Raw genomic sequence first — 115343 nt, 5'->3', positions numbered from 1 at the left:
GCCAAAGCAACCTTCGCCTTGAATGCCGGAGAATGCGTCCGGCGGCTCTTCTTCGTCATCTTCGCTCCTGATTCGCAGCAAGAATCCTCGCCGCTGTCAGGCAGAAAATCCACTCAAGCTACTGTCCGAATTTGCGGGGCCAGCTCTCCCTTCCTCGAGACCTTCTCCCTTATCCTGCAGGATGAACTGGACCGTCGTCAGTCCCGTCTTATCGAGCGGCGATACCAGCAATCCGGGCTCGACGAAAAGCTGACGCTCGCCGAGTTCGACTGGTCCTTCAATCCCAAACTGCCACGTCAGACCTGCTTCCAGCTCCACACCCTGGCGTTCATTGCCGCTGGCGAGAACGCTCTGCTTGTTGGCAAACCTGGCACCGGGAAGTCGCACATCGCCAAGGCGATTGCCTATCAGGCGATCCTGCAAAGCCACAAGGTCCAGTATCTTGAGACCGACGACTTCTTCCACCGCTACGCCCTGAACTCTCCGGCACAACGCGAGGTCCGGCTGCGAACCATCATCGACTGCGATCTCCTCGTGCTGGACGATCTATTCCTCGCACGCGCCATCCCCGACGACGCCGGCACTTTGCTGCAGACCCTGATCCATCAGCGTTACAAACTGCGCCGCAGCGTCATCGTCACCTCCAATCGCGTCGTGCAGGATTGGGGGGCATACCTTGGGGACAACACTATGAGCACGACGATCCTCGATCGCCTTATGCATCATTGCCATCTGCTTGAGTTCGACGGACGCAGCTATCGGCTCAAAGAAGCCGCTGAAGCTCTTGCCCGGGAAACAAACTCAAACTAACAGTCCCTTGTCCTGCCTCGCGGGTGGAGGAATTTGACTGACCACACCCGGAGGAATTTGAAGTGACCCGCGGGGCTCCAGTCGGGCACCGGCCGCTGCGGGCTCTGAGACGCTGGTCGTGGGGCCGGGAAAAGCAAAAGCTCCAGGTCTTCATCGGTCATTCCCTCCGGAAGCGGCCAGCTCAACCCAGCAGAGCGGGCGCGGCTCAGGTAGCTGTGCACAACGCCGTTGCTGACGCCCACGCTCCGCGCGATGGCCCGCTCTGGCAGGCCTTGAAAATGTTTTAACCGAAGGACTTCCTTGATCCGGCGCATCGACAATCTCTGGGTAGGCATTGGACTTCCTCGTTAACCACGAGGTCATCCCTAAGCCGGTTGAGTTGTCGGCCGAAGCGCTGCAAGGCTCCGAAAGCCTTGCTCACGATCCCGCGAAATCGTTGCTCACGATCCCCTGAAATCCGCGCTCACGATCCCGCGAAACGCGCATGAAACTGACGAGAACCGCTTTGCTGGGCGATTTCCCGCCTGTTGCGTTGCGTAGCTTCGGCATTCACAACGAATTCGCCATTGGAAAGCATTGCGGGAATGCTGTCCGAGACGCTTGTCCCAGCGCCGGAGACGAAGCCGCCGGTGCTAAAGCTAGGTATCGACATAGAGCTGATCGCGGCGACCTTGGCCATACCGGCAGCGAGCACGCCCGCAGCCAACGCATCATTGAATGGCGGCACGGCCGATGCCAACGCCTTCGTGAAGGCGGTGTAAGTGTTGATCCTTGCCTCGACAATGCCGAACGCTTTAGCCGCCCTCGCCATAGCCATGCTGTGCTTGCCGAATTCCTGCGAGAGTTGTGCAAATTCGCCCGCCATGGAGGCGCCGGCGGTGTTCCACGTCGATTGGGCGTTCTCCGCTAGTCTTTGTTGCGCATCCAGGAATTGCTGCGCACTGATCGTATTGGCGTTGAATTGCGCTTGGATCTTAGGCTCCTGTAGGTAACTCTCAGAGGGAGTCAAGTTCGCTTGGATCGTCTGGAGCCCGGCCAGCGTCATGGCGTATTCCGAAGTCTTCTGCTTCAGCAGGTCGAGCTGCACCTGCTGCGCGGCGGTGATCGCGGTGTTGTTCGCCCGCGCGATCGACTCCGTTTGCAATTGCAGCTTCATCGCCTCCATTGCGCCGGGAAGCAGTCCATAGGTTGCCACCTCGGCCTTCATTCCCTCCGGCGACTTGCTTTGCGATGCAATGAACTGATCGACCACGTTTTTTCCGCCCATCACCGGAAAGTTGAAATCCTTCTGAGTCTTCGATGCCTTGTCCGTCGATGCAGCCGCGGCTTCCTGGGGACCGCGCTCACCGCAGTATCGACCGCGATGAAGGCGCTCGTCACCAGTGGGGTGATTGTTTCACGGCCGCCTTCGAGAAGGTGAAGGGCGGCATCGCTGGGATTGAGGAGACGGCAAGGCGCCGTGTTCAAAGTCGCTCGCCAAATACATCTCAACCGTCTCCGGTTGCGAGCCCTTCCACAAATTGTCGACGATTCTTGCGTCATTGATGCCGCTCGAGCCCGCACCGAGCCCGGCAGTGGATGTGCCCGAAGCGCTGAAAGCCAGCTCGCTCGAGCTGTGGTATCAGCAGAAACTTCATCTCCGGACATTGGTTCCGAGCGGCGCCGAGGCGCTGATCCGGATGCGCCATCCCGCATGGGGCGTCGTGCCGCCTGCCTACTTCATCCCCGACGAAAGCGATCCGCATTTTCATGCGCTGTCCGAGTTCGTGATCGCGCGCGCGATCGAGGACTGGCGCTATCTGCTCGGGCAGATCGGACCGGTCGATCTCTCGATCAACCTGCCGATCTCGTTTCTGGCCGACGATGCTGCGGTGCGCGAGCTTTGCTACCGGATTCCGGATCATGCGGCGTTCGCCGGCCTGCTGATCGAGATCGACAGCGCCGAGGTGATCGACAATCTCGACCTGGCGATCGATGTCGCCCGGCGCGTTCGCCTGCACAATATCGGCATCTCGATCGACAATGTCGGCGCGAAGTGGCCATCCTTGCTGGGATTGCCGAACTTTCCGTTCGTCCAGCTGAAGGTCGACCATCAATACGTCACCGGTTGCGCGGATCAGCGCCTCAAGCAGACGGTGTGCCGGCGTATCGTCGAGCTCGCACACGACTCCGGCGCGCAGGTTATTGCGCAGGGGGGCGAGACGCGCGCGGACTTTCTTGCCGCACATGAGATGGATTTCGATCAGGTCCAGGGTTACCTGTTCGGCAAGCCGATGGGCGTCAAGAAGTTCGCCCGCTCGCGCACGCACTTCTCGGAGAAAGAGCCGATCGTCCTGAGGCATGGCGCCTAGTCAGGCGCGAGTGTCGCCATCGATCGCGCGCAGCGCTTCGCCGCGGGCGATCAGGCGCTTTGTGTGAATCGGCGGATGGAATGACCCTGCCCAGATTAATGATGTCAACGGCTTAACGTGCCGATCGGCGCCGGGCCCCGCGTCAACTCACATGCTGACGGCGGTCGTCTTCCCCTCGGCTTTGCTATGCACTTCAAACTCGAGAGATCGATTCGTTCAGGATAATGTCCTGAATAACGAGATAAGCCGTACGGCAGTTGCCGCACGGCTCTTCCGGAGTTCGTCATTCACTGCGCGGATCCGGTAGCGACGCGCTGAGCCGCCGTCTTGGCAGACTTATTGGACGCGCTCGTCGGCGACCTTCTTCTCAGAAGAGAGCTCGGTCGTAATTCTGCGCATTGCCACGGCCTGGGCCTGAACTTTTTGGCTAACACGCTCGAACTCAGCCATCTGGTTCTGGAAACCGGCATCCTGGGTCTGCTGGGTAGCAGGAGCGGCGCCGTTACCGCCAACACTATTAACCGCCATGTCTATTCACCTTTCTTTATGATAGTCGTTAGTTGTGGCCTGCTACGTCGGGCGGGCCGACGATACGAGGGGCAGGAATAGAAAGAAAGACGGTGCTCGCCCCCCAGACTTCTCAGGCTCAGTTCGGCGCTCTTGCCGAGACCAACGGTCTTGGGCTGTACGTTGTCCGTTTTGCCGGCGTTCTTGTTTTCGGCGGCCATCGCTTTCTCCTATGCTCGTCTTGTTACGTCTCAATAGACGTGCTCGCCTAGAGTTCAGCAGCCTCACGCTAGGCGCGCTACCTTTCGAGAAGCTGACGAGTCTCGGTCGGGGTGATTAGGTCGATCCTTTGCAGCAGCCCATCACCTGCCGGCAGCTGCAACCTCACCTAGGGTCTGTACCTAAATAGCGCCACGTGATTCTCTTGCCTACGTGTTGATTCGGGGGCGAGAGAATGCGCGCTGGTTTGTTTTGGCTGAACGACAGGCAATGGGCGCGTATCGAACCGCATCTGCCGAGGGGACTGACGGGGCCGGATCGGGACGACGACCGACGCATCGTCAGCGGCATCATTCACATGCTGCAATCGGGTGCACGATGGCGTGATTGTCCACGTGAATACGGCCCTTACACGACGATCTACAATCGCTTCAATCGCTGGGCCAAGCGAGGACGATGGTGCGCAATCTTCGAAGCGCTGGCCAAGCCTGGCGAAGACGGCGTCGTACTGTCGCTCGACTCGACCTCGATTAAAGCTCACCGGTGTGCCTCCGGCGGAAAAGGGGGGAGCACAATCAAGCAATCGGCCGCTCGCGCGGAGGCCGCACGACAAAAATCCATGCGCTGAGCGATCCGCTCTGCCGGCCGGTCGTCCTGCATCTGACTCCAGGCCAGGATGCCGATATCGCTGCGGCTCCCGATGTCCTGGCGCTCGCGCCACCCATGAGCGTGCTCCTCGCCGACAAAGGGTATGATGGCGACAAGCTTCGCGGCGAAATCATTCGTCGTGGCGCCAAGCCCGTAATCCCCAATAAATCTAACCGTGTCGTCATCCATCGCTTCAACAAACGCGCCTACAAAGAGAGCTGGCCCCGGTTGTTTGGACAGCGCCCCGCTGGATTTAAGTGGATTCCTGCCGGGTTATGCTGAACGCGGGGCTTTACGGTTTTGTCGTTGCGTCGGGAGGGCGTAGCCCGACCAGAGCGACGACAAAACCGTCGGCGACGGTCATGCGGCCATCACCATAGCTTGCGTGCCGAAGTAAGCCTCGTCGGGCGTGCGCCCGTCAAGGCTCGAGTGAGGGCGTCCCTGATTGTAGAAGGCCAGATACTTGGCAATTGACGCTCGCGCCTCGGACACGCTGTCGTAGGCGCGGAGATATACTTCTTCGTATTTGACCGTGCGCCAGAGCCGCTCGACAAACACGTTGTCGCGCCAGGCGCCCTTGCCGTCCATGCTGATGGCGATCTTCGCGTCCAGCAGCACATCGGTGAACTCGAGGCTGGTGAACTGGCTGCCCTGATCCGTGTTGAAAATCTCGGGCCTGCCGTGCTTCGCCAACGCCTCCTGGACCGCTTCGACGCAGAAGGCCGCCTCCATTGTGATCGAGACGCGATGGGCCAGGACCCGTCGGCTGAACACATCGACGACCGCCGCGAGATAGACGAAGCCACGCCGCATCGGAATGTAGGTGATGTCCATTGCCCACGCATGGTCGGGCCGCTCGATCTTCAATCCGCGCAACAGGTACGGGTAGATCTTGTGACCCGGAGCCGGCTTGCTCGTGTTCGGGCGACGATAGACCGCCTCGATCCCCATGCGCTTCATCAGCGTCGCGATGTGGCGGCGACCGGCGTATACGCCCTCCCGCCGCAGCAACGATCGCAGCATACGCGCTCCCGCGAAGGGATAATCGAGATGCAGCTCATCGAGCCGACGCATCAAGGCAAGGTCCTCGGCCGAAACTGGCCGAGGTTCATAGTAGACCGTGCTGCGAGCCAGCTTCAGGACCTTCGCCTGGCGCACGATAGAAAGATCATGACCGCGGTCGATCATCGCTTTGCGCTCAGCAGGCCCGCCTTGGTGAGCGCGCCGGACAAAAAATCGTTTTCCAACGCCAGCTCGCCGATCTTGGCATGTAACGCCTTCAAATCGACCGGCGTCTCGGCCGATGTCTTGTCATGCCCAAACACGCCGGCGGCGCCTTCCAGGAGCTGGTTTTTCCAGATCGTGATCTGGTTCGGATGAACATCAAACAGTTGCGCCAGCTCCGCCAGTGTCTTGTCGCCTTTGACCGCAGCCAAAGCAACCTTCGCCTTGAATGCCGGAGAATGCGTCCGGCGGCTCTTCTTCGTCATCTTCGCTCCTGATTCGCAGCAAGAATCCTCGCCGCTGTCAGGCAGAAAATCCACTCAAGCTACTGTCCGAATTTGCGGGGCCAGCTCTTCGGTACTGGCTCTTTGAATCGCGAGGACGTTGGTACCGGCGGTCCACCAGTCGTTGCCAACAGCGACAAGCACGTCGGGCGACTGGAGCATCGACTGCAGCACGGGCCAGACGAGCAGTTGCTCGTAACAGATCAAGGGCGCCACGCGGTGGCGAGCGGACTCCGCGACGGGGTTGGCAAAGAAGGTGGCCCTGGCGCCTCCGCCCTGTCCCGTCCATGCGAGCCAGGGTTGCCACATCGAGACCGGGACCGGCATGCGCTCGCCATAGAGCCGGCGCGCGCGACCGGCGCTGACCTCCATCATGGCGTTGTCATAGCCTTCGCGATCGACGATCGCCGCGCCAGCGATCACCGTGATGTCGGAGCCGCGAAGGCCGTCCATCCAGAAGCGGCTCATAGTCGGTGTCCACAGCCCGGCCGCACTCTCGGGAAGCACGACAACGCGCGCGCCAGTCGCACCCGCTCCGTGCACGCGCTGGAGAAGCGCCTGGGATTGAGCGAGGTCCGGAGCCGGGCCGAGCGCACTCCCTAGCCTGGTATCGAGACCAACCCATCCGTCTGGTTGCGACGGCGCGGTCCAGTGCGCGGCCGACCAGGCCGAGATGCTGGCCACGACCATCGCCGCGATGGGCCACTTGCCGGTCGTCATGGCGACCAGGATCGCCGCGGTCGCGCCCAGTCCCCACCATCCCCATCCCGGAAACAAAATGCCGGCCGCGGTGATCGGCTGTGCCCATCCGACGATCCCGAAGGGCGGCACGCTCATCAGGATCGCCGCAAGGGCGAACCAAACCGCCCTCCGCCATCCCGGCCGGCTTTGCCACAGCACGGCGTGGACCAGGACGAAGATGGCCGCGGCGCCGATCCACAAGGCGATGCCGACGCTGAGATCCGTGCCGTAGAAATTGACGACGCCCTGTGGCAGGCCGCGCGATGCGGCCAGGAAATAGGCCGCGCTCACCACCGCCGAGATTAGCCGCGACGGCGCGAACGCCCACAGCGTCGGGAAGGCGCAGGCGAGCGGCAGGGCGAGCGCGTGACCGGACCAGGCGGCAGCCCCGAGCGCAGCTGCGGCGACGATCTTCGCCACGCCATGCCAAGCGCTAAGGACCGAAGGTGAAGACGGGCCGGGCGAGGCCGAGAACACCCGATGACGGGATCGGGCCGAAGTAGCGGGAATCATAGGAGCCTGCGAAGTCGGAGTGGAGATAGAGCTCGCCGGCGGGAATGATGCCGCCGGCAAAGGATGCGAGAAGACGGCCGGCGGCATCGGCACGCCGGACATCGGAACCGGGCAGCGGACGACCGTCGATTGAGACCTGATCAGTGACATCGACCTGTTGGCCACTGACGGCGGCGACGGTTTTGATGAGCGGGCTTAAGCCCCCGGCGCAAAGTCCGCGCCGGATGTAACCGCGCGCGAATGCGCGTTTGAACTCGGCAGTGTCGGGCGGGCAGATGAAGACGAGATCGCCGGCGGCGGCGGCCCGATCCAGCGTCTTGATCCGCCAGAGCCCCCGCGGGTAGCTCGGCGTCAGGTTGATGCGCAGTCCGGCGCCCCAGCCGGCACCCGCCACGGCGGCGACGAGGCCGGTACCAGCCAGCAGGATTACCAAGGGCAAGCGCCGAATGCTCATTTCAGGGTCTGCGCCTGGCTCTGGGTCAAACGCTGCGCCTCGGCCTGCTTGAGGGCCTGCGCGGTGCGCTCCCCTGCTGCGAGCTGGAGCTATGGCGGAATCTGGGTGATGACGGTGTGAGGAAGGCGGCGTATCGAGGCGGGTGACGAGCCTGCCAGAACCTCTCGAGGAGAGCGATACGCCATGACCGAGACTACCAATGTTCTTGCTTTCCGTCAGCCGTCCGCGGTTGATGATCCACTGACCGATATCGTTCGTGCCGGCGCGCGGGACCTGCTTGCCAGGGCGATCGAGATCGAGGTTGGCGCGTTTCTGGCCAGCACGGCCAATCTGACGCTGCCCGACGGTCGAGCGCGCCTGGTCCGACATGGGCACGGTCCGGTGCGCGAGATTGCGACCGGCATCGGTCCGGTGGAGGTCGCTCGTCCCAAGGTCCGCGACCGCGGAGCGAGCGGGCCAGGCGACCGCCTCCGCTTCAGTTCGGCAATCCTGCCGCTATGGGCGCGGCGGACGAAGAGCCTGGATGCCTTGATCCCGGTCCTCTATTTGCGCGGCATCTCGACCGGCGACTTCCAGGAGGCGCTCTCGGCGCTGCTCGGCAAGGATGCGCCGAACCTGTCGCCTTCGGTGATCGCCGGCCTGAAGGCCGATTGGCAGGTCGAGTACGAACGCTGGCAGAGACGCGATCTGTCGGCGCGTCGCTATGTCTACATCTGGGCCGATGGCGTGTACCTGCAGGCCCGCATGGAAGATCACAGCGAATGCATGCTGGTGCTGATTGGCACCACGCCGGAAGGCAAGAAGGAGCTGATCGGCTTCCAGGTCGGCGTGCGCGAGAGCGCGCAGAGCTGGCGCGAACTCCTGATCGACCTGCGGCAACGCGGGTTACGGATTGCCCCGCAACTCGCCATCGGCGACGGCGCCCTCGGCTTCTGGAAGGCACTGGACGAGGCCTTTCCCGGCACGCGGCACCAACGATGCTGGTGCCATAAAGTGAGCAACGTACTCGACAAGGTCGCCAAATCCGTGCAGGGCCCCATGAAGAACGACCTGCGGAACATCTATCTGGCCCCACACCGGGCCGAAGCTGAAACCGCGATCGACGTCTTCGTCGAGAAATACCACGTCAAATACGGACGTGCGGTGGAGTGCCTGATCAAGGATCGCCATGCGCTGCTCGCCTTCTTCGACTTCCCTGCTGAGCACTGGATCCACCTACGCAGCTCGAACCCGATCGAGAGCGTCTTCGCCACGGTGCGCCACCGAACGGTGCGGACCAAGGGATCGCTGTCGCAACAAACTGCGAAGCTGATGGTGTTCAAGCTCATCGACGCCGCATCGAAGACCTGGCGGCGATTGAAGAGCACGAACCAGTTGCCGAAAGTCATCGCCGGTGTAAAGTTCATCGACAGAATCGAAGTCATTCCGAACACTGAAAGCCACGCCGCCTGATCAGGCCGCGTCACCCAAAATCAGCCATAGCTCCGGGGTGTTTGGCGTCATCTTCTCGATTTGCAATTGTACTTCCTAGACTGGACTGTACGTTACCATAGCTCTGATTCTTCCACCCTTAACTACCAATCGAGAATGGCGCTTAAGAAATCCGAACTCTACTCATCGCTCTGGGCAAGCTGCGACGAGCTTCGCGGCGGCATGGATGCCAGCCAGTACAAGGACTACGTCCTGTTCATGCTGTTCATCAAATATGTCTCCGACAAGTACGGCGACTCCGATGACTTCGCCCCACCCGTTACGATTCCAAAGGGCGCCAGCTTCAAGGACATGATCGCCCTCAAGGGCAAGAGCGACATCGGCGACAAGATAAACACTCAGGTCATCCAGCCGCTCATCGACGCCAACTCACGCCTCGCCCGCACCGACTTTCCGGATTTCAACGATCCGAATAAGCTCGGCGAGGGGCAGGCGATGGTGGACCGCCTCACCAATCTCATCAGCATCTTCCAGAAGCCAGAGCTCGATTTCTCGAAGAACCGCGCGGATCACGATGATATCCTGGGCGACGCCTATGAATATCTCATGCGGCACTTCGCCACCGAGAGCGGCAAGAGCAAGGGACAGTTCTACACGCCCTCCGAGGTCTCCCGGGTCATTGCCAAGGTCATCGGTATCTCTCCCCGAAACACTGTGGCTTCTACGACCGCATATGACCCCACTTGCGGATCCGGCTCGCTGCTATTGAAGGTCGCCGCGGAGGCTGGAAAGCACATCACCCTGGAGGGGCAGGAGAAGGACGTGACCACCGCCGGTCTCGCCCGCATGAACATGATCCTGCACGATTTTCCGGCGGCGAACATCCTTTCAGGCAATACCCTCGCCGCGCCAAAGTTCAAGGACGGCGAGCAGCTTCGCACCTATGACTATGTCGTTGCCAATCCGCCGTTCTCAGACAAGACTTGGAGCACTGGGCTTACAGTCTCGGCCGATTCTTATCAACGCTTCCAATGGGGCGAGCCACCCGCCAAACAGGGCGACTACGCCTATCTGCTGCACATCATCCGCTCGCTTAAGAGCACCGGTAAAGGCGCCTGCATTCTGCCCCACGGTGTTCTCTTTCGCGGCAATGCCGAGGCCAGCATCCGTACGCAGCTCGTCCGTTCCGGCTATCTCAAGGGCATCATCGGTCTACCGCCCAACCTCTTCTACGGCACCGGCATCCCTGCGTGCATTCTTGTGCTTGATAAGGAAAACGCCACTGCCCGCAAGGGCATTTTCATGATCGATGCCAGCAAAGGCTTCATCAAAGACGGCAACAAGAACCGCCTACGTGAACGCGATATTCACCGGATCGTAGATGTCTTCACCAACGCGGAAGCGCATCCGGGCTACTCCCGCCTCGTGCCGCATGACGAGATCGAGAAGCACGAGTTCAATCTCAACCTTCCGCGCTACATCGATTCCCAGGAGGCGGAGGACGTCCAGGATATCGGCGGCCATCTCCACGGTGGGATCCCCACGCGGGATATCGACGCCCTGGGCGACTACTGGACAGTCAGCCCTGACCTGCGCGCCACCTTGTTCAATGCCAACCGTCCAGGCTATGTCGACCTTGTTGTCGGGATCGCCCAGCTGAAGACCACCATCCACGGCCACCCGCAGCTCTCAGCCTTCATTGCCGGATTGACGGCGCATTTTGCAAAGTGGCGCACCGCCGCCGCCGCAAGCCTGCGCCAGCTCAAGCGCGACTGCCTGCCGAAGGAAGTCATACACGAGCACGCCGAGCGCCTCTTGGCTCATGCCGAGGGCCAGCCGCTGATCGATCCCTACGCCGTCTATCAACACCTCATGGACTATTGGGATGAGACCATGCAGGACGATTGTTATCTCATCGCTGCCGATGGCTGGGTGGCCGAGACTCATCGTGTCATTGAAGAAGTGAAGAGCGGAAAGAGGAAGGGCGAAAGGCGAGACACTGGTTGGGCCTGCGACCTTGTTCCCAAGCCGCTCATCGTCGCCCGCTACTTCGCCAAGGAGCAGGCGGCCATCGATGAGCTTAATGTCCAACTAGAAGCCATCACGTCTGAGATGGCGGAGCTTTTGGAAGAGTATGGCGGCGAGGAGGGCGTGCTGAAGGATTTGTCGTCCAAGGCAGACGCTGAATTCGCCTACACACAAGCGATCGTGGCTATCTGGAATGATGAGGACAGGCCAGCTTGCGCTGCTTACAGAACGGTCATTGACTCTGCGGATGGCTACGCAACGCACCTCCGAACGCTCAGCGACCAGCATCATTTTTCGGCGCTCAAGAACCCCAAGGGAAAACTAACCCTCAAGGCCGTGAAGGACCGGCTCGCGCGACTTTCGACTGGTGAAGAATATGATGCTCTAGCTGATTACGTAAGCACGGACAAAAAGCAGAAGGATGCCACGAAGAGGGCGGATGAACTATTCGCGGCGATCGAGTCGATATTTGTTAATCGGCTCAGTATGAATCCATTGCCGGAGAGTTTGCTTGATTTGCAAGCCACTGTCCGGTTCCTCAAACTTCTCGACCAACAGACCGTTCTCAAAACCAAGATCAAAGATGCCGAGGCGGTGCTCGACCAACTCGCATATGACCAATATCCAAAGCTCACCGAGCCCGAAATTCAAACCCTTGTCGTGGATGACAAATGGCTGACGACGCTGGCCACCGCCATCCAGGGTGAGTTGGACGGCGTCTCCCAGACCCTCACCGGTCGCATTCGGTTGCTTGCGGAACGCTACGCCGAACCGCTGCCGCGGATCGTCGATGAAGTAGCCGCCCTGGCCGCGCGCGTAGATGGACATCTCAACACGATGAAAGCCAAGCCGAGTTTAGACGGATGTGAAGCTCTGCCCCTGCAGCGTCCCAAACTCGGAAAGGCTGCTGGGCGATGAAACTTGGCTACAAACAGACCGAGGTGGGAGCGATCCCAAAGGACTGGGAAGTGCTTTCGTTGTCTGAGCTTACCGAACCTCAGAGGCCCATCTCCTACGGCATTGTGCAGACCGGGCCGAATATCATCAACGGCGTCCGTTGCCTCCGCGTCCTCGACATCAATGAAGGTAAAATCAATAAGGCGGAGCTAATTACTACTTCGAAAGAGATAAGTGACGCCTATCGCCGCACAATCTTGAAGGCTGGTGACCTCGTGATGCCGCTTCGTGGAAAGGTTGGTGATGTTGGCCTAGTGGATGAGGATTTGGCGGGCGCAAACTTGACCAGAGGAGTCGCGCTCATCGCGATACGCCCAGGCTGGTCGCCGGAATATTGCCAGCAGGTCATTTCCTCTTCTGCCACGCGAAAGCGTTTAGAGCAGGCCATGAATGGATCAGCGTTGCAGGAAATCCCCATTGCCTCTCTGCGCACATTCAAGATTCCAACACCAAAGTGCCTTGACGAACAACGCGCAATCGCGAAGGCGTTGAACGATGTGGATGCGCTGCTAGGAGCGATAGATCAGCTCATCGCCAAGAAGCGCGACCTCAAGCAGGCCGCGATGCAGCAGCTCCTCACCGGCCAAACACGTCTTCCCGGTTTTCACGGTAAGTGGGCCCCATTAAACATGGCCGATAACTCCACTTTAAAGGCTCGCATTGGTTGGCAGGGATTGACGACGGCCGAGTATCTTGAATCGGGCCCCTATTATTTGGTCACTGGGACGGACTTCCTCGATGGACATATCGCTTGGTCGAGCTGCCATTTCGTCGCCGCAGAGCGCTACAATCAGGATCGAAACATTCAGCTGCGCCCCAAGGACATCCTGCTGACGAAGGATGGGACTATCGGGAAGGTGGCCTTCGTCGATGATCTTCCCGGTCCAGGAACGCTAAACAGCGGAGTGTTTGTCATTCGTCCAAAAAACGAGGCCTATGATCCGAAGTTCTTCTTCTACGTACTGACGTCACGCATCTTTGATGAGTTTCTCACCAAGCTCCAGGCCGGGTCCACGATCTCCCACCTTTACCAAAAAGACTTTGTGAGCTTCTCGTTTCTTGCACCAGTGTCCGTCGACGAACAAGCGGCAATCGCCGAAGTCTTGGGGGACATGGATGCGGAGTTGGCGAGCCTGAAAGAGCGGCGAGAGAAGACCCGGGCTCTCAAGCAGGGCATGATGCAGGAACTCCTCACCGGATGGACGCGGCTCATCTCGCCGAATGAATCCCATGCCTGAACAACCACGCTCCGAGCGCCGCACGCAGAACCGCGTTGTCGCCTTGTTCACCGACAAGACGCGGCTTGATTGCCTCGGCTACCGCTATCTCGGGGACTGGAATAAGCGGGAGAACAATCGGCCCATCGAGACCGCACTCTTGCGCGATAATCTAAAGCAGCGCGGCTATGCCGGCGTACAGATCTCCGCTGCCCTTCAAAAGCTGGAGACCGCAGCCGACGCCACCGGGGTCACCCTGTATCAGGCAAACCTGCGTACCTATCAATTACTCCGCTATGGCGTGCCGGTGCAGACTGCCGCTGGTCAAGCTCACGAGACAGTGCATCTTGTGGATTGGGAGCACCTGGAGAAGAATGACTTCGCCCTCGCCGAGGAAGTGACCCTCCGCGGCGGCTATCAACGGCGGCCCGACATCGTCCTCTACCTGAATGGAATCGCCATCGGGGTGATCGAGCTGAAACGCGGCTCGGTGGAGCTGGCCGACGGCATCCGACAGCTCGAAACCAATCAGGAGGAGATTTTTAACAAGGGCTTCTTCAGCACGGTACAGCTCGTCTTCGCCGGCAACGATTCCCAGGGGCTACGTTATGGCACCGTCACCACTGAGGCGAAGTTTTTCGTGGAATGGAAAGCGCAGGGCGGCGGCAATGTGACTCCGCCGACTAGCGGCTCTCTGTTGGACCGGCCGCTTGCGGAGATGTGCGAAAAGGGCCGGCTGTTCGACCTCATCCGCAACTTCATCATCTTTGACGCGGGTCGGAAAAAAGTGCCGCGCGTACACCAATTCCACGGCGTGAAGGCGGCACAGGAACGCGTCGGCAAACGTGAGGGTGGCGTCATCTGGCACACCCAGGGAAGCGGCAAGAGCATCCTCATGGTGCTGATCGCCAAGTGGCTGCTGGAACACGATCCCGACGCCCGCATTCTCATCATCACCGACCGCGACGAGCTTGATAAGCAGATCGAGGGCGTGATGCGCAATGCCGGAGTTATCGGCGCAGAATCGCCGTCGCCCCGCGTCACCTCGCGGCAGGAATTCGTGGAGAAGCTGAGCAGCACCACGCCTAGACTCCTCTGCGCATTGATTCACAAGTTCACCCCCGGATTCAACGTCCCGGCGCCGCCGACGCATGGGCGTTTTTACGTCTTTGTGGACGAATGCCACCGCACCCAGGGTGGTGACATGAACAAGCAGATGAAGCGTTGGCTCGAAAACGCGATCTTCATCGGCTTCACGGGCACGCCCCTCCTGCTGAAGGACAAGCAGACCACTCGCGATGTCTTCGGTACCTATATTCACACCTACAAATTCCAGGAGGCCGTGGCCGACAAGGTAGTGCTCGATCTCAAATATGAAGCCCGCGATGTGCCACAGCGCCTTACCTCATCGAAGGCAATCGATGCGTGGTTTGAGCAAAAGACCAAGGGCTTGAACAATTTCCAACGGGCTGTCCTGCGCAGACGCTGGGCGACGATGGAGGAACTAATGAGCGCTGGCGAGCGCAAGCAGCGTATCATTGCCAGCATTATCGAAGACTTCGGCCTGAAACCACGGCTGAACAATGACCGAGGCACTGCGATTTTAGTGGCGGCCTCCATCTACGACGCCTGCCATTATTACCGTCTATTCCAGAATACGTCCTTCGGACGATACTGCGGCATCATCACATCCTTTGAGCCGAACCACAACGCCATCTCGCGCGAGCCGGCCAACAGCGACGAGCGCTACAAGTTCGATACCTATACACAGCACGTTCTAAAGAACGGACAGACCACCAAAGCCTATGAGGATGATACCAAGCGCCGCTTTATCGAGGAGCCAGCCAACTGCAAGCTTCTCATTGTGGTGAGCAAGCTACTGACTGGCTTCGACGCGCCGAGTTGTACTTACATTTATCTCGACAACGAGCTTCACGACCATAACCTCTTCCAAGCGATCCGTCGCACCAATCGGCTTGACGGTGACGATAAGGACTTCGGTTACATCGTAGACTTCAAGGAACTGTTCCAACACGTACAGAAGTCGATCGGTTCGGACGAACTGGACATCGACGCCGATGGAAAAGATGGTAACGTTATTGTCAAGGATTGGCTGGTGGAGGGGAAGGCGCAGCTTGACTCCGCCCGCGAAGCGCTCCGCTACCTATGCGAGCCCGTTGCGCAACCGCGCGAGATGGAACAGTACCTCCACTACTTTTGTGGTGAAGCAAGCAACGCGAAGAGCTATGGCGGAATCTGGGTGATGACGGTGTGAGGAAGGCGGCGTATCGAGGCGGGTGACGAGCCTGCCAGAACCTCTCGAGGAGAGCGATACGCCATGACCGAGACTACCAATGTTCTTGCTTTCCGTCAGCCGTCCGCGGTTGATGATCCACTGACCGATATCGTTCGTGCCGGCGCGCGGGACCTGCTTGCCAGGGCGATCGAGATCGAGGTTGGCGCGTTTCTGGCCAGCACGGCCAATCTGACGCTGCCCGACGGTCGAGCGCGCCTGGTCCGACATGGGCACGGTCCGGTGCGCGAGATTGCGACCGGCATCGGTCCGGTGGAGGTCGCTCGTCCCAAGGTCCGCGACCGCGGAGCGAGCGGGCCAGGCGACCGCCTCCGCTTCAGTTCGGCAATCCTGCCGCTATGGGCGCGGCGGACGAAGAGCCTGGATGCCTTGATCCCGGTCCTCTATTTGCGCGGCATCTCGACCGGCGACTTCCAGGAGGCGCTCTCGGCGCTGCTCGGCAAGGATGCGCCGAACCTGTCGCCTTCGGTGATCGCCGGCCTGAAGGCCGATTGGCAGGTCGAGTACGAACGCTGGCAGAGACGCGATCTGTCGGCGCGTCGCTATGTCTACATCTGGGCCGATGGCGTGTACCTGCAGGCCCGCATGGAAGATCACAGCGAATGCATGCTGGTGCTGATTGGCACCACGCCGGAAGGCAAGAAGGAGCTGATCGGCTTCCAGGTCGGCGTGCGCGAGAGCGCGCAGAGCTGGCGCGAACTCCTGATCGACCTGCGGCAACGCGGGTACGGATTGCCCCGCAACTCGCCATCGGCGACGGCGCCCTCGGCTTCTGGAAGGCACTGGACGAGGCCTTTCCCGGCACGCGGCACCAACGATGCTGGTGCCATAAAGTGAGCAACGTACTCGACAAGGTCGCCAAATCCGTGCAGGGCCCCATGAAGAACGACCTGCGGAACATCTATCTGGCCCCACACCGGGCCGAAGCTGAAACCGCGATCGACGTCTTCGTCGAGAAATACCACGTCAAATACGGACGTGCGGTGGAGTGCCTGATCAAGGATCGCCATGCGCTGCTCGCCTTCTTCGACTTCCCTGCTGAGCACTGGATCCACCTACGCAGCTCGAACCCGATCGAGAGCGTCTTCGCCACGGTGCGCCACCGAACGGTGCGGACCAAGGGATCGCTGTCGCAACAAACTGCGAAGCTGATGGTGTTCAAGCTCATCGACGCCGCATCGAAGACCTGGCGGCGATTGAAGAGCACGAACCAGTTGCCGAAAGTCATCGCCGGTGTAAAGTTCATCGACGGAATCGAAGTCATTCCGAACACTGAAAGCCACGCCGCCTGATCAGGCCGCGTCACCCAAAATCAGCCATAGCTCAAAGTCTTCCGAGCTTCCTCGCTGAGAATCCAGTATCCCGACAGACGTTGTTTTTGGTGTGATCACGCTGATCGGCACTCTCGATGCCCCCAGATTCGAAAGCTGAACATCTAGGTACTGTTCTTTCCCGGCCATGCCGAGCCGACAAGAGTTAAACGTTTCGTTCCATTGAACAGAAATTTGCGAGGTTCTCTCGGTTCCGTTCATCGATTCCATCAGGAAGAGCAGACCGCCCCCATTAACCGGGTCTGAGCCGAGCAGATGCGGGAGCGCAATGTTCCAGTATTTCCCTGATTTTCCTGTCTCCTTCGGAGTCACGGAAAAACCGTTCACAGCATCTTCAACGATAAATTGGGTCGCGGCCATGTTCGGGCTCCTCATTGAACCTCGGGCCTGGACCGGTTGCAGCTCCGCTTCGCGCGGATCGAGCCGCTCGCGGACAAGGCTGTTGCACCAGATTGAGGCCACCAGTGTACTCTACTCCTCGGTGGAAGACACGCTTTTTGTGTATGAGGCTCGCCACCCTCGCCCGATGCTTATGGCCTCTCCTGCAGCTCTCTCAACATCGACCCCGCGCCACGCCTGCAGCGAACTGACGTGGACCCTCAAAACGGCTCACATCACCGACCTCGGTCGCGAATGTCACTGCGACGACCAGATCGACGCCGCGCAATGTTTGAAGCGCCCGCACGAGCGGCTCCAGAGACCAGGTCGAGACGAACTCTTCGATCGTGCGCTCGAGCCGGTCGACCCTGTCCCTGGCGACGCGAACTGCTTCGACCATTTCTTGTAGCGCGATCTGATGTGCGGGGTGGTCGAACTGTTGTTCCTGGAGCCAACGCAAATAGCGCATTGTCCAGCCCTTTTTGCGGGGATAGGTGCGGCCATGCTTGAGCATGAAGGCGCTCACCTGCTGCCGGTGGATCCGCAGCGTCTCAACCGCTGCCGATCGAGCGCGAACGAGGTCGCGCATCGCTTCGTGACCTTCATCGGGAACCCACACAGCCGTCAGCTCGCCGGCGCGTAAGCAGCCGCGCGAGAGAAACGGCGTGTGGATTCCAACGAAGCCGGCCATGCATTCCAATTCGAAGCCGGCCGGGTATTCCGATCTGAAGCCGGCCACCCGTGGCGTCGTTCGCATGGGTCAATTTCATGATGTCGTCGAGGGCTGGGAAGGTCAAGAGACCGGTTGATCTTGAGCGGGTTGCTTCTGCTTCCTGAGGCTCTCTCCTTTGAGTTCGATGCGGTAGGCATTGTGGACGAGGCGATCGAGGATCGCGTCGGCGATGGTGGGGTTTCCGATGATTTCGTACCAGCGATCGACGGGCAGCTGGCTGGTGACGATGATCGAACGGGCTTCGTATCGATCCTCGACGATTTCGAGCAAATCACGGCGCTGGTCGGCGTCGAGAGGTTCTGGTCCCCAGTCGTCCAGGATCAGCAGATCAAGTCGTGCGATCGCCCGCAGCATCCTGGTATAGCGTCCGTCGGCGCGTCCCAGTGCGAGAGCGGCGAACAGACGCGGGACGCGATGGTAGGCAACGGCGAAGTCGTCCCGGCAGGCCTTGTGGCCGAGGGCGCAAGCAAGCCAACTCTTGCCGACGCCGCATGGCCCAGTGACGAGGAGATTATGCCTCGCTCGGATCCAGTCGCCGGCGGCGAGTTTTAGAAAGAGCGTGCGGTCGAGCCCGCGGATGGCACGGTAGTCGACATCCTCGACGCAAGCGGCATGACGTAGCTTGGCGGCGCGAGCTCTGCTCTCAAACCGCTTTTGCTGTCGCTGCGTTTTCTCCTGTTCCAGGAGCAGGGCCAGCCATTCGGCATGTTCGAGGCTGCGTGCTTCGGGCTGGGCATCAAGCTCCTTGAAGCCTTTGGCCATGCCGTGGAGACCGAGATTTTGCAGCAGGTCGAGCGTGGGATGGGTCAGCATGCTGGATTTTCCTTTCAATGGAAGTAGCCGGGGCCGCGCAGATTGGGATGGTCGACGACGACGTCATCGGTGGGGCGAGCGCTGCGGTCGAGCTTGTTGGCGATGATCGAGGCGATGCTCTTGTAGGTCAGCGCGCGGACCGCAACCGCGCGGGCCGCGATCAACTCGGCGCGTTCCGGATCGAGATCCTTGAACAGCCGAAGCACACCCAGACAGGTCCGGAATCCTTGTTCGGGATGAGGCCGATTGGCCAGAATGGCGAGGACGAGACCCTCAGTGTTTAGCCCGATCGATCGTCCCCAGCGACGGAACCGCTCGGGAGTCCACTCGGCGTAACGCCGATGCGCGCTGGGCATGTGGTCGGGATCGGTGCCGTGCCGGCGGCCGCCGTAGCGGCGCTGGTGAGCCGCAACACGCGAACCCCGATGGAACAGCTCGATGGTCCGGGTGGTGGCGCGGACGTCGACCTGCTCCCGGATCAGGCCGTGTGGAACTGAGTAGAAGAAGCCGTCGATCTCGACATGATAATCGAGCGAGACGCGGGCCACGCGCCATTCCGCAAACTGATAATCGGCGTCCGGCAACGACGCCAGGACCGACATCTCGACCGTCTCGAACAATTGACGGCGACTGACACCGAGCCGGCGCATGATGTGCGCGTTGATCCGCTCCAGCGCAGCGGCAATGGCTGCGTTCGCCTCGGCCAACGAGAAGAAGGTCTGGCGACGAAGCCGCCCGAGGATATAGGTCTGGGCAAACCGAACCCCGGCCTCCACTTTTGCCTTATCCCGCGGCTTTCTTGGCCGTGCCGGAAGGACGCCAACGCCGTAATGGGACGCCATCATCCCGTAGCTGCGATTGATTTCAGGGTCGTAGAACGAAGCCCGGTGCACGCCGGACTTCAGATTGTCAGGGACGACGAGGCGCGGCACCCCGCCAAAGAACCGGAACATCCGGACATGGGCCTCGATCCAGTCCGGAAGTGTCTGCGTCCAGGTCGCCTCGGCGTAGGTGTAATTCGAGGCGCCAAGCACGGCGACGAAGATCTCCGCATCGCGTACAACCCCGGTTTCGCGATCAACGATCATGATCTTCTTGCCGGAGTAATCGACAAAGACCTTGTCGCCGGCCGGATGGTCCTGCCGCATCGTCGGAGACAGCCGCCGGTCGAATTCTCGGAATAAATCGCAGAACCGGCTGTAGCCATAACCTTCCGGGTGGACCGCCCGGTACTCCTCCCACAGCACCATCAGATTTGCGGATTTCACGGATCGTGAGCATCGATTTCGCGCGATCGTGAGCACTGAATTCAGACGATCGTGAGCAGCCCGCTACGGCCGATGGGAGATAGAGTCAGTGTTCTGGTTGGCCGTCAAGGGTGATGGTTTTGGCGCTGCGTTTTCGCATGCTTTCTCCGGTGAGCTGGAGGCGGTGGGCGTTGTGGACGAGGCGATCGAGAATGGCGTCGGCGACCGTGGGGTCCCCAATGGCTCCATGAGCTATGCGGGATTTTGGGTGACGAGGCGATCAGGCGGCGTGGTTTTCCGGCACTTGGATGACCTCGATGCCGTTTTCGAATCTGACACCTGCGACGACCTTCGGCAACTGATTTGTGCCTTTCAGCCGCCGCCAGGTCTTTGATGCGGCGCAGAGCAGCTTGAACACCATCAACTTGGCAGTCGTTGACGATAACGAACCTTTCGTGCGCACCGTTCTGTGCCGGACCGTCGCGAACACGCTTTCGATGGGATTCGTCGTCCGCAAGTGGTCCCAATGCTCGGCGGGGAATTCGTAGAACGCAAGCATTGCGTCGCGATCTTTCGTCAGGCACTCGACCGCCTTGTCGTACTTCGCCGTATTTCTCGGCAAAGACATCGATCGCCACTTCGGCCGAAGCTCGGTTGGACGCCAAATAGACCTCGCGCAGATCCTTCTTCATGCTGGCCTGTACCGACACTGCGACTTTGTTCAAGATATTCGCGGTTTTGTGCACCCAGCACCGCTGATGTCGCGTGGCGGGAAAGACCTCGTCGAGCGCCTTCCAGAAGCCGAGCGCGCCGTCACCGACGGCGATTTCCGGGGCGATCTTCAGCCCTCGGGTTTTCGCCTCGACGAGCAGTTCGTGCCAGCTCTGCGTGCTCTCGCGCACGCCGACCTGGAAGCCGATGAGTTCCTTCTTGCCTTCCGGCGTCGCGCCGATCAGCACCAGCATGCATTCGCTGTGGTCTTCCATGCGAGCCTGCAGGAAGACGCCGTCCGCCCACACGTATACGTACCGGCGCGCCGACAGATCGCGCTTCTGCCAACGCTCGTACTCGAGCTGCCACTCCGTCGTCAGTCTGGAAACCACCGCCGGAGAAAGATTCGGCGCATCCTTGCCCAAGAGCGCCGCCAGCGCCTCCTGGAAGTCGCCCGTCGAGATGCCTCGCAGGTACAGAACCGGCAAAAGTGCATCCAAGCTCTTCGTGCGCCGTGCCCACAACGGCAGGATCGCCGAGGTGAAGCGGATCCGCTCGCCATCGCTGGTCACCGCGCGATCGCGAATCTTTACCCGGGCGACTTCGACGGCGCCGATCCCCGTCTGGATCGTCCGCACTGGACCATGGCCGTGTCGCACGAGGCGGTCGCGGCCATCGGGAAGCTTCAAGCCCTTCATCGCGGCGAGAAACGCCTCGGCTTCCATCTCGACAGCCTGCGCAAGCAGCTGCCGAGCTCCAGATCGCAAAATATTCGTCAGTGGATCGTCGATCTCATCGGGCTGACGCAGTGGGACAATGTTGCTATGCTCGTTCATGGCGTATCGCTCTCCTTGAGGTTCTGGCAGGCTCGACACCCGCCTCGATACGCCGCCTATCTCATTCCGTCATCACCCAGTTTCCCGCATAGCTCTGGCTCCATGCCAGGTGTCCACGGGGAGCTGACTTGTGACGATGGTGGATGCGCGGCCATGGCGGTCCTCGAGGATTTCGAGCAGATCGCGGCGTTCCGCGGCGGTGAGCACCGATAGTCCCCAATCATCCAAAATCAGAAGCTGAGCGCGGCCGAGGCTTTTGAGGAGCCGGGCGTAACGTCCGTCTCCGCGCGCGAGCGCGAGCGCCTCGAACAGCCTTGGAACGCGATGATAGAGGACTGATCGGTTGTCGCGGCAGGCCTTGTGGCCGAGCGCGCAGGCTAAGAGCTGGCCCCGCAAATTCGGACAGTAGCTTGAGTGGATTTTCTGCCTGACAGCGGCGAGGATTCTTGCTGCGAATCAGGAGCGAAGATGACGAAGAAGAGCCGCCGGACGCATTCTCCGGCATTCAAGGCGAAGGTTGCTTTGGCTGCGGTCAAAGGCGACAAGACACTGGCGGAGCTGGCGCAACTGTTTGATGTTCATCCGAACCAGATCACGATCTGGAAAAACCAGCTCCTGGAAGGCGCCGCCGGCGTGTTTGGGCATGACAAGACATCGGCCGAGACGCCGGTCGATTTGAAGGCGTTACATGCCAAGATCGGCGAGCTGGCGTTGGAAAACGATTTTTTGTCCGGCGCGCTCACCAAGGCGGGCCTGCTGAGCGCAAAGCGATGATCGACCGCGATCATGATCTTTCTATCGTGCGCCAGGCGAAGGTCCTGAAGCTGGCTCGCAGCACGGTCTACTATGAACCTCGGCCAGTTTCGGCCGAGGACCTTGCCTTGATGCGTCGGCTCGATGAGCTGCATCTCGATTATCCCTTCGCGGGAGCGCGTATGCTGCGATCGTTGCTGCGGCGGGAGGGCGTATACGCCGGTCGCCGCCACATCGCGACGCTGATGAAGCGCATGGGGATCGAGGCGGTCTATCGTCGCCCGAACACGAGCAAGCCGGCTCCGGGTCACAAGATCTACCCGTACCTGTTGCGCGGATTGAAGATCGAGCGGCCCGACCATGCGTGGGCAATGGACATCACCTACATTCCGATGCGGCGTGGCTTCGTCTATCTCGCGGCGGTCGTCGATGTGTTCAGCCGACGGGTCCTGGCCCATCGCGTCTCGATCACAATGGAGGCGGCCTTCTGCGTCGAAGCGGTCCAGGAGGCGTTGGCGAAGCACGGCAGGCCCGAGATTTTCAACACGGATCAGGGCAGCCAGTTCACCAGCCTCGAGTTCACCGATGTGCTGCTGGACGCGAAGATCGCCATCAGCATGGACGGCAAGGGCGCCTGGCGCGACAACGTGTTTGTCGAGCGGCTCTGGCGCACGGTCAAATACGAAGAAGTATATCTCCGCGCCTACGACAGCGTGTCCGAGGCGCGAGCGTCAATTGCCAAGTATCTGGCCTTCTACAATCAGGGACGCCCTCACTCGAGCCTTGACGGGCGCACGCCCGACGAGGCTTACTTCGGCACGCAAGCTATGGTGATGGCCGCATGACCGTCGCCGACGGTTTTGTCGTCGCTCTGGTCGGGCTACGCCCTCCCGACGCAACGACAAAACCGTAAAGCCCCGCGTTCAGCATAACCCGGCAGGAATCCACTTAAATCCAGCGGGGCGCTGTCCAAACAACCGGGGCCAGCTCTGCAAGACCTTCAATCAGCATCGCCAGTTGCGCCCCCGTCACCGGCATCGTACCCTCGCGAACAGGTGGCCAGGCAAAGCCCCCATTCTCCAGCCACTTCGTCGCTAGAACCATTCCCGAGCCGTCAAAAACCAGTAGCTTCAAACGATCCGATCGCTTCGATCGGAAGACATAAACGTCACCGCTGTAGGGCTTGCCGCCTAATCCCTCCGCTACCAGCGCGACAAGGCCATGAACGCCTTTACGAAAGTCAATCGGCTGCGTCGCGACGAACACACGGACCATTGGACCGAAAGAGATCATCGCGTCGATCTCACCGCCGCCAGCACGCGCTCCAGCGTCGCGGCGTCGACGCCGACGGGCACGCGCACCGTCGCGCCCGCGATCATCACCTCGATCCGCTCGGCCGGATCCGTCAGAACATGCGCCTTATCGATCGCGTTCGGCTGCGCCTCGACGGCGGCCTGGAGCCTGACTTGCACGAACTGCGGCGCTTCGCTCGACGCGAGCCGCGCCTGGCGCCGCCACACACTGAGCAGTCCCCGGTTCACCCCGTTGCGTCGAGCCACCTCGGAAATGCTCGTCTCCGGATCGGCACTCTCGGCCACGATCCGCGCCTTCTCCGCATCGCTCCAACTGCGCCGTCGCCTCTCCCCTGTGATCACCTCGATCCGCTGATAGGAGGCGGCATCATGCCCGTCTTGATGTCTGTCTTGATGCATGGAACGAGCGTCCCTCGCGTTGTCAAATCCACGCGCGAGTCTCGCTCATCCCGTCCACCTAAACGAGGTGGGGTCGTCGTACTGCTATCGATCAACGCGGGACTTGATGCCTGAGGGACTGATCCAAACGAAAACGCCGACTTCCAAAAACCCGGCCGACTTCAAATCGGAATGCCGGCCGGTTTCATTTCGGAATCGTGGCCGGCTTCAAATCGGAACGATGGCCGGCTTCAAGTCGGAATACCCGGCCGGAATAAATCGGAATCCGCACCAAACAACCGGGGCCAGCTCTAATCAAAACTGGCCCAGGCGATCCGCTACGCCGTCTCGCGCCGCGCCATCTTCGAACACTTCCTGACCGATGGTCGCATCAAGATAGACTCTAACATTCGTCGAACGCGTCGTTAGGCCGCAAACAATTACGAGAGAGAATCGCCTCTTCGCTCGCAGCGAAACGGCGGGGGACGAACCTGGGCGACGATCGCAGCACGGCTGCAGACAGCGAAGATGAACAACGTAGATCCGCTCGCCTTCCTCAACCTAACAGTTCAGTCATTGCCTACGGCTGGCTAAGCAGCGAATCGAGCGGGCTATCAGCGCCCACTCGGTGTCGGTCAGATCGCTTGCGTTACGCAGTCCACTGCACTGATACTCGATACGAGCGGCTTTGGTCCACGGCATGGTGTCCTGCCTCGAAGCTTTGCAAATCCGAAGGAATTACAGGCCAGGGCCAAAACCGCTCACCTCTTTCGGTCAGCTCTCAGGAAACTGAACAGGACACTATCTGTCTAAGGACGGTGGCGGCGTCTCCTTTGTGCGAGTTGGCAGTATCGGATATTCGATTTTGGGTAGACGGCCGCTCAATGAATAAAGAAACGCAACGATATCGTTATTCTCCCTCTCGCTGAGCTTGGCGCCGAGCTGGACCTCACTCATAATTCCTACGGCTTCCTGGAGCGTCCAAACCTGACCCGAATGGAAGTAGGGAGCCCGCAAGGCAACGTTGCGCAAAGGGGCCACGCGGAACACGTATTGGTCGCTAGAGGCCTTTGTGACAGCGAAACGCCCCTGGTCGGCTGCCGGACGCAGTTTGATGTTTGGTCTTTCCATCACGCCGAACGGGACAAAATCCTGCCCGCCAATGTTGATGCCGTTGTGACAGGAGGCGCAGCCTTTGTCCATAAACAGCTGCAATCCCGCCTTTTGCTGATCATCCAGCGCGTTGCCATCGCCGTTCAGGTATTGGTCGAACGGAGCTGCTGGTGTCGTGAGCGTCGCTTCGAACGCCTCGAGCGCCTTCGCGAAATTGTCGAAGGTGACCGGCGGTGTATCACGCGGGAACGCCCGCTTAAACTTGCCAACATAATCTTCCATCGAATTCAGCGTGCTTGTCACGTGATCCGCGGTCGCATTCATTTCGGCGCTCGCCTGAACGGGCCCCTTGGCTTGTGCCTTAAGATCCGGCGCGCGTCCGTCCCAGAACTGCGCGACATTGAACACCGAATTGTAGACGGTTGGCGCCCGACGCGCTCCCCGTTGCCAGCCGTGACCAACTGAGGTTGGACCCGCGTCTACGCCGCCGGTGCCAAGATTGTGGCACGTATTGCAGCTAATGATCCCACTCGCCGACAGACGAGGATCGAAGAACAGCATCTTGCCAAGCTCCACTTTCTCGGTTGTCATGGGGTTGTCGTTTAGCGTGGGGATAGCGTAAGGGATCGGTTTGAAAATCTGTTTGGCTGTCTTCATCAAATCGTCGTGTGCGATAGCATTGGATGAGACGAGCACCAGAACGGTAGCAATCGATGCCTTGCGCATGACGTGAGACTTCCAGATCTTTCCGCGCCGCTACCGAACAACAGTTCTTCAGAGAGGGCGCCCACTGCATGGATGGCTGCTGCTGTGCGGGAACTGAGCCAGCGCTCACGAGTGAATTGGTCTTGGGTTTCTGTGTTCGATGTTGGCTTCGCGACAGTTGTCGCTAGCCCGACACGAACACTTTGACCTTCGTACGAAACATAGCTTTTTGCCGCTCTTCGAGGAGGCAAAAAGCGTCTCTCCTGATGTGACCGCTTTGTCTCGGCTGTTGGATCTGCTGGACTGCCAACTCCGCCCGACCAACTCCACTTGCGCTTGGTGGTTGCCGAGATCGAGAACTTCGGCAGGAGCGCGGACACTTTGAGTAGCGATGCGACTTCATCATATTCCGCGCTCGACCTATCAATAAATCCAGTGCGCCCCTTGATACCACTCCATAAAACAATCGCCTTCCACGCCGTAGACCATCAAACCGGAATGGAAGTTGTAACCGGCTTGTACGCCGCCGGTTCATCTGCACCTGCGGCAATGGCGCATTCAAATCGGCAGTGCCGCCGATGAGCTGGTTTACAGTCTGGTTGACGGGGGCGCCAATGAATGTATTGCCCACAGCGAGGTCGGTCTGGCTGGTACCCCAACCCGCGCCTACACTGCCTCCGATGTAACCTCCAGCCCAGCTGAAGCGAGGATAAACGGGAGTCGGTGCTTTGACGACAGGTGCCGCAGGCAAATCAGCAGATGAACTTTCGCTGCCAAAAGCGATCGTCCCGAACGCATTGATGCCCGCGAGCGACAATTGCTTGTTGCACTTCATCCCAGAGTCCTCCTGCAGGGCACGAAAAATATTGCGTAGCTTGTCCCCAAGTTGAGGTTAGCTCGATAGTTCGAGCTGGCAGGCAGATCACCTCTCTAATCTGGTAGGCCGCAGCATCTTGCTGCAACTGCGACAGCCGCTTCTTGCCGTGTCCATTCCAGAGAGGCTAGCAGGCTCTGCTTTCAAGCTTGTACGACAGTGCTCAGCAATCCTTTCGCGAAGATCCGTGACACGGCCGAATAATGGGCTATTTTACAAAGCCACGTCGTGGTGATTCTCGCGGCCCCCTAACTGGACCGGCTGATGTTGGCCGACGTATTTCGCCGCTGGGCCTCGATTTGGCTGCGATTTCCACGTTCGCCCTTGATGCGACCCACCATCGGGAAGGGTAGGCTAAATGTCGATGACTCGTGCGTTTCATGTCGTTGTCGTCCGGGACGCGTAGGAGATGTATGTCCTTGCTCTGGTCACCCAAAAAGGCGGAAGCGGCAAGAGCACGCTGGCGGTCGAAATTGCAGTCGCAGCGTTGGGGAACGGGGAGCGCGTCGCAATTGTCGAGGCGGATCCACAAGGCACGATTTCAAAATGGAAAGAGCGGCGCGGCCATCCCGATCCCCGGGTCGTTCGGGTCGCTGATTCGGCCGAAATAGAAGGGGCGCTCGTCAGCCTTGAAGCCGAGGGGGTCTGGCTTACGGTTATCGATACCGCCGCCACGAACAATGCACTGGCCATGCACGCCATCGCGAGGGCCGATCTTTGCCTGATCCCGGTGCGTCCGAGTCCGGCCGACATCGAAGCTGCGATACCGACGCTAGTTGCTATTCGTAGGCTCAACCGCCGATTTGCTTTCGTCCTCGCTCAGACGCCACCGCGGGGCTGCCGCGTGAGTGAAGCCGCAGCGTCGCTCAATTCGCTCGGGGTGCTCGCGCTACCCTATGTCGGGCAGCGCAATGACCATCAGGACGCGCTTGGGGCAGGATTAGGCGTGACTGAGTTTGCACGAGAGGGAAGAGCCTCGGAGGAAGTTCGTGAGCTGTGGCGCTGGATCTTGAAGAAGCTTGTCGAGGGGTCGTCAGATCATGAGCCACACGCAAGAAACGAAAAAGCCGCGTACTAGGCAGACGCGCTGCGCGCGACGCTCGCTCGTGGAGCTTACCGCGGCGGCGAGCCGAGCCGTTGACGATGGCCTATTTGTGTTGTCCCGCGGGATTGCTGCTTACAATCCGCGATCGGAGCACACACGCTCGAATACGTCTGATCAAACAATCCTTGCAAGGCAAGCGACGGCTCCAAGTCCCGTTGCGGGGCTTGAATCTCGGAATGCGGCGGCGCCGCGCAAGGACGAACTCCTAGATTCCGACATTACCACCGAGATGATGGTGAAAGTTGCCGAGGACTCTCAAGACAGAGCTTCTGAAAACATCAAAGCCGGCCTGAATGCTGCGTTGGACCATGCAAAGGGCCTCGTTGAGACACGGGTGGGAGGCGAAGCGGCGTCGAAAACCGTCGTCGGTTCCAGACTTGAAGGCAATTTTCGGACCGTTCTCAACGAAGCCGCAACGGGTTTTCGCGCGGATGCGGCCGAATTGACTATGCAGAAGGAACCAGCCGACAGCGAGGGGCGGTCGCAACCGCGACATATGCGGCGGCTCACTGGCGAGGCGGTCAGTTTGCTCGACGATCTTCGGAGCGGCAAGCTGCAGAATCAGGCGAACTTCATCCTGAGCGAGTGCTTCAGGGAAGCCGCCAGCGCATTCTCTGTCATCAATCAGCAGCTTAAGCGCGACGGCTATCCCGCGAGCATTGATCCATCAATTTTCATTTGGCTTGCCAATATCACCGAACCGGAGACGCGTGACACCGGAACCATGCGACTTGAGATCGTACCCAACCACCGAGGTCGTCCGAGCACGTACACGCGCCAGGTCGCTCAATTCATCTGGCACCTTGTCGAGGGACAGGGCTGCCGACGACAGGCCGCATACCGGGCGGCGCTCACGAAGTTCACCGTAACCGAGAGTTTCGTCGAGAACGCCTATGCGTTTTGGGAGCCGATCTTCAAACGGGCGGGACCGCACGTGAGGATGCTGACCCGCATTTCAGATCCAGAAGTGTAAAGCTAGGCAGCGCAGGCGTTTGGAGCCCGATTGACTGAGGCCGAGGTCCGGCGAGGACCGCCCGGCAACTTCGTCCGAGCTTTGGACGAAGAGGAGGCTTGACGTCGGCGCCGCTCTTGCATGGCCCATGATTGCGCTGATAACCATTGAGATGCCGCTGCCGCGCATTCCCCGGCACGGCTGTCTACTTGCTCCCGAGCGTAGATGGCTTGCTTGTCATCCGGCATGCAAAATTGGCTCTGACGCAAGTTTGGGGCAGCGCTGACTATGACCTTGCCCCACGGGCTTAATCCAGTTTGAAGTTCGCTCTGGCCCACGACAAGGACCAAAGCATGAAGCGCAGCCGCTTTTCGGACGAGCAGATCATCGGGATTTTGAAGGAGCATGAGGCCGGCGTGTCGGTCGCCGATTGAAGTGGACCCCGGATTTTGGACCGGCGGCTTAGGTGGTGCGGATGCCGTTCCGTTTTGATAAACGGAGCGGACCATGAAGAAGACGAGACGAAAAATCGATGCAGCGCTGAAGGCAAAGATCGCCCTGGAGGCGCTGCGAGAACAATCAACGGTGACGGATCTGGCGCAGCGCTACCAGGTGCATGTGAACGGCGGTCTTCAAATCGGCATGCTGGCCGAGAAAGTCTGCGACTTCGGCCTCGACCGCCTTGGCGAGAAGGGCTCGTGCCCCGTTGCGCAAGACTTCTGTGAGTTGATCGTCGAAGATTCCTGGCTGAATCAGCTGGATGACGTTATCGTTTGACACGGCATATCGCTCCTTCGGTGGAGAAGTGGAGGCGTCAAGCACCCCCACGATATGCCGCCTTTCCGATTCCCGCCGTCACCAACTTTCAGCGATAGCTCTCAGCCTTGCCATAACAACGCTAACCACCCTTCCCGTGGGCGGGGGTTAAGCCCGCGGGGCGCCGCCAAGTTGTATCGGCGAGAAGCCTCCCTGGGCCGCCACTGAACGCTAACCCGTCCTATTCGTGAGAGTGCGGCTTTTGGGCCCGATTGATGCGGCCGCACATCTTGTCTGACGAGGCGCACAGGATTGCCTTCGGCTTTTCGCCGCCTGACGACCGGTACTTTGCAACGCGCTTGAGGGATGGGTTGGGCGAACGGGGGCGGACGCCCCGCCGGTCAAGGACCGAGCGGCAGCAGCGCGCCGGGCAAGCCGCAGATCAGGTCGGCTTCGGGACATGCCGCGGCAAACGCAAGGCGAATGCGGCTCGTGGTCTCGACGACACGGGCGGCGATTTTCAAGAGCCGAAGACGCAGCGTCGCGAACTCGGCAGCGGCCAATTCCCGGGCTTTGGGAATGGCGTCGCGCACGGTCAGCATCAGCCAATAAGCGGCCGTATGGAGCACGAGACGGACCTGGTTGGCGAGCGCCGAACGGCAGCTGGTGCGATCGGAGGCGAGCTGCGTCTTATGCAGCTTGATCAGATTCTCGGCTTGGCCGCGCGCGCAATACAGGCTGTCGTAGATCCACTCGGCCGAGCCGACATCGAGGCTGGTGACGACGAAGCGGATGTCGAGGCCGAGCATCGTCGCCTCAATACGGGCGACAGTGCGCCGTTCGCGATCCCAGGACTTTGCCTTGTGGCGCGTCTCGGTATAGCCACGCAGAACCGGCAGGTTCTCGATGGCGCGTCGCGTGCGGATGTCGTCGGCGACCTCGTCGACTTTTCTGGCGAGAGGCTTGGTGCCGGACAGACCGAAGATGTAGTCGATGCCGTTGGTCTCGCACCACGCCATTGCCTCCGGCCGGGCATAGTGCCCGTCGCCACGGAACGTAATTTGCGTGTTGTGCCATCGCGTCCGGATATGCCGTACCAGGCGGCGCAGATGGGCACGCACCTCGACGCCGCCCGGCGTCTTGCCGGGCCGCAGCACGACGGCCACGGGCCGGCTCTTCTCCGTGTCGTAGACGTGGATCGGCAGGAAGCAGCGTTCGTCATAATGAGCGTTGAACAGCGAGAGCTGCTGATGGCCGTGGACGACGTCGCAGGTATCATCGATGTCGAGCGTGACGGATGCCGGCTCGCGCGGGTAGCTATCCATCCATGCGTCGACCAAAGTGTAGGTCAGCCGGATCACGTCGCGCAGGCGCGGAGCATTCTCCAGCCGCGACAGCGTCGGCTGGGAACACAAATCCCGGCCCGTGTCCGGTAGGCGACCGCAGGCCAGCTTGAATGCCGGATCGGACCTCAGATGATCGAGGTCGTCGGCGTCCTCGTAGCCGCAGCAGATCGCGAACATGCGAGCGCGGAACATATCGACCAGGCTGTGCACGACCCGCGTCGGATCGCGCCGATCCGGGAACACCCGGGCCAGATTGTTGGCCAAACCGAGACGCCGCTCGGCCATCGCCAGAAGCATCACGCCCCCGTTCGAGGTTAGGCGCCCACCATCGAAGGCAGCTGTGACTTTCTTGGCGTGAACGGCTGGAAACGAGAAGGGCGGAATCGTATCGTCGGTCATGGCGGGCGTGGCGTTCGCGGTTGGAGGTGATGGGGTTGGCTTCGCAACCGAATCCTACGCCGCATCAGCGCTTTACCCCTCAGGCGCACTCTTACGAATAAGACGGGTTAAGTTGAAGAAAGATTGAGTGACTCCCGATCATTTCTGTGCCGAAACGTGGAGTCGCGGTCGTGCCGCGTCCAAAGAAACCGGCGCGAGCGGCCTATTAGACGCGGTAGGTGCTCAGCCTCCGAAACGAGACTATCAAGCATGAAGAGATCGAGCGCGAGGCAGAGGTTTTATTTGTGTTGAATTCTTGCTTCTCGATAGTGGTCTGAAATCGTATCATCGGTCATGGCGGGCGTGGCGTTCGCGGTTGAAGGTGATGGGGTGGCTTCGCAACCGAATCCTACGCCGCATCAGCGCTTTACACCACGCTCGCCAGCCTCTCAGGCGCCCTCTCGCGAATAAGACGGGCTAAACTGGTCACCCAGCCTGATATCCCGAGCGACACGGGCGCCGTACTGGCCCGCGAGATCGGCCGAGCCAAACACCTCGCCATCGCTGTCTGGCTGAAAGCGACCGTTGTGGATGATCGGGAAATAACAGCGCTCATAGCTTTGGCCGAGCTATGCGGGAAACTGGGTGATGACGGAATGAGATAGGCGGCGTATCGAGGCGGGTGTCGAGCCTGCCAGAACCTCAAGGAGAGCGATACGCCATGAACGAGCATAGCAACATTGTCCCACTGCGTCAGCCCGATGAGATCGACGATCCACTGACGAATATTTTGCGATCTGGAGCTCGGCAGCTGCTTGCGCAGGCTGTCGAGATGGAAGCCGAGGCGTTTCTCGCCGCGATGAAGGGCTTGAAGCTTCCCGATGGCCGCGACCGCCTCGTGCGACACGGCCATGGTCCAGTGCGGACGATCCAGACGGGGATCGGCGCCGTCGAAGTCGCCCGGGTAAAGATTCGCGATCGCGCGGTGACCAGCGATGGCGAGCGGATCCGCTTCACCTCGGCGATCCTGCCGTTGTGGGCACGGCGCACGAAGAGCTTGGATGCACTTTTGCCGGTTCTGTACCTGCGAGGCATCTCGACGGGCGACTTCCAGGAGGCGCTGGCGGCGCTCTTGGGCAAGGATGCGCCGAATCTTTCTCCGGCGGTGGTTTCCAGACTGACGACGGAGTGGCAGCTCGAGTACGAGCGTTGGCAGAAGCGCGATCTGTCGGCGCGCCGGTACGTATACGTGTGGGCGGACGGCGTCTTCCTGCAGGCTCGCATGGAAGACCACAGCGAATGCATGCTGGTGCTGATCGGCGCGACGCCGGAAGGCAAGAAGGAACTCATCGGCTTCCAGGTCGGCGTGCGCGAGAGCACGCAGAGCTGGCACGAACTGCTCGTCGAGGCGAAAACCCGAGGGCTGAAGATCGCCCCGGAAATCGCCGTCGGTGACGGCGCGCTCGGCTTCTGGAAGGCGCTCGACGAGGTCTTTCCCGCCACGCGACATCAGCGGTGCTGGGTGCACAAAACCGCGAATATCTTGAACAAAGTCGCAGTGTCGGTACAGGCCAGCATGAAGAAGGATCTGCGCGAGGTCTATTTGGCGTCCAACCGAGCTTCGGCCGAAGTGGCGATCGATGTCTTTGCCGAGAAATACGGAGCGAAGTACGACAAGGCGGTCGAGTGCCTGACGAAAGATCGCGACGCAATGCTTGCGTTCTACGAATTCCCCGCCGAGCATTGGGACCACTTGCGGACGACGAATCCCATCGAAAGCGTGTTCGCGACGGTCCGGCACAGAACGGTGCGCACGAAAGGTTCGTTATCGTCAACGACTGCCAAGTTGATGGTGTTCAAGCTGCTCTGCGCCGCATCAAAGACCTGGCGGCGGCTGAAAGGCACAAATCAGTTGCCGAAGGTCAGCGCAGGTGTCAGATTCGAAAACGGCATCGAGGTCATCCAAGTGCCGGAAAACCACGCCGCCTGATCGCCTCGTCACCCAAAATCCCGCATAGCTCCTGATTGGCTGCAAACACCGCAAGCGCTTGGGACCGCAGGGACGTGATTTGCTGCTCGAATATGTGCATCCATTGGCCTGTAGCTACCCTGTGTGGTGACGTCGCAAGCGATGGTGGCCAGCCTTCGCCCCTTGGATTGGCAGGGCTGGCCACCCTTGCTCCCGAGGGGCCCAAAATTCCCCCCTAGCGCCACCAAGGAGTATCGCTGAGAAGGACTGGAAGCACCTACCAGCACCAGTGGGTTGCCGCGCCCCCGCGTGCATGCCATATCAAAGTGCTCGGCCCGCAAATGTTCGAGCCGGCTCCGCTCATAGGAGTAACCGCCGTGCCTAGGACCGAAGTGGTAGCGGCAATCCAAGCATTGACGGACTACGTCCGTAGGCCAAGCCATGCATCGGCAGAAGACACGTACGCGCCACAGCGAACTGAAGAACAGCTGGCCGATTGGCGATCCCGGGTTGAAGTTATCTGCTCAAAAATGGACGCGGTGGCGGATTGCCCTCTTTCGACCTTATCCGAATTCGAGGCGCTCAGACGCGAGATGGGGACAGATTTTCCCGCAACGCCACCCGCTTTACTAAACCGTGTAGCGGACGCATTTTTACGCTGCGGGTCGGCGGATGCCGGCCCCTTAATCAGGACGGAGCCGGATGATGCCTAGCACATTCTCGCTGCACAAGATCGACGAAGCTATACGCGACCTCGAAGAAAAAGTTGCTCACGGTGCAGAAATCAGCCGCGAGGAGCTCGCGAGCGGCATTCTGCGGATTACGAAGCGTCTTCGAGATGAACTCGAAGCCGCGCTCAAGGTAATCGATAGCCTCAAGGATCACACCGGGCTCACGGTGGCAGCCGCGCGACCTAAACAGCGGGAACGTTAGCGGCCACGTGACTCGGCGCTTTGGGGTGGACCGATAAAGCGCTGTCCCTATCACGCGCCGCTAACTTCGCCCGGTCAGCCTCAAGGGAGGGAGAAGCTGACCGGGCAACGTTATCCTCCGGACGAATGCCCTAGAGCAACTACCAGGATAGGGCGGTGACTTGGCAATCAGTCTCGGATCGCAGGCAGCGCCGTCGCGTGTCGCCATCGGCAACTTACTACCAAGGAAGGTACAGCGCGACGAACAGTACCAAGAGGATTAGAGCGCACGCCCACGCGAACAATAGCGCCTTATCCATCGGCCGATTCCGATCGATCTCCTCGGCCGCCCGCAGCGGCGTACCACTGCGGCCTTTTTTCGTTGAAGGCACGTTGCGGTCCTTCACCCGATTCGTAGATTTTCCGCCGAGTCTTTTCCGCGATTGTTCACGACGTCGAAGCTAACCTTAGCTCCCTCTGCGAGTGAGGTGAAACCAGCCTTCTCAACTGCCGAGATGTGAACAAAGACGTCCTTCCCACCAGAATCCGGTTGAATAAACCCGTACCCCTTCGTCGGGTTGAACCACTTCACCGTCCCCATTGCCACTTAACTTCTCCATTTTTAAAAAACCAAAGCTATTCCCGACTTTCGACAAAAGAAAGGCGAGCTATGCGGGATTTTGGGTGACGAGGCGATCAGGCGGCGTGGTTTTCCGGCACTTGGATGACCTCGATGCCGTTTTCGAATCTGACACCTGCGCTGACCTTCGGCAACTGATTTGTGCCTTTCAGCCGCCGCCAGGTCTTTGATGCGGCGCAGAGCAGCTTGAAGAGCTGGCCCCGCAAATTCGGACAGTAGCTTGAGTGGATTTTCTGCCTGACAGCGGCGAGGATTCTTGCTGCGAATCAGGAGCGAAGATGACGAAGAAGAGCCGCCGGACGCATTCTCCGGCATTCAAGGCGAAGGTTGCTTTGGCTGCGGTCAAAGGCGACAAGACACTGGCGGAGCTGGCGCAACTGTTTGATGTTCATCCGAACCAGATCACGATCTGGAAAAACCAGCTCCTGGAAGGCGCCGCCGGCGTGTTTGGGCATGACAAGACATCGGCCGAGACGCCGGTCGATTTGAAGGCGTTACATGCCAAGATCGGCGAGCTGGCGTTGGAAAACGATTTTTTGTTCGGCGCGCTCACCAAGGCGGGCCTGCTGAGCGCAAAGCGATGATCGACCGCGATCATGATCTTTCTATCGTGCGCCAGGCGAAGGTCCTGAAGCTGGCTCGCAGCACGGTCTACTATGAACCTCGGCCAGTTTCGGCCGAGGACCTTGCCTTGATGCGTCGGCTCGATGAGCTGCATCTCGATTATCCCTTCGCGGGAGCGCGTATGCTGCGATCGTTGCTGCGGCGGGAGGGCGTATACGCCGGTCGCCGCCACATCGCGACGCTGATGAAGCGCATGGGGATCGAGGCGGTCTATCGTCGCCCGAACACGAGCAAGCCGGCTCCGGGTCACAAGATCTACCCGTACCTGTTGCGCGGATTGAAGATCGAGCGGCCCGACCATGCGTGGGCAATGGACATCACCTACATTCCGATGCGGCGTGGCTTCGTCTATCTCGCGGCGGTCGTCGATGTGTTCAGCCGACGGGTCCTGGCCCATCGCGTCTCGATCACAATGGAGGCGGCCTTCTGCGTCGAAGCGGTCCAGGAGGCGTTGGCGAAGCACGGCAGGCCCGAGATTTTCAACACGGATCAGGGCAGCCAGTTCACCAGCCTCGAGTTCACCGATGTGCTGCTGGACGCGAAGATCGCCATCAGCATGGACGGCAAGGGCGCCTGGCGCGACAACGTGTTTGTCGAGCGGCTCTGGCGCACGGTCAAATACGAAGAAGTATATCTCCGCGCCTACGACAGCGTGTCCGAGGCGCGAGCGTCAATTGCCAAGTATCTGGCCTTCTACAATCAGGGACGCCCTCACTCGAGCCTTGACGGGCGCACGCCCGACGAGGCTTACTTCGGCACGCAAGCTATGGTGATGGCCGCATGACCGTCGCCGACGGTTTTGTCGTCGCTCTGGTCGGGCTACGCCCTCCCGACGCAACGACAAAACCGTAAAGCCCCGCGTTCAGCATAACCCGGCAGGAATCCACTTAAATCCAGCGGGGCGCTGTCCAAACAACCGGGGCCAGCTCTCTTGTCGAGTACGTTGCTCACTTTATGGCACCAGCATCGTTGGTGCCGCGTGCCGGGAAAGGCCTCGTCCAGTGCCTTCCAGAAGCCGAGGGCGCCGTCGCCGATGGCGAGTTGCGGGGCAATCCGTAACCCGCGTTGCCGCAGGTCGATCAGGAGTTCGCGCCAGCTCTGCGCGCTCTCGCGCACGCCGACCTGGAAGCCGATCAGCTCCTTCTTGCCTTCCGGCGTGGTGCCAATCAGCACCAGCATGCATTCGCTGTGATCTTCCATGCGGGCCTGCAGGTACACGCCATCGGCCCAGATGTAGACATAGCGACGCGCCGACAGATCGCGTCTCTGCCAGCGTTCGTACTCGACCTGCCAATCGGCCTTCAGGCCGGCGATCACCGAAGGCGACAGGTTCGGCGCATCCTTGCCGAGCAGCGCCGAGAGCGCCTCCTGGAAGTCGCCGGTCGAGATGCCGCGCAAATAGAGGACCGGGATCAAGGCATCCAGGCTCTTCGTCCGCCGCGCCCATAGCGGCAGGATTGCCGAACTGAAGCGGAGGCGGTCGCCTGGCCCGCTCGCTCCGCGGTCGCGGACCTTGGGACGAGCGACCTCCACCGGACCGATGCCGGTCGCAATCTCGCGCACCGGACCGTGCCCATGTCGGACCAGGCGCGCTCGACCGTCGGGCAGCGTCAGATTGGCCGTGCTGGCCAGAAACGCGCCAACCTCGATCTCGATCGCCCTGGCAAGCAGGTCCCGCGCGCCGGCACGAACGATATCGGTCAGTGGATCATCAACCGCGGACGGCTGACGGAAAGCAAGAACATTGGTAGTCTCGGTCATGGCGTATCGCTCTCCTCGAGAGGTTCTGGCAGGCTCGTCACCCGCCTCGATACGCCGCCTTCCTCACACCGTCATCACCCAGATTCCGCCATAGCTCCCAGAAATCGAGCCACGACTCGATCATTATGACCGTGTAAATGTAGAGCAGCATCACGCACCGCTCAAAATCGCAGCGCATGACAGTAATCGGCGGTAGGATCTTCGTTCGCGCTTTGAGGTGCAATCTGAGCACACGCGAGAAAACGGCAGTTGCCAATCGCGCATAAGAAAATCTCACGTCCTGAAAAACGACCAAGTCACTATCGCAACCAAAGGTTGTCCACCGGAAAGAGACAGCTTCGCTCTCCGTAAATGCCCGGTGGTTGGCTAGGGGGATGTCCCGGGTTCTGTTGAATTTCTGAAGAGGTCGGCGTTGCCCACCTTGAGCCGGTAGGCTGGGGGTGCTGATTCCACAAAGGAGAGCAACGCCATGACGAGAGATATCACACCGGCTGGTTGGCCGGCGACCGGGGCTGTGGACGAAGCGTTTGCAGAGGTGCGAGCGAGCTTCGATCGGTTCTGCCTCGCGGCAGGGATCGAGGCGCTCGGCACGATGATGGAGGCGGATGTTGTGGCGGCCTGCCCGCCGCGCCACGATCGCGACGCGGCGCGGCGGGCGCACCGTTGGGGCCGAACGCGGGGACGGATCGGTTTCCACGGCGGCAAGATCGAGGTCGAGCGCCCGCGGGTCCGGGGCGTGGATGGCCGCAAGGTCACGATCCAGAGCTGGGAAACGGCGGCGCAGGAGGATTGGCTCGGTCGCTGGGCGATGAACCTGATGCTGGTCAATGTGTCGACGCGCCGGCACCGCCCGGATCGGGGGTTTCGAAGTCGGCGGCCTCGCGGAGGTTCGTCGCGCTGTCGGCGGCGCGGCTGGCCGACTTCATGGCTGCCGATCTGTCCGCGCGCTCGACCTTCTGGTGGTCCAAATCGACGGGCTGCATCTCGGCGACGATCTCGTGCTGGTCGCCGCGATCGCGGTTGACGGCGAAGGCAACAAGCATCCGCTGGCGCTGGTGGAAGATGCTATGGGGCGGTGGCGAGGATATTGCATCTATCTTTGCTAATGTGAACCGATGGAGCGCCCCATGCAAAAGTTGAACGATCTGAGCCGATCCCCGAGCCCACTCGATCCGGACGGCACGCTAATCGCCGTTATCGAACTGAGCCTGTCGAGCTGGCTCGTCGCCGGCATTGTGCCTGGTGTCGAGCGCCAGCCATTGAAGAAGCTCGCGGTCGATGAGAGCGCATTGCTGAAATTGCTGCATCGATGGCGAGATGAAGCGGCGAAGGCTGGGCATCACATCAAACGCATCGCTGTCGCTTTCGAGGCCGGCCGTGACGGCTTCTGGCTGGCGCGCTGGCTCAGGGCACATGATATTGAGGCCCACGTCATTCACGCATCGAGCGTCGCGGTATCGCGCGAGCACCGGCGCGCCAAGACCGATCGGCTCGACACCAGCTTGCTCAAGCGCTCTTTTCTCGGCTGGCTGCGCGGCGAGCGTGATCACTGCAAGATGGTGGCGATCCCGACAATCAAGGACGAAGACGCCAAGCGGCCTAACCGCGAGCACGAGAGCCTCGTGGGAGAGCCGAGTCGGATCGTCAACCGAATGAAAGCAGCGTTAATTCGGCTGGGCATCCGCGGCTTCAATCCCAAGCTAAAGAAGGCAGCCGGACGCCTTGAAGATTTGCGCACTCCTGAGGGAGAGCCAATACTGCCCAACATGTTGGCTGAGCTGCGTCGCGACATGGAGCGCCGCCAGCTGATCAATGATCAGATCCGCCAAATCGAGGATGCTCGCCTGGAACGCATCGAGCAAGCGCCCGGTGATGGACCAAACGCCATGGTGCTCCTACTGGCGCGGGTGATCGGGGTTGGCATCGAGACGGCCGACATGCTGGTGCAGGAGGTGCTGGCGCGAAACATGCGCGATCGACGGGCCGTCGCACGTTATGCGGGCCTCACGGGTTCGCCCGACGAGAGTGGCATAAAACGGCGAGAGAAAGAGCTGGCCCGTTCCGGCAACGCTCGGGGTCGACGCGGCATGATCCAATTGGCGTGGCGATTTCTCATGCTCCAGAAGGACAGCACCTTGGCGCAGTGGTTTCGAGGCCGCACTGAGAGCACCCGCGGCACTCGCAAGATCATGATCGTGGCCTTGGCGCGCAAGCTTCTGATCGCCCTGTGGCGGCTGGTGCGCGAGGGCGTGGTACCGGACGGCGTCGTTCTGCGCCCGGCGCAATGAACGGAGGTCACTGAAGGCACCCGACAGTTTCGGCCCAGTCCGTCCGCTTGTGACGGGCCGCCGATGACGGTTCGAGGTGGCGGGGTCCCGAGTTGCCCCATGGCTATCATGCCGAGAGGAAGAATGGGTCCGCCGCCTCGGAGCTTCGCTGCCGATGCGCATGACTGCATCATGGTTCGGGTCCCTGGACCCACCGGATACAAGGCTGTGGCGCGACTGATCCGCGCCCGAAAGCGGGCTCCCCTCTGATCGTCATCTCGACCGCACCCACCGTGCCGGCGTGCTCGAAGCTGTCAAGGTATGGCCTCGCAAGAGCGAAGCATCTCGAAAGGTTGGTCCGCCGGCCAACCTTGACAGCCCCTGCGCGCGACGGCCTGGCGCTGCCGCGGGTCGGGACGAAGAAACGGGCTTTCAGATCGAACAAAGAAACTGACGAAGGACAAGACATGCGTTGCACTGCCGAACTTCTTGACAAAAGAAGCCCCATACAAGGGGCGACCGAGAATGCCGCAACGGTTCAGGCCCTGCTGGACAACCTGGTCTCGCGCGGGCTCGACCCGACGGTGCCAAGACTGTTCATCGCCGACGGCGCGAAAGCGTTGTCGAAGGCGATCCGCCGCACCTTCGGTCCGGCCGCCGCGATCCAGCGCTGCCAGATCCACAAGGCGCGCAACATCATGGAACGCCTGCCGACAGAGCATCATGCGGCCACCCGTCGGGTGCTGCGCCAGGCCTGGGAGCTCGATGACGCCGACAAGGCTGAAAATTTGATCCGCAATCTCGCGCGTCGACTCGACCAGCAATGGCCCGGCGTAGCGGCCAGCATCCTCGAAGGCCTCGACGAAATCCTGACTGTCGTCCGGTTGACGCTGCCGAAGGAGCTTCGTCGATCGCTCGCCTGCACCAACATCGCCGAGAACATGATGGGCACCATTCGCCGCGTCACGCGCAACGTCAAACGCTGGCGGGATGCCGGTATGGCGTTGCGATGAGTCGCGGCCGGCATGATCGAGGCCAACAAGGGCTTCCGACGATTGAAGGCGCATAAGCAATTGTCGGTTCTGCGTGCGGCCCTTCACGCTCACCACGATCGCATGACGATCAAGCCCGTTGCCCACGTCTCGAGGGCCGCGTAACATGCATTCCGGCAACGTCGGCCCGACGTAGTTCAACACCGATCGGGACATCCCCTTGGCTAGGTGCGAGAGGTTTTACATCAAGCGACGTAAGGAGATTTGGGAGCAGGTGCAGGCAGAAATGGCCGTTGGAGAAAGTGCGAGAATTTCTCGCACTTTACCGAAGCCGAAACGGGCCGAGGGAATAGACAATTCGCATCTGCAGCAGGCCATCTCCACTGGCGCCGGTGCGGCGAGTCTCCGCGCCGTAGCCGATTGGAACGAGCGCAAATCGTTTGACGAACGCCGCCGCGCTGGCGGCCCTGAAGCTCCGTGTCGGGATGCGCAGGGCGGCCGGAAGGAAAAAGCGTTAGCTCGCGGAAGGTGGGGGTCTTAGCCGTGGAGGCCGTCGCTAGTGGTTCATCACAGTAATTTTGACTCTTTGGGGGTGGCTGGATAGGCGCGGCCGAGTTTGGCGCGGGCTTTATCTGTTGTGAACATCCATTTGATGCGGACTCGGGTTTTATTTCGCCTCTTTTGCCATGCTGCGATCTCGTTTCGGAGCCTTTTGGGATCTGCGATGCGGCGGCCGAGACACTGGCGCTGTAGCACGCTGATCTCGCATTCGACCATGTTGAGCCAACTGGCGTGTTTCGGGGTGAAGTGGAATTCGAGGCGGCGCAGGATGCGCCGGGCCTCGGCGGGCGCGAAGGCCTCATACAGCGCCCCAGGCTTATGGATCGACAAATTGTCCTGCACGACACGGATGCAGGCGGCGTCGGGATAATGGACGTCGACGAGATCACGCATGCAGTGGGCGTAGTCCACGGCGGCGCGGCGATCGGTGACCTTGACGTTGCGCCAGCCCCGATGTGGATCGAAGGTGACGAAGAGATTGGCGGTGCCGTTGCGGCGATACTCGTAATCGTAGCGCTCGCGCTGTCCCGGTTGGGCCGGGACCGGCTGGCGCACCTCGCCGATCAGCTGGACGGGAGTCTCGTCGAAGCAGACCAGCGGCCGGGCGGGATCCGGCGTCTCGGCGTAGAGATCGAGCACGTCCTCCATGCGGGCGACGGGGAGTGTCAGAAGTTTTGTGTAAGAGCGTCTCTGTGAGGGGTTTGCGGGGTCAGCGGACTGACCCCATGGGGTCAGTCCGCTGAGCCTGCAAAGCGCTCGCCGAACTGGATGGCAAACTGGCCCATTGCGGCCGTCCATGCAACCGGTCGTCGCCAATGGATGCCGGCATTTCTGATGGCGAGGTAAAGCAGCTTCATCGCCGCCTCGTCGTTGGGGAAGCTGCCGCGTGTTTTGATGATCTTGCGCAGCGAACGGTTCAGCGCCTCGACCGCGTTGGTGGTATAGATCATTTTGCGTATCTCCGGCGCGAAGGCGAAGAACGGAATGACGTGCTCCCACGCCCGGCGCCAGGCCGCCCCGATCGCGGGATAGCGCTTGCCCCACTCGGCTTCGAAGTCCTCGAGCCTGAGCAGAGCGGCGTCGGCATTCTCGCATGATAGATCGCCTTGATCGAGGGAAGGATCGCCTTGCGATCCTTCCAGGACACGAAGGATAGGCTGTTGCGGATCAAATGCACGATGCAGGTCTGGACCATCGCCTTGGGAAAGACGCTGTTGATCGCCTCGGGAAAGCCCTTCAGACCGTCGACGACGGCGATCAGGATGTCGGCGACGCCGCGGTTCCTCAGATCGTTCATGACCTTGAGCCAGAATTTGGCGCCTTCGGTTTGCTCGATCCAAAGCCCGAGCACGTCTTTCTCGCCCGATGCAGTGATGCCCAGCACGACGTAGACTGCCTTGTTCTTGACCATCCCCTCATCGCGAATCTTGACCCTGAGCGCGTCGAAGAAGACCACCGGATAGATCGCTTCCAGCGGCCGGCTCTGCCATTCGCGGACCTCGTCGAGAATCGCGTCGGTGACCTTGCTGATCAGATCGGGGGACACCTCGGTGCCGTAGAGCTCGGCCAGATGGCCCTGGATCTCCCGTACCGTCATGCCCCGCCCGTAGAGACTGATGATCTTCTCGTCGAAGCCGTCGAAGCGGGTCTGGCCCTTCGCGACGATCACCGGTTCGAACGTGCCGGCGCGGTCGCGCGGCACCTCGATCTCGATCTCGCCGTCGTCCGTCAACAGCGCTTTGCTGCTTGTGCCGTTGCGGCTGTTGCCCGACCCGCGGCCCGCCGGGTCGCCCTTCTCATAGCCAAGGTGGTGGGTCAGCTCCGCACCCAGTGCGCGCTCCAGAAGCGCCTTCTTCAGTCGTCTGAAAAGCCCGTCTTCGCCGGCTAAGTCTTCTGGCTTGAGGCTGCCCCCGGCAAGAAGCTGGTCCAAAATCTCAGGTGAAAAATCCGTAGCCATGTGAGTCTCCTGTCAAAGGTAAACTCACAGAAACCATCTTACACCGAGTTACTGACACCCTCAGGCGACGTATTCGCCGTCGACATGGGGAATGCACCACATGTCCCTGCGCCACGGCTTGAGGTCGTTCTCGGCCAGCCGGCGACGCACGGTCTCGCCCGACAGGCTGTTGTGATCGGTGAGCTTGACCATCGTGTCGGCCAACAGCGTCAGCGTCCAGCGTTTGCAGCCGGCGGGCGGCTTGGCGCATGCGGTCGCCACCAGCAGGGCTTCCTCCTTGCCCGTCAGCTTGCGCTCAGCGCCCGGACGCGGCTCCTCGCTCAAGGCCCGCTCCAGATTGCCTTCCACGAAGCGGCGCTTGGTCCGGCCGACGGTGGAGAGGCTGACACTCACGGTCCGGGCAATCTCCTCGTCGCGGCAGCCTCCATCGGCCGCCAGCAAAACCTGCGCCCGCTTGAGCTTGCGGGCGGCGTGCTTGCCGCCACCGAGCATCGCCGTCAGTTCGTTGCGCTCGGCTTGGCTCAATTCGACCCGATAACGTACATTGATGCTTTGCCTCCTTGTCGGAGGCCGGGACGAATCCAACGATGAGTCAAAAATCAGGCACGCGCTTCACCGAGAAGCAGGGTTATTACCTGGCCTTCATCCATACCTACGCCCACATGTTCGGACGTCCACCCTCCGAAGCCGACATCCAGCGCCACTTCCGCGTCAGCCCGCCTTCGGTCCACCAGATGATCGTCACCCTCGAACGAAACGGCTTCATCCAACGTCAACCTGGCGTCCCCAGAAGCATCGAAATCCTCGTGCCGCCGGAAAGCTTGCCGATCCTCGAATGGCTCGGTATCAAAACGTCGAAATCACTGTGATGAACCACTAGTGGGGATCACGGACACTCAGCCAGTGAAAGAAGATTGTCTGGCTGAATGCCGTCCGCCGTTGTCTTGATGTATTTGTGCCCGTTGTGTTCGGCCACGACCACGCCAGCCATGAGTCCGTCTTCTTCGACATAGAACTCCCATTCGCCGCTTTCAATGTCTCTGATCGTCTGAACGACAGACTGCTTCCATTGACTTCCGTTTGAATATTCACCTCCGACACTTTCAATCCTCTCATGGGGATTCATCCTGTCGGTCTTATTGATGCAGCGAACGCGTGCGAGTTTAACCACAGGGCTCTCTCCTTCGTGTGCAAAGGCTGGGTGACCAGTTTAGCGTTCAGTGGCGGCCCAAGGCAGCCCAACCAATCCTGGTAGGTGCCCGGGAGGCTTTTCGCCGATACAATGCGAGGGCACCCTGTGGGCCAGCCTGGCACCCCCGGGAGGGGTGGTCAGCGTGTTATGGCAAGGCTGGCCGCCGAAGTTGGTGGCGCATGATAGGGACAGCGCTTCATCGGTCCGTCGCGAAGCGCGGAGTCATGTCGCCGCTAGCTTCACTGGGCAGCGCGGGCGCGGTAGGGACAGCGTCGGTTGCGCATTTCGACGCCGAGCCGCGCCCGCGCTGCTTCTTCCCTTGAGGCTCAGAAGACGGAGCAGCAACGCGCGGCATTCGGCGGCGTTAATGCTTCGGTTGCGTCGCCGGATGTATTTCAATTCTCTCGGCCGTCATAACGACGCGCTTCGCAGCGTAGTTGGGGAGGGAGCTTTCGGTCAAGTCAGCTGGGATAATTCGAACATTCTTTCGGCAAGCGGGCAGGTGAGCCATCGCCTGGATCTCCGCGCAGTCGTTCCTCAAGGCTTCCCGTTCTGCCGCAGGTGCGACAGACTTTGCAGAAACAATCGTAACCATTCCGGGCTGAGGTGCAATGCAGTGGTAGCCGTCCATAGCGTAGAGGCACCTCACGTTTCTAAGCTCGATAGGCTGCCCGATGAACAGAGCTGGCCCCGCAAATTCGGACAGTAGCTTGAGTGGATTTTCTGCCTGACAGCGGCGAGGATTCTTGCTGCGAATCAGGAGCGAAGATGACGAAGAAGAGCCGCCGGACGCATTCTCCGGCATTCAAGGCGAAGGTTGCTTTGGCTGCGGTCAAAGGCGACAAGACACTGGCGGAGCTGGCGCAACTGTTTGATGTTCATCCGAACCAGATCACGATCTGGAAAAACCAGCTCCTGGAAGGCGCCGCCGGCGTGTTTGGGCATGACAAGACATCGGCCGAGACGCCGGTCGATTTGAAGGCGTTACATGCCAAGATCGGCGAGCTGGCGTTGGAAAACGATTTTTTGTCCGGCGCGCTCACCAAGGCGGGCCTGCTGAGCGCAAAGCGATGATCGACCGCGATCATGATCTTTCTATCGTGCGCCAGGCGAAGGTCCTGAAGCTGGCTCGCAGCACGGTCTACTATGAACCTCGGCCAGTTTCGGCCGAGGACCTTGCCTTGATGCGTCGGCTCGATGAGCTGCATCTCGATTATCCCTTCGCGGGAGCGCGTATGCTGCGATCGTTGCTGCGGCGGGAGGGCGTATACGCCGGTCGCCGCCACATCGCGACGCTGATGAAGCGCATGGGGATCGAGGCGGTCTATCGTCGCCCGAACACGAGCAAGCCGGCTCCGGGTCACAAGATCTACCCGTACCTGTTGCGCGGATTGAAGATCGAGCGGCCCGACCATGCGTGGGCAATGGACATCACCTACATTCCGATGCGGCGTGGCTTCGTCTATCTCGCGGCGGTCGTCGATGTGTTCAGCCGACGGGTCCTGGCCCATCGCGTCTCGATCACAATGGAGGCGGCCTTCTGCGTCGAAGCGGTCCAGGAGGCGTTGGCGAAGCACGGCAGGCCCGAGATTTTCAACACGGATCAGGGCAGCCAGTTCACCAGCCTCGAGTTCACCGATGTGCTGCTGGACGCGAAGATCGCCATCAGCATGGACGGCAAGGGCGCCTGGCGCGACAACGTGTTTGTCGAGCGGCTCTGGCGCACGGTCAAATACGAAGAAGTATATCTCCGCGCCTACGACAGCGTGTCCGAGGCGCGAGCGTCAATTGCCAAGTATCTGGCCTTCTACAATCAGGGACGCCCTCACTCGAGCCTTGACGGGCGCACGCCCGACGAGGCTTACTTCGGCACGCAAGCTATGGTGATGGCCGCATGACCGTCGCCGACGGTTTTGTCGTCGCTCTGGTCGGGCTACGCCCTCCCGACGCAACGACAAAACCGTAAAGCCCCGCGTTCAGCATAACCCGGCAGGAATCCACTTAAATCCAGCGGGGCGCTGTCCAAACAACCGGGGCCAGCTCTGTAGATTGGATTGGGGACGGCCTCGGCGGCGCGATCTACCCTCGGCTCAAAAGCATAAGCCACTGTTTCGCGTTGAGCCCTGCCTGTCTTTAGCCTACGAAGCCGGGCGTGAACCCTTGCGCTCCCAGAACATCCATCATCCTCTCACGAAGCCGGAGGCGCCATGGCTTTGAGCATCACCATTTCCGTCAAAGTCTGCTGTTGGGGACGCCAAAGGGACGTCGCAGCAGCCCGCTGCCAAAAAGATCCAGGTGCATTCGGATTCGCGGAGCAGTTCGCAGCGGACCTGAAAGATCATAGAATGCGCATCTAACTGCTGGCGTGTGCCAAGTCTCACTTGGCACGTCTTCGATTCAATCACCAGGCGGCCGTATCGCTATCTGGCGCCGACCATCGGCTCATCCATCATCAAGCTCGCTCATGGCCTCATCCATATCCGACTGCGAATCGCTTATGACTTGCGTCGCGACGGAAACGAGAGCCTTTTCGAATGCTCGGCGCAGTAGCGCTGCACGCGTGTCATCGCCGCCGTTCTCGGCGGTGTCGGAGGGGGCGCCAACCTGCGACGCTGTTGCATTGATATCGGCTGCGTCTGCGTTCATGTCGTAACACCCGGATAGCGGCGTCGCCTAGATGACCTATCCTCTTCATGCTAGCAGGAGCAGCTTGCGAAAAGCTGACTAAGATCGAGCTTCCTTGGCGGCTTCATCCATGATCGAGAAGGATCATGAGCACGCGCCAGCGGAAGTGATGACATTCAAAGCGGCGCGCGATGCTGCTGTCGAGCTGGCTGCACGCAAGCGGGCCAATCTCGTCAAGGTGCTGCCTTAAAGAATTGCGGACTCAGGGCTTTACCTGCGACGGTTCGATCACGAAGTAGCATGTACCGGGGCGAAGGCCGCATACGTTATCGCAGGTGCACGAGCCGCCATCACATTCGTCTCCTTTTCCGCCAGTTAGCAATTCGTGGAACAGAAACGCGCCCTCTGCAAATTCCTTTGCGTTGCCTTGGCGAACTCCTCGGATACCGTTTTTCGATTGAGCGATTGCTTTCGTATACAGATGAAGTTTCGGGCAGTTCGCAGCAATGCCGAACGCCGCGCCCTGCAGAAATGCAACGCTTCGGCCATCGGCGTGCGCTGATGATGAGCACGGCCGTTGTTGGCGATTTGAACAACATCAGACCTCTTGTCCCCATAACACCATACCGATTGCGGCGCTAAAGCATCGCTACCCTGCTGTTGGCTGATCTTCCTTATCCGCGCCGCGCATCACGATCTTCAGCGCATCATCCGGCAACGGCCGCTGCAATGCCTTTGCTTCATCCCGCGGCGCGCGCATCCATACGTCGCGCTCCTCATCGGTCGTCAGGAAGCCATAAACGAGGTGAGGGCCGGGGGCCGGCTTGGACTTGGTGCCCCGGTCGCCCTTGAACCCGGTCCAGATGCCCGCGATCAGATGGGCATGGCGGCTACCGGCCGGTTGTACACGCCGCTCGCGGGAGAGATCGACAGGCGCGCAGCCAGCCAAGGAGCAAGGTTGTGTTCCAGCCAGCCATGGCAATCGCTGATGAGCGATCCTCATCAGTGGTCGCGTTGTCGACCGTGGTGAGGCATCCGGGCGAAACTTTGCGCCGCAATGCTGCTCGAAGAACAGGGAGTCGTCCAGAAACCTGACGGCGTTTGCCCCTGAGGTTGGTGAGCGTGATTTTGGTTTGATGAGCGCTCATCCATGCGAATAAGTTGCTGAGAAACACGATGCCAGCAGGTCGGACAAAGCCGAGATTGCCGAAATCGTTGATGACCTCCGGCGGCCAGCCGTTGACGGCGTGCGCCGCAAGATCGGCCGCAACCTTCGACAGGGACAGTCCATTGAACGGTACCGTCAAATTAACGAATTGGAGCGGCGGAGGGGTAGACGACCGGCAGACCGCCCGGGACCCTCTTTATCGCCGCCATCGCACCGGAAGTGATCAGTTATCCCGTTTGGTTATATTTCCGGCTTCCCTTAAGCTTGCGGATGGTCGAGGAAATGCTGGCGGCGCGTGGCATTGGCGTGACCTATGAAACCGTGCGCCAGTGGGGACGGAAATTCGGCAAGCCGTTCTCCGATCGGATCCGCCAGCGCACTCCCCCTCGCGGTGACAAATGGCATCTGGACGAAGTCGTTATCTCGATCGCGGGCGAACAACATTGGCTCTGGCGCGCTGTCGACCAGAATGGCTTCGTTCCTGACGTCTTGATCCAGCGCCGAAGAAACTCGCGCGTTGCGCAGCGGCTCATGAAGAAGCTCTTGAAATCCGCCGGCACGCCGCCGCGCGTTATGATCACGGATAAGCTGCGTTCGTACGGCGCTGCGAGGGCGAAGATGGGCTTACACGTCGAACATCGCCAGCACAAAGCTCTCAACAATCGGGCCGAGAATTCTCATCAGCCGACGCGGCGACGCGAGCGGATCATGACGCGCTTCAAATCGTCCCGTCAGGCTCAACGGTTTCTGTCCGTTCACGATCAGGTCGCGAACCTTTTCCACATCCCCTATCCCGGCGCCGCCACCGCCGACTTCCGTCGTGCTTCGCGCGAGCGAGCCTTTGCGACTTGGCGCGAGATCTCCATGACAAGCGCTATCGCCGACTCTCGACCTCTGAGAATCGCCTCCTTCGGCTCGGCGGTCGATTAAGTTGACGATGCCCCCTGATGAGCCAGAGCCTCCCTTCTCGAAAAGCCTGATCAGTCTCAAATTGTCTGACGACGGACAATCGTTGCCACTGTCTCAGCCAGGCTGCTGTCATCCGAAAGACGGCAAATCCGGGCGCGGGTCCACCCTTCTTCCCGAGCTCGTCAGCTTCTCGAAAGCCAACCTTCCTAGCATTCAAGCCCGGTCTCTAGATGCCGATGCCGCCCATGCTGAACTAGGGGGCCCGCTAGTGGATCTGCAGGAGATTTTGTTATCAGAAAGGAGAGCTTTATGGATTCCAATCGGATAAGCGGTGCCGGCGCGCAAGGGTCTCCAACGGGTTACGTCCGGACACAGGAGGATCATGATCTATTTAGGCAGGCCGCGAATGAAGCCCGGTCATTATCATCTGCCGGGCCTGTGTCGGCACAGACGCCGATTTGGCGTTCGAGCGCTCCATACGGAAGCTTTTCACGCGATGGCTACTCTTGGAACAACGACGTATGGGGCCCGCACCCTGGGCCTCAGACGATTTCGGTGAGTGCAGCCAACCGGTGGAGCGTGTGGTCGAACCAGCCCAATACTCCTGGCATCAAGAGCTATCCGCACGTGGCTTTCAATATCGGGAAACCGCTCAGCTCAATCAACACTCTGAGCTCGAGCTTCAATCAGGAAGTTCCCACTGGCGGCGCCTGGGATGTCGCCTACGATATCTGGGACAGCTCAGACCGACATGAGATAATGCTCTGGACAAACTACACCGGAAACTCGGACGGGAGCGGCAACGTTAAGCCCATTTCATATCATTATGCCCCTTCCGGTGCGGCGATTCCGGTCTACAGCAATGTCAATGTAGGCGGGGCGACTTGGAACGTGTTTGAAGGCGAAGGCTCCGATGGTCACAAGGTCATCTCATTGCTGCGCACTTCGAAGACCAACAGCGGGACAGTGGACATCAAGAGTATCCTGCAGTGGATCAAGTCGAAGGGGTACTTTGGCGACATAAACGTCGGTAGCGTCCAATACGGCGTCGAGATTACCTCGTCCCCGGGGGGAAAGAACTTCAATTTCAACAACTGGTCCGTGACTTCGAAGTGAAGTCCGCGCGGGCGGTAAGGTGAGCTGCGCTATGCCAATGAGCCACGCTGACTGACGGCCTTGGCTTGCCGCTCACATCCCGACCGCCACGATCCCGGCCTCAACCGAACCTATGCCGAGATGGCAAGCCATTACGGCACGGCCATCTCGCAGCCCGGCCGCGGCGCCCAAAAGATAAGGCAAAGGTCGAAGTTGCGGTGCAAGTCGCGCAGCGATGGATTTTGGCGCGGCTGCGCAACCAACGCTTCTTTTCGTTGGCGTGACCTGCCACTGAGCATTTCCTCCAGAAGGATTCAGAGTCCGCCCCGAAGAAGGACGGACAGATGAAGCGAGCAAGGTTCACGGAAGAGCAGATTATCGCAGTGTCGAAGGCGCATGAGGCCGGGGCGAAGACGGCCGACCTAGCTCGCAAGCACGGGGTCTCCGAAGCGACGATCTACAATTGGAAGGCCAGCTCGCAATGGTTGGCACGCAAGATCGCGAGCTATGGCGGAATCTGGGTGATGACGGTGTGAGGAAGGCGGCGTATCGAGGCGGGTGACGAGCCTGCCAGAACCTCTCGAGGAGAGCGATACGCCATGACCGAGACTACCAATGTTCTTGCTTTCCGTCAGCCGTCCGCGGTTGATGATCCACTGACCGATATCGTTCGAGCCGGCGCGCGGGACCTGCTTGCCAGGGCGATCGAGATCGAGGTTGGCGCGTTTCTGGCCAGCACGGCCAATCTGACGCTGCCCGACGGTCGAGCGCGCCTGGTCCGACATGGGCACGGTCCGGTGCGCGAGATTGCGACCGGCATCGGTCCGGTGGAGGTCGCTCGTCCCAAGGTCCGCGACCGCGGAGCGAGCGGGCCAGGCGACCGCCTCCGCTTCAGTTCGGCAATCCTGCCGCTATGGGCGCGGCGGACGAAGAGCCTGGATGCCTTGATCCCGGTCCTCTATTTGCGCGGCATCTCGACCGGCGACTTCCAGGAGGCGCTCTCGGCGCTGCTCGGCAAGGATGCGCCGAACCTGTCGCCTTCGGTGATCGCCGGCCTGAAGGCCGATTGGCAGGTCGAGTACGAACGCTGGCAGAGACGCGATCTGTCGGCGCGTCGCTATGTCTACATCTGGGCCGATGGCGTGTACCTGCAGGCCCGCATGGAAGATCACAGCGAATGCATGCTGGTGCTGATTGGCACCACGCCGGAAGGCAAGAAGGAGCTGATCGGCTTCCAGGTCGGCGTGCGCGAGAGCGCGCAGAGCTGGCGCGAACTCCTGATCGACCTGCGGCAACGCGGGTTACGGATTGCCCCGCAACTCGCCATCGGCGACGGCGCCCTCGGCTTCTGGAAGGCACTGGACGAGGCCTTTCCCGGCACGCGGCACCAACGATGCTGGTGCCATAAAGTGAGCAACGTACTCGACAAGGTCGCCAAATCCGTGCAGGGCCTCATGAAGAACGACCTGCGGAACATCTATCTGGCCCCACACCGGGCCGAAGCTGAAACCGCGATCGACGTCTTCGTCGAGAAATACCACGTCAAATACGGACGTGCGGTGGAGTGCCTGATCAAGGATCGCCATGCGCTGCTCGCCTTCTTCGACTTCCCTGCTGAGCACTGGATCCACCTACGCAGCTCGAACCCGATCGAGAGCGTCTTCGCCACGGTGCGCCACCGAACGGTGCGGACCAAGGGATCGCTGTCGCAACAAACCGCGAAGCTGATGGTGTTCAAGCTCATCGACGCCGCATCGAAGACCTGGCGGCGATTGAAGAGCACGAACCAGTTGCCGAAAGTCATCGCCGGTGTAAAGTTCATCGACGGAATCGAAGTCATTCCGAACACTGAAAGCCACGCCGCCTGATCAGGCCGCGTCACCCAAAATCAGCCATAGCTCCAAGATCGCCGCGATGGGGCATACCGTCCGCATTATTCCGGCTCAATTCGTCAAGCTGTAAAGTCCAACAAAAGTGACATCATCGATGCCGCAGCGATCGCGGAAGCAGTGACGCGACCAACAATGCGCTTCGTCGAAATACGGTCGCCCGAACACATTGACCTGCAAGCGCTGCATCGTGTTCGCGATAGGATGATTTCGCAACGGACGTGCCTCATAAATCAGATGCGCGCTTTTTGCCTTGAATATGGGATCGCTATTCACCAGGGCGCCGGCAAGTTCAAGGCAGATCTGCCGAGGGTTTTGGCAGATGAATCGAATGATCTAACGTCGGCCATGCGTCGCATTCTTGCATCTACATTCGACGAGCTGCGGCAGCTGGAGCTGCGGATTGCTGAAGTCAACCGCGAGATTGAGGCGATTGCCTCTCAAAGCGATACTGCACGTCGATTAATGACTATCCCGGGCATTGGGCCACTCGCGGCGACAGCGCTTTTGGCAGCAGCTGGATCTGCCCGACAGTTCAAAAAGGCCCGCGATATGGCAGCTTGGCTGGGTCTTGTTCCTAGAGAATAGAGCTGGCCCCGCAAATTCGGACAGTAGCTTGAGTGGATTTTCTGCCTGACAGCGGCGAGGATTCTTGCTGCGAATCAGGAGCGAAGATGACGAAGAAGAGCCGCCGGACGCATTCTCCGGCATTCAAGGCGAAGGTTGCTTTGGCTGCGGTCAAAGGCGACAAGACACTGGCGGAGCTGGCGCAACTGTTTGATGTTCATCCGAACCAGATCACGATCTGGAAAAACCAGCTCCTGGAAGGCGCCGCCGGCGTGTTTGGGCATGACAAGACATCGGCCGAGACGCCGGTCGATTTGAAGGCGTTACATGCCAAGATCGGCGAGCTGGCGTTGGAAAACGATTTTTTGTCCGGCGCGCTCACCAAGGCGGGCCTGCTGAGCGCAAAGCGATGATCGACCGCGATCATGATCTTTCTATCGTGCGCCAGGCGAAGGTCCTGAAGCTGGCTCGCAGCACGGTCTACTATGAACCTCGGCCAGTTTCGGCCGAGGACCTTGCCTTGATGCGTCGGCTCGATGAGCTGCATCTCGATTATCCCTTCGCGGGAGCGCGTATGCTGCGATCGTTGCTGCGGCGGGAGGGCGTATACGCCGGTCGCCGCCACATCGCGACGCTGATGAAGCGCATGGGGATCGAGGCGGTCTATCGTCGCCCGAACACGAGCAAGCCGGCTCCGGGTCACAAGATCTACCCGTACCTGTTGCGCGGATTGAAGATCGAGCGGCCCGACCATGCGTGGGCAATGGACATCACCTAAATTCCGATGCGGCGTGGCTTCGTCTATCTCGCGGCGGTCGTCGATGTGTTCAGCCGACGGGTCCTGGCCCATCGCGTCTGAGCTATGCGGGAAACTGGGTGATGACGGAATGAGATAGGCGGCGTATCGAGGCGGGTGTCGAGCCTGCCAGAACCTCAAGGAGAGCGATACGCCATGAACGAGCATAGCAACATTGTCCCACTGCGTCAGCCCGATGAGATCGACGATCCACTGACGAATATTTTGCGATCTGGAGCTCGGCAGCTGCTTGCGCAGGCTGTCGAGATGGAAGCCGAGGCGTTTCTCGCCGCGATGAAGGGCTTGAAGCTTCCCGATGGCCGCGACCGCCTCGTGCGACACGGCCATGGTCCAGTGCGGACGATCCAGACGGGGATCGGCGCCGTCGAAGTCGCCCGGGTAAAGATTCGCGATCGCGCGGTGACCAGCGATGGCGAGCGGATCCGCTTCACCTCGGCGATCCTGCCGTTGTGGGCACGGCGCACGAAGAGCTTGGATGCACTTTTGCCGGTTCTGTACCTGCGAGGCATCTCGACGGGCGACTTCCAGGAGGCGCTGGCGGCGCTCTTGGGCAAGGATGCGCCGAATCTTTCTCCGGCGGTGGTTTCCAGACTGACGACGGAGTGGCAGCTCGAGTACGAGCGTTGGCAGAAGCGCGATCTGTCGGCGCGCCGGTACGTATACGTGTGGGCGGACGGCGTCTTCCTGCAGGCTCGCATGGAAGACCACAGCGAATGCATGCTGGTGCTGATCGGCGCGACGCCGGAAGGCAAGAAGGAACTCATCGGCTTCCAGGTCGGCGTGCGCGAGAGCACGCAGAGCTGGCACGAACTGCTCGTCGAGGCGAAAACCCGAGGGCTGAAGATCGCCCCGGAAATCGCCGTCGGTGACGGCGCGCTCGGCTTCTGGAAGGCGCTCGACGAGGTCTTTCCCGCCACGCGACATCAGCGGTGCTGGGTGCACAAAACCGCGAATATCTTGAACAAAGTCGCAGTGTCGGTACAGGCCAGCATGAAGAAGGACCTGCGCGAGGTCTATTTGGCGTCCAACCGAGCTTCGGCCGAAGTGGCGATCGATGTCTTTGCCGAGAAATACGGAGCGAAGTACGACAAGGCGGTCGAGTGCCTGACGAAAGATCGCGACGCAATGCTTGCGTTCTACGAATTCCCCGCCGAGCATTGGGACCACTTGCGGACGACGAATCCCATCGAAAGCGTGTTCGCGACGGTCCGGCACAGAACGGTGCGCACGAAAGGTTCGTTATCGTCAACGACTGCCAAGTTGATGGTGTTCAAGCTGCTCTGCGCCGCATCAAAGACCTGGCGGCGGCTGAAAGGCACAAATCAGTTGCCGAAGGTCGTCGCAGGTGTCAGATTCGAAAACGGCATCGAGGTCATCCAAGTGCCGGAAAACCACGCCGCCTGATCGCCTCGTCACCCAAAATCCCGCATAGCTCATCGCGTCTCGATCACAATGGAGGCGGCCTTCTGCGTCGAAGCGGTCCAGGAGGCGTTGGCGAAGCACGGCAGGCCCGAGATTTTCAACACGGATCAGGGCAGCCAGTTCACCAGCCTCGAGTTCACCGATGTGCTGCTGGACGCGAAGATCGCCATCAGCATGGACGGCAAGGGCGCCTGGCGCGACAACGTGTTTGTCGAGCGGCTCTGGCGCACGGTCAAATACGAAGAAGTATATCTCCGCGCCTACGACAGCGTGTCCGAGGCGCGAGCGTCAATTGCCAAGTATCTGGCCTTCTACAATCAGGGACGCCCTCACTCGAGCCTTGACGGGCGCACGCCCGACGAGGCTTACTTCGGCACGCAAGCTATGGTGATGGCCGCATGACCGTCGCCGACGGTTTTGTCGTCGCTCTGGTCGGGCTACGCCCTCCCGACGCAACGACAAAACCGTAAAGCCCCGCGTTCAGCATAACCCGGCAGGAATCCACTTAAATCCAGCGGGGCGCTGTCCAAACAACCGGGGCCAGCTCTTTCTGTTCTACGCGCTACCCGACATAGGCATCCGTCTGACGCCGTTCGAGACTTCCTGGCTAGCGCTCGCATTGTGGGGCGGTGCTTATCAAACGGAGGTCTTCAGGGCCGCATTCGAAGCTGTGCCGAAAGGCGAAGTGACGGCAGCTCGCGCTCTCGGCTTGCCGGCGTTCCAGACCTTTCTTGACATCACACTCCCGATCGCGTTGCGCATCGCGATCACCGGAACAACAACCACGGCGATCACGCAGTTCAGGTCGTCCTCCTTCATGATCGTCGTCGGCTATCAGGAATTGACCTATGTCGCCAACCGGATCGTGTCAGATACGTTTAAAGTGTTTGAGACCTTCGGAATCGCTTGTCTCATGTACCTGCTGGTGTGCAGCATCCTAAGCGCTTTGTCTCGTACGTTCGAGCGCAGGCTCGCGGTTCCGGAGCTATGCGGGAAACTGGGTGATGACGGAATGAGATAGGCGGCGTATCGAGGCGGGTGTCGAGCCTGCCAGAACCTCAAGGAGAGCGATACGCCATGAACGAGCATAGCAACATTGTCCCACTGCGTCAGCCCGATGAGATCGACGATCCACTGACGAATATTTTGCGATCTGGAGCTCGGCAGCTGCTTGCGCAGGCTGTCGAGATGGAAGCCGAGGCGTTTCTCGCCGCGATGAAGGGCTTGAAGCTTCCCGATGGCCGCGACCGCCTCGTGCGACACGGCCATGGTCCAGTGCGGACGATCCAGACGGGGATCGGCGCCGTCGAAGTCGCCCGGGTAAAGATTCGCGATCGCGCGGTGACCAGCGATGGCGAGCGGATCCGCTTCACCTCGGCGATCCTGCCGTTGTGGGCACGGCGCACGAAGAGCTTGGATGCACTTTTGCCGGTTCTGTACCTGCGAGGCATCTCGACGGGCGACTTCCAGGAGGCGCTGGCGGCGCTCTTGGGCAAGGATGCGCCGAATCTTTCTCCGGCGGTGGTTTCCAGACTGACGACGGAGTGGCAGCTCGAGTACGAGCGTTGGCAGAAGCGCGATCTGTCGGCGCGCCGGTACGTATACGTGTGGGCGGACGGCGTCTTCCTGCAGGCTCGCATGGAAGACCACAGCGAATGCATGCTGGTGCTGATCGGCGCGACGCCGGAAGGCAAGAAGGAACTCATCGGCTTCCAGGTCGGCGTGCGCGAGAGCACGCAGAGCTGGCACGAACTGCTCGTCGAGGCGAAAACCCGAGGGCTGAAGATCGCCCCGGAAATCGCCGTCGGTGACGGCGCGCTCGGCTTCTGGAAGGCGCTCGACGAGGTCTTTCCCGCCACGCGACATCAGCGGTGCTGGGTGCACAAAACCGCGAATATCTTGAACAAAGTCGCAGTGTCGGTACAGGCCAGCATGAAGAAGGATCTGCGCGAGGTCTATTTGGCGTCCAACCGAGCTTCGGCCGAAGTGGCGATCGATGTCTTTGCCGAGAAATACGGAGCGAAGTACGACAAGGCGGTCGAGTGCCTGACGAAAGATCGCGACGCAATGCTTGCGTTCTACGAATTCCCCGCCGAGCATTGGGACCACTTGCGGACGACGAATCCCATCGAAAGCGTGTTCGCGACGGTCCGGCACAGAACGGTGCGCACGAAAGGTTCGTTATCGTCAACGACTGCCAAGTTGATGGTGTTCAAGCTGCTCTGCGCCGCATCAAAGACCTGGCGGCGGCTGAAAGGCACAAATCAGTTGCCGAAGGTCAGCGCAGGTGTCAGATTCGAAAACGGCATCGAGGTCATCCAAGTGCCGGAAAACCACGCCGCCTGATCGCCTCGTCACCCAAAATCCCGCATAGCTCGCGGTTCCGGGGCTGGGAGTAGTTAAATGAACAACTGGGTTTGGCCTGTCACCCTTTACCTTGGTAAGGGCCTTTTGGTTACTTTGTGGATCTCGCTGCTCACCGTCATTTTGGCGACAATGCTTGGTCTCCTGATCGCGGCGCTGTCGCAAAGCACGCTCACGTTCGCGCGCTTTGTCGGACGGCTTTACGTTGAGTTGTTCCGCGGCGTGCCGTCGCTTATGATACTCCTCTTCGTGTTCTTTGCCCTTCCGCAAATTGGTCTCCGCACGGGCCCACTCACGGCCGCAATAATCGGATTGGGGCTCTGGGGCGGGGCGAACATCGGTGAGGTCTTTCGAGGCGCCTTGGATTCAATTCCACATCGCCAAGAGCAGGGCGCCCGAGCGCTTGGCTTGAGCGCAACGGAAGCGCTTGTGTTCGTCATTTTGCCACAAGCATTTCGGCGTGCGTTGCCGCCCTACGTCGGGCAGCTCACCGTTCTCGTCCAGGCGAGTGCACTGACGTCCGTTGTCGGCGTGTCGGATCTCTTGGGATCGGCGCGTCAAATGATAGAAAGACTAGCGTATGTCGGAACCGGAGACTCACACGCCATCGAGATCTATCTGGGCGTGCTGAGCATATTCTTTGTGATCTGCTACGCGTTGAGCGGGCTGGCCAGTATGATCGAACGCTGTCTTCGAGTCTGAAAACAATTCCTAGTCGATCGAAACCTTCTAGGGAAAGGCAATTGCGCCGTTTGAGCGAACCCGCTCGACTCCATCGAGCGCTTTGCGCGGAGACATGTTCTAGGGTCCAGACTCAATTGAGCCAATATGCGACGAGAGCGGCGAGATGAACAGCGGCCAAAAAATTACGGGCGAGCTTGTCATATCGCGTGGCGATGCGCCGGAAGTCCTTGAGCCTGCAAAAGCAGCGTTCGATGACATTTCGTCCTTTGTAGGCGCGTTTGTTGAAGCGATGGATGACGACACGGTTAGATTTATTGGGGATTACGGGCTTGGCGCCACGACGAATGATTTCGCCGCGAAGCTTGTCGCCATCATACCCTTTGTCGGCGAGGAGCACGCTCATGGGTGGCGCGAGCGCCAGGACATCGGGAGCCGCAGCGATATCGGCATCCTGGCCTGGAGTCAGATGCAGGACGACCGGCCGGCAGAGCGGATCGCTCAGCGCATGGATTTTTGTCGTGCGGCCTCCGCGCGAGCGGCCGATTGCTTGATTGTGCTCCCCCCTTTTCCGCCGGAGGCACACCGGTGAGCTTTAATCGAGGTCGAGTCGAGCGACAGTACGACGCCGTCTTCGCCAGGCTTGGCCAGCGCTTCGAAGATTGCGCACCATCGTCCTCGCTTGGCCCAGCGATTGAAGCGATTGTAGATCGTCGTGTAAGGGCCGTATTCACGTGGACAATCACGCCATCGTGCACCCGATTGCAGCATGTGAATGATGCCGCTGACGATGCGTCGGTCGTCGTCCCGATCCGGCCCCGTCAGTCCCCTCGGCAGATGCGGTTCGATACGCGCCCATTGCCTGTCGTTCAGCCAAAACAAACCAGCGCGCATTCTCTCGCCCCCGAATCAACACGTAGGCAAGAGAATCACGTGGCGCTATTTAGGTACAGACCCTAGTTCAAGCAAAGCCCAAACTGCACCGAGAGCGCGCCCACGCCAGTCAGATCATCGCCTAAAAAGCGGCCGTGCGGACGGCCAGAGTCGAATCCTCTTGGTCTGGACTCGCATCATCATACCGGACGGCAACTCGATCGTGCTGGAGCGCCAGCCGGGCGCCGACAGTGGTGGTTATGCCGGACTCGAGGACGATGTCGACAACCACTGGGGCATGCTATTCAAGGCCGCCGTTCTCTCGACCATGCTCAGCGTCGGAGCAGAGGCGGCACGAGCCAAATGAGAACAACCTCGTTCAAGCGATCCGTAGCGGTGCGTCCATCAGCATCAGCCAGACCGGCCAATTGGTCGTGCAGCGTCAGCTCAACATCCAGCCGACGCTGACCATCCGGCCAGGTTTCCGGTCCGCGTGATCGGCACGCGCGATTTGGTGCTGGCGCCCTACAGCAATGGAGGAGCGCCATGACGAAGCTCAAGCTTGGGCCGCTTGAAGACGACAAGCCAGTCAAGCTCACGACCGAGCTGCCGGCGGCGGTCTTTAGGGATCTCAGAAGCTACGCCGAGATCCTGACGCATAGCGTAGGTCTGATGACGCGGACCGAGCCTGCTAAACTGATTGCGCCGATGATCGAGCGTCGCATGGCGACCGACCGCGCCTTCGCGAAAGCACGGCGAAATACACTCAGCTCGCACCTCGGTCATAGCGTTCACGACGCAGGTCAAGAAACGGACGCAACGATGGATTGCCGTTAGCTTGCCGCCAGTAAGCGCGAAAGCTGAGCACAGGGTTTGCCGGTTCGGGAAGGCAAGGCGTCCAGCCATAAGATGTATTGGCCGAACAATTCGGTCGTCAAATCGGCCGGCGCCTGAACCCTGCCGCTATCGGCGAGAAAGCGGGCAAAGAACTTCAGTGCTTTCCAGCATTGGTGACGCGTGCTAGGTGACGACGATGCATGATGCCCCCGGAACGCCTCGGCATAGGGAGCAACAAATTCGGCTGGAAGATTGGGTTGCCCGAGGTCGAACCGCTGCGCCGGTTCGCCCCACGCATCCCGGAACGGCATCGTCAACTTAATCGACCGCCGAGCCGAAGGAGACGATTCTCAGAGGTCGAGAGTCGGCGATAGCGCTTGTCATGGAGATCTCGCGCCAAGTCGCAAAGGCTCGCCCGCGCGAAGCACGACGGAAGTCGGCAGTGACGGCTCCAGAATAGGGGATGTGGAAAAGGTTCGCGACCTGATCGTGAACTGACAGAAACCGTTGAGCCTGACGGGACGATTTGAAACGCTCCATGATCCGCTCGCGCCGCCGCGTCGGCTGATGAGAATTCTCGGCCCAATTGTTGAGAGCTTTGTGCTGGCGATGTTCGACGTGAAAGCCCATCTTCGCCCTCGCAGCGCCGTACGAACGCAGCTTATCCGTGATCATCACGCGCGGCGGCGTGCCGGCGGATTTCAAGAGCTTCTCATGAGCCGCGGCGCAGCGCGCGAGTCTCTTCGGCGCTGGATCAAGACGTCGAGAACGAAGCCATTCTGGTCGACAGCGCGCCAGAGCCAATGTTGTTCGCCCGCGATCGAGATAACGACCTCGTCCAGATGCCATTTGTCACCGCGGGCGGGAGCGCGCTGGCGGATCCGATCGGAGAACAGCTTGCCGAATTTCCGTCCCCACTGGCGCACGGTTTCATAGGTCACGCCAATGCCACGCGCCGCCAGGATTTCCTCGACCATCCGCAAGCTTAAGGGAACCGGAAATACAACCAAACGGCATAGCTGATCACTTCCGGTGGGAAGCGATGGCGGCGATAAAGAGGGGCCCGGGCGGTCGGCATGCCGGTCGTCTACCCCATCGGCCACCCCTATTCGTTAACTTGACGGTGCCGGTTGGGAGTGAGCCTACAAGCTTTGGCAGGCGACCAACTCAACGAGTTAAGGTATTCTGGGGCAAACTCGGTCGCAGATCACCGCGCAAAGCCGGGACACCGACCAGATCAAGGAGATCACTGATGGCCCACAAGAAACTGGTCAATCAGAGCGGGTTGTTGCTTACAGTGTTACTCATCACGCGTGTTGGCTCGGAGCCCAACCAGTCCGTGACGACGCGCGGCAGCAGCTGGGATAACGTGCTAAACACACATGACACGCTGGCCTTTAGCGGAGCGGACGGCCTGAACGTGGTGGGCTCGAATACGTAACCGCGGTCCACGGCGCTACGACCACCGACTCTCTACGGCCTGAACGCCGCCGGCAGTTTGATGGAAGCTCCCGTCGGCGACTAACGCGTCCCGGAAATCCGACGCTTTGTCGTGCTGAACATCGTCACCTTTCTGTGATCTTCCAGACAGTGCGTCGCGCCGCCAGTTAAGCCTGTGGTCAGGCATAGGCAAAAGCGAATCCCTTTAAAGCGATCGTCAACGACGACTATCGCAAGGCCCAGAGAAGCCGGAAACGGACCGGCGCTTCCCCACATGATGCTCCGGTCCCTATCCAATTCTGAACCGATGATGTGACGCCGACCATGCTGCCCAGTTCTCAACAGGCCCGAGATGTGGCCTATCAGCTTCACGCCTATACCAACGCGCGGTCGCACCAACGGGCCGGGCCGCTCATAATTGAACGCGGCGAGGGCCCCTACGTCTTCGACACGGCAGGAAAACGCTACCTCGATGCGATGGCCGGTCTCTGGAGTGCGGGTCTTGGCTTCAGCGAAAAGCGGCTTATCGAAGCCGCGCATCGCCAGATGCAAATCCTGCCATTCTATCATACCTTCGCATCACGATCGAATGGGCCTTCCATCGCGCTTGCCGAGAAGCTGGTGAAGATGTCTCCGGTGCCAATGAGTAAGGTGTTCTTCACAAATTCCGGCTCGGAAGAGAGCTGGCCCCGCAAATTCGGACAGTAGCTTGAGTGGATTTTCTGCCTGACAGCGGCGAGGATTCTTGCTGCGAATCAGGAGCGAAGATGACGAAGAAGAGCCGCCGGACGCATTCTCCGGCATTCAAGGCGAAGGTTGCTTTGGCTGCGGTCAAAGGCGACAAGACACTGGCGGAGCTGGCGCAACTGTTTGATGTTCATCCGAACCAGATCACGATCTGGAAAAACCAGCTCCTGGAAGGCGCCGCCGGCGTGTTTGGGCATGACAAGACATCGGCCGAGACGCCGGTCGATTTGAAGGCGTTACATGCCAAGATCGGCGAGCTGGCGTTGGAAAACGATTTTTTGTCCGGCGCGCTCACCAAGGCGGGCCTGCTGAGCGCAAAGCGATGATCGACCGCGATCATGATCTTTCTATCGTGCGCCAGGCGAAGGTCCTGAAGCTGGCTCGCAGCACGGTCTACTATGAACCTCGGCCAGTTTCGGCCGAGGACCTTGCCTTGATGCGTCGGCTCGATGAGCTGCATCTCGATTATCCCTTCGCGGGAGCGCGTATGCTGCGATCGTTGCTGCGGCGGGAGGGCGTATACGCCGGTCGCCGCCACATCGCGACGCTGATGAAGCGCATGGGGATCGAGGCGGTCTATCGTCGCCCGAACACGAGCAAGCCGGCTCCGGGTCACAAGATCTACCCGTACCTGTTGCGCGGATTGAAGATCGAGCGGCCCGACCATGCGTGGGCAATGGACATCACCTACATTCCGATGCGGCGTGGCTTCGTCTATCTCGCGGCGGTCGTCGATGTGTTCAGCCGACGGGTCCTGGCCCATCGCGTCTCGATCACAATGGAGGCGGCCTTCTGCGTCGAAGCGGTCCAGGAGGCGTTGGCGAAGCACGGCAGGCCCGAGATTTTCAACACGGATCAGGGCAGCCAGTTCACCAGCCTCGAGTTCACCGATGTGCTGCTGGACGCGAAGATCGCCATCAGCATGGACGGCAAGGGCGCCTGGCGCGACAACGTGTTTGTCGAGCGGCTCTGGCGCACGGTCAAATACGAAGAAGTATATCTCCGCGCCTACGACAGCGTGTCCGAGGCGCGAGCGTCAATTGCCAAGTATCTGGCCTTCTACAATCAGGGACGCCCTCACTCGAGCCTTGACGGGCGCACGCCCGACGAGGCTTACTTCGGCACGCAAGCTATGGTGATGGCCGCATGACCGTCGCCGACGGTTTTGTCGTCGCTCTGGTCGGGCTACGCCCTCCCGACGCAACGACAAAACCGTAAAGCCCCGCGTTCAGCATAACCCGGCAGGAATCCACTTAAATCCAGCGGGGCGCTGTCCAAACAACCGGGGCCAGCTCTCTTTTTCATCAGAGCTGGAGACAGCCCGCTTTTTCGGCAGATTGGAGGGATTCAAACCTCCAGATCGCGCCAAAATCCGCCGAGCAGGGGCCGGAGCCCTGATCGGACAGGCGCGGAAGGAAATGCGGCAGGCGCTTCGGCCGGAGACTTGTCGGCACGTCACCTCATTCCGGTATTGGAGATCGGTCCATATGAAGACTCTTCGCCTTCTGACAGCGGTCAGCATCGCGGCGCTCGTTGCCGCCCCGTCGGTCGCCTCGGCCCAGCAAAAGACCCTTTACGTCGCCGGCTACGGCGGCTCGTTCGAGAAGACGATCCGCGACGAGGTGATCCCGGCCTTCGAGAAGGAGAACGGCGTCAAGGTCGAGTACGTCGCCGGCAACTCCACGGACACGCTGGCCAAGCTCCAGGCGCAGAAGGGCAATCAACAGATCGACGTCGCCATCGTCGACGACGGCCCGATGTACCAGGCGATCCAGCTCGGCTTCTGCGGCAAGCTCGACGGCTTGCCGGCCGATCTCTACGACACCGCCCGCTTCAAGGACGATCGCGCGGTCGCGATCGGCATCGTCGCGACCGGCCTGATGTACAACACCAAGGTGTTCAAGGAGAAGGGCTGGGCGCCGCCGACTTCGTGGAACGACCTGAAGGACGCGAAATACGCCAAGCAGCTCGTCATCCCGCCGATCAACAACACCTACGGCTTGGAGGCCCTGGTGATGCTGTCGAAGATGAACGGCGGCGGCGAGACCAACGTCGATTCCGGCTTCAAGATCTTCAAGGAGCAGATCAATCCGAACGTGCTGGCCTATGAGCCGTCGCCGGGCAAGATGACCGAGCTGTTCCAGTCCGGCCAGGCCGTGATCGCGGTGTGGGGCACGGGCCGTGTGCAGAGCTTCGCCAATACCGGCTTCCCCGTCGACTTCGTCTATCCGAAGGAAGGCGCGGCGACGCTGCTGACGACGGCGTGTCCGATCGCCAAGCCGAATGCCTCGCCACTCGCTGCGAGCTTCGTCAAGATGCTGCTCGATCCCAAGATCCAGCTCGTGATGCTGAAGGATTACGGCTACGGCCCGGTGCTGAAATCGCTGGTGATCCCGCCGGAGCTCGGCAAGATGGCGCCGATCGGCGAGCGCGCGGCCAAGCTCTACAATCCCGACTGGACCGTCATCAACGAGAAGCGTGAGGAGTGGACCAAGCGCTGGAATCGCGAGGTCGAGCGCTGATCGGTCGCGGCGGAGACAGCGTCATGGCCTATCTCGAGCTCGATCGGGTCGCAAAGCAGTTCGGCGCGCAGACTGTGGTCGACGACTTCAGCCTGTCGGTGGGGAAGGGGGAGTTCATCTCCTTCCTCGGCCCGTCCGGCTGCGGCAAGACCACGACATTGCAGATGATCGCGGGCTTCCTCGACCCCACGCGCGGCGCGATCCGCCTGGAGGGCAAGGACCTCACCGCGGTTCATCCGGCCAAGCGCGGCCTCGGCATCGTGTTCCAGAGCTACGCGCTGTTTCCGCACATGACGGCGGCGGAGAACGTCGCCTTTGGCCTCGAGATGCGCAACGTGCCGCGCAGCGAACGGGCCGATCGCGTTCGGGCCGCGCTGGCGATGGTGGGGCTCGCCGGCTACGAGGACCGCCATCCGCGCCGCATGTCCGGCGGCCAGCAACAGCGCGTGGCGCTGGCACGCGCGCTGGTGATCAAGCCGAGCGTGCTGCTGCTCGACGAGCCGCTGTCGAACCTCGACGCAAAACTGCGCGAGGAGATGCAGATCGAGCTGCGCCAGATCCAGCGCACCATCGGCACCACCACGATCCTGGTCACGCACGACCAGAACGAGGCGATGTCGCTGTCCGACCGCATCGTGGTGATGAGTCAGGGCAAGATCGAGCAGATCGGCACGCCGCAGGAGACCTATGAAAGGCCGGCATCGGCTTTCGTCTCGCAGTTCCTGGGCAAGACAAATGATTTTCCCGGGATGATCGACCGGGTCGTATCGCCTACCCAGTTGGTGGCAGGCTCCTGGCGCGCGCCGGCGCCGGCCGGGCTCGGCGGACCCGTGACAGTGAGTGTTCGCCCCGAACGAATCGGCTTTGGTGATACGGGGCTCAGCGCCAAGATTATCACGCGCATCTTTCAGGGGAATCACTGGCTGTTTCAGTGCGATAGCGAATGTGGTCCGGCCATCGTGATCCGTCAGAACGATGGCAAGCCGCAGCCAGCCGAAGGCGAGGCAGTACGTCTCACGTGGCGGCCGGAGGACATGAGCGTGCGCGGCGGAGCCTCCGCATGAGCATGGCCGCCGACGAACGAAACGCCCGTGCGCCCTGGGCGCTGACGGCGCCGGCCTTGATGTTGTTTGTCGGCGTGCTGCTGATTCCGCTGGCGATGACGGTGATGCTGTCATTCCACGATTGGGGCCAGTACAAGGGCATCGAGCCGGTCTTCATCCTCAAGAACTGGCACGAGATCGCGACCGATCCCTACTATGCAGAAATGTTCTGGCGGACGTTTCGCGTCGCGATCCTGACCACGCTGCTCACGGCCTTGCTGGGAGCGCCCGAAGCGTACATCCTCAACCGCATGAGCGGCCGCTGGAAGAGCTTTTTCCTGCTGGTCATTCTCGGGCCGCTCTTGATCTCCGTCGTCGCGCGCACACTCGGCTGGGCGCTGCTGTTCGGCGGCAACAATGGCCTCGTCAACAAGCTTCTGATGTCGCTCGGGGTCATGCGCTCCCCCATCCCCTTCATGTTCACCGAAACAGGAATGATCATCGCGCTTGCGCACGTGATGATGCCGTTCATGGTGCTGTCGGTGTGGGCCGCGCTCCAGCGCCTCGATCCGCAGATCGAGAATGCCGCGATGTCGCTCGGCGCCGGCCCCGTTACCATCATCCGCCGCATTGTCATGCCGCAGATCCTGCCCGGCGTGCTGTCGGGGGCCATCATCGTGTTCTCGCTCTCGGCCAGCGCCTTCGCGACGCCAGCGATCATCGGCGGTCGACGGCTCAAGGTCGCGGCGACGCTCGCCTATGACGAGTTCCTCAACACGCTGAACTGGCCGCTCGGCGCCGCGGTCGCGACGCTGCTGCTGGTCGCGCTGGTGCTGATCGTCGTCGGCAGCAACGCGTTGATCGAGCGACGCTACGCGGAGGTGTTCCGATGAGACGGAACGGCCCGCTGGCGCTGATCTTCCATGCCATCTTCGTCATCGTCATGGTGGCGCCGATCCTGGTGGTCTGCCTCGTCGCCTTCACGCCAGAAGGCTTCCTCTCCTTGCCGACCAACGGATTCTCGCTGCGCTGGTTCAGGACGATCGCGAACTATCCCGAATTCATCCACGCCTTCTGGGTCAGCCTCGGACTCGGCGCGCTCTCGTCCTTCGTCGCGCTTCTGTTCGCGGTGCCGGCGGCGCTCGCGATCGCGCGCTACCGCTTCCGCGGCCGCGATGCGCTGGCGGCGCTGTTCCTGTCGCCGCTGATGATCCCGCATGTCGTGCTCGGCATCGCCTTTCTGCGTTTCTTCACTTCAGCTGGCCTCGGCGGCAGTTTTGCCGCGCTGATCATCGCGCATGTCATCATCGTGTTTCCGTTCGCGCTGCGGCTCACGCTGGCGGCGGCAACCGGCATGGACCGCACCGTCGAGATGGCGGCGGTCTCGCTCGGCGCCGGCGGCTGGACATTGTTCCGCCGCGTGACGCTGCCGCTGATCCTGCCCGGCGTCATCAGCGGCTGGGCGCTCGCCTTCATTCAGTCCTTCGACGATCTCACCATGACCGTCTTCCTTGCCACGCCCGGTACCGAAACGCTGCCGGTGCGCATGTTCCTCTACATCCAGGACAACATCGATCCGCTGGTGACGTCGGTCTCGGCCTGCGTGATCGCGATCACCATGACCGCCCTCATTCTGCTCGATCGCTTCTACGGGCTCGACCGCGTGCTCGCCGGCAAGGGCGATACGGGGCGATAGGAGAACCTATGCCAGGAGAATATGACGTCGCCGTCGTCGGCGGGGGATTGCTCGGCTCCGCCGTTGCCTGGGGCCTCGGCCGCCTCGGCAAGAAGGTGGCCGGCTCGACGAAGGCGATATCACCAAGCGCGCCTCGCGCGCGAATTTCGCGCTGGTCTGGGTCCAGAGCAAGGGCTTGGGCATGCCGGCCTATACGGTCTGGACCGTGCAGGCGTCGCAGGCGTGGGGACGACTCGCCTCCGAACTGAAGCAGCAGACCGGCCTCGACGTCTGCCTCCAGCAGAACGGCGGCTTTCACCTCACGCTCGGCGAGGACGAATTCGGCCAGCGCACCGAGCTCGTCAAGCGCATGCACAACCAGGCCGGCGCGGCCGACTACAAGATGGAGATGCTTCCCGCATCCGAGGTGAAGAAGGCGCTGCCGCTGATTGGCCCGGAGGTCTCCGGCGGCAGCTATTGTCCGCTCGACGGCCACGTCAATTCGCTGCGCACCTTCCGCGCGTTTCACACCGGCTTTAGGGCGTTCGGCATCGACTATTTTCCTGAGCGGCCGGTCTCGTCGATCAGCAAGAGCGGCGGCGAGTTTCGCCTGACGACGCCGAAGGGCGAGCTGCGCGCCGCCAAGATCGTGCTGGCCGCCGGCAATGCCAACCAGACCCTGGCGCCGATGGTCGGTCTCTTTGCTCCGATGGGACCGACCCGAGGCCAGATCGTCGTGACCGAGCGCACCATGCCGTTCCTGCCGCATCCACTGACCACGATCCGCCAGACCGACGAGGGCACGGTGATGATCGGCGACAGCAAGGAGGACGAGCTCGACGACCGCGCGCTGAAGCATTCGATCAGCGCAGTGATGACCGACCGCGCGCAGCGCATGTTCCCGCATCTGTCGCGGCTCAACGTCGTCAGGAGCTGGGCCGGCATCCGCGTCATGCCGCAGGATGGTTTTCCGATCTACGACCAGTCGGAGACGCATCCCGGCGCCTTCGTGGCCTGCTGCCATTCCGGCGTGACGCTCGCTTCCAACCACGCCTTCGAGATCGCGCGCATGGTGGCGCAAGGCGCGCTCGAGCCGGAGCTTGTCGGCGCGTTCTCGGCCAGCCGCTTTGGTGACGCGGGCGCAGCCAACAACAGCGGCTATTAGAGATTTCAGGAAGGAGCCAAGGGGTATCCCCATGTTCAGGCGATCCGAACAGGACAAGCGTCCGCAAGTGCAGATCTTCGTCGACGGCGTTGCCGTCGCGGCGCGCCAAGGTGACACCGTCTCCGCCGCGCTGCTGGCCTCCGGCGTTGACGCACGGCGTTCCACCGCAGTGAGCGGCGCGCCGCGTCTGCCTTATTGCATGATGGGCGTGTGCTTCGACTGCCTCGTCACCATCGACGGCGTCGGCAACCGGCAGGGTTGCCTCGTGCCCGTCGCCGAGGGCATGCAGGTCGAAATCCAGAAGGGCAAGCGGGAGATCGGAAAATGACTGTGGCTCCCAAGCGTGAAGCGTATGACGTGGTGGTGATCGGCGCCGGGCCTGCGGGTCTTGCTGCTGCCGCGACATCCGCCGAGGCCGGCCTGTCGACGCTGCTGCTCGACGAGAACATCGGCCCCGGCGGCCAGGTGTTCCGCGCGATTTCCTCGACGCCGGTCACCGAGCGCAATCAGCTCGGCGCCGATTATTGGGTCGGTGCCGATCTCGTGCAGGCGCTGCGTGCGAGCGGCGCCGAAATCATCCATCGTGCGACGGTCTGGAGCCTCGACCGCAATCTCGAGATCGCCGTCTCGGTCGGCGGCGCATCCGCCTTCGTCAAGGCCAGGCGCGTGATCCTTGCGACCGGCGCGCTGGAGCGGCCGTTCCCGATTCCCGGCTGGACGCTGCCGGGTGTGATGACGGCGGGTGCGGCGCAGACCATGCTGAAATCGTCGGCGCTGGTGCCTGACGGCCGCACGGTGATCGCGGGACAGGGGCCTCTGCTATGGCTGCTCGCCGCGCAAATCCTCCGCCTCGGCGGCCGCATCGACCGCATCCTCGACACCACCGAGCGCGGCAATTACTTCGCGGCGCTGCCTCATGCCTTTGCCTTCCTGACCTCGCCCTATTTCAGCAAGGGCCTGTCGATGATGCGCGAGGTGAAGGCGAAGGTGCAGGTCGTCTCCGGGGTGACCGAGCTCTCCGCGTCCGGCGACGGTCAACTCGCAAGTGTGAGCTATGTCGCGGGCGGCAAGCGCGAGACCATTCCAGCCGATCTGCTGCTGCTGCATCAGGGTGTCGTGCCCAACGTCAATCTGGCGATGTCAGCCGGTGTCGAACATCGCTGGGACGATCTGCAATTGTGCTGGTCGCCGGTGCTGGATGCGAGCGGCAATTCGTCGGTCGCGGGCATCGCGATCGCCGGTGATGGCGCGGGCATCGGTGGTGCGAATGCCGCGGTGGTGCGTGGCCGCATCGCGGCGCGCGCGGCGGTGGAGGCGCTGGCGCCCGCGGACGCTGCGAAGCTTCCGGCAATGGCAACGCTCCGCTCAGATCTCGCCAAGGCCGAGCGCGGCCGTGTCTTCCTCGACACGCTGTTCCGCCCCGCGACGCAGTTCCGCATTCCCTCGGGCGATACCATCGTCTGCCGCTGCGAAGAAGTGACGGCAAAGGACGTTCTCGATTCCGTCGCCATTGGTGCAACCGGGCCGAACCAGCTCAAGGCCTATCGCCGCACCGGCATGGGTCCGTGCCAGGGCCGGCTCTGCGGCCTCACAGTCACCGAGCTGATGGCGCAGGCGCGCGGCAAGTCCCCGCAGGAGATCGGCTATTACCGGCTGCGTGCGCCGGTGAAGCCGATCACGCTCGCCGAGCTCGCCGCCGTTCCCAAGAGCGAAGCCGACGTCAAGGCCGTGGTGCGCGGATGACCAGGAATGTGGATGCGATCGTCGTCGGCGGCGGCATCCACGGATGTTCGACCGCGCTGCATCTGTGCCTCGCCGGCTTGAAGCCGGTGCTGATCGAGAAGGACTATGCCGGCCGCCATGCCTCGGGTGTCAATGCTGGCGGAGTCCGTCAGCTCGCACGGCACGTCCCCGAAATCCCGCTCTCGATCCGCTCGATGGGGATCTGGGAGAAGATTTCCGAGCTCGTTGATGACGATTGCAGCTTCGAGAGCTACGGCCAGGTGCTGGTCGCGGAGAACGAGGAGGAGCTCGCGATCTGCCGCGCGCGTGTCGCCGAGCTCAACGCGCTCGGCTTCACCCATGAGGAACTGATCGACACGACTGAATTGCGGCGCCTCGTGCCGGCCGTCGCCGAGACCTGTCCGGGCGGCGTGGTCTCGCGCCGTGACGGAGCCGCCAATCCGGCGCAGACGACGACGGCATTCCGTCGCAAGGCCGAGCAACTCGGCGCGACCGTGCGCGAGGGCAGGGCCGCCGGCAACATCCGCTACAACGACGGGCTCTGGCACGTCGACGTCGGCTCGGACACCTATGCTGCGCCGGTGCTCGTCAACGCCGCGGGCGCCTGGGCCGGCAAGATCGCGGCTGATCTCGGCGAACCCGTTCCGGTCGAGACGGTGGCGCCGATGCTGATGATCACCTCGCGCGTGCCGCACTTCATCGATCCCGTCGTGATCCTGCGCGGGCGCAAACTCTCCTTCAAGCAATTCAAGAACGGCACCGTGCTGATCGGCGGCGGCCATCTGGCGACGCCGTATCAGGACCGCAACGAGACGGTGCTGGACTGGAAGAGTCTTGCGACCAGCGCGCAGACCGTGTTCGAGCTGTTCCCCGTGATGCGCAGCGCCACCATCGTCCGCGCCTGGGCGGGCATCGAGGCGAAGATGAAAGACGATCTGCCCGTGTTCGGCCCGAGTAGCCGACACAAGGGTCTGTATCACCAGTTCGGCTTCTCGCTGCACGGTTTTCAGCTCGGTCCCGGCGCCGGCGCCGTGATGGCAGAGCTGATCGTCAACGGCGGCAGCCAGACCCGCGTCAGCGATCTCGGCATCGACCGCTTCCATCCTTCCACGCACTAGAGACAAGAGGACATCATGAGCATCACCCGTAGCATCCGCACGCCCATCATGCACCGCGCCGTCGAGGCAGGCGGCTTCGTCTTCCTCGGTGGAACCATTGCCGACGACACGTCGGTCTCGATGGGCGAGCAGACCCGCAACATCCTCGGCAAGATCGCCGGCTATCTGAAGGAGGCCGGCACCGACAAGTCTCGCGTCGTCAGCGCCTCGATCTTCGTCACGGATCTCTCCAAGAAGAAGGAGATGGATGCGGCCTGGACCGAGTTCTTCGGCGACAATCTCCCCACCCGCGCCACCGTCGGCGTCGCCGATCTCGGCGGCGGCGCGCTGATCGAGGTGGTGGTGACCGCTTTGAAGGGTTGATGGCGCACGGCGACGGAGGACGACGGCGCCTTCGGCACGGTCGTCCTCCGCGCGCCCCGCCTTGATCTTGCCCTTCGATCGTCGGAATCGGGCTTCGCCTGCCTTCGATCTACCCGCCTCCGCCCGGTTCCAGCGCCTCGCCGATCTCCAGCGGATGGGCCATGGTCTCGTGCAGCGCGTCGCGGTCGAGCTCGCCTTCGGAGATGCTGATGACGACGCAGGCGACGCCATTGCCGATCAGATTGGTCAGCGCGCGGCACTCGCTCATGAACTTGTCGATGCCGACCAGGATCGCGATCGACTGGATCGGAATGTCAGGCACGATCGAGAGCGTTGCCGCGAGCGTGATGAAGCCGGCGCCGGTGACGCCCGAGGCGCCCTTCGAGGTGATCATGGCGATGCCCAGAATGCCGAGCTCCTGCCAGATGGTCAGATGCGTGTTGGTCGCCTGCGCCAGGAACAACGTCGCCAGCGTCATGTAGATGTTGGTGCCGTCGAGATTGAAGCTGTACCCCGTCGGAATGACGAGGCCGACCACCGAGCGCGAGGCGCCGAGATGCTCCATTTTCTGGATCATCTGCGGCAGCACCGTCTCGGAGGATGAGGTGCCGAGCACGATCAGGAGCTCGTCCTTGATGTAGGCGATGAAGCGCAGGATCGAGAAGCCCGCCAGCCGCGCGATCGCGCCGAGGACGACCAGCACGAACAGGATGCTGGTGAGATAGAACGTGCCGATCAGCGCCGCGAGGTTGAGCAGCGAGCCGAGGCCGTAGGCGCCGACGGTGAACGCCATCGCGCCGAAGGCGCCGATCGGCGCGACGCGCACGATGATGCGGATGATGCCGAAGAACATCTTCGCGGCCTTGTCGATCGCGTCCGCAATGGGCTCGCCGGCCTTGCCGAGGAAGGCGATGGCGAAGCCGGAGAGGATCGAGATCAGCAGCACCTGCAGGAGGTCGCCGCGCGCGATGGCGCCCAGATAGCTGTCGGGGATGATCGCCATCAGATGGGCGACGATGCCCTCTTCCTTGGCCTTGGTGACGTAGGTCGCGACCGATTTCGGATCGATCGTGGCGGGATCGATGTTGAAGCCGTGCCCGGGCTGGAGAATCTCGCCGACCAAAAGTCCGACCGCGAGCGCGACGGTCGAGACCGTCTCGAAATAGATCAGCGACTTCAGCCCGACCCGGCCGACGCGCTTGAGGTCGCCCATCGAGGAGATGCCGTGCACCACGGTGCAGAAGATCACCGGCGCGATCATCATCTTGATCAGCGCGATGAAACCGTCGCCGAGCGGCTTCAAGGCCTTGCCGAGATCAGGATAGAAATAGCCGATGAGCACGCCGAGCGCGATCGCGATCAGCACCTGGACATAGAGGATCTTGTACCAGGGCTGGTGCCGGCGATGAATGGCTGGCTGGATCGCGATTTGTGTCATGGAGTGTGCCCCGGAACGCATTGATCATGCATGATCTGAATCATGAATGACTTGCATCATGTGATGGCCGCCGCCGAAGCGACAATCACATTTTTGTCTGTTTGCACGAAGATCGATCGCGGAGCCGCAAGCGCGCTTGTTGTCGATCGCAGCCACCATGGCGCCGGCGGCGGCAAGCTCTCGATGGGGTGGGCTCGTGACCGTTCCGATGATCGGAGTGCTTGCCTTTGCAGCCCAGGCATGCGGCGCTGCCTGCCGATCATCCTCGGTGCGATCGGCGGTTGTCTCGGGTGCCTGGTGAACGGCCTCGCCCCGGCATGCCGATCGATTCCACTCAGCTGCCAGCCGCGCCGCGTCCAGGAGTGCGTGCGGCGTATGCACAACCGGGTGGAACAAAACGCCGGTTCCAGCCATGATGACGCATCTGGAGAGAAGCCATGCCGCAAACCGAACGTTCAACCTCGTTTCCCTCGCGCCTTGTCGGCCAATACGCTCTGGTGACCGGTGCCTCACAAGGAATCGGCCGCGCCGTCGCCGTCCGGCTCGCCCAGGAAGGCGCAACCGTCGCCATCAACTATTTCGAGAACGTGGAGCGGGCGGAGGAGACGCTCGCGCTCGCTCGGGCAGCTTCGAGCGACCGTGGCCACGGCGCGCCCGATCATTGCATCGTCAAGGCCAATGTCGGCGATGAGCAGGACATTGCCGCGATGTTCGAGACGATTCTTTCTCGCTGGAAACGTCTCGATTGTCTGGTCAACAACGCCGGCTTCCAGAAGGAATCGCCGAGCGAGGCGCTCGACGTCGAAACCTATCTCCGCATCATCGCCGTCAATCTCAATGGCGCGGTACTCTGCGCGCAGAAGGCGCTCGCTCACTTCGTCGCACGCGGCGGAGGCGGCAGCATCATCAATTGTTCGAGCGTCCACCAGATCATTCCAAAGCCCGGCTATCTCGCTTATTCGATCAGCAAGGGAGGCATGGCCAATCTGACGCGCACGCTGGCGCTCGAATTTGCCGGCCGGGGCATCCGCGTCAACGCGGTGGGGCCAGGCGCGATCGACACGCCGATCAATGCGGCATGGACCGGCGATCGCGAGAAGCGCGGCGTCGTCACCAGCCATATTCCGCTGGGCAGGGTCGGCACGCCGGAAGAGATCGCCGCCGTGTTCGCCTTCCTCGCCTCGGAGGATGCGAGCTACATCACTGGGCAGACGATCTATGCCTGCGGGGGCCTGACGCTATTCCCCGAATTCCGGGAGAATTGGGCGAGCTGAACCTCAGCTCGGACCATCCGCATCGGCGGGCCGCCGGTGCCCGCGGAGAAATCAGGATGGGTTGGGGGCTGCGGCGCCGTGTGCTATCGACCGTGGACGACGCGGCCGTTATTGGCAAGCGCCGACACAAGACGGGCTCGTGACCACAACCATCAACATCAATGCCTATAGCGACGCGCTCGTGGTTCTCGGCACCGCCGGCGTGGTGGTGCCGATCGTGCGCCGCTGGGGCATCAACCCCGTGCTGGGCTATCTCGGCGCGGGCGCCATTCTCGGTCCGCTCGGGCTTGGTTCGCTCGTTCAGAATCTCCCGTTCCTGTACTGGTTCACGGTGACGGACGCGCAGAATGTCGAGGGCATCGCCAATCTCGGCATCGTGTTCCTGCTATTCCTGATCGGGCTCGAACTGTCTTTCCGGCGTCTCGTCACGATGCGACGGCTGGTGTTCGGGCTTGGCGGCCTGCAGGTGCTGGCGACGTCCGCCATGATATTTGGCGCGGCGCTTCTCTCCGGGCAGAGTTCCGATACTTCCGTTATCATTGGCGCGAGCCTTGCGCTGTCCTCGACGGCCATCGTGCTCGAGCTTCTCTCCGCCGAGAGGCGGCTTGCGACCACAGCCGGGCGCGCCAGCTTCTCGGTCTTGCTGGCCCAGGACCTCGCCGTGGTCCCCATTCTCGTCTTCGTCTCGGTGCTCGGTGCAGGCAGCGGTGGCTCGGTCGTGACGCACATCTCCAGTGCGATCCTGAAGGCGGTCGTGGCGGTCGCTTTTCTCATTCTGATCGGACGGCTGCTGATGCGTCCGCTGTTCCAGATGGTTGCGGGAACCCATTCGACCGAGTTGTTTGTCGCGGCGACCTTGTTCGTCATCGTCGGCGCAGGGCTTGCCGCACACCAAGCCGGGCTGTCGATGGCGCTCGGGGCATTCGTTGCAGGACTGATGCTGGCGGAAACGGAGTATGGAAAAGCCATCGAGGCCACCGTCGAGCCGTTCAAGGGCCTACTGCTCGGCATCTTCTTCACCGTCGGCATGGCCATCGACTTCCGCGTGTTCATGCGCGAGCCTGTTTGGCTGCTGGCTGCCGTCATCAGCATTCTCGCCGGCAAGGCGATCGTGCTCATCATTCTGGGCCGCATCTTCAGGCTCTCATGGCCGGCGGCGATGGAGATCGGCTTCCTGCTGGGGCCCGTCGGCGAGTTCGCCTTCGTCAGCATCGGCATGGCGGCGGCCGCCGGTCTGATCGAGCCTCGTGTGTCGAGCTTCGTCGTCCCATCACCGCCGTGACGATGGCGCTGACGCCGCTCTTGGGCGCGCTCGGACGACGACTGGCCGCCAAGCTGGCTGACGAGCGCATCCTCGATCCCGAACTGACGGTTCAGCCGCCAAGTGACCGAACACAGGCCATCGTGGTCGGTTATGGCCGTGTTGGAAAAGTGGTCTGCTCGCTGCTTACCTCCCATGGCGTAGACTACATCGCGGTCGATCACGATCCGATCGCCGTGGCGCGCGACCGCCGCGACGGCCATAAGGTCTTCTTTGGCGACGCGACAGAACCGGGCTTTCTCGAAGCTTGCGGCCTGATGCAGACGACCGGTGTGATCATCACGATTCAGTCGCGAACGGCGATCGATGCCGTCGTCGAGCGGACCCGTGCGGTGCGGCCGGATGTGTTGATCGTTTCACGTGCGCGCGACGCTGATCACGCCCGTCACCTCTATGCAATCGGCGCAACTGACGCGGTGCCGGAAACCATCGAGGCAAGCCTGCAGCTTTCAGAAGCTGCGCTGGTCGGCCTCGGGGTCGCGGTCGGACATGCGATAGCCTCGGTGCACGAAAAGCGCGATGAGTTTCGGCGGACGTTGCAGCAAGCCGCCCACACGGCAGACCAGGAGAAATCTCAGCCATCGTCCATCGCAGGGCGTCCGTCCCGTCGACAGTGATCTGGAAAAGGCCGGGCTCGCGACCTACATCTGGTGCCATGTCAAACCCTCCGCTCCAGGACTTCGTCGGCCGGCACGAACGTCTGTTCGTGCTGACCGGCGCCGGCTGCAGCACCAATTCAGGCATTCCCGATTACCGCGACAGCCAGGGCAACTGGAAGCGGACCCAGCCGGTCAACTTCCAGGCCTTCATGTCGGACGAGCATACGCGCCGGCGCTATTGGGCGCGCAGCCTGATCGGCTGGCGGCGGTTCGGCCAGGCGAGGCCGAACGATGCGCATCATGCGTTGGCTCGGCTCGAGACGAACGGCCAGTGCGGGATGCTGCTGACCCAGAACGTCGATCGGCTGCATCAGTCGGCCGGCCACCGGCAGGTCATCGACCTGCACGGCCGGCTCGATCTTGTCCGCTGCATGGGCTGCGGCCGCAAGACGCCGCGCGACGAGTTTCAGCACGATCTTGGCCGCGCCAATGCGGCATGGCTGACGCTCGATGCCGCGGATGCACCTGACGGCGACGCCGATCTGGAGCACGAGGATTTTTCCTCCTTCGAAGTGCCGCCATGCGAAGCCTGCGGCGGCATCCTCAAGCCCGACGTCGTGTTCTTCGGCGAGAACGTCCCGCGCGACATCGTCGCCACCGCGCAGGATCATCTGGCGCAAGCCGACGCCATGCTGATCGTCGGCTCCTCGCTCATGGTCTATTCCGGCTTCCGCTTCGTCCAGGCTGCGGCGCGCCGCAATATTCCGATCGCGGCGGTCAACCTCGGCCGCACCCGCGCCGACGATCTCCTGACGCTCAAGGTCGAGGAGCGCTGCGAGACGGCGCTTGCATTCCTGCTCTGATCGCGCACGTGGCGCACACGCCTTGCCTATTGCATAGGTGCCAAGCAGAATAGCCGGGCGCGGCATGCATCTCGTCGTCCATGGCATGGAAATTGCTGCGCTTTTGTCCCCAGTCTTGACGACCAGCACGGAGAATTTGGAATGCTTGAGGGAGCCGAGGTGCGGCTTGCCGTTGATATCGGTGGCACGTTCACCGACATCGTGCTGGACGTGGGGCAAGATCGCAAAACCCGCAAGGTGCTGACCACTCCGCAGCGCCCCGAGCAGGCTGTGCTGGACGGCATGCGCCTCATTCTTGCCGATGCACGTGCGCATATCAGCGACATCGACGTCTTCATTCATGGCACGACGCTCGCGACCAATGCCATCATCGAGCGCCGCGGGGCCAAGACCGCGCTGATCGCGACCGAGGGCTTCCGCGACGTGCTCGATATCGGCACCGAAAGCCGCTACGACCAATATGATCTCGGCATCGACAAGCCGAAGCCGCTGGCGCCGCGCGGCCTGCGCTTCACGGTGCCCGAGCGCATTGACGCCCACGGTGCCGTTCGTCTCCCGCTCGACGAAGCGGCGGTGCGCGCACTCGCGCAGAGATTGCGTGAGCTGAAGGTCGAGAGCGTCGCAATCGCGTTCCTGCACTCTTATGCCAATCCCGAGCATGAGCGCCGCGCGGCCGCGATCATCAGTGATGAAATGCCCGGCATCTCCGTGACTGTATCGTCGGCAGTGTGTCCCGAGATCCGGGAATATGAGCGCACATCCACTGCGGTCGCCAACGCCTATGTGCAGCCGCTGATCGATGGCTATCTTGCCCGCATGGCCGATGCCCTGCAGGTCGAGCAGTTTCGCGGCGCCATCTATCTCGTGACCTCCGGCGGAGGCGTGACTTCGATCGAGACCGCGCGACGCTTTCCGGTGCGCCTCGTCGAATCCGGTCCCGCCGGCGGCGCGATCTTCGCGGCCCAGATCGCGGCGCGTCTCGGCGAGAGCAAGGTGCTCTCCTTCGACATGGGCGGCACGACCGCAAAAATCTGTCTGATCGAAAAGTACCAGCCCGAGACCTCGCGCGTGTTCGAGGTCGATCGCGCTGCGCGTTTCCTCAAGGGCTCCGGCCTGCCGGTGCGCATTCCCGTCATCGAGATGGTCGAGATCGGCGCCGGCGGCGGTTCGATCGCGCATGTCGACGCGATGAAGCGCGTCACCGTCGGTCCCGAGAGCGCCTCCTCGGAGCCGGGGCCTGCCTGCTATGGCCGCGGCGGTCAGCGCCCGGCCGTGACGGACGCGGACGTCGCGCTTGGCATGATCGATCCCGATGCGTTTGCTGCCGGCACGATCAAGCTCGACCCGGAGCTTTCGAAGCAGGCGCTGCTGCGGGACGTCGGCGACCCGCTTGGCCTTACCGCGGAAACCGCGGCCTATGCTGTCCACGAAGTCGTCTGCGAGAACATGGCGAGCGCGGCGCGCGTGCATGCGGTCGAGCGCGGCGAGATTATCGGCCAGCACACGCTGATCGCTTTCGGCGGTGCCGCGCCGCTGCACGCGGCCCGCGTCGCCGAGAAGATCGGCGTCTCTCGCGTGATCGTGCCATCGAATGCCGGTGTCGGCTCCGCCGTCGGCTTCCTGGCCGCGCCCATCGCCTATGAGCTGGTGCGCAGCCGTCATGTCCGGCTCGACGACTTCGACACCGAGGCCGTCTCTGACCTCTTGCAGGAGATGGTGACCGAAGCGCGTGCGCTGGTGGAGCCCGGTGCAGCCGGTGCGCCGGTGCGGGAGCGCCGCGCCGCCTTCATGCGCTATGTCGGCCAGGGCCACGAGATATCGGTCGAGCTGCCGAACCGGCGGCTGGCGACCGCCGATCTCGCCGGCCTGCGCCGGAAGTTCGAGGCGGATTATTCCGCGATGTTCGAACGGCCGATCCCGGGGGCTGCCATCGAGGTGTTGAGCTGGTCGGTGCTCGCCACCACCGAGGCGCGCAATCCCCCCACCGTCGCTTCCGTCGCACGCATGCCTGCGGCCAAGGCGTCCGGCAGCCGCAAGTTCTTCGACGGCCGCGCGGGCGAAGTGATCGAGATCCCGCTCTATCGCCGCGAGGACATGGCGCCGGGCGCAACGATTGCGGGTCCCGCCGTGATCGCGGAGGACGAAACTTCGACCTTCGTCTCCAACAGTTTTGACGCCCATATAGACGGTGCCGGCAGCATCGTCATGGAACGGAAGGCGGCCTGATCATGAGCAAGGCAAATGGCGCGAGCCTGATCGACCTTCAGATCATGTGGCACCGGCTGATCGCCGTGGTCGAGGAGCAGGCGCAGGTGCTGCTCCGCACTGCGTTCAGCCCGATCGTGCGCGAATGCGGCGACCTGTCGGCCGGCGTGTTCGACCTCGAGGGGCGCATGCTGGCGCAGGCGGTGACGGGCACGCCCGGCCACGTCAACTCGATGGCGGAATCGGTCAAGCATTTCATCACTCACTTCCCGATCGAGACGATGAAGGAAGGCGACGCCTACATCACCAACGACCCCTGGATGGGCACCGGCCATCTCAACGACTTCGTCGTCACCACGCCGTGCTTCAAGGATGGCAAGCCGGTGGCGCTGTTCTCCTGCACCAGCCACCTCATGGATATCGGCGGCATCGGCTTTGGGCCCGACGCCACCGACGTGTTCATGGAGGGGCTCTACATCCCCATGCTGAAGCTGATCGACCAGGGCGTCGTCAACGAGACGCTGATGGCGATGATCCGCACCAATACGCGACTTCCGATCGACACCGAGGGCGACACCTATTCGCTCGCAGGCTGCAACGACGTCGGCTGCGAGCGCCTGGTCGAGATGATGACCGAGTTCGGCATCGACACGCTGGACGAGCTCGGCGACTACATCTGCGACCGCTCGCGCGAGGCCGTGCTCGCCGAGATCGCCAAGCTGCCGAAGGGCAGCTGGCGCAACACGATGGTGGTCGACGGCTATGACGCGCCGGTGACGCTGGCTGCGACCCTGACGATCTCGGACGAAGGCATACACGTCGATTTCGACGGCACCTCCGCAGCCTCGAAGTTCGGCATCAACGTGCCCTTGTCCTACACCACCGCCTATACCGTGTTCGGCCTCGGCTGCGTCGTCGCCTCGCAGATCCCGAACAATGCCGGCTCGCTCTCGCCGCTGACGGTATCGGCGCCGGCGGGCGCGATTCTCAATGCGCCGAAGCCGGCGCCGGTCGCCTCGCGCCACATCATCGGCCAGATGCTGCCCGACGTCGTGTTCGGCTGCCTGCGCCAGATCATTCCCGAGCGCGTGCCAGCGGAAGGCACCTCGTGCCTGTGGAATCTCAACCTGCGCGGGCAGACGCGAAGCGGCGTCGGCGGCAATTACGGGTTCTCCATGGCGGTGACCTCCAACGGCGGCACCGGCGCACGCTTCGGCAAGGACGGGCTGTCCGCGACCGCCTATCCCAGCGGCGTGCGCGGCACGCCGGTCGAGATCGCAGAGACGCAGACGCCTCTGATCTTCTGGCGCAAGGAGCTGCGTCCGGATTCCGGCGGGGCAGGGCGCACCCGCGGCGGCCTCGGTCAGATCATCGAAGTCGGCAGCGGCGTCGACGCGCCGTTCGACATCTTGGCGGCGTTCGACCGCATTGATCATCCGCCGCGCGGCCGCGATGGCGGCCGGGACGGCGAGGCCGGCTATGTCGGTCTCAAGTCCGGAAAGAAGCTGCGGGGGAAAGGCTTTCAGCAGGTGCCGCCGGACGACCGGCTGGTGGTGCTGACACCGGGCGGCGCGGGCATCGGCGATCCCGCCAAGCGCGCGGGCGCGGCGGTCAATGACGACGTCGAAAGCGGACTCGTGTCCGTCGACAAGGCGGTCGCAGTTTATGGGTACTCGCGGTGACGCCAGGCGTCGTGCGCGTAGCAAACGGAGGGGTGCAATGATCACGCGACGGAACTTCACCGCGGGCGCAGCGACGCTGCTCGCCGCCGGCCACATCTCCACCCGCGCGCGGGCGGCGACGGTAAGCTGGGACATGTCGACGGTGTGGCCTGATGGCAATTTCCACACCCAGAACGCTTTTGCCTTCGCCGAGGAGGTGAAGAAGCAGAGCGGCGGCACGGTCAACATCACCGTGAAGGCGGGTGGTCAGCTCGGCTTCAAGGGCCCCGAGCACTTGCGCGCCGTGCGCGACGGCCTGGTTCCTCTCGCCGACGTCCTCAACATCCAGCAGGTCGGCGACGAGCCCTTCATGGGCGTCGAGAGCATTCCCTTCCTCTGCGGCTCCGTGGAAGAGCTCAAGGTGCTGCACAAATATGTGCGGCCCGAATACGAGAAGATCGCGGCGCGCAACAACCAGAAGATCCTCTACATCGTGCCGTGGCCGACGCAGTATCTGCATCTGAAGGCGAAGGTCGCCGATGTCGAGGGCCTGAAGAACATCAAGATCCGCGTGCCCGACAAGAACGCGGTCGACATGCTGAATGCGATCGGCATGGCGGCCGTGATGATCCCCTGGGGCGAGACGATTCCCGCGCTCGCTTCCGGCGCCGTGGCCGGCGTCTCCACCTCGTCGGTGTCGGGCGTCGACGGCAAGTTCTGGGAATTCCTGAAATACGTCTATCCGACCAACCACGTCTGGTCGTCGCAGATGCTCACCGTCAATCTCGATTCATGGAAGGCTCTCTCCGCCGATCAGCAGAAGCTGGTTGCGGATATCGCGGCGAAGATGGAGCCGGGCTTCTGGGCCAACTCGCTCAAGGCCGACGTCGACAGCCTCAACCGCCTGAAGGAAGGCGGCATGGAGGTGGTGCCGGTCTCGCAAGCCATGATGACGGACATCCGGGCCAAGACCGCGCCGCAGCTCGATGCCTTCCTCAAGCGCGTGCCGGCGGCCGACAAGCCGGTGCGGGCCTATCTCGCCGAAATGAAGCGTGGCTGAGGATGACGTCGTGGTGAGCATCTCGCCCGAAGCTCCGCAGAGCCTGAATGCAGCGGCGCCGGCGCCGCTGCGCATCCTGCTTGACGGAATCGATCGCCTCGGCCGGCTCGACGGCTGGATCGGCGGCGGCTGTCTCTTGATGCTGACGCTGCTGATGCTCTGCGAGGTCGCAACCCGCTTCCTGTCGAACTTCCTGCCGTTCTTCCCGCCCAGCATCTCGATCGCGTGGGAATATTCTTCTTATCTCATGGCGGCGTCCTTCACTTTCGGCGCCGCCATGACGCTACGTGTCGGCGGCCATATCCGCGTCGTGCTGCTCCTGAAGAACGTGCCGGCGCCGGTGCAGCGCGCGCTCGAGATTCTCTCGGCGGCGGCCGGCTTCGCCTTCATGGCGTTCCTGACCTCGGCCATGGCGAAATTCGCCTGGGGCGCGTTCGTGCGCGGCCAGGTCTCCACCTCGAGCGACACGCCGCTATGGTTTCCGGAAGCCGTCGTCACCTTCGGCATGCTGCTGCTCACGCTCCAGTTCCTGGCGCGCGCGATCCAGGCCGCGCTCGGCCTGCCGCTGGAGGATCATCGCATGAAGGCCTCGCCCGTCGAATGACCGCTTTGCTCGCTCCCGGATCCAAGATCGCATGACCATCGAAGTCGTCGCCCTGTTCGCGATCCTGTTTGCACTGCTGGCCTGCGGCGTCTGGATCGGCCTGACGCTTGCGCTCACCGCGACGCTGCTGCTCGCGATGTTCCGCTCGATCCCGCTCGACAAGCTGCTGCCTCAATACGCCTGGAACATCCTGACCACGCAGGAGCTGCTCGCGCTGCCGCTGTTCATCCTGATGGGCGAATTGTTGTTCCGCACCCGCCTGTCGCGCTCGCTGTTCCAGGGACTGGCGCCCTGGGCCGGGCTGCTGCCCGGCCGCCTGCTGCATGTGAACGTGATCGGCTGCACCATCTTCGCGGCGATCTCGGGCTCGTCGGCCGCGACCACGCAGGTGATCGGCCGCATGTCGCTCAACGAGCTGCTGCGCCGCGGCTATTCCCGCGACATCGCGATCGGCTCGCTCGCCGGCGCCGGCACGCTGGGGTTCCTGATCCCGCCGTCCAACATCATGATCATCTACGGCGTGCTCGGCGACGTCTCGATCCTGAAGCTGTTCACGGCCGGCGTGCTGCCGGGATTCCTGCTGGCCGCCACCTTCATGGCCTGGGTGATGCTGCATACGAGCCTCAATCCGACCATGGTGCCGGAAACGGAAGCCAAGCTCTCGCAGGTGCCATGGAGCGAACGCTTCGCCGCTCTGAAGGACCTCGCCCCGGCGCTGTTCCTGATCGCCTGCGTGCTCGGCTCGATGTATGGCGGCCTCGCGACGCCGTCGGAGGCTGCCGCCGTCGGCGTGCTCGGCGCGGCGCTCGTGGCGTGGGCGCAAGGCGCGATGTCGCAACAGGTCATGCGCGACGTGCTGATCGGCTCGGTCGTGACCTGCTCGATGATCGCGCTGATCGTGCTCGGCGCTTCGATTCTCGGCAATGCCGCAGCCTTCCTCGGCATCCCTCAGGCGGTGGCCGCCTTCGTCAAGGGGCTCGGCCTGTCGCCGTTCATGCTGATCGTGACGCTGATCGTCTTCTATCTCGTTCTCGGCTGCTTCCTCGACGGCTTCTCGATGATCGTGATGACGCTGCCGATCATGCTGCCGATCGTGAAGGGCGCAGGCTTCGACGAGGTCTGGTTCGGCGTCTTCCTCGTGCTCGCCGTCGAAATGGCGCAGATCACCCCGCCGGTCGGCTTCAACCTGTTCGTGATCCAAGGCCTGACCGACGACGGCCTCGGCTACATCGCCCGCGTGACGATGCCGTACCTCATGATCATGATCGGCTTCGTGCTGCTGCTGACGCTGTGGCCCGGCATCGTCACGATACTGCCGAAAGTGCTCTACGGATAAGCCACTTCGCTCCGGGACTGGCCGACCGAGGTCGAAACGGTCAGTGCCGCTGCCGTTTCAATTCGCCTCGTGCGTCAAAGTCGTCTCCTGCGCGCGTTCCGTGTTTGCACGCCCTGTGATCCGTCGTAAGCTGCAGCGGCAAGCAGAAGTACAACAGCAATCACACTAGTGAAGGTGGCTCCTTCGGCGCTATCCGCCGAAAGAGGGGATATCTGTTGGCGACTCGGTCCGATGGAGGACGATCGACGCGTACTGAACTGCAAATGCCCCCTCGCGGCCGCGCTCACGAGACGCAATCAACAAACACAAGAGCGGGAGGAAGTGCAAATGAGAAAGCAGTGGCTCAGCTCGGCCTTGCCTGTCGTCGTCGCTGCGACACTTGCAGCATCGGCGGCGTCGGCACAAGCCGTGGATACGGCCCGCATCGAGGCCGCCGGCCAGAACGACTGGCTCACCTATCACGGCTCGTACAAGTCCCACCACTACAGCCCGATCGCGCAGATCAACACGAACAACGTCGGCAATCTGGGCGTGGCCTGGATGCACATTCCCGGGCGATCGACACGCGGTCTGCAGTCCATGCCACTCGTGGCTGACGGGGTGCTCTACTATTCGGGCTCTTACAGCCGGGTCTTTGCGCTGAATGGCGCAACCGGCGAGGTCATCTGGTCTTTCTTTCCGGAACTGGACGAGGCGCTCATCAGCCGGCAGACCCACTCTCCCTACAACCGCGGCGTAGCTCTCGGTGAAGGCAAGGTGTTCGTCGGCACGATGGATGGGCGTGTCTTCGGGCTGGATTCGAAGACGGGAAAGGTCCTCTGGGAGACCAAGCTGATCGACTCGCAGAAGCTCACGGTCGGCTTTACCGGCGCGCCGCTCTACGCGAAGGGAAGCGTGATCATCGGCGCGCAAGGTGGCGAATGGCCAGGCCGCGGCCCGATTTTCTCGCTCGATGCCACGACGGGAAAGAAGAAGTGGGAATTCCTGACGGTCGCGGGCACCGAGGAGGCCATGAAGACCTGGGGCAACGAGTCCTGGCGCACCGGCGGTGGCGGCGGCTGGATGCCGGGCACCTACGATTCCGAGACCAACACCATCCTGTGGGGTACCGCGAACCCTGCGCCGCTCTACGACTGGTCGGGTGCCGACTACAAGACGCAAGGTGCGCGTCCCGGCGACAATCTCTATACGAGTTCGGTGATCGGCCTCGATATCGATACCGGCAAGCTGAAATTCTATCATCAGGAGCTGCCGCACGACGCCTGGGACTTTGACAGCTCCGTCGGCGAGTTCGTGATGCTCGAGCGCGACGGTCAGAAATACGTGGTTCATCCGAACAAGGGCGGCTTCGTCTTCGTCTACGACCGCAATCTCAAAGTGAAGAACGTCTGGCGGCTGGTCGAGAACATCAACTTCGTCAAGGATATCGACCCCAAGACCGGCGCGCTGATCGGCCGCCGCGATTTCTCCGTCGGGAAGGTCACTGAACCGCCTCTGTGTCCGTTCATCGGCGGCGGCATCAGCTGGAACGCCGGCTCATACAGCCCGAAGACCGGTCTCTACTACAAGATCGGCCAGGAATGGTGCATGACGCTGGACATCCAGAAGACGACACCGGTCACGACGCCGCAGGTCCAGCTCAACATCGGCGCCGATTTCAAGATGACGCCTCCTCCCGGCGGCGAGATCTATGGCCATCTCGACGCGCGTGATCCCATAACGGGAGCGAAGAAATGGGAGGTCCGCTATCCCGAGCCGCCGCTTGGAAGCGTGCTGTCGACGGCGGGCAATCTGGTCTTCGTGCCGGACTCCCGCGGTGTCCTCCACGCCTATGATGCCGAAACCGGAGCCGAGCTGTGGAAGCACAACAACGGCACCGGTCACCAGGGCGGCATCGTCAGCTACTCCGTCGGCGGCAAGCAATATATCGCCGTGACCGCGGGCTTCGGCGGCATGCTGGCTGACGAGTATGCGCCGAACTTCGGCGGCGTATACAAGAGCATGCCGCGTGACGACGGCGCGCTCGTCGTCTTCAGCCTGAAATAGTTGCCGCAAACGATCTGCAGGAGCGGGTGCAAGCCCGCTCCTTGCCGATCGCAACGGCCACCTGCTTCAGGAATGGAGTGGACGTGTTGAAGCTGCATTTGAGAACAGTTCCGGTAGGCGCCTCGTTGCTGTGTGCTGCAATGGCCCAAGCACAATCCGCGGCGCCTGCGCCCGAGAATGCGCCGTTCGAGGTCGAGCAGGTATTCGCGGGGACTTGCGGGTTTTGTCACTCCGACGGCGGCCGGGCCGTCGGCAAGGGGCCGCAACTGATGAATTCGCCGCGCGACGACGACTTCATTCGCAATCGCATCAAGTTCGGCAAGCAAGGCGCGATGCCGGCATTCGATGGCGCTTTCACCGACACGCAGATCGACCTGATCGTCAAATACATCCGCGCCTTGAAACCACGCGAAGGCTGAACCAGACCGCGATGCGTCCAGATGAGGGTGTGCAATGAAGGCGATCGTGCCGGTCATCGTCGCTGCCGCCATCGGGCTGCCGGGACCGGCGCAGGCGCGAACCCTGGACGCGATCCGTGCGAGCGGCGTGATCGGGCTGTGCGCGCATCCCAACTCGCTTCCCTTTGCCCGCAAGAGCGGCGAGCCGCCCGGCTTTCAGGTCGAGCTGGGACAGGTGATGGCCCGCGAGCTCGGTGTGGCGCTGAGGCTCGACTGGATCATCACGCAGTACCAGATGCGCAGCGCCGGCTGTGACATTCTCCTGGATGTCATCGCCGACCGCGAGGCACAAGGCGAAACACGTTTGAGGATTTCGAAACCGTATTATCGCACGGGCGTCGCGCTCGCGGTGCCGTCATCCAGCCCGCTCACCTCGTTCAAGAGTCTCAACGAAACGACCAAGGTGGGGGTGCAGGTCGGATCGATCGCCGCCATGATCATCGGCCAACGGCGCGTGCCCCTGTCGACGTTCGGCTTCGAGAGCGACAGCCTGGAGGCCGTGTCGAACCGCGAGATCGATGCTGCCGCTGTCACGCCCACGGCGGCGAGCTATTTCAATCTGACGCATCCGGACAATCCGCTCCGGATCCTGGATCGTGATGAGAGCATCGCCGATCTCAACTGGAATGTCGCCGTCGGCATTATCCGCCCGGACGATGCGTTGCGCGAGGCCATCGACCGGGCCCTGGAACGGCTGCGAGGCGACGGCACGATCGACCAGATCTACCGCCGCTATGGCATCGTGCTGCAGGCGCCGAAATAGTCGATCTGCACTCCGGAACGGCTTTCGTTGAATCGATTGCCGCGGCTCGTTCACCTCTCCCGCTTGCGGGAGAGGTCGCGCCGGTGCGCGGGTGAGGGCTTTCTCCTCTTGGGGATTGTCCCATTGGAGAAGCACCCTTTGCCCAACCCTCTCCCGCAAGCGGGAGAGGGAGCGCGCCTCCGTCGTTGCAGCGATCAAGCCTCATTCATCGTGTTTTACGCCGCGGCCTTCTTCCGCGCGAGCTCGGCCTTGTACAGCTCGAACTCCTCCGCGATCGCCCTGGCGATCGACGGGCGCTGGCGCAGGCGTTCGTAGTAGGTCTTCACGTTCGGCCATTTTGCAAGCTCTATCGGCGGCGTCGCCATGGTCCAGTTGATGACCGTGACGAGATAGGCATCCGCCACGCTGAAATGGTCGAGCAGGAAATCGCGGCCCTTCAGATAGTTGTCGAGATAGTCGAGCCGCGACAGGTTCTTTTCCAGCGCGTAGGCTTTGGTTTCCTGCGGCGCCTTGCGGTCGAGCACGGGGATGAACAGGCCCTTGTGCAGCTCGGTGCCGATGAAGCAGAGCCATTGATGCAGCCGGGTGCGCTCGATGCCGGCCCCGGCACCGAGGCCGGATTGCGGAAAGCGGTCGGCGACATATTGCAGGATCGCGGCGTTCTCGGTCAGCACCACGCCCTCGTCGGTGCGCAGCGTCGGCACCAGGCCGATCGGATTGACGGCCCGGAAGTCGGAGCCGTCGTTCAGCACTGTCTTGGTCGGCGGATCGACTTCGAGATAGTTCGCCTCGGCGCCGGCTTCATACAGCGCAACGCGCGTCGCCATGGAGCAGGCGAGCGGCGAGAAATAGAGATCCATCTGTAGCCTCCTTGGGCAATTCTCTGGAAGTTTCGCTCAACCTGGCCAGATTGATTTTTGTACTGTCTTGCATAATATATCCGGGGTCAAGGATTAATTTGCGAAATGGTACAAAAATCGAAGCTGCCAACCGCTGCCGGTCAGCCCAAGCGCCGCGGCCGTCCGCGCGCCTACGAGCCCGATGTCGCGCTCGGCAAGGCGCTTGACCTGTTCCGCAGGCAGGGCTTTGCCGCGACCTCGCTCGACGATCTCAGCGAGGCCACTGGCATGAATCGCCCGAGCCTCTACGGCGCCTTCGGCGACAAGCGCGAGCTCTACATCAAGAGCTACCAGCGCTACCGTGAGGAAGCGCGGGCCTCCATGGCCGCGATCTTTCGCGAGGAAATGCCGCTGCGCCAGCGCCTGGAGCGAATCTTCGCCTCCGCGCTGAACATCTATCTCTCCGGCGAGACCGGCCCGCGCGGCTGCTTCACGGTGGTGACGGCGGCGTCCGAGGCGGTGAGCGATCCCGAGATCCGCGCCATGGTGCTCGACGGACTCACCGAACTCGACAAGGCTTTTGCAAGTTGCTTCCGCCGTGCCAAGGAGAAGGGCGAGTTGCCGGAGAGCGCCGATCCGGCCGTGCTGGCGCAGATCGCATCAGCCACCGTGCACAGCATCGCCGTCCGTTCGCGCGCCCGCGTTCCGCGCAAGGAGCTGGAGGCGATCGTGAAGGGCGCGATCGATATGATGGTCGGCGCGAAAGCGTAGGCTGCCGTCCGGCAAGCGGAGACATCGAGCCTGAAGCGCCAGCGTTCGCGAAATCCCGGCGCTCAATAGCCCCTTGCCCGATCCACCACATTCTCCAGCGCTCCGCCGGCCTCGAACCGTCCGATCTGCTCGGCGACATAGGCCGAGATCGCGTCCGCGTCGGTGTCGGCTGCGTTGTGCGGCGTCAACACCACCTTGGGGTGGGTCCAGAAGCGGCTGTTCGCCGGCTGCGGCTCCTGCACGAAGACATCGAGCGAGGCGGCGCCCAGCGTGCCGTCGTCGAGGCAGGCCAGGATATCGGCTTCGTTCTGAAGGCCGCCGCGGCCGGCATTGATCAGCACGGGCGCGCCGAGCGGGCTGTTGCGGTTGAGCTTCGTGAAGACGTCGCGGTTGAGGATGCCATGCGTATCCGGCGTCAGCGGCAGCAGGCAGACCAGGATGTCGGTCGTGCGCAGGAAGGCATCGATCTGCGCAGTGCCGTGGAAGCACGCGACGCCGTCGATCGTCCGCGGGCTGCGGCTCCAGCCGGCGACGCGGAAGCCGAGCCGCCGCAGCACATTGGCCGCATCGGCCCCCAGCGTGCCCAATCCCATGACGCCGACGGTGATCGCGCTCGCCGGCCATTGATATCTTGGCTCCCAGCGTTTCTCGTGCTGCGATTGCCTGAGGTAAAGCTCCTGGCGGTGGTGCATCAGCACGTGCAGCACGACATATTCGGTCATGCGATTGGTGAGATCTGGCACGGCGACGCGCACCAGCGGCACATCGGGCAGGCTCTTGTCCGCCATCAGCGCGTCGACGCCGGCGCCGAGATTGAAGATCGCGCGGAGATTGGGGAACGCACCGAGATCGCCCGGCACCGGCTTCCACACCGCGGCATAGTGCACCTCCGCCGGATCGAGCCCGGCGTCCGGCAGCAGCACCACGCGACGGTCCCCGCAGACCGCTTCGAACCGGGCCTTCCAGCGCTCCGGCAGCCAGTTCTGCTGCGTGCTGTTGATCAGGACGGCCAGTGTACCCAGGGTCATTCGAAGTGCCTCGTCGGTTCCGTTTGAGAAGGCCCTCCTTGGCACGATCTGCCGGATTTTTCTTGCAAATTTTTTCCGCAGCCGTGTCGGCGCGAGGCATATTGGCGCGTCTTTGAAACAGACGAGGAAAATGTCGCCCATGCTTTACGCCATTCTTTGCTATCACGACGAGGATTTCGTCGGCTCCTGGACCAAGGAGCAGGACGAGGCCGTGATGAAGAAGCTCGCCGTGGTGCAGGAGAAGCTCACCAGGCAGGGCCGGCTCGGACCGGTGGCGCGGCTGTTGCCGACGACCGCGGCGGCGACCCTGCGCAAGGAGGACCCACCTCTGGTGCTCGACGGCCCCTATGCCGAGACCAAGGAGCAGCTGCTCGGCTTCTACATCGTCGATTGCAAGAACCTCGACGACGCCCTCGACGTCGCAAGCGAACTGGGCGCCGCCAATCCGGGCGGTGCCTACGAGGTGCGTCCCGTGGGCGTGTTCAGGCCCGGAGGGAATCTGACGTGAGCGAGGCCGACACCGCCTGGATCGAGACTGCGCTGACCTCGGCGCGACCCCAGGCGGTGGGCGCGCTGCTGCGCTATTTCCGCGATCTCGACACCGCAGAGGAGGCTTTTCAGAACGCCTGCCTGCGCGCGCTCAAGTCATGGCCGCAGAACGGGCCGCCGCGCGATCCCGCGGCCTGGCTGATCATGGTCGGCCGCAACGTCGCGATCGACGAGGTGCGCCGCGCCCGCAAGCAGCAGCCGCTGCCGGAGGACGACCTGGCCATCTCGGATCTCGATGATGCCGAGGGGAAGCTGGCCGAGCGGCTCGACGGCTCGCATTATCGTGACGACATCCTGCGGCTGATGTTCATCTGCTGCCATCCCCAGCTGCCGGCGACGCAGCAGATCGCGCTCGCGTTGCGCATCGTCTCAGGCCTCACCGTGAAGCAGATCGCACGCGCCTTCCTGGTCTCGGAAGCCGCGATGGAGCAGCGCATCACGCGGGCGAAGACAAAGGTCGCCGACGCGGGCGTGCCCTTCGAGGCGCCCGGCGCGGTCGAGCGTTCCGAGCGGCTCGCCGGCGTCGCCGCCATGATCTACCTGATCTTCAACGAAGGCTATTCGGCGAGTGGAGACACCGCGGAGATCAGGAAGCCGCTGTGCGAAGAGGCGATGCGGCTGGCGCGGCTGCTGCTGCGGCTGTTTCCGAGCGAGCCCGAGATCATGGGCCTGACGGCGCTGATCCTGTTGCAGCACGCCCGCAGCGCCGCGCGCTTTGCCGAGGACGGATCGCTGATCCTACTGGACGATCAGGATCGTTCGCTGTGGAACGGCACCATGATCGCGGAAGGCCTCGCGCTGATCGACAAGGCGATGCGTCACCACCGCAGCGGTCCTTATCAGATCCAGGCTGCGATCGCCGCGCTGCATGCGCGCGCAGCGACCCCGGAGGAGACCGACTGGACGCAGATCGACCTGCTCTATGGCGCTCTGGAAGTGGTGCAGCCGTCACCGGTGGTGACGCTCAATCGCGCGGTCGCGGTCTCCAAGGTGCGCGGGCCGCAGGCCGCGCTCGAGCTGATCGAGCCGCTGGCGCCGAAGCTCGCCAACTACTTCCATTTCTACGGCGTCCGCGGCGCCTTCCTGATGCAACTCGGCCGCAACGACGAAGCCCGCGTCGCCTTCGACCGCGCCATCGCGCTCGCCAACACCTCGGCCGAAGCCGCCCACATCCGCATGCATCTCGATCGCCTGATCCGGGACAGCCAGCCGAAGACGGCCAATGGCGGCGCCAGGCAGGGCGCGAAGGCGAAGTAGGCCCGCCTGCTTCCACGTCGTCGTGCCCGGGCTCGTCCCGGGCATCCACGGTCCTTCCCTCCGCGCCAAGAACGTGGATGGCCGGGACAAGCCCGGCCACGTGGGGTGGGCAGTGCGCCAAAGAATTTCTGTCCCATCTGTCGGCGCCGGCCATCCCTCTTCGTCCTTAGCCCGTATCCCGGGGAGCCATTCATGCTGAAAGTCGTTGCCGTCATCGCTATCGTCCTCGCGGCCGGAATTGCGGCCGTGCTCGTCTTCGCCCTGACCAAGCCCGACACGTTCCGCGTCGAGCGCAGTCTCGCCGTGAAAGCTCCGGCCGATGCGATCTATCCGCTGGTCGCTGATTTCCATCGCTGGACCGCCTGGTCGCCCTATGAGGAGCGCGATCCCGCCATGAAGCGCACGTTCGGCGGAACCGCGGCGGGAAAGGGTGCGACCTATGCCTGGGACGGCAACAACAATGTCGTTGCGGGCCACATGGAGATCCTGGAGGCGAACGGGCCCTCCAAGCTCCGCATCAAGCTCGATTTCGAACGGCCGTTCGAAGGGCACAACACTGCCGAATTCACCTTTGTGCCGCAAGGCGATGCCACTCTGGTCACGTGGGCGATGTACGGTCCGGCCCCGTTCCTGTCGAAGGTCATGCAGGTGTTCGTCAACATGGACAACATGATCGGCAAGGATTTCGAGGCAGGTCTCGCCGGCCTGAAGAAGCTCACCGAGAAGCAATAAACCTCACTGCAAGCGAAGAGGAGAGAAACGATGCTTAATCCCTATCTGTTCTATCAGGACACTTGCGAAGCGGCGTTCAACTATTACGCCAAGGTTCTCGGCGGCAAGATCGATGCGATGATGCGGTCATCGGACGCGCCGCCGGACGTGCCGGCCGCTCCCGGCCGTGAGAAGATGATCATGCATGCACGGATGTCGCTGCCCGACGGCAGTGTCCTGATGGCCTCCGACGCGCCGGCAGAGCACTTTCACAAGCCGCAGGGCTTTTCGATCTCGCTCACAGTCAAGGATCCCGCAGACGGCGAGCGCAAGTTCAACGCGCTCGCCGACGGCGGCTCGGTCACCATGCCCTTCAGCAAGACGTTCTGGGCCAAGGGCTTTGGCATGTGCGTCGGACAAGTTCGGCATTCCCTGGATGGTGAACTGCCCGGCGGAGGGGATGTGACGGACGCGACCGCGCCCACGATCCGTTGAGTTGCGATCCCCTCTCTCCAATGCTGCGGGAGAGGGGACACGCATGGATTCCTTACGTTACGCACCGATCGGCCGTTTGTTCTCTCACCGGATTGATCCGGTGACGTTCTCGCTCGGCGGCGACGACTCCACGCAGCGAGGGCAGATCAGGAGCTTGGTGCCGAGCCGCCTGTCGTTCTCCGCCTGTATTTCGTCATGCACCGCCCACCACGCCTGGGAATAGGGCTGCAAGGTGCCGAGCACGCGTTCCCGCTCCTGATTGGGATCCGACGCCGCGGGCTCGGGATTTGCCACGCGCCGCTTCGCGACGTGAGGACGGTTCGGATCCTTGCCAAGACCATCCCACGCGATGGGGCGACGTTCCTGCGCTGGAGCGCCTGCGCAAGCAATCAGCGCTGTGCAAAAACTGAGCAGGATGAAGCTGTATCGAATCATGCCGGGGCCTTTGCTGCGTATGCCACGCGCAATCCGCGTGAAACACTTCGCGTCACGTCAATCTAATGGAACTCAACGCAAAAGGACCAGCCGGCATGGCCGAATACGAATCAGAATTCTATGTCACTTTGCGCGCGGAGTGAGGCCGCTTCGTGAAGCCGACTGCACCGCACAACAATTGGCGCAATATTGGGCTGTGATCTGCACAACAGAATCGCTAACTTTGCTTCATAAAATCTAAAAACTAGGGCGGGGCGACTTGGAAGGGAGCGACCGATGGCGGCGGCGCTACAAATCAACTTTGCTCTTTGGGGAATGGTCATTTGCGTGAGCATGAAGCTCGCGCCGGTGGTCCAGACTTTGTTCTAAAGCATGATCCGGAAAAGTGCGCAGCGTTTTTCCGAAAAGATCATGCTTAAACAACAACCTAAAGCGCGATAACGATTCATCCTGATCGCATCGCGCTTTAGATCGCGAGCTCTCTGACGAAATCGTGCTGCGGCTTTCGACGATGGTCGTCAGTGCCGGTCGCGAGCGATCGCGAGACTATGAACGATGGCTTCGTCATCGACATCGCGGATAGATCGCGGCGAGGTCGCGCCCCTTCAACAGCAGCAGCCGTGAGCTCAGGCCGCCACGGCGGCTGATCCAGTCGCGCACCGGGCCGGGATAGGCGGCAAGCACCGCGACCGATGCTTCCGGCTCGGCATAGAAGCGCCCGCGCCGGTCCACAGAGCGCGCGGCGTGGAAGCCCAGCACCGCGCGCTTGGTGACGCAGATGCGCTCGCCCGGCACGATGCTCAGCACCAGCGTGCAGGCGGACAGGCAGGGGCCGTCGATCACGACGCGTTCGCCGCTCTCGCGCACTTTCTCAAACAGATCGAGGAACGGCCCGACCTGTCCACCCGGCGACTGGATGATGCGGATCTCGGCCGCCGCGGGTGTGACGCCGAGCAGCGCGGATGCAAGCATCAGGGCTTTGAGGCAGGTGATACGTCGCATGAAGCTCTCCACCAACTCGCTCTTGTAGGGTGGGCAAAGCGTAGCGTGCCCACCATTGTCGCCTCATATCTGGAGAAGTGGTGGGCACGGCGCTTGCGCGCCTTTGCCCACCCTACACGGCCTACCCGTTGCGCCGCTGGCCGCGCAGCGTTGGCAGGCCGATACCCGCCGCATCGAAGCCGCCATCAACGGCCAAAATTTGTCCGGTGATATAGCTCGCGCTCGCCGAGCACAGGAAATAGATTGCTTCCGCGAGCTCCTCTTCCAGGCCGTAGCGGTTGAGCGGAATGGCGTCGTGATAGTCGGCGCGGATCTCCTTGGTGTGAACCTGCTTCGCCATCGCGGTGTCGACCGGTCCCGGCGCGACCGCGTTGACACGGATATTGAGGGAGGCGAGCTCGACCGCGAGCTGCTTGGTGAGGTGCGCAAGGCCCGCCTTGCTGGTGCCGTAGGCCGAGCGCAGCGTGGAGGCGCGCACCGCCGAGATCGAGGTGATGTTGACGATAGCGCCGCCATTGCCGTCGCGCATCAGGGGCACCGCCGCCTTGGTGCAGAGGAACGGTCCGGTGAGGTTGACCTCGAGCACGCGGCGCCAGTCAGCGTCGGACGTCTCCATCAGCGGCGCGAACACCGCGATGCCGGCATTGTTGACGAGGGCATCCAACCGGCCGAACCGCCGCTCGATCGTCGTCATTGCAGCGCTGACCGCGACCGCGTCCGAAACGTCGCAGGTCAGCGCCAGCGTCGCCTCGCTCTTGCCGATTTCGGCGACCGCGCGGCCGAGCAGTTCGCCCTCGATGTCGAGCAGCGCCACGCGCCAGCCCTCGGCCAGGAATTTCTTCGCGGTCGCAAGCCCGATGCCGCGTGCGGCTCCTGTGACGAGGGCGACTTTTTGCAGGGCTTGCGGCATTGGCTGATCTGTCCTGTGTCCGGGAGGGGCGCGCGAGCGCCGGCCCCTTTTACTTCGCTTTGGTTCCGGCACGAAAGGCCCGCGCCGTGCCTATCGAGCCCAATTGGGCCCCGAATACCCCTGCCGCAGTCGCGCTTGCGCGCCTCCAAATAATTCCTGTTCCGCTGTCGGCTCGGCAGAAGGTCGTTCGTCTTGGAGGGGAGTGCGGGCCAGCTGTTTCCGCCCGCGGGAAAGACGGAATGACTGAGAGCAGCGAGGAAGTTCCATGCGGTTCATGATGCTGATGATCCCGCTCGGCTACGAGAACGCACCGCCGGACGTTCAACTCGATCCCGAACGTGTCGCGGCGATGATGCGCTACAACGAGGCGCTGAAGGATGCCGGCGTGCTGATCACGCTCGACGGACTGCATCCGCCATCGATGGGGGCGCGCGTCTCCTTTGCGACCGGCACGCCCATGGTCACCGACGGCCCCTTCGCTGAAGCCAAGGAAGTGCTGGGCGGCTACTGGATGATCGAGGTCGCCTCGCGCGAGGAAGCGATCGCCTGGGCGAAGAAGTGCCCGGCTTCGGCCAACGAAATCATCGAGATCCGGCAGGTGCAGGAGGTGGCCGACTATTCGCCTGAAGTGCAGGAGGTCGTGGCCGGGTTTGGCGACCTGAAGAAGTAGACGACAGCCGCGCCCGTTTTCCGATCAACCAACCAAAGGAGATATCCATGAGCGCCGAACACAAATTTCTCGCTGTCTATCTCGGCAGCACGACCGGTACCAAGATGGCGGCCTGGCGCGCCCTGCCGGAGGCCGAACGGAAGGCTAGGGAGCAGGAGGGCATGGCTGCCTGGCACGGCTGGGTCGAGAAGCACAAGTCCGTCATCGTCGAGATCGGCGGCCCGCTGGGCAAGACCCGCAGGATCGACGCGAGCGGCGTCACGGAGGTCAGCAATGCGCTGACCGGCTTCACGGTGGTACGCGCCGCCTCGCAGGAGGAAGCTGCCAAACTGTTCGAGAACCATCCGCATTTTGCGATCTTTCCGGGCGAGGCGATCGAAGTGATGCCCATTCTGCCCATTCCGCAGATGTAGCTTCGGTGCGAGCCCGTTCCGGGCTCGATGCCGACGCATCGGCCCGGCATGGCCGTGGAAGTACGGGGTTAATCCTGCCTCATCGCCGCTAGTGACCTTCACGCCCGGCTCATGTAAAGGTCGTTCACATGAGCTGGCGCAAGGAGCAGGGCCGCGCCGAGCGCGGCTATCACCACGGCAATCTGAAGGAAGCCTTGTTGCAGGCCGCTCTCGGGCTGATCGCCGAGAAGGGTGCGGCCGGCTTCACCTTCGCCGATGCCGCGCGCATGGCCGGCGTCAGCGCCGCGGCGCCCTATCGGCATTTCCGCGACCGCGACGAGCTTCTGTCCTCGATCGCTCAGCGCGGCTTCGAGCAGTTCGAGGCGCGCCTGGGCGCGGCCTGGGACGACGGGCGCCCCGACACGGTCACCGCGTTCGAGCGCGTCGGCAGAGCCTATCTCGCTTTCGCCCGCAAGGAGCCGGCCTTCTACAACGCGATGTTCGAATCGGGCCTGCCGGTCGATGCCAATCCTGCCTTGATGGCAGCGGGCGAACGCGCATTCGGCGTCATCCGTGCCGCCGCCGAGCGTCTCGCGGCGCTGACGCCGCCCGGCACACCCCGTCCGCCGGCGATGATGATGGCGCTGCACATCTGGTCGATGTCGCACGGCGTTGCTTCGCTGTTCTCCCGCGGCGATGCCGCGCGTCGCAAATTGCCGATGTCGCCGGACGAGCTGTTAGAGGCCGAGGTACTGATCTATCTGCGCGGGCTCGGCTTCCCGATCGACCGCCGTCCGGCCTCGAAGGGGGCCGAGCCGCCGCCGGTGCCGCCGGAGGCTTCCTCCGGTTCGGGCGTGCCGCCGGGCGGACCCTGGGGCAAGCCGAAATAAAGTTGCGCAAATAATTCCGCGGGCCTGTCAGGCGCTCGGCTTGACAAAATCGCGGGATGGTTTAGCTATGTAAATGTTATTTACATTCACAACGGCGCAGGTGCCGTGATGGAGATGGGAAATGGCCTACACCGCTGATGTCAATCGATGGCGCGGCCCTTCGGACCAATACCAACAGTACGAGCGTCCCCGCATGCTGGATACGCCCTGGCATCCCGGCTGGATTGCCGTAACCATCCTCGGCTTCATCATCTGGTGGCCGATCGGACTTGCCCTTCTCTTTTTCACACTCGGGAGCAGAAGAATGTCGTGCTGGAACCATCAGGATCGCTGGCAGAACAAGATGGAGCGGATGCAGTACAAGATGGACCGCATGCGCGGCCGCATGGAGCGCAGTGGTTTCGGCTTTGGCTTCGGCCCGCCGTCTTCCGGCAACCGCGCCTTCGACGAATATCGCTCTGAAACGCTGCGGCGTCTTGAGGAGGAGCAGGTCGAGTTCAAGAACTTCCTCGACCGTCTGCGTCACGCCAAGGACAAGGAAGAGTTCGACCAGTTCATGGCGCAGCACAAGACGCGTCCGACCCCGCCGCCCACCGACCAGCAGCAGGGCTGACATCCAAGCCTGACGCCTCTCAAAGCCTTCAGGCGCATGCCCCCAAAGTCCTGATGGCCCCGAGCCGCCCGTTTGCGCAACCCGCAGGCGGGCGGTTTGGCTTTGGCGTGTTCGCGCTACCGGGAGAGCCGGATAGCCGCGCGAGAGGACGCGCATCCCGTGGACACCGCTGGCGCCTTGATCCGGACCGCCTATATTCGCGGTCACAGATGCACGCGGATCGGAGGCGACAATGCCGGAAGCTGCGATAGACGCGAGCGACGACCTCTGGCCGGCGATCCGCCGCGAGGCCCAGCGTGCGGCAGCTGCCGATCCCTTGTTCGGCAAGGCGCTGGCCGGCGCCATCCTCACCCATGACGATTTTGCCGCGGCTCTGGCCGATCTGATCGGGCGGCGGCTTGGCAGCCGCGCCGAACGCGCGCGCTTCACATCCTTTTCCCGCGACGCCTTTCACGACGAGCCGGACCTGATTGAAGCTGCCGGCAGGGACCTCGCGGCCATCGCGCGCCTCGACCCCGCTGTCACCGACCTGCTGCCACCGTTGCTGCACTACAAGGGTTACATCGCGCTGCAAGCCTGGCGCGTCTCGAACTGGCTCTGGCGTCATGACCGTCGCGACGCGGCGCTGTTCAGAACGAGGCGTCGAACATGCTCCAGGTCAGCATTCATCCGGCTGCCAGCATCGGATCCGCTGTCTATCTGGACCACGCCACCGGCATCGTGATCGGCGCCAACGTCGTCATCGGCGACGACGTCACCATTCTCCAGAACGTCAGCATCGGCCGCAGCAGCGAACTGCCGGCGCGCTCGCCGCGCATCGGCCGCGGCGTCTACATCGGCGCGGGCGCGAGCATTCTCGGCGACATCAGCATCGGCGATCTTGCAAAGATCGGCGCCGGCACTGTTGTGACGGGCGACGTGCCCGCCGGCTGCACGGCTGTCGGCAATCCTGCGCGACTGACCAACTGCCCCGAGACGGTCTCGGCCGCCTGACGCGCCCTCGCTTAGAGCATGCATTCCCACGGCTCTCGCACGTCAGGCCGCACGGCAAGTTGTTTCAACCCGGGTTCGCTTTGACGCTTTCTCTGCGCCTGTTGACGTGAATCAAGCCGCGCGCGTCGCGAACGCGATGTAGTTCGCCAGGCACAGGCGAGGAGCACGACGATGGCGAACGCAAGGATACTCGTGGTCTATTATTCCCGGACCGGCACGACGCGCAAAGTTGCTCAATCCCTGTCGGCTGCGCTGTCCTGTGACAGTGAGGAAATCACCGAGGCGGGTAGCCGCAAGGGGATATTCGGTTATCTGCGCTCGGCCGTGGAAGCGCGACGGCAGATCCCATCGCGCATCGCCGCCACCGTCAGGGATCCATCTCTCTACGATCTCGTTGTGATCGGAACCCCGGTCTGGGCCTGGTCGCTGTCTTCGCCCGTCCGTGCCTACTTGCTCGCAAACAGGTCGAAACTCCCTGCGGTGGCGCACGCTTGGCGGGGCCGGCAGCGATCAGGTCTTCGGCCAGATGCGGGAGCTCGTCGGCAGGCAGCCCCTTGATTGTCTTTCCGTCACTGCGCGCGAGGTGGCATCGGCGAACGACGCAGCGCGGCTCGCCACGTTCGTCGAGGCCATACAGCGGGCAGTTGCGAACGGGCGCAGCAGTGCAGCGACGAACGCGGCCTGAGCGGAGTTCGAAACCCGGTTCCGGGACCGCGGGTCTTGTCCTCGATTTCGCCGCCAGATGCCGCCGCCCCCGCGGCTGCCGGGCCAAATCCCTGGCCGGCCTGCCTTTCCGGCAGCCAAATTCGCCGCCGGTAACCGCGCATTAACCAACGCCGGGCTCTGGTAATTGCGGACAGTCGCGCCCAGAGCCGTGTCGAGGCCCATAGTTTTGACATCTTGGCGGGGAATGCAGGCGGCCGGCTTGGACGAGCCCTGCACCCCAGAAAGACAAGGCTTTGAGCGGGCTTGCCGGCCGCGCCGATTCCAGCGCGGCTGTTGGGGAACCGGCCATTTCGTTGGCCAGGACATCAGGTAACGATCGCCTTGAGAGGATACTGCTTATGAATCCGGCCGACGTGGCTCAATCAGCCCTTCCGGTTGCCGCCTCCGCCGACGTGTCGCTGATTGCGCTGTTTTGGCAGGCTCACTGGATCGTGAAAGCGGTGATGCTGGGACTTCTGTCCTGCTCGGTCTGGGTCTGGGCGATCGCCATCGACAAGATCTTTCTTTACGCGCGCACCCGGCGCTCGATGGACCGGTTCGAGCAGGCGTTCTGGTCCGGGGAGTCGATCGAGGAGCTCTATCGCACGCTGTCGGCCAAGCCGACGCACTCCATGGCAGCCTGCTTCGTGGCGGCGATGCGCGAGTGGAAGCGTTCTTTCGAAAGCCATGCCCGCTCGGTCGCCGGCCTGCAGATGCGCATCGACAAGGTGATGAACGTCTCGATCGCGCGCGAGGTCGAACGGCTGGAACGGCGCCTGCTGGTGCTGGCGACCGTCGGCTCCGCCGGCCCCTTCGTCGGCCTGTTCGGCACGGTCTGGGGCATCATGTCGAGCTTCCAGTCGATCGCGGCGTCGAAAAATACCTCTCTGGCGGTTGTTGCCCCCGGTATCGCAGAAGCGCTGTTTGCGACCGCCGTCGGCCTTATCGCCGCCATTCCTGCCACTATTTTCTACAATAAGTTCACGTCCGAGGTGAACCGGCAGGCCCAGCGGCTGGAGGGCTTCGCTGATGAATTTTCCGCCATCCTGTCGCGTCAGATCGACGAGCGGGGCTGACGGACGGCATGTATAGTGTGAAGGGCAATTTGGGCACTCGATCATGGCGATGAACGTTGCGAGCTCATCCGGAGGCGGCGGGCGCCGCGGCCGGCGCAAGCCCGTCGTGGCCGAAATCAACGTCACGCCGATGGTCGACGTGATGCTGGTGCTGCTCATCATCTTCATGGTCTCGGCGCCGATGTTGACGGTCGGCGTGCCGCTCGACCTGCCCCAGACCCAGGCCAAGAGCCTCGAAAACAACGACCAGAAGCCGATCCAGATGTCGGTCGACATCAAGGGCAAGGTGTTCATCAACGATGCCGAGATCGCGCTGAACGAGCTGGTGCCGAAGCTCAAGGCGATCACGGATGCGCGGGGCGGGCTCGAGGAACGCATCTACCTGCGCGCCGACAAGAAGGCCGATTACGGGACGGTGGCCAAGGTCATGGGCCTGCTGTCCGGCGCCGGATTCAAGAAGCTGGCCCTCGTCACCGAAGCGGATCAGGGGTAAGCGGTGAAGGTGAACATCGACAAGACACTCGTTGCGTCGATTGCCCTCCATGTCCTCGTGCTTGGATGGGGCCTCGTCACCTTCAGCAGCAGGGCCTATGTGGCGCCGGAGGAATCCCTTCCGGTCGACATCATCTCCTCCGATCAGCTCGCGAAGATGATGGCGGGGCAGAAGACCGGCAAGAAGGAAGAGCCGAAGCCCAAGGTCGAGAAGATCGCGGAAGCCAAGCCCGAGGAAGACGCCGTCGGCAAGGTCACCGAGAAGAAAGAGCTGATCAAAACCAACTCGACGCCCGAGCCGCCGCCGAAACCCGTCGAGAAGCCGGTCGAGAAGAAGCCCGAGCCGCCGAAGCCCGTGGCAGAGGCGAAGCCGAAGGAAGAGCCTAAGCCGCAGGAAAAGAAGCCTGATCCGGCCAAGGAAGATCCGATCGCCGAGCTCCAGAAGAAGCTCGACACCAAGAAGCCGCCGCCGAAGCCCCTGGAGCAGAAGGTCGCGGCAGTGCAGCCGCAGCAGCAACCGAAACCCAAGGAGCGCACCTTCGATCCCGCGCAGATCCAGCGCGACCTCGACAAGCGTGCGACGACACGGCACGAACTGACTGGATCAGCGCTGAATGCGTCGGCGTCGCTGGGAGCGGCGACCGGCACCGCCGTCGCCAACGTCGCGACCTGGCGCGGTGCTTTCCAGGGCGCGGTCAAGCGCTGCTTCACGCCGACCTATAACGGGCAGGATGCCGATCAGTACGAAGCCGACATCGACATCCCCATGAAGATCGACGGATCGCTGGCATCGGAGCCGATCGTGGTCGCGGTGCGCGGACCGTCGCGGTCGATCGCCCAGGCGGTGGCCGAGAGCGCCAAGCGCGCCATCGTGCAGTGCCAAGTCTATTCGTTCATGCCGAAGCAGCAATACGAGAGCTGGAAGCTCATTCCGATGACTTTCGGTCTGAAAGATATGTTGTGACATCCGAACCAAAGAATTTTGCGATGAATGACGCCCGATCGATGAACCGCCGCCGCTTCATGACCCTGACCGGGTCGACGCTCGCGATGCTCGGCGGCGGACACGCCTTCGCTCAGGGGCGACTGCGCATCGATCCCACCGAGTTTCAGCCGGTCCCGATCGCGATCACCAATTTTGTGCCGGGTTCGCCCTCCGACGGCGACGTCGGCAACGGTGTCACCCAGGTCATCACCAACAATCTGAAGCGCTCGGGCCTGTTCGCGCCGATCGACCAAGCCGCCTTCATCGAGCGCATCAGCAACATCGACGTTGCGCCGCAATTCCAGAACTGGAAGACCATCAACGCCCAGGCCCTCGTCACCGGCCGCATGACGCGGCAGCCGGACGGCCGGCTCAAGGCCGAATTCCGCCTGTGGGACGTGGTCTCCGGCCAGCAGCTTGCCGGCCAGCAATATTTCACCTCGCCCGAATATTGGCGCCGCATCGCCCACATCATCTCCGACCAGATCTACGAGCGGATGACCGGCGAGAAAGGCTATTTCGACAGCCGCGTGGTGTTCGTGGACGAGACCGGGCCGAAGGAACGGCGCGTCAAGCGGCTCGCGATCATGGATCAGGACGGCGCCAATGTGCGCTATCTGACCCGCGGCTCCGACCTCGTGCTGACGCCGCGCTTCTCGCCGAACTCGCAAGAGATCACCTACATGGAGTTCGGCCAGGGCGATCCGAAGGTCTATCTCTACAACATCGAGACCGGCCAGCGCGAGATCGTCGGCAACTTCCCCGGCATGACCTTCGCGCCGCGCTTCTCGCCGGACGGCCAGCGCGTCATCATGAGCCTGCAGCAGGGCGGCAATTCCAACCTGTTCGTGATGGATCTGCGCTCGCGTTCGACCACGCGCCTCACAGATACGCCGGCCATCGACACCTCACCGTCCTACTCGCCCGACGGCACCCGCATCTGCTTCGAATCCGATCGCGGCGGCCGCTCGCAGATCTATGTGATGGCGGCGGGCGGCGGACCGGCGCAGCGTATCTCCTTCTCCAAGGACGATACCAACGCAACCTATTCGACCCCGGTGTGGTCGCCGCGCGGCGACTACATCGCTTTCACCCGGCAGGGCGGCGGGCAGTTCTCGATCGGCGTCATGAAGCCGGACGGCAGCGGCGAGCGGCTGCTCACCTCCGGCTTCCACAACGAGGGCCCGACCTTCTCGCCGAACGGCCGCGTGCTGATGTTCTTCCGCGATCCCGGCGGCAATGGCGGGCCGTCGCTGTATTCGGTCGACATCTCCGGCCGCAACGAGCTGAAGGTGCCGACCCCGGGCTTTGCCTCGGACCCCGCATGGTCGCCGCTGCTGTCCTCGACGTCGGGCTGACGGGAGTGCAGCTAAAACATCGCGTGTTCAGACGCGCGATGTTTTCGAAAAAACGCGCCGATTTTTTCGAGTTCGCAGCGCACGGCAAGACTTCCTTCACCTTGTGCCCGGCAAGGCTTGCCTAGCTGCTTGATATCTAAACGGAAATCGGTTCGCTATTGCCGAAAAACAACTCGACTTTAACGATGTTCCCTCAGAAAGGCTTCATCTCAGTTGGGTTAGAACTACGCGCCCAACCAGGACGCGCGTACACACCAACATGCAGTTCGCTAGCCAGAGCGGAGAGCAGGAGGAGCAGGCCTCGCCGACGATTTCGGCGGCGCTGACCGATTCGCTGTTCGAGGCGCCCGGCACGGTGCTTACCGGCATAGTGTTCTCGGCGTTCTCGGCCTCCTTGACGGCGCTCAAGACGGGACAGACGCTGCTTTGGCTATTTGTCCCGCTGCTCATTCTTGCGGGAGCCATACGCGCCTTCGATTTGAGCCGGTACCAGGCCAGAAAATCGGTTCTGAGCGCAGAACAAGCGGCGCGTTGGCAGCAGCGCTACCAGATCGGAGCGCTCATCCAGGCCGCGGCCATCGGTCTATGGTGTTCCACGACCCTGCTGAGCAATGAGGACGCCATCGCTCACATGATTGCCCTCTCGGTCACCACCGGAATCGTGGCGGGAGGAGCGGGGAGAGCTTACGGACGGCAGTGGATATTTCGTCTGCAAGCCACCTTGATATTCGGCCCGGCCGTGATCGCGCTGGCGCTGCACGCCACACCTTACTACATGGCGATGTCGGTCGTGTGCGCCGCGTTCCTCTTCTCGGTCATGCGGCTCTCCGCCAACCTGCACAGGATATTCTTGCGCGCCGTTGTCGCGCGCGAGCGCGAGGCCGCGCTCGCCGGCCAGTTCGACACGGCCCTCAACAACATGCCGCACGGGCTCTGCATGTTTCGCATCGACGGCCAGCTCGCGCTGATGAACCACCGCTTTGGCGCGATGATGAATCTGCCCGACAATCTCACCCAGACCAGCACGACTGCGCGCGACATCATCGCCGCATGCGTCGAAGCGGGATCGATTTCGGCGGCCAGCGGCGAGGCGATCATCTCCGACATCGAAACCGCGCAGGCGAACGAAATCATCACCGCCGACCCCGATTCGCACAGGAATCGTTCGCTGTCATGGACCGTCCAGCCGATGGCTGATGGCGGTGCGGTTTTGCTGCTCGAGGACATCACGGAGCGCCGCAACGCCGAGGCCAGGATCAGCCATCTGGCCCGCTATGACGATCTCACGGCGCTGCCGAACCGTGTCAATTTTCGGGACGAGATCGAGCGTTTGCTCGCAGTCGCGCGCCATTCGGAGCGTCTGTCGGCTCTGCTCTTCGTCGATCTTGACCAGTTCAAGCAAGTCAACGATACGCTGGGTCATCCCTGCGGCGATCAGCTTCTGTGTGCGGTCGCCAATCGCCTGCGCGAGATGCTGCGCCCCGAGGATTTCGTCGCCCGCTTCGGCGGCGACGAGTTCGTCGTCTTCCAGCAGAACATCTCTTCGCCGGAGGACGCGGCGGCGCTTGCCCGCCGTATCGTCGAACGGCTGAGCGAGCGCTACCGTATCGAAAATCATCTGGTCGAGATCGGCGCCAGCGTCGGCATCGCGCTGACCATCCCGGGCGAAATCAGCGCCGATACGCTGCTCAAGAATGCCGACATGGCATTGTACCGAGCCAAGGCCGACGGCCGCGGCACCTTCTGCTTCTTCCGCGACGAGATGGCGGCGACCGTCGAGGCCCGTCGCATCCTCGAGCTCGACTTGCGCAAGGCGCTCTCCAACGAGGAGTTCGAGCTGTTCTACCAGCCATTGGTCAATCTGAAGTCCGGCAAGATCACCACCTGCGAGGCGCTGCTGCGCTGGAATCATCCGGTGCGCGGCACGGTCTCGCCGGTCGACATCATCCCGGTCGCCGAGGACATGGGCCTGATCGTCGATCTCGGGCGCTGGATCCTGCGCCGCGCCTGCATGGAATGCATGAAGTGGCCGGACGGCGTCAGCGTTGCCGTCAATTTCTCGCCGCAGCAATTCCATCAGCGCGACGTCCTGAGCGAAATCCGCTACGCGCTCGAAGTGTCGGGCCTGCCGGCACATCGACTGGAAATCGAGATCACCGAGTCCTCGCTGCTGCGCAATACCCAGCTCACCCACGACATCCTGTCGCAACTGCGCGCGCTCGGCGTGCGCATCTCGCTCGATGATTTCGGCACCGGTTATTCCAGCCTCAGCTACCTGCACAATTTCCCGATGCAGAAAGTGAAGATCGACCGCTCCTTCCTCGAAGGCATCGATACCGACCGGCCGCTGACGCTGCTGCGCGGCGTCGCGCGGCTGTCCGCCGACCTCGGTATGGCCGTCGTGGTCGAAGGGATCGAGACCAACGAACAGCTCGAGTTGATTAGCGCCGACGGCACCGTGACCGAAGGGCAGGGTTACCTGTTCAGCCGGCCGGTTCCGGCGGTGCGCGTCCGTCAATTGCTCAATGCCTCGCATGGCCGTCGTATGCCTGACGACCAGCTCGCCATCGCGTCGTCGCGATCGGCCTGATCCTTCGTCGCGGCTCCTTCATTGCAATCGGCTCCCGCGAGCACCGTAATATTGCGGACCCCAAAAGGTTAACCCTAACAGTTCTAATGCTTTGCAATTTCGTTAAGGAACCATTAATCTGCTACTACTCGCGGAAGTTGCTTGAGTTTAGAGGTAGCAGATGAAGTCCGGAGCCGAACCGAGCGCGGCGCTCCTTCCACGCGGCGCCGCGTTGTTTGACCGTATCGATTACCGACTCATCGAAACTCCCGAGGACAAGGACAACCTGTACTTGATGCGCTACCGCGCCTATCTGCAGGCCGGACTGATCCCTCCGTCAGAGTCGCAGCGGGTGACGGACCGTTTCGACGACGCGCCCAACGTCTGGAATTTCGGCGTCTATGTCGACGACGAGCTCTGCAGTTCCGTTCGCATCCACGTTCTGACGGCCGAATGCCGGATGTCCTACACCACGGAGGTGTTCGGCGACGTCCTGCATCCTCGGCTGGACCGGGGCGAGGTCTTTGTCGATCCGTGTCGATTTGTTGCCGATCCCGAAATGCAACAGCGGTTCCCCGAACTGCCTTATCTGACGGTCCGGCTTCCCTTCGTTGCCTGCGAGCATTTCAATGCCGATGTCGGGCTCTCGATGGTACGGACCGATCATCAGGCGTTCTACCGCCGCGTGTTCCTGTCCGAGACTCTCACCGAGCCGCGCTCATTTCCCGGCTGGCCGACGAAGAAGGCCGTGCTGATGGCCTCGGACTATCCCAAGGTCCGGGAAAAGATTCTGACGCGTTTCCCGATCATGCGCTCCAGCGCGTTTGAGCGGCGCATGCTGTTCACACGCAGCATCCCGCGCCAGGCTGCCACGCGACCGGCGCTGCTGACCACGCCGCGGAACCGGGATGTGGCGGCGCCGGCGGTCGGTTCGGCCTACTAGGGCGTTCCCCTCTCGATTCAGCTCAAAATTCCTGCAGAAGCCGGCGCTTTTGCCGGCCGGCGCGGCTTGCCTTCACCCTCGCGCCACATTTACAACTCATTAACCATGACGGTTGCTTTTCGCTGATTGGGGGCATTTGAGCGGCTGAGGCAAGGTTCCGTCAAGGTTGACGGAACGTTCGCTTAACCAACCCCCTGTAGACCGGACAGCAGTGGACTAACGTGAGCGTGGAGGCTCCGGAATGAAACATCCTATGCGTATCCTCCAGGGATTGAAGCTGGCCGCGGTGCTTGCCGTCGCGCTGTCGATGGGCGCCTGCGCCAACAAGAATGCCGCGACGGATGCGATGGCCAATGCGGCGACGCCCGGCAGCCAGCAGGATTTCGTCGTCAACGTGGGTGATCGCGTGTTCTTCGAAAGCGACCAGACCGATCTGACCCCGCAGGCGATCGTGACCCTGGAGAAGCAGGCGCAGTGGCTCCAGACCTATCCGCGCTACAGCTTCACCATCGAAGGTCATGCCGACGAGCGCGGCACCCGCGAATACAACATCGCGCTCGGCGCCCGCCGCGCCCAGTCGGTGCGCTCGTTCCTCGCCTCGCGCGGCATCGATCCGAACCGCATGCGCACGATCTCCTACGGCAAGGAACGGCCGGTCGCCGTCTGTAACGACATCTCCTGCTGGTCGCAGAACCGGCGCGCCGTCACCGTCTTGAACGCGAGCTCCTGACGCTTCAGTCAGCCGCCGTTCAGCTTCGGAAATGGACTATGCCGGCGCCCTCTCGGGCGCCGGTTTCGTTTCAGCATTCTGTGACAGAAACCGCTTTGTAGCAGTCACATTTTTGGCGTACTCCACTTCAATGTGGGGCGCGTCGAATGTTCCGTCGCAGGCCATTTCGCTTTTGTCGTCAGGGCAAGATGTCATCCAGAATTAAGGTCTTTACCGGCACCGTGGCGACCGCCGCGCTGCTCTCTTTGTGCTCGCCCGCACTTGCGCAACCGGTCTTCGCGCAGTCGGATGATGCCGACCCCGAGATGCGGATCGAGCGGCTGGAGAACCAGCTGCGCCAGCTCACCGGCCAGAACGAAGAGCTGCAATATCGCAATCGCCAGCTCGAGGAGCGGCTGCGTGCGCTCGAAGGCGGTGCGCAAGCCACGCCCGGCCAGGCACCGAACGTTGCGGCGATGCCGCCCGCCCAGGTAGCACCAACCCAGGTCACGCCGGGCTATCGCCAGCAGCAGCCGGCCGCGCAGCCGAACTACGAGCAGCCGCAGATCGCCGCCCCTGCGCCGATCATTCAGGAGCAGCCGGCGCCCGGCGCACCCGGCACGCGCCGCCGCGGCGATGCGTTCGATCCGAACCAGAACCCGAACGCGCCGGGCGCGCCGCGCGCACTCGGCGGCGGGCAGCAGCCGATGCCGGCGGGAGCCGGCGCCGGCGGCCGCAACCCGGGCGAGCCGCTTGATCTCGCCAACACCAGCCCCCGCTACCAGCAAGGCGTGCCGCCAGCCGCACAGCCCGGCTACCCGCCGGCCCAATCCGGCTATCCCGCGCCGGCCGCCGGCGGCGCTGGCCTGACCACCCTGCCGCCCTCGGCGACGCCGCGCGACGAGTTCGACCTCGGCATCGGCTACATGCAGCGCAAGGACTATGCGCTTGCCGAGCAGACCATGAAGAATTTTGCGCAGAAATTTCCGAGCGACCCGCTGGTCGGGGACGCGCAGTACTGGCTCGGCGAGAGCTACTTCCAGCGCCAGCAATATCGCGACTCCGCGGAAGCCTTCCTCGCCGTCACCACCAAATACGAGAAATCGGCCAAGGCGCCGGATGCGCTGCTGCGGCTCGGGCAGTCGCTCGCCGCGCTGAAGGAGAAGGAGGCCGCCTGCGCCGCCTTCGGCGAGGTCGGCCGCAAATATCCGCGCGCCTCCGCCGGCGTCAAAGCGGCGGTCGATCGCGAGCAGAAGCGGGTGAAGTGCTGAGGCCCGGCGTTTCTGTCCTGACAATGCGGGTGGTGCTGCGCTAAACATCGCGATCATCCGCTGATGATGCTGGGCCGGGTCATGTCAGACGACGATTCTCCGATCTCGGCGCGCGAGGCGAAGCGGCTCTTCGCCGGCCTGAGAGCTGCGCCGGCGCTGGTGCTCGCGGTCTCGGGCGGGCCCGACTCGGTCGCGCTGATGTGGCTTGCGGCGCGCTGGCGGCGCAGCCTCGCGCGTGGTCCGCTTCTCACCGTCGTCACGATCGATCACGGCTTGCGGCGAGAGGCGGCGCGCGAGGCGCGCGAGGTCAAGCGGCTCGCCGCCGGGCTCGGGCTGCCGCACCGGACCCTGCGCTGGCGCGGCACAAAGCCGAAGGCGGGGGTGCCTGCGGCAGCGCGCGAGGCCCGTTACCGTCTGCTCGCCGACGCCGCGCGTGCCGCGGGCGCGAGCCATGTGCTGACGGCCCACACCCGCGACGACCAGGCCGAGACGCTGTTGATGCGCCTCTTCCGCGGCAGCGGACTTGCCGGGCTGTCGGCCATGGCTCCCCTCAGCGAGCGCGACGGAATCGTGCTGGCGCGTCCGCTGCTCGATGTTCCGAAGTCGCAGCTGATCGCGACCTTGAGGCGGGCGAAGGTCGACTTTGCCGAGGACCCCACCAACCGGGACGCCGCCTTCACCCGGCCGCGGCTGCGCGCGCTGCTGCCGCTGCTCGCGGCCGAGGGCGGCGATGCGCGCAACCTGGCGCGGCTCGCGGCAAGGCTGGCGCGGGCCAATGCGGCGGTCGAGGTGCTGGCCGACGGCGCCGAGCGCTTCCTCCGTTTGCGGGATCGCGGCGTTGCGCCGCAGGCGGGGGTCCGAAGCTTCGAGGCCTCGGCCTTTGCCGCCCTGCCGGAGGAGGTCCGGGTGCGGCTCCTGCTGCGGGCGATCAACGCGCTCGGACATGAAGGGCCGGCGGAACTCGGCAAGGTCGAAACCCTGATGTCCGCACTGGACCAGGCGGTGACCGCAAGTCTCCGCGCCCGCCCGACCGGCCGGCCGGTCCTGAAGCAGACCCTCGCGGGAGCCTTGATCAGCCTTGCTGGCGGGCGTATCCACATTGCGCCGGCACCGGCCCGGCGGCGCACCGGGAGATGAGCACGAATGAGGGCGGAGAGCTATGGCTGATTTTGGGTGACGCGGCCTGATCAGGCGGCGTGGCTTTCAGTGTTCGGAATGACTTCGATTCCGTCGATGAACTTTACACCGGCGATGACTTTCGGCAACTGGTTCGTGCTCTTCAATCGCCGCCAGGTCTTCGATGCGGCGTCGATGAGCTTGAACACCATCAGCTTCGCAGTTTGTTGCGACAGCGATCCCTTGGTCCGCACCGTTCGGTGGCGCACCGTGGCGAAGACGCTCTCGATCGGGTTCGAGCTGCGTAGGTGGATCCAGTGCTCAGCAGGGAAGTCGAAGAAGGCGAGCAGCGCATGGCGATCCTTGATCAGGCACTCCACCGCACGTCCGTATTTGACGTGGTATTTCTCGACGAAGACGTCGATCGCGGTTTCAGCTTCGGCCCGGTGTGGGGCCAGATAGATGTTCCGCAGGTCGTTCTTCATGGGGCCCTGCACGGATTTGGCGACCTTGTCGAGTACGTTGCTCACTTTATGGCACCAGCATCGTTGGTGCCGCGTGCCGGGAAAGGCCTCGTCCAGTGCCTTCCAGAAGCCGAGGGCGCCGTCGCCGATGGCGAGTTGCGGGGCAATCCGTAACCCGCGTTGCCGCAGGTCGATCAGGAGTTCGCGCCAGCTCTGCGCGCTCTCGCGCACGCCGACCTGGAAGCCGATCAGCTCCTTCTTGCCTTCCGGCGTGGTGCCAATCAGCACCAGCATGCATTCGCTGTGATCTTCCATGCGGGCCTGCAGGTACACGCCATCGGCCCAGATGTAGACATAGCGACGCGCCGACAGATCGCGTCTCTGCCAGCGTTCGTACTCGACCTGCCAATCGGCCTTCAGGCCGGCGATCACCGAAGGCGACAGGTTCGGCGCATCCTTGCCGAGCAGCGCCGAGAGCGCCTCCTGGAAGTCGCCGGTCGAGATGCCGCGCAAATAGAGGACCGGGATCAAGGCATCCAGGCTCTTCGTCCGCCGCGCCCATAGCGGCAGGATTGCCGAACTGAAGCGGAGGCGGTCGCCTGGCCCGCTCGCTCCGCGGTCGCGGACCTTGGGACGAGCGACCTCCACCGGACCGATGCCGGTCGCAATCTCGCGCACCGGACCGTGCCCATGTCGGACCAGGCGCGCTCGACCGTCGGGCAGCGTCAGATTGGCCGTGCTGGCCAGAAACGCGCCAACCTCGATCTCGATCGCCCTGGCAAGCAGGTCCCGCGCGCCGGCACGAACGATATCGGTCAGTGGATCATCAACCGCGGACGGCTGACGGAAAGCAAGAACATTGGTAGTCTCGGTCATGGCGTATCGCTCTCCTCGAGAGGTTCTGGCAGGCTCGTCACCCGCCTCGATACGCCGCCTTCCTCACACCGTCATCACCCAGATTCCGCCATAGCTCGAGGGCGGATCATGGCACCGGCCGTTTCGCATCCGCGCCGTCAGGCCACCTTAACCAGGCCGGAAAACCCCCGATCGGGCGCCATTATTTCCGCGGGAATCGCGCTAAGATGGGATAAATAGTCCCATCTCGTTCCCTTGGCAGCGACCGGGGCGGCACCTAAATTGTATCCGTCTAACCGAGAGGATTCCTTGGGATTTCCTCGCATTGACCAAAGCCACTGCCCAAGGATCAGGGTTGCGATCCGCGCGACCACGAAGGAAGATCAATGAACGCCAATCTGCGCAATTTCGCCCTCTGGGTCATCATTGTCTTGCTGCTGTTGGCGTTGTTCACGCTGTTTCAGAATCCGGGTCAGCGGGCCTCCTCGCAGGACATCGCCTTCTCCCAGCTCCTGAGCGAAGTTGACCGCGGCAATGTGCGCGACGTCGTGATCCAGGGGCCTGATATCCATGGCACCTTCACCAACGGCTCGAGCTTCCAGACCTACGCGCCGAACGATCCGACGCTGGTGAAGCGTCTCTACGACAGCAAGGTGCAGATCACCGCGAAGCCGCCGGGCGACAACGTGCCCTGGTTCGTCTCGCTGCTGGTCTCCTGGCTGCCCTTCATCGCGCTGATCGGCGTGTGGATCTTCCTGTCGCGGCAGATGCAGGGCGGCGCCGGCAAGGCGATGGGCTTCGGCAAGTCGCGCGCCAAGATGCTGACCGAAGCGCATGGCCGCGTCACCTTCGAGGACGTCGCCGGCGTGGACGAAGCCAAGCAGGACCTGCAGGAGATCGTCGAGTTCCTGCGCGACCCCGGCAAGTTCCAGCGCCTTGGCGGCCGTATTCCGCGCGGCGTGCTGCTGGTCGGCCCTCCCGGCACCGGCAAGACCTTGATCGCGCGTGCGGTCGCGGGCGAAGCCAACGTGCCGTTCTTCACCATTTCGGGTTCTGACTTCGTCGAAATGTTCGTCGGCGTCGGCGCGAGCCGCGTCCGCGACATGTTCGAGCAGGCCAAGAAGAACGCGCCCTGCATCATCTTCATCGACGAAATCGACGCCGTCGGTCGTCACCGTGGCGCCGGCCTCGGCGGCGGCAATGACGAGCGCGAGCAGACGCTGAACCAGCTGCTGGTCGAGATGGACGGCTTCGAGGCCAACGAGGGCGTGATCCTGATCGCCGCGACCAACCGTCCCGACGTGCTCGATCCCGCGCTGCTGCGTCCGGGCCGCTTCGACCGCCAGGTCGTGGTGCCCAATCCGGACGTCGTCGGCCGCGAGCAGATCCTCAAGGTTCACGTCCGCAAAGTGCCGCTGGCACCGGATATCAACCTCAAGACCATTGCACGCGGCACCCCGGGCTTCTCCGGCGCCGACCTGATGAACCTCGTCAACGAGGCTGCGCTCACCGCCGCCCGCCGCAACAAGCGGATGGTGACCCAGGCCGAGTTCGAGGAGGCCAAGGACAAGGTGATGATGGGTGCCGAGCGCAAGTCGCTCGTCATGACCGAGGAAGAGAAGCTGCTGACGGCCTATCACGAGGGTGGCCACGCCATCGTCGGCCTCAACGTGCCCGCGACCGATCCGATTCACAAGGCGACCATCATCCCGCGCGGCCGTGCGCTGGGCATGGTCATGCAGCTCCCGGAGCGCGACAAGCTGTCGATGTCCCTGGAGCAGATGACCTCGCGCCTCGCCATCATGATGGGCGGCCGTGTCGCCGAAGAGCTGATCTTCGGTCGCGAGAAGGTGACCTCGGGCGCCGCCTCCGACATCGAGCAGGCCACGCGCCTTGCCCGCATGATGGTGACGCGCTGGGGCCTGTCGGAAGAGCTCGGCACCGTCTCCTATGGCGAGAACCAGGACGAGGTCTTCCTGGGCATGTCGGTGTCGCGCACGCAGAACGCGTCCGAGGCGACCGTCCAGAAGATCGATTCCGAGATCAAGCGTCTGGTCGAGGAGGGTTATCAGGAAGCGACCCGCATCCTCACCGAGAAGCGCGCCGACCTCGAAGCGCTCGCCAAGGGACTGCTCGAATTCGAGACGCTCACCGGCGACGAGATCGTCGACCTGCTCAAGGGCAAGAAGCCGAACCGCGAATCCGTGCTCGAGCCCACCACGCCGCGCGCCTCCGCGGTGCCCCCGGCCGGCAAGTCGCGCCCGCGGCCCGATCCGGATCCCGGCCTGGAGCCGCAGCCGCAGGCCTGATCGCAAGCGGCAGACCGAATTGAAGAACGCGGCGGAAACGCCGCGTTTTTTTTGGGGGGGCCTGCGCGGTCGCCGCAAACTCCGTCATTGCGAGCGCAGCGAAGCAATCCGGAATCATTTCGCGGTGGCAGTCTCGATTGCTTCGCCGCGCCCGCAATCCGGATGCGCCGTGGCCGCAACGACTTGCGATAGCGCCGTCGAGGTGGGCAAAGGCGCCCCTGCGCCATGCCCACCATCTCTCGGCTGTCGTGCAACGGATGGTGGCGCGCTTCCGCCTTCGTCCTTCGAGCTACGGCGGGACAAGCCCGCTTCGCCCAGCCTGTGATCCCCTTACTTCGCCGTTGCTCCGGACTTGGCGCCGCGCGCGAGGAAGCGCAGCACGTCATCGTTGAACTGCTCCGGATCCTGCAGGAACGAGAAGTGGCTGACCTCTGGCTGGATCAGCAGGCCGGCGCCCGGAATGCTCGCGGCCATGAACTCGGTGTTCTCGCGCTTGATCGCCTCGTCGTGATCGCCATCCACGATCCAGGTCGGCACCTTGATCGTCGCGAGGTCCGAAGCCGTCCACTTCGGCTGGCTCTCCCACATCTTGGTGATCTCCGCGACAAAGCCCTTGTACTCGGTCGGGGTCGACGAAAGGCGCTTGTACTCCTCGCCGGCCCTGGCGATGTAGGCATTGAAGACGTCGCTTGACGCAATATCCGCAACGCCTGACGGGTCCGAGTTCGCCGCGAAGGCGAACAGCCTGCTCACCCGCTCCGGATGCTTCATGGCGATGTCGAGACCGATGATCGCGCCGTCGCTCCAGCCGACGATCGCAGCCTGCCTGATCTTGAGATGATCGAGCAGCCCGATCACGTCCGAGGCCATCGAATCATAGCCATATGGCTCCTGGTTGCGGCTGCTGCGGCCATGGCCGCGGCTCTCCATGACGATGACCTGATAATGCCGTTGCAGCGCGCGGACCTGGTGGCCCCAGTAGTTGGCGTTGGCGAGGCCGCCATGCAGCAACAGGACGGGCTGGCCGCGACCGAAGACGGCATACCAGACCTTGATGCCGTTGACGGGTGCGAAGCCGCTCTGTGCCGCCTTGGGCAAGGTTGGAGTCGGCGGCAGGCTGAGCCATTGCGGCGCCGCCTGCGCCGTTGTGATCGAGACCGTGACGAGAAATGCGATGAAGAGATTGCGAAGCAGCATGACACCTTTTCCTTCGACCATCCGATAGTACCGCATGGCAGAACGTGCGCGTCAGCTCTCGAGACGGTCTGCACAGAGAAGTGAAAACTCCATGCGATCGCGCCGGCGACAACGCCGCGCGGCACGCAGCAGCTCCTGATTGGTCGCGCAGCCCGGCCTGGCAAGACTGTTCGGCGGGAGCAGCAGCGACGACCCGGCGAGCCGCCTTGGCGCGAATGCGAGAACACTCAAGAAGAACTTAACGCTTGCGTTCTAGGGTCTGTACCTAAATAGCGCCACGTGATTCTCTTGCCTACGTGTTGATTCGGGGGCGAGAGAATGCGCGCTGGTTTGTTTTGGCTGAACGACAGGCAATGGGCGCGTATCGAACCGCATCTGCCGAGGGGACTGACGGGGCCGGATCGGGACGACGACCGACGCATCGTCAGCGGCATCATTCACATGCTGCAATCGGGTGCACGATGGCGTGATTGTCCACGTGAATACGGCCCTTACACGACGATCTACAATCGCTTCAATCGCTGGGCCAAGCGAGGACGATGGTGCGCAATCTTCGAAGCGCTGGCCAAGCCTGGCGAAGACGGCGTCGTACTGTCGCTCGACTCGACCTCGATTAAAGCTCACCGGTGTGCCTCCGGCGGAAAAGGGGGGAGCACAATCAAGCAATCGGCCGCTCGCGCGGAGGCCGCACGACAAAAATCCATGCGCTGAGCGATCCGCTCTGCCGGCCGGTCGTCCTGCATCTGACTCCAGG

At 62.3% G+C, this 115343-nt stretch carries 91 protein-coding genes and 31 pseudogenes (2 of these 122 running past the window's edge); 81 read left to right on the top strand and 41 right to left on the bottom strand.

Going from position 1 to position 115343, the window contains the following annotated elements:
* A pseudogene (locus ABIF91_RS09120) lies at nt 1-59 on the bottom strand (IS3-like element ISRj2 family transposase); it reaches 1071 nt to the left of the window's first position.
* A 34-nt stretch (nt 60-93) separates the two neighbouring features.
* On the opposite strand from ABIF91_RS09120, the gene istB (ABIF91_RS09115) reads away from it, so the two are divergent.
* Nucleotides 94-810, top strand: coding sequence for an IS21-like element helper ATPase IstB (gene istB / locus ABIF91_RS09115; RefSeq protein WP_424579097.1), 717 nt, complete (start codon nt 94-96; stop codon nt 808-810).
* A 74-nt stretch (nt 811-884) separates the two neighbouring features.
* On the opposite strand, the pseudogene ABIF91_RS09110 reads toward istB (ABIF91_RS09115), so the two are convergent.
* Nucleotides 885-1145, bottom strand: a pseudogene (locus ABIF91_RS09110) (sigma factor-like helix-turn-helix DNA-binding protein); the annotation flags it as partial.
* 128 nt (nt 1146-1273) lie between these two features.
* On the bottom strand, nt 1274-2062 hold the full coding sequence (locus ABIF91_RS09105; protein WP_225005520.1) for a hypothetical protein: 789 nt from the start codon (nt 2060-2062) through the stop codon (nt 1274-1276).
* A 292-nt stretch (nt 2063-2354) separates the two neighbouring features.
* On the opposite strand from ABIF91_RS09105, the gene ABIF91_RS09100 reads away from it, so the two are divergent.
* On the top strand, nt 2355-3161 hold the full coding sequence (locus tag ABIF91_RS09100) for an EAL domain-containing protein (protein WP_080660129.1): 807 nt from the start codon (nt 2355-2357) through the stop codon (nt 3159-3161).
* A 336-nt stretch (nt 3162-3497) separates the two neighbouring features.
* Here the strand turns inward: ABIF91_RS09100 and ABIF91_RS09095 are convergent, their stop codons facing one another.
* Nucleotides 3498-3689, bottom strand: a complete 192-nt coding sequence (locus ABIF91_RS09095) for a hypothetical protein (RefSeq protein WP_014498042.1) — start codon at nt 3687-3689, stop codon at nt 3498-3500.
* A 411-nt stretch (nt 3690-4100) separates the two neighbouring features.
* On the opposite strand from ABIF91_RS09095, the pseudogene ABIF91_RS09090 reads away from it, so the two are divergent.
* A pseudogene (locus tag ABIF91_RS09090) lies at nt 4101-4748 on the top strand (IS5-like element ISBj2 family transposase); the annotation flags it as partial.
* 147 nt (nt 4749-4895) lie between these two features.
* Here the strand turns inward: ABIF91_RS09090 and ABIF91_RS09085 are convergent.
* From ABIF91_RS09085 to traF, 3 genes are all read right to left on the bottom strand, one after another.
* Nucleotides 4896-6025 (bottom strand): IS3-like element ISRj2 family transposase gene (locus tag ABIF91_RS09085; RefSeq protein WP_086023025.1). Its coding sequence is split into 2 segments (ribosomal slippage): nt 4896-5773 and nt 5773-6025, totalling 1131 coding nucleotides; the frame shifts between segments, so codons are not numbered across the junction.
* 54 nt (nt 6026-6079) lie between these two features.
* Nucleotides 6080-7204, bottom strand: a complete 1125-nt coding sequence (locus tag ABIF91_RS09080) for a conjugal transfer protein TraB (protein ID WP_028182407.1) — start codon at nt 7202-7204, stop codon at nt 6080-6082.
* A 13-nt stretch (nt 7205-7217) separates the two neighbouring features.
* Nucleotides 7218-7751 (bottom strand): conjugative transfer signal peptidase TraF, encoded by a 534-nt coding sequence (gene traF, locus ABIF91_RS09075; RefSeq protein ID WP_028182406.1) that lies wholly within the window; start codon nt 7749-7751, stop codon nt 7218-7220.
* Between the two features lie 183 nt (nt 7752-7934).
* Between traF and ABIF91_RS09070 the strand changes: the two genes are divergently transcribed.
* From ABIF91_RS09070 to ABIF91_RS09050, 5 genes and pseudogenes are all read left to right on the top strand, one after another.
* A complete protein-coding gene (locus tag ABIF91_RS09070) occupies nt 7935-9203 on the top strand; it encodes an IS256 family transposase (RefSeq protein ID WP_424579061.1) in 1269 nt (422 codons plus the stop codon).
* Between the two features lie 135 nt (nt 9204-9338).
* Complete coding sequence (locus ABIF91_RS09065; RefSeq protein WP_080660088.1) at nt 9339-12128, top strand: type I restriction-modification system subunit M; 2790 nt, start codon at nt 9339-9341, stop codon at nt 12126-12128.
* A complete protein-coding gene (locus ABIF91_RS09060) occupies nt 12125-13405 on the top strand; it encodes a restriction endonuclease subunit S (protein ID WP_035674148.1) in 1281 nt (426 codons plus the stop codon). The genes ABIF91_RS09065 and ABIF91_RS09060 overlap by 4 nt, the downstream gene beginning before the upstream one ends.
* Complete coding sequence (locus tag ABIF91_RS09055) at nt 13389-15659, top strand: type I restriction endonuclease subunit R (RefSeq protein WP_424579060.1); 2271 nt, start codon at nt 13389-13391, stop codon at nt 15657-15659. Before ABIF91_RS09060 ends, ABIF91_RS09055 begins: the two co-directional genes overlap by 17 nt.
* A gap of 63 nt (nt 15660-15722) precedes the next feature.
* Nucleotides 15723-16990: pseudogene (locus ABIF91_RS09050) on the top strand (IS256 family transposase).
* On the opposite strand, the gene ABIF91_RS09045 reads toward ABIF91_RS09050, so the two are convergent.
* From ABIF91_RS09045 to istB (ABIF91_RS09015), 7 genes and pseudogenes are all read right to left on the bottom strand, one after another.
* Nucleotides 16991-17389 (bottom strand): hypothetical protein, encoded by a 399-nt coding sequence (locus tag ABIF91_RS09045; RefSeq protein ID WP_155252192.1) that lies wholly within the window; start codon nt 17387-17389, stop codon nt 16991-16993.
* A 226-nt stretch (nt 17390-17615) separates the two neighbouring features.
* Nucleotides 17616-18050, bottom strand: a pseudogene (locus ABIF91_RS09040) (IS110 family transposase); the annotation flags it as partial.
* A 150-nt stretch (nt 18051-18200) separates the two neighbouring features.
* Nucleotides 18201-18953, bottom strand: coding sequence for an IS21-like element helper ATPase IstB (gene istB, locus ABIF91_RS09035; protein WP_038943657.1), 753 nt, complete (start codon nt 18951-18953; stop codon nt 18201-18203).
* Between the two features lie 14 nt (nt 18954-18967).
* Nucleotides 18968-20221, bottom strand: coding sequence for an IS21 family transposase (gene istA, locus ABIF91_RS09030; RefSeq protein ID WP_424579059.1), 1254 nt, complete (start codon nt 20219-20221; stop codon nt 18968-18970).
* 85 nt (nt 20222-20306) lie between these two features.
* A pseudogene (locus ABIF91_RS09025) lies at nt 20307-20450 on the bottom strand (ATP-binding protein); the annotation flags it as partial.
* A 30-nt stretch (nt 20451-20480) separates the two neighbouring features.
* Nucleotides 20481-21747: pseudogene (locus ABIF91_RS09020) on the bottom strand (IS256 family transposase).
* 99 nt (nt 21748-21846) lie between these two features.
* Nucleotides 21847-22128 (bottom strand): annotated as a pseudogene (gene istB / locus ABIF91_RS09015) (IS21-like element ISFK1 family helper ATPase IstB); the annotation flags it as partial.
* An 87-nt stretch (nt 22129-22215) separates the two neighbouring features.
* Between istB (ABIF91_RS09015) and ABIF91_RS09010 the strand changes: the two are divergent.
* A protein-coding gene (locus ABIF91_RS09010; protein WP_129557670.1) for an IS3-like element ISRj2 family transposase occupies nt 22216-23345 on the top strand; the annotation gives its coding sequence in 2 pieces (ribosomal slippage) (nt 22216-22468 and nt 22468-23345; 1131 coding nt in all).
* Nucleotides 23346-23448: 103 nt separating this feature from the next.
* Here ABIF91_RS09010 and tnpB read toward each other — a convergent pair.
* Both tnpB and tnpA read right to left on the bottom strand, forming a co-directional pair.
* On the bottom strand, nt 23449-23793 hold the full coding sequence (gene tnpB, locus ABIF91_RS09005) for an IS66 family insertion sequence element accessory protein TnpB (RefSeq protein ID WP_424579058.1): 345 nt from the start codon (nt 23791-23793) through the stop codon (nt 23449-23451).
* Nucleotides 23790-24212 carry an IS66-like element accessory protein TnpA gene (gene tnpA / locus ABIF91_RS09000; protein WP_424578819.1) on the bottom strand — a complete coding sequence of 141 codons (423 nt, stop codon included), beginning with the start codon at nt 24210-24212 and terminating at the stop codon, nt 23790-23792. The genes tnpB and tnpA overlap by 4 nt, the downstream gene beginning before the upstream one ends.
* Before the next feature lie 294 nt (nt 24213-24506).
* Here tnpA and ABIF91_RS08995 point away from each other — a divergent pair.
* Nucleotides 24507-24805 (top strand): annotated as a pseudogene (locus tag ABIF91_RS08995) (IS66 family transposase); the annotation flags it as partial.
* Here ABIF91_RS08995 and ABIF91_RS08990 read toward each other — a convergent pair.
* Together ABIF91_RS08990 and ABIF91_RS08985 are read right to left on the bottom strand one after the other, a co-directional pair.
* A pseudogene (locus ABIF91_RS08990) lies at nt 24792-24893 on the bottom strand (IS5/IS1182 family transposase); the annotation flags it as partial. The pseudogenes ABIF91_RS08995 and ABIF91_RS08990 overlap by 14 nt on opposite strands.
* 99 nt (nt 24894-24992) lie before the next feature.
* Nucleotides 24993-26030, bottom strand: a complete 1038-nt coding sequence (locus ABIF91_RS08985; protein ID WP_028182040.1) for a cytochrome-c peroxidase — start codon at nt 26028-26030, stop codon at nt 24993-24995.
* 1262 nt (nt 26031-27292) lie between these two features.
* Between ABIF91_RS08985 and ABIF91_RS08980 the strand changes: the two genes are divergently transcribed.
* The 3 genes and pseudogenes from ABIF91_RS08980 to ABIF91_RS08970 form a co-directional block, all read left to right on the top strand.
* On the top strand, nt 27293-27961 hold the full coding sequence (locus ABIF91_RS08980; protein ID WP_028182039.1) for an AAA family ATPase: 669 nt from the start codon (nt 27293-27295) through the stop codon (nt 27959-27961).
* Nucleotides 27924-28961, top strand: a complete 1038-nt coding sequence (locus ABIF91_RS08975) for a hypothetical protein (protein WP_028182038.1) — start codon at nt 27924-27926, stop codon at nt 28959-28961. The genes ABIF91_RS08980 and ABIF91_RS08975 overlap by 38 nt, the downstream gene beginning before the upstream one ends.
* A 332-nt stretch (nt 28962-29293) precedes the next feature.
* Nucleotides 29294-29371, top strand: a pseudogene (locus tag ABIF91_RS08970) (transposase); the annotation flags it as partial.
* Between the two features lie 193 nt (nt 29372-29564).
* Here the strand turns inward: ABIF91_RS08970 and ABIF91_RS08965 are convergent.
* Together ABIF91_RS08965 and ABIF91_RS08960 are read right to left on the bottom strand one after the other, a co-directional pair.
* Nucleotides 29565-29720, bottom strand: a pseudogene (locus tag ABIF91_RS08965) (IS256 family transposase); the annotation flags it as partial.
* A 377-nt stretch (nt 29721-30097) separates the two neighbouring features.
* Nucleotides 30098-31441 (bottom strand): IS1380-like element ISBdi2 family transposase, encoded by a 1344-nt coding sequence (locus ABIF91_RS08960; protein ID WP_208086440.1) that lies wholly within the window; start codon nt 31439-31441, stop codon nt 30098-30100.
* 700 nt (nt 31442-32141) lie between these two features.
* Here ABIF91_RS08960 and ABIF91_RS08955 point away from each other — a divergent pair.
* On the top strand, nt 32142-33410 hold the full coding sequence (locus ABIF91_RS08955; protein ID WP_014497957.1) for an IS256 family transposase: 1269 nt from the start codon (nt 32142-32144) through the stop codon (nt 33408-33410).
* Nucleotides 33411-34094: 684 nt separating this feature from the next.
* Nucleotides 34095-34322, top strand: coding sequence for a hypothetical protein (locus ABIF91_RS08950; protein WP_223153796.1), 228 nt, complete (start codon nt 34095-34097; stop codon nt 34320-34322).
* Nucleotides 34323-34703: 381 nt separating this feature from the next.
* On the opposite strand, the gene ABIF91_RS08945 is transcribed toward ABIF91_RS08950, so the two are convergent.
* Both ABIF91_RS08945 and ABIF91_RS08940 read right to left on the bottom strand, forming a co-directional pair.
* On the bottom strand, nt 34704-34907 hold the full coding sequence (locus tag ABIF91_RS08945) for a cold-shock protein (protein WP_028182460.1): 204 nt from the start codon (nt 34905-34907) through the stop codon (nt 34704-34706).
* Nucleotides 34908-34996: 89 nt separating this feature from the next.
* Nucleotides 34997-35134, bottom strand: a pseudogene (locus ABIF91_RS08940) (IS256 family transposase); the annotation flags it as partial.
* Nucleotides 35135-35218: 84 nt separating this feature from the next.
* Here ABIF91_RS08940 and ABIF91_RS08935 point away from each other — a divergent pair.
* Nucleotides 35219-36348, top strand: a protein-coding gene (locus tag ABIF91_RS08935) for an IS3-like element ISRj2 family transposase (RefSeq protein WP_129557670.1) whose coding sequence is annotated in 2 segments (ribosomal slippage) — nt 35219-35471 and nt 35471-36348 — 1131 coding nt in all. Because the reading frame shifts where the segments join, the coding sequence is not laid out codon by codon here.
* A 146-nt stretch (nt 36349-36494) separates the two neighbouring features.
* Here the strand turns inward: ABIF91_RS08935 and ABIF91_RS08930 are convergent.
* A pseudogene (locus ABIF91_RS08930) lies at nt 36495-37325 on the bottom strand (IS256 family transposase); the annotation flags it as partial.
* Between the two features lie 469 nt (nt 37326-37794).
* Between ABIF91_RS08930 and ABIF91_RS08925 the strand changes: the two are divergent.
* The 3 genes and pseudogenes from ABIF91_RS08925 to ABIF91_RS08915 form a co-directional block, all read left to right on the top strand.
* Nucleotides 37795-38392 (top strand): annotated as a pseudogene (locus tag ABIF91_RS08925) (IS256 family transposase); the annotation flags it as partial.
* 60 nt (nt 38393-38452) lie between these two features.
* Nucleotides 38453-39613, top strand: coding sequence for an IS110 family transposase (locus ABIF91_RS08920; protein WP_424579057.1), 1161 nt, complete (start codon nt 38453-38455; stop codon nt 39611-39613).
* Nucleotides 39614-40098: 485 nt separating this feature from the next.
* Nucleotides 40099-40749: pseudogene (locus tag ABIF91_RS08915) on the top strand (transposase); the annotation flags it as partial.
* Nucleotides 40750-41151: 402 nt separating this feature from the next.
* Here the strand turns inward: ABIF91_RS08915 and ABIF91_RS08910 are convergent.
* From ABIF91_RS08910 to ABIF91_RS08900, 3 genes and pseudogenes are all read right to left on the bottom strand, one after another.
* Nucleotides 41152-41943: an IS630 family transposase gene (locus tag ABIF91_RS08910; RefSeq protein WP_424579056.1), complete on the bottom strand. Its 792-nt coding sequence runs from the start codon at nt 41941-41943 to the stop codon at nt 41152-41154.
* Nucleotides 41877-43102, bottom strand: a pseudogene (locus tag ABIF91_RS08905) (IS256 family transposase). The gene ABIF91_RS08910 and the pseudogene ABIF91_RS08905 overlap by 67 nt, the downstream one beginning before the upstream one ends.
* Before the next feature lie 63 nt (nt 43103-43165).
* A pseudogene (locus ABIF91_RS08900) lies at nt 43166-43651 on the bottom strand (helix-turn-helix domain-containing protein); the annotation flags it as partial.
* Between the two features lie 38 nt (nt 43652-43689).
* Between ABIF91_RS08900 and ABIF91_RS08895 the strand changes: the two are divergent.
* Entirely contained in the window at nt 43690-43971 is a 282-nt protein-coding gene (locus ABIF91_RS08895; RefSeq protein WP_028182402.1) for a LexA family protein, read from the top strand.
* A gap of 17 nt (nt 43972-43988) precedes the next feature.
* Here ABIF91_RS08895 and ABIF91_RS08890 read toward each other — a convergent pair whose 3' ends face one another.
* Nucleotides 43989-44273 carry a DUF3892 domain-containing protein gene (locus ABIF91_RS08890; protein WP_028182401.1) on the bottom strand — a complete coding sequence of 95 codons (285 nt, stop codon included), beginning with the start codon at nt 44271-44273 and terminating at the stop codon, nt 43989-43991.
* A 789-nt stretch (nt 44274-45062) separates the two neighbouring features.
* Here ABIF91_RS08890 and ABIF91_RS08885 point away from each other — a divergent pair.
* Nucleotides 45063-46192 (top strand): IS3-like element ISRj2 family transposase gene (locus ABIF91_RS08885; protein ID WP_129557670.1). Its coding sequence is split into 2 segments (ribosomal slippage): nt 45063-45315 and nt 45315-46192, totalling 1131 coding nucleotides; the frame shifts between segments, so codons are not numbered across the junction.
* 544 nt (nt 46193-46736) lie between these two features.
* On the opposite strand, the gene ABIF91_RS08880 is transcribed toward ABIF91_RS08885, so the two are convergent.
* Nucleotides 46737-46940, bottom strand: coding sequence for a hypothetical protein (locus ABIF91_RS08880; RefSeq protein ID WP_011084467.1), 204 nt, complete (start codon nt 46938-46940; stop codon nt 46737-46739).
* 628 nt (nt 46941-47568) lie between these two features.
* Nucleotides 47569-47811 (bottom strand): annotated as a pseudogene (locus ABIF91_RS08875) (hypothetical protein); the annotation flags it as partial.
* A 398-nt stretch (nt 47812-48209) separates the two neighbouring features.
* Between ABIF91_RS08875 and ABIF91_RS08870 the strand changes: the two are divergent.
* The 12 genes and pseudogenes from ABIF91_RS08870 (at nt 48210) to ABIF91_RS08815 (ending at nt 57852) form a co-directional block, all read left to right on the top strand.
* Nucleotides 48210-49017, top strand: a pseudogene (locus ABIF91_RS08870) (IS6 family transposase).
* Between the two features lie 288 nt (nt 49018-49305).
* Nucleotides 49306-50112 carry a glycoside hydrolase family 12 protein gene (locus ABIF91_RS08865; RefSeq protein ID WP_011084471.1) on the top strand — a complete coding sequence of 269 codons (807 nt, stop codon included), beginning with the start codon at nt 49306-49308 and terminating at the stop codon, nt 50110-50112.
* A gap of 81 nt (nt 50113-50193) precedes the next feature.
* Nucleotides 50194-50372: pseudogene (locus ABIF91_RS08860) on the top strand (IS21 family transposase); the annotation flags it as partial.
* A gap of 63 nt (nt 50373-50435) precedes the next feature.
* A pseudogene (locus ABIF91_RS08855) lies at nt 50436-50564 on the top strand (transposase); the annotation flags it as partial.
* 126 nt (nt 50565-50690) lie between these two features.
* On the top strand, nt 50691-51959 hold the full coding sequence (locus tag ABIF91_RS08850) for an IS256 family transposase (RefSeq protein WP_038379337.1): 1269 nt from the start codon (nt 50691-50693) through the stop codon (nt 51957-51959).
* A 34-nt stretch (nt 51960-51993) separates the two neighbouring features.
* Nucleotides 51994-52565: pseudogene (locus tag ABIF91_RS08845) on the top strand (IS110 family transposase); the annotation flags it as partial.
* Between the two features lie 89 nt (nt 52566-52654).
* Nucleotides 52655-53403: pseudogene (locus ABIF91_RS08840) on the top strand (IS3-like element ISRj2 family transposase); the annotation flags it as partial.
* Between the two features lie 96 nt (nt 53404-53499).
* A complete protein-coding gene (locus ABIF91_RS08835) occupies nt 53500-54768 on the top strand; it encodes an IS256 family transposase (protein WP_424578651.1) in 1269 nt (422 codons plus the stop codon).
* A 24-nt stretch (nt 54769-54792) separates the two neighbouring features.
* Nucleotides 54793-55188, top strand: a pseudogene (locus ABIF91_RS08830) (transposase); the annotation flags it as partial.
* A gap of 217 nt (nt 55189-55405) precedes the next feature.
* Complete coding sequence (locus tag ABIF91_RS08825; RefSeq protein WP_424579055.1) at nt 55406-55807, top strand: ABC transporter permease subunit; 402 nt, start codon at nt 55406-55408, stop codon at nt 55805-55807.
* 56 nt (nt 55808-55863) lie between these two features.
* Nucleotides 55864-57132 carry an IS256 family transposase gene (locus tag ABIF91_RS08820; protein ID WP_014497957.1) on the top strand — a complete coding sequence of 423 codons (1269 nt, stop codon included), beginning with the start codon at nt 55864-55866 and terminating at the stop codon, nt 57130-57132.
* A 57-nt stretch (nt 57133-57189) separates the two neighbouring features.
* On the top strand, nt 57190-57852 hold the full coding sequence (locus tag ABIF91_RS08815; protein ID WP_424579054.1) for an amino acid ABC transporter permease: 663 nt from the start codon (nt 57190-57192) through the stop codon (nt 57850-57852).
* A 112-nt stretch (nt 57853-57964) separates the two neighbouring features.
* On the opposite strand, the gene ABIF91_RS08810 is transcribed toward ABIF91_RS08815, so the two are convergent.
* Nucleotides 57965-58725 (bottom strand): IS5 family transposase gene (locus ABIF91_RS08810; protein ID WP_110115998.1). Its coding sequence is split into 2 segments (ribosomal slippage): nt 57965-58386 and nt 58386-58725, totalling 762 coding nucleotides; the frame shifts between segments, so codons are not numbered across the junction.
* Nucleotides 58726-58852: 127 nt separating this feature from the next.
* Here ABIF91_RS08810 and ABIF91_RS08805 point away from each other — a divergent pair.
* Both ABIF91_RS08805 and ABIF91_RS08800 read left to right on the top strand, forming a co-directional pair.
* A pseudogene (locus ABIF91_RS08805) lies at nt 58853-59254 on the top strand (TrbI/VirB10 family protein); the annotation flags it as partial.
* Entirely contained in the window at nt 59251-59541 is a 291-nt protein-coding gene (locus ABIF91_RS08800; protein WP_011084496.1) for a DUF2274 domain-containing protein, read from the top strand. The pseudogene ABIF91_RS08805 and the gene ABIF91_RS08800, both read left to right, overlap by 4 nt.
* On the opposite strand, the gene ABIF91_RS08795 is transcribed toward ABIF91_RS08800, so the two are convergent.
* Both ABIF91_RS08795 and ABIF91_RS08790 read right to left on the bottom strand, forming a co-directional pair.
* The gene (locus tag ABIF91_RS08795; RefSeq protein ID WP_011084497.1) at nt 59538-59852 is read right to left on the bottom strand and encodes a hypothetical protein; all 315 of its coding nucleotides are present in this window, start codon (nt 59850-59852) and stop codon (nt 59538-59540) included. The two genes, ABIF91_RS08800 and ABIF91_RS08795, sit on opposite strands and share 4 nt — an antisense overlap.
* A 7-nt stretch (nt 59853-59859) precedes the next feature.
* A pseudogene (locus ABIF91_RS08790) lies at nt 59860-60619 on the bottom strand (IS6 family transposase).
* A gap of 174 nt (nt 60620-60793) precedes the next feature.
* Here ABIF91_RS08790 and ABIF91_RS08785 point away from each other — a divergent pair.
* The 12 genes and pseudogenes from ABIF91_RS08785 (at nt 60794) to ABIF91_RS08730 (ending at nt 71357) form a co-directional block, all read left to right on the top strand.
* Nucleotides 60794-60982, top strand: coding sequence for a hypothetical protein (locus tag ABIF91_RS08785; RefSeq protein WP_014498007.1), 189 nt, complete (start codon nt 60794-60796; stop codon nt 60980-60982).
* A 323-nt stretch (nt 60983-61305) separates the two neighbouring features.
* Nucleotides 61306-61659: pseudogene (locus ABIF91_RS08780) on the top strand (aminotransferase class III-fold pyridoxal phosphate-dependent enzyme); the annotation flags it as partial.
* Between the two features lie 89 nt (nt 61660-61748).
* Nucleotides 61749-62878 (top strand): IS3-like element ISRj2 family transposase gene (locus ABIF91_RS08775; RefSeq protein ID WP_129557670.1). Its coding sequence is split into 2 segments (ribosomal slippage): nt 61749-62001 and nt 62001-62878, totalling 1131 coding nucleotides; the frame shifts between segments, so codons are not numbered across the junction.
* Nucleotides 62879-63215: 337 nt separating this feature from the next.
* The gene (locus ABIF91_RS08770; protein WP_028178979.1) at nt 63216-64250 is read left to right on the top strand and encodes an ABC transporter substrate-binding protein; all 1035 of its coding nucleotides are present in this window, start codon (nt 63216-63218) and stop codon (nt 64248-64250) included.
* A 23-nt stretch (nt 64251-64273) separates the two neighbouring features.
* Nucleotides 64274-65314 carry an ABC transporter ATP-binding protein gene (locus ABIF91_RS08765; RefSeq protein WP_028178980.1) on the top strand — a complete coding sequence of 347 codons (1041 nt, stop codon included), beginning with the start codon at nt 64274-64276 and terminating at the stop codon, nt 65312-65314.
* The gene (locus tag ABIF91_RS08760) at nt 65311-66186 is read left to right on the top strand and encodes an ABC transporter permease (RefSeq protein WP_028178981.1); all 876 of its coding nucleotides are present in this window, start codon (nt 65311-65313) and stop codon (nt 66184-66186) included. The genes ABIF91_RS08765 and ABIF91_RS08760 overlap by 4 nt, the downstream gene beginning before the upstream one ends.
* The gene (locus tag ABIF91_RS08755; protein ID WP_028178982.1) at nt 66183-66989 is read left to right on the top strand and encodes an ABC transporter permease; all 807 of its coding nucleotides are present in this window, start codon (nt 66183-66185) and stop codon (nt 66987-66989) included. Before ABIF91_RS08760 ends, ABIF91_RS08755 begins: the two co-directional genes overlap by 4 nt.
* Nucleotides 66990-66997: 8 nt before the next feature.
* Nucleotides 66998-68133: pseudogene (locus ABIF91_RS08750) on the top strand (NAD(P)/FAD-dependent oxidoreductase).
* A 31-nt stretch (nt 68134-68164) separates the two neighbouring features.
* The gene (locus ABIF91_RS08745; RefSeq protein WP_028178984.1) at nt 68165-68461 is read left to right on the top strand and encodes a (2Fe-2S)-binding protein; all 297 of its coding nucleotides are present in this window, start codon (nt 68165-68167) and stop codon (nt 68459-68461) included.
* Entirely contained in the window at nt 68458-69876 is a 1419-nt protein-coding gene (locus tag ABIF91_RS08740) for an NAD(P)/FAD-dependent oxidoreductase (protein ID WP_284282672.1), read from the top strand. Before ABIF91_RS08745 ends, ABIF91_RS08740 begins: the two co-directional genes overlap by 4 nt.
* Nucleotides 69873-70994: an NAD(P)/FAD-dependent oxidoreductase gene (locus ABIF91_RS08735; RefSeq protein WP_028178986.1), complete on the top strand. Its 1122-nt coding sequence runs from the start codon at nt 69873-69875 to the stop codon at nt 70992-70994. The genes ABIF91_RS08740 and ABIF91_RS08735 overlap by 4 nt, the downstream gene beginning before the upstream one ends.
* A 15-nt stretch (nt 70995-71009) precedes the next feature.
* Nucleotides 71010-71357, top strand: a complete 348-nt coding sequence (locus ABIF91_RS08730; RefSeq protein WP_028178987.1) for a RidA family protein — start codon at nt 71010-71012, stop codon at nt 71355-71357.
* Nucleotides 71358-71466: 109 nt separating this feature from the next.
* Here ABIF91_RS08730 and ABIF91_RS08725 read toward each other — a convergent pair whose 3' ends face one another.
* Entirely contained in the window at nt 71467-72795 is a 1329-nt protein-coding gene (locus ABIF91_RS08725) for a dicarboxylate/amino acid:cation symporter (protein ID WP_028178988.1), read from the bottom strand.
* A 24-nt stretch (nt 72796-72819) separates the two neighbouring features.
* Nucleotides 72820-73209 carry a hypothetical protein gene (locus ABIF91_RS08720; protein ID WP_028178989.1) on the bottom strand — a complete coding sequence of 130 codons (390 nt, stop codon included), beginning with the start codon at nt 73207-73209 and terminating at the stop codon, nt 72820-72822.
* 23 nt (nt 73210-73232) lie between these two features.
* Between ABIF91_RS08720 and ABIF91_RS08715 the strand changes: the two genes are divergently transcribed.
* From ABIF91_RS08715 to ABIF91_RS08660, 12 genes are all read left to right on the top strand, one after another.
* Nucleotides 73233-74069, top strand: a complete 837-nt coding sequence (locus tag ABIF91_RS08715) for an SDR family oxidoreductase (RefSeq protein WP_028178990.1) — start codon at nt 73233-73235, stop codon at nt 74067-74069.
* Between the two features lie 139 nt (nt 74070-74208).
* Complete coding sequence (locus ABIF91_RS08710; RefSeq protein WP_424579053.1) at nt 74209-75351, top strand: cation:proton antiporter; 1143 nt, start codon at nt 74209-74211, stop codon at nt 75349-75351.
* A gap of 2 nt (nt 75352-75353) precedes the next feature.
* Complete coding sequence (locus ABIF91_RS08705; RefSeq protein WP_347335861.1) at nt 75354-76007, top strand: NAD-binding protein; 654 nt, start codon at nt 75354-75356, stop codon at nt 76005-76007.
* Nucleotides 76008-76045: 38 nt separating this feature from the next.
* Complete coding sequence (locus ABIF91_RS08700; RefSeq protein WP_028178991.1) at nt 76046-76852, top strand: NAD-dependent protein deacetylase; 807 nt, start codon at nt 76046-76048, stop codon at nt 76850-76852.
* Nucleotides 76853-76993: 141 nt separating this feature from the next.
* Nucleotides 76994-79078 carry a hydantoinase/oxoprolinase family protein gene (locus tag ABIF91_RS08695; RefSeq protein ID WP_028178992.1) on the top strand — a complete coding sequence of 695 codons (2085 nt, stop codon included), beginning with the start codon at nt 76994-76996 and terminating at the stop codon, nt 79076-79078.
* A gap of 2 nt (nt 79079-79080) precedes the next feature.
* Nucleotides 79081-80739, top strand: coding sequence for a hydantoinase B/oxoprolinase family protein (locus ABIF91_RS08690; RefSeq protein WP_028178993.1), 1659 nt, complete (start codon nt 79081-79083; stop codon nt 80737-80739).
* Nucleotides 80740-80776: 37 nt separating this feature from the next.
* Nucleotides 80777-81778, top strand: coding sequence for a TRAP transporter substrate-binding protein (locus tag ABIF91_RS08685; protein ID WP_028178994.1), 1002 nt, complete (start codon nt 80777-80779; stop codon nt 81776-81778).
* A gap of 10 nt (nt 81779-81788) precedes the next feature.
* Nucleotides 81789-82382 (top strand): TRAP transporter small permease subunit, encoded by a 594-nt coding sequence (locus tag ABIF91_RS08680; RefSeq protein ID WP_028178995.1) that lies wholly within the window; start codon nt 81789-81791, stop codon nt 82380-82382.
* A 31-nt stretch (nt 82383-82413) separates the two neighbouring features.
* Nucleotides 82414-83718 carry a TRAP transporter large permease gene (locus tag ABIF91_RS08675; protein WP_028178996.1) on the top strand — a complete coding sequence of 435 codons (1305 nt, stop codon included), beginning with the start codon at nt 82414-82416 and terminating at the stop codon, nt 83716-83718.
* Between the two features lie 327 nt (nt 83719-84045).
* Nucleotides 84046-85764 (top strand): pyrroloquinoline quinone-dependent dehydrogenase, encoded by a 1719-nt coding sequence (locus ABIF91_RS08670; RefSeq protein ID WP_028178997.1) that lies wholly within the window; start codon nt 84046-84048, stop codon nt 85762-85764.
* Between the two features lie 83 nt (nt 85765-85847).
* Nucleotides 85848-86183, top strand: coding sequence for a c-type cytochrome (locus tag ABIF91_RS08665; RefSeq protein ID WP_162131063.1), 336 nt, complete (start codon nt 85848-85850; stop codon nt 86181-86183).
* A 34-nt stretch (nt 86184-86217) separates the two neighbouring features.
* Nucleotides 86218-86985: a substrate-binding periplasmic protein gene (locus ABIF91_RS08660; RefSeq protein ID WP_424579052.1), complete on the top strand. Its 768-nt coding sequence runs from the start codon at nt 86218-86220 to the stop codon at nt 86983-86985.
* Nucleotides 86986-87200: 215 nt separating this feature from the next.
* Here the strand turns inward: ABIF91_RS08660 and ABIF91_RS08655 are convergent, their stop codons facing one another.
* On the bottom strand, nt 87201-87845 hold the full coding sequence (locus ABIF91_RS08655) for a glutathione binding-like protein (RefSeq protein WP_028179000.1): 645 nt from the start codon (nt 87843-87845) through the stop codon (nt 87201-87203).
* Nucleotides 87846-87950: 105 nt separating this feature from the next.
* Between ABIF91_RS08655 and ABIF91_RS08650 the strand changes: the two genes are divergently transcribed.
* Entirely contained in the window at nt 87951-88595 is a 645-nt protein-coding gene (locus tag ABIF91_RS08650) for a TetR/AcrR family transcriptional regulator (protein ID WP_035674277.1), read from the top strand.
* 62 nt (nt 88596-88657) lie between these two features.
* Here the strand turns inward: ABIF91_RS08650 and ABIF91_RS08645 are convergent, their stop codons facing one another.
* Nucleotides 88658-89623 (bottom strand): 2-hydroxyacid dehydrogenase, encoded by a 966-nt coding sequence (locus ABIF91_RS08645; RefSeq protein WP_028179002.1) that lies wholly within the window; start codon nt 89621-89623, stop codon nt 88658-88660.
* 139 nt (nt 89624-89762) lie between these two features.
* Here ABIF91_RS08645 and ABIF91_RS08640 point away from each other — a divergent pair, with 139 nt between their 5' ends.
* The 4 genes and pseudogenes from ABIF91_RS08640 (at nt 89763) to ABIF91_RS08625 (ending at nt 92606) form a co-directional block, all read left to right on the top strand.
* The gene (locus ABIF91_RS08640) at nt 89763-90131 is read left to right on the top strand and encodes a YciI family protein (protein ID WP_028179003.1); all 369 of its coding nucleotides are present in this window, start codon (nt 89763-89765) and stop codon (nt 90129-90131) included.
* Nucleotides 90128-91429: an RNA polymerase sigma factor gene (locus tag ABIF91_RS08635; protein ID WP_028179004.1), complete on the top strand. Its 1302-nt coding sequence runs from the start codon at nt 90128-90130 to the stop codon at nt 91427-91429. The genes ABIF91_RS08640 and ABIF91_RS08635 overlap by 4 nt, the downstream gene beginning before the upstream one ends.
* A gap of 192 nt (nt 91430-91621) precedes the next feature.
* The gene (locus tag ABIF91_RS08630; protein ID WP_028179005.1) at nt 91622-92161 is read left to right on the top strand and encodes an SRPBCC family protein; all 540 of its coding nucleotides are present in this window, start codon (nt 91622-91624) and stop codon (nt 92159-92161) included.
* A 30-nt stretch (nt 92162-92191) separates the two neighbouring features.
* Nucleotides 92192-92606: pseudogene (locus tag ABIF91_RS08625) on the top strand (VOC family protein).
* Between the two features lie 113 nt (nt 92607-92719).
* On the opposite strand, the gene ABIF91_RS08620 reads toward ABIF91_RS08625, so the two are convergent.
* The 3 genes from ABIF91_RS08620 to ABIF91_RS08610 all read right to left on the bottom strand — a co-directional run bounded on the left by ABIF91_RS08620 (nt 92720) and on the right by ABIF91_RS08610 (nt 94982).
* Nucleotides 92720-93070: a hypothetical protein gene (locus tag ABIF91_RS08620; RefSeq protein WP_028179007.1), complete on the bottom strand. Its 351-nt coding sequence runs from the start codon at nt 93068-93070 to the stop codon at nt 92720-92722.
* Between the two features lie 564 nt (nt 93071-93634).
* Nucleotides 93635-94072, bottom strand: a complete 438-nt coding sequence (locus ABIF91_RS08615; RefSeq protein WP_028180149.1) for a hypothetical protein — start codon at nt 94070-94072, stop codon at nt 93635-93637.
* A gap of 121 nt (nt 94073-94193) precedes the next feature.
* Nucleotides 94194-94982 (bottom strand): SDR family NAD(P)-dependent oxidoreductase, encoded by a 789-nt coding sequence (locus ABIF91_RS08610; RefSeq protein WP_028180150.1) that lies wholly within the window; start codon nt 94980-94982, stop codon nt 94194-94196.
* Between the two features lie 265 nt (nt 94983-95247).
* On the opposite strand from ABIF91_RS08610, the gene ABIF91_RS08605 reads away from it, so the two are divergent.
* The 15 genes and pseudogenes from ABIF91_RS08605 to tilS all read left to right on the top strand — a co-directional run bounded on the left by ABIF91_RS08605 (nt 95248) and on the right by tilS (nt 109785).
* Nucleotides 95248-95652, top strand: coding sequence for a YciI family protein (locus tag ABIF91_RS08605; protein WP_028180151.1), 405 nt, complete (start codon nt 95248-95250; stop codon nt 95650-95652).
* Nucleotides 95653-95699: 47 nt separating this feature from the next.
* A complete protein-coding gene (locus ABIF91_RS08600) occupies nt 95700-96065 on the top strand; it encodes a YciI family protein (protein ID WP_028180152.1) in 366 nt (121 codons plus the stop codon).
* A gap of 128 nt (nt 96066-96193) precedes the next feature.
* Nucleotides 96194-96934: a TetR/AcrR family transcriptional regulator gene (locus tag ABIF91_RS08595; protein ID WP_424579051.1), complete on the top strand. Its 741-nt coding sequence runs from the start codon at nt 96194-96196 to the stop codon at nt 96932-96934.
* Nucleotides 96935-97055: 121 nt separating this feature from the next.
* Complete coding sequence (locus ABIF91_RS08590) at nt 97056-97547, top strand: DUF2852 domain-containing protein (RefSeq protein WP_028180154.1); 492 nt, start codon at nt 97056-97058, stop codon at nt 97545-97547.
* 232 nt (nt 97548-97779) lie between these two features.
* Nucleotides 97780-98540: pseudogene (locus ABIF91_RS08585) on the top strand (serine O-acetyltransferase).
* Between the two features lie 171 nt (nt 98541-98711).
* Nucleotides 98712-99098: a flavodoxin family protein gene (locus tag ABIF91_RS08580; RefSeq protein ID WP_080659952.1), complete on the top strand. Its 387-nt coding sequence runs from the start codon at nt 98712-98714 to the stop codon at nt 99096-99098.
* Nucleotides 99099-99604: 506 nt separating this feature from the next.
* Entirely contained in the window at nt 99605-100321 is a 717-nt protein-coding gene (tolQ, locus tag ABIF91_RS08575) for a protein TolQ (RefSeq protein ID WP_028180156.1), read from the top strand.
* A 43-nt stretch (nt 100322-100364) separates the two neighbouring features.
* Nucleotides 100365-100814, top strand: coding sequence for a protein TolR (gene tolR, locus ABIF91_RS08570; protein WP_027573098.1), 450 nt, complete (start codon nt 100365-100367; stop codon nt 100812-100814).
* A 3-nt stretch (nt 100815-100817) separates the two neighbouring features.
* The gene (locus ABIF91_RS08565) at nt 100818-101777 is read left to right on the top strand and encodes a hypothetical protein (RefSeq protein ID WP_028180157.1); all 960 of its coding nucleotides are present in this window, start codon (nt 100818-100820) and stop codon (nt 101775-101777) included.
* Nucleotides 101778-101800: 23 nt separating this feature from the next.
* Nucleotides 101801-103156 carry a Tol-Pal system beta propeller repeat protein TolB gene (gene tolB, locus ABIF91_RS08560; protein ID WP_028180158.1) on the top strand — a complete coding sequence of 452 codons (1356 nt, stop codon included), beginning with the start codon at nt 101801-101803 and terminating at the stop codon, nt 103154-103156.
* Between the two features lie 259 nt (nt 103157-103415).
* Nucleotides 103416-105746: a putative bifunctional diguanylate cyclase/phosphodiesterase gene (locus tag ABIF91_RS08555; RefSeq protein WP_028180159.1), complete on the top strand. Its 2331-nt coding sequence runs from the start codon at nt 103416-103418 to the stop codon at nt 105744-105746.
* A gap of 160 nt (nt 105747-105906) precedes the next feature.
* Nucleotides 105907-106668, top strand: a complete 762-nt coding sequence (locus ABIF91_RS08550; RefSeq protein ID WP_028180160.1) for an N-acyl amino acid synthase FeeM domain-containing protein — start codon at nt 105907-105909, stop codon at nt 106666-106668.
* A 241-nt stretch (nt 106669-106909) separates the two neighbouring features.
* Nucleotides 106910-107398, top strand: a complete 489-nt coding sequence (pal, locus tag ABIF91_RS08545; RefSeq protein WP_018641585.1) for a peptidoglycan-associated lipoprotein Pal — start codon at nt 106910-106912, stop codon at nt 107396-107398.
* Nucleotides 107399-107586: 188 nt separating this feature from the next.
* Nucleotides 107587-108648 carry a tol-pal system protein YbgF gene (gene ybgF / locus ABIF91_RS08540; RefSeq protein ID WP_028180161.1) on the top strand — a complete coding sequence of 354 codons (1062 nt, stop codon included), beginning with the start codon at nt 107587-107589 and terminating at the stop codon, nt 108646-108648.
* Nucleotides 108649-108729: 81 nt separating this feature from the next.
* Nucleotides 108730-109785, top strand: coding sequence for a tRNA lysidine(34) synthetase TilS (tilS, locus tag ABIF91_RS08535; RefSeq protein ID WP_028180162.1), 1056 nt, complete (start codon nt 108730-108732; stop codon nt 109783-109785).
* Nucleotides 109786-109835: 50 nt separating this feature from the next.
* Here the strand turns inward: tilS and ABIF91_RS08530 are convergent, their stop codons facing one another.
* On the bottom strand, nt 109836-111104 hold the full coding sequence (locus ABIF91_RS08530) for an IS256 family transposase (RefSeq protein WP_038952271.1): 1269 nt from the start codon (nt 111102-111104) through the stop codon (nt 109836-109838).
* A 365-nt stretch (nt 111105-111469) separates the two neighbouring features.
* On the opposite strand from ABIF91_RS08530, the gene ftsH reads away from it, so the two are divergent.
* The gene (gene ftsH / locus ABIF91_RS08525) at nt 111470-113392 is read left to right on the top strand and encodes an ATP-dependent zinc metalloprotease FtsH (protein ID WP_028180163.1); all 1923 of its coding nucleotides are present in this window, start codon (nt 111470-111472) and stop codon (nt 113390-113392) included.
* 330 nt (nt 113393-113722) lie between these two features.
* Here ftsH and ABIF91_RS08520 read toward each other — a convergent pair whose 3' ends face one another.
* Nucleotides 113723-114589 carry an alpha/beta fold hydrolase gene (locus ABIF91_RS08520; protein WP_028180164.1) on the bottom strand — a complete coding sequence of 289 codons (867 nt, stop codon included), beginning with the start codon at nt 114587-114589 and terminating at the stop codon, nt 113723-113725.
* A gap of 318 nt (nt 114590-114907) precedes the next feature.
* Here ABIF91_RS08520 and ABIF91_RS08515 point away from each other — a divergent pair.
* A protein-coding gene (locus ABIF91_RS08515) for an IS5 family transposase (protein ID WP_110115998.1) occupies nt 114908-115343 on the top strand; the annotation gives its coding sequence in 2 pieces (ribosomal slippage) (nt 114908-115247 and nt 115247-115343; 762 coding nt in all) (it continues 325 nt past the right edge of the window).

This window comes from Bradyrhizobium sp. USDA 241 (assembly GCF_049739505.1).
In the GTDB taxonomy this organism is placed as follows: Bacteria; Pseudomonadota; Alphaproteobacteria; order Rhizobiales; family Xanthobacteraceae; genus Bradyrhizobium; species Bradyrhizobium liaoningense.
Note: the sequence above shows the minus strand (reverse complement) of the source record. Positions and strands in the feature narration are given on the sequence as shown.

Bases quoted from the DNA above. Each gene is read 5' to 3' on its own strand.
- tolR (WP_027573098.1), top strand. From the start codon at position 100,365: ATGGCGATGAACGTTGCGAGCTCATCCGGAGGCGGCGGGCGCCGCGGC.
- ABIF91_RS08755 (WP_028178982.1), top strand. From the start codon at position 66,183: ATGAGACGGAACGGCCCGCTGGCGCTGATCTTCCATGCCATCTTCGTC.
- ABIF91_RS08605 (WP_028180151.1), top strand. From the start codon at position 95,248: ATGCGGTTCATGATGCTGATGATCCCGCTCGGCTACGAGAACGCACCG.
- ABIF91_RS08700 (WP_028178991.1), top strand. From the start codon at position 76,046: ATGTCAAACCCTCCGCTCCAGGACTTCGTCGGCCGGCACGAACGTCTG.
- ABIF91_RS08880 (WP_011084467.1), bottom strand. From the start codon at position 46,940: ATGAACGCAGACGCAGCCGATATCAATGCAACAGCGTCGCAGGTTGGC.
- ABIF91_RS08985 (WP_028182040.1), bottom strand. From the start codon at position 26,030: ATGCGCAAGGCATCGATTGCTACCGTTCTGGTGCTCGTCTCATCCAAT.
- ABIF91_RS09070 (WP_424579061.1), top strand. From the start codon at position 7,935: ATGACCGAGACTACCAATGTTCTTGCTTTCCGTCAGCCGTCCGCGGTT.
- ABIF91_RS09095 (WP_014498042.1), bottom strand. From the start codon at position 3,689: ATGGCGGTTAATAGTGTTGGCGGTAACGGCGCCGCTCCTGCTACCCAG.
- istB (WP_038943657.1), bottom strand. From the start codon at position 18,953: ATGCTGACCCATCCCACGCTCGACCTGCTGCAAAATCTCGGTCTCCAC.
- ABIF91_RS09100 (WP_080660129.1), top strand. From the start codon at position 2,355: ATGCCGCTCGAGCCCGCACCGAGCCCGGCAGTGGATGTGCCCGAAGCG.
- ABIF91_RS08725 (WP_028178988.1), bottom strand. From the start codon at position 72,795: ATGACACAAATCGCGATCCAGCCAGCCATTCATCGCCGGCACCAGCCC.
- ABIF91_RS08670 (WP_028178997.1), top strand. From the start codon at position 84,046: ATGAGAAAGCAGTGGCTCAGCTCGGCCTTGCCTGTCGTCGTCGCTGCG.
- ABIF91_RS08620 (WP_028179007.1), bottom strand. From the start codon at position 93,070: ATGATTCGATACAGCTTCATCCTGCTCAGTTTTTGCACAGCGCTGATT.
- ABIF91_RS08740 (WP_284282672.1), top strand. From the start codon at position 68,458: ATGACTGTGGCTCCCAAGCGTGAAGCGTATGACGTGGTGGTGATCGGC.
- ABIF91_RS08640 (WP_028179003.1), top strand. From the start codon at position 89,763: ATGCTTTACGCCATTCTTTGCTATCACGACGAGGATTTCGTCGGCTCC.
- ABIF91_RS08795 (WP_011084497.1), bottom strand. From the start codon at position 59,852: ATGCCGTTCCGGGATGCGTGGGGCGAACCGGCGCAGCGGTTCGACCTC.
- ABIF91_RS08765 (WP_028178980.1), top strand. From the start codon at position 64,274: ATGGCCTATCTCGAGCTCGATCGGGTCGCAAAGCAGTTCGGCGCGCAG.
- ABIF91_RS08520 (WP_028180164.1), bottom strand. From the start codon at position 114,589: ATGCTGCTTCGCAATCTCTTCATCGCATTTCTCGTCACGGTCTCGATC.
- tnpB (WP_424579058.1), bottom strand. From the start codon at position 23,793: ATGATCTCTTTCGGTCCAATGGTCCGTGTGTTCGTCGCGACGCAGCCG.
- ABIF91_RS08615 (WP_028180149.1), bottom strand. From the start codon at position 94,072: ATGCGACGTATCACCTGCCTCAAAGCCCTGATGCTTGCATCCGCGCTG.
- ABIF91_RS08730 (WP_028178987.1), top strand. From the start codon at position 71,010: ATGAGCATCACCCGTAGCATCCGCACGCCCATCATGCACCGCGCCGTC.
- ABIF91_RS08850 (WP_038379337.1), top strand. From the start codon at position 50,691: ATGACCGAGACTACCAATGTTCTTGCTTTCCGTCAGCCGTCCGCGGTT.
- ABIF91_RS08785 (WP_014498007.1), top strand. From the start codon at position 60,794: ATGGCCCACAAGAAACTGGTCAATCAGAGCGGGTTGTTGCTTACAGTG.
- ABIF91_RS08555 (WP_028180159.1), top strand. From the start codon at position 103,416: ATGCAGTTCGCTAGCCAGAGCGGAGAGCAGGAGGAGCAGGCCTCGCCG.
- ABIF91_RS09060 (WP_035674148.1), top strand. From the start codon at position 12,125: ATGAAACTTGGCTACAAACAGACCGAGGTGGGAGCGATCCCAAAGGAC.
- ABIF91_RS08590 (WP_028180154.1), top strand. From the start codon at position 97,056: ATGGCCTACACCGCTGATGTCAATCGATGGCGCGGCCCTTCGGACCAA.
- ABIF91_RS08690 (WP_028178993.1), top strand. From the start codon at position 79,081: ATGAGCAAGGCAAATGGCGCGAGCCTGATCGACCTTCAGATCATGTGG.
- ABIF91_RS09045 (WP_155252192.1), bottom strand. From the start codon at position 17,389: ATGGCCGCGACCCAATTTATCGTTGAAGATGCTGTGAACGGTTTTTCC.
- ABIF91_RS08835 (WP_424578651.1), top strand. From the start codon at position 53,500: ATGAACGAGCATAGCAACATTGTCCCACTGCGTCAGCCCGATGAGATC.
- ABIF91_RS08865 (WP_011084471.1), top strand. From the start codon at position 49,306: ATGGATTCCAATCGGATAAGCGGTGCCGGCGCGCAAGGGTCTCCAACG.
- ABIF91_RS08975 (WP_028182038.1), top strand. From the start codon at position 27,924: ATGAGCCACACGCAAGAAACGAAAAAGCCGCGTACTAGGCAGACGCGC.
- ABIF91_RS08645 (WP_028179002.1), bottom strand. From the start codon at position 89,623: ATGACCCTGGGTACACTGGCCGTCCTGATCAACAGCACGCAGCAGAAC.
- ABIF91_RS08685 (WP_028178994.1), top strand. From the start codon at position 80,777: ATGATCACGCGACGGAACTTCACCGCGGGCGCAGCGACGCTGCTCGCC.
- ABIF91_RS08980 (WP_028182039.1), top strand. From the start codon at position 27,293: ATGTATGTCCTTGCTCTGGTCACCCAAAAAGGCGGAAGCGGCAAGAGC.
- ABIF91_RS08760 (WP_028178981.1), top strand. From the start codon at position 65,311: ATGAGCATGGCCGCCGACGAACGAAACGCCCGTGCGCCCTGGGCGCTG.
- pal (WP_018641585.1), top strand. From the start codon at position 106,910: ATGAAACATCCTATGCGTATCCTCCAGGGATTGAAGCTGGCCGCGGTG.
- ABIF91_RS08610 (WP_028180150.1), bottom strand. From the start codon at position 94,982: ATGCCGCAAGCCCTGCAAAAAGTCGCCCTCGTCACAGGAGCCGCACGC.
- ABIF91_RS09055 (WP_424579060.1), top strand. From the start codon at position 13,389: ATGAATCCCATGCCTGAACAACCACGCTCCGAGCGCCGCACGCAGAAC.
- ABIF91_RS08580 (WP_080659952.1), top strand. From the start codon at position 98,712: ATGGCGAACGCAAGGATACTCGTGGTCTATTATTCCCGGACCGGCACG.
- ABIF91_RS08820 (WP_014497957.1), top strand. From the start codon at position 55,864: ATGAACGAGCATAGCAACATTGTCCCACTGCGTCAGCCCGATGAGATC.
- ABIF91_RS08715 (WP_028178990.1), top strand. From the start codon at position 73,233: ATGCCGCAAACCGAACGTTCAACCTCGTTTCCCTCGCGCCTTGTCGGC.
- ABIF91_RS08630 (WP_028179005.1), top strand. From the start codon at position 91,622: ATGCTGAAAGTCGTTGCCGTCATCGCTATCGTCCTCGCGGCCGGAATT.
- ABIF91_RS08530 (WP_038952271.1), bottom strand. From the start codon at position 111,104: ATGACCGAGACTACCAATGTTCTTGCTTTCCGTCAGCCGTCCGCGGTT.
- ABIF91_RS08550 (WP_028180160.1), top strand. From the start codon at position 105,907: ATGAAGTCCGGAGCCGAACCGAGCGCGGCGCTCCTTCCACGCGGCGCC.
- tilS (WP_028180162.1), top strand. From the start codon at position 108,730: ATGTCAGACGACGATTCTCCGATCTCGGCGCGCGAGGCGAAGCGGCTC.
- ABIF91_RS08950 (WP_223153796.1), top strand. From the start codon at position 34,095: ATGCCTAGCACATTCTCGCTGCACAAGATCGACGAAGCTATACGCGAC.
- ABIF91_RS08815 (WP_424579054.1), top strand. From the start codon at position 57,190: ATGAACAACTGGGTTTGGCCTGTCACCCTTTACCTTGGTAAGGGCCTT.
- ABIF91_RS08650 (WP_035674277.1), top strand. From the start codon at position 87,951: ATGGTACAAAAATCGAAGCTGCCAACCGCTGCCGGTCAGCCCAAGCGC.
- ABIF91_RS08770 (WP_028178979.1), top strand. From the start codon at position 63,216: ATGAAGACTCTTCGCCTTCTGACAGCGGTCAGCATCGCGGCGCTCGTT.
- ABIF91_RS08800 (WP_011084496.1), top strand. From the start codon at position 59,251: ATGACGAAGCTCAAGCTTGGGCCGCTTGAAGACGACAAGCCAGTCAAG.
- ABIF91_RS08705 (WP_347335861.1), top strand. From the start codon at position 75,354: ATGGCGCTGACGCCGCTCTTGGGCGCGCTCGGACGACGACTGGCCGCC.
- tnpA (WP_424578819.1), bottom strand. From the start codon at position 24,212: ATGCATCAAGACAGACATCAAGACGGGCATGATGCCGCCTCCTATCAG.
- ftsH (WP_028180163.1), top strand. From the start codon at position 111,470: ATGAACGCCAATCTGCGCAATTTCGCCCTCTGGGTCATCATTGTCTTG.
- ABIF91_RS08920 (WP_424579057.1), top strand. From the start codon at position 38,453: ATGCAAAAGTTGAACGATCTGAGCCGATCCCCGAGCCCACTCGATCCG.
- ABIF91_RS08895 (WP_028182402.1), top strand. From the start codon at position 43,690: ATGAGTCAAAAATCAGGCACGCGCTTCACCGAGAAGCAGGGTTATTAC.
- ABIF91_RS09065 (WP_080660088.1), top strand. From the start codon at position 9,339: ATGGCGCTTAAGAAATCCGAACTCTACTCATCGCTCTGGGCAAGCTGC.
- ABIF91_RS08745 (WP_028178984.1), top strand. From the start codon at position 68,165: ATGTTCAGGCGATCCGAACAGGACAAGCGTCCGCAAGTGCAGATCTTC.
- ABIF91_RS08720 (WP_028178989.1), bottom strand. From the start codon at position 73,209: ATGGCTGGAACCGGCGTTTTGTTCCACCCGGTTGTGCATACGCCGCAC.
- ABIF91_RS08675 (WP_028178996.1), top strand. From the start codon at position 82,414: ATGACCATCGAAGTCGTCGCCCTGTTCGCGATCCTGTTTGCACTGCTG.
- ABIF91_RS08595 (WP_424579051.1), top strand. From the start codon at position 96,194: ATGAGCTGGCGCAAGGAGCAGGGCCGCGCCGAGCGCGGCTATCACCAC.
- ABIF91_RS08695 (WP_028178992.1), top strand. From the start codon at position 76,994: ATGCTTGAGGGAGCCGAGGTGCGGCTTGCCGTTGATATCGGTGGCACG.
- tolQ (WP_028180156.1), top strand. From the start codon at position 99,605: ATGAATCCGGCCGACGTGGCTCAATCAGCCCTTCCGGTTGCCGCCTCC.
- ABIF91_RS08910 (WP_424579056.1), bottom strand. From the start codon at position 41,943: ATGGACGGCCGCAATGGGCCAGTTTGCCATCCAGTTCGGCGAGCGCTT.
- ABIF91_RS08655 (WP_028179000.1), bottom strand. From the start codon at position 87,845: ATGGATCTCTATTTCTCGCCGCTCGCCTGCTCCATGGCGACGCGCGTT.
- ABIF91_RS08600 (WP_028180152.1), top strand. From the start codon at position 95,700: ATGAGCGCCGAACACAAATTTCTCGCTGTCTATCTCGGCAGCACGACC.
- ABIF91_RS08955 (WP_014497957.1), top strand. From the start codon at position 32,142: ATGAACGAGCATAGCAACATTGTCCCACTGCGTCAGCCCGATGAGATC.
- traF (WP_028182406.1), bottom strand. From the start codon at position 7,751: ATGAGCATTCGGCGCTTGCCCTTGGTAATCCTGCTGGCTGGTACCGGC.
- ybgF (WP_028180161.1), top strand. From the start codon at position 107,587: ATGTCATCCAGAATTAAGGTCTTTACCGGCACCGTGGCGACCGCCGCG.
- ABIF91_RS08735 (WP_028178986.1), top strand. From the start codon at position 69,873: ATGACCAGGAATGTGGATGCGATCGTCGTCGGCGGCGGCATCCACGGA.
- ABIF91_RS08660 (WP_424579052.1), top strand. From the start codon at position 86,218: ATGAAGGCGATCGTGCCGGTCATCGTCGCTGCCGCCATCGGGCTGCCG.
- ABIF91_RS08960 (WP_208086440.1), bottom strand. From the start codon at position 31,441: ATGACCGACGATACGATTCCGCCCTTCTCGTTTCCAGCCGTTCACGCC.
- tolB (WP_028180158.1), top strand. From the start codon at position 101,801: ATGAATGACGCCCGATCGATGAACCGCCGCCGCTTCATGACCCTGACC.